The 100,989-nt window shown below is 47.7% G+C and carries 82 protein-coding genes and 4 pseudogenes; 31 read left to right on the top strand and 55 right to left on the bottom strand.

Annotation, left to right across the window (positions count from 1 at the left end; genetic code table 11):
- Both EPO18_RS18565 and EPO18_RS18570 read right to left on the bottom strand, forming a co-directional pair.
- A partial coding sequence (locus EPO18_RS18565) for an ABC transporter permease (RefSeq protein WP_292435986.1) occupies positions 1-2,047 on the bottom strand: 2,047 nt, incomplete at its 3' end.
- Positions 2,044-2,727: an ABC transporter ATP-binding protein gene (locus EPO18_RS18570; RefSeq protein WP_292435988.1), complete on the bottom strand. Its 684-nt coding sequence runs from the start codon at positions 2,725-2,727 to the stop codon at positions 2,044-2,046. The genes EPO18_RS18565 and EPO18_RS18570, both read right to left, overlap by 4 nt.
- A 211-nt stretch (positions 2,728-2,938) precedes the next feature.
- On the opposite strand from EPO18_RS18570, the gene EPO18_RS18575 reads away from it, so the two are divergent.
- On the top strand, positions 2,939-3,367 hold the full coding sequence (locus EPO18_RS18575; protein ID WP_363331526.1) for a hypothetical protein: 429 nt from the start codon (positions 2,939-2,941) through the stop codon (positions 3,365-3,367).
- Positions 3,368-3,378: 11 nt separating this feature from the next.
- On the opposite strand, the gene EPO18_RS18580 is transcribed toward EPO18_RS18575, so the two are convergent.
- Positions 3,379-3,750, bottom strand: a complete 372-nt coding sequence (locus EPO18_RS18580; RefSeq protein ID WP_292435990.1) for a thiol-disulfide oxidoreductase DCC family protein — start codon at positions 3,748-3,750, stop codon at positions 3,379-3,381.
- 338 nt (positions 3,751-4,088) lie between these two features.
- Here EPO18_RS18580 and EPO18_RS18585 point away from each other — a divergent pair, with 338 nt between their 5' ends.
- From EPO18_RS18585 to EPO18_RS18605, 5 genes are all read left to right on the top strand, one after another.
- Entirely contained in the window at positions 4,089-6,026 is a 1,938-nt protein-coding gene (locus tag EPO18_RS18585) for an aconitate hydratase (protein ID WP_292435992.1), read from the top strand.
- Between the two features lie 154 nt (positions 6,027-6,180).
- Positions 6,181-8,421 (top strand): hypothetical protein, encoded by a 2,241-nt coding sequence (locus EPO18_RS18590; protein ID WP_292435994.1) that lies wholly within the window; start codon positions 6,181-6,183, stop codon positions 8,419-8,421.
- A complete protein-coding gene (locus EPO18_RS18595) occupies positions 8,396-8,590 on the top strand; it encodes a hypothetical protein (RefSeq protein WP_292435996.1) in 195 nt (64 codons plus the stop codon). Before EPO18_RS18590 ends, EPO18_RS18595 begins: the two co-directional genes overlap by 26 nt.
- A gap of 165 nt (positions 8,591-8,755) precedes the next feature.
- Positions 8,756-9,490 carry a phosphoadenylyl-sulfate reductase gene (locus EPO18_RS18600; protein ID WP_292436149.1) on the top strand — a complete coding sequence of 245 codons (735 nt, stop codon included), beginning with the start codon at positions 8,756-8,758 and terminating at the stop codon, positions 9,488-9,490.
- A 423-nt stretch (positions 9,491-9,913) separates the two neighbouring features.
- Positions 9,914-10,471 (top strand): lipid-binding SYLF domain-containing protein, encoded by a 558-nt coding sequence (locus tag EPO18_RS18605; protein WP_292435997.1) that lies wholly within the window; start codon positions 9,914-9,916, stop codon positions 10,469-10,471.
- A 172-nt stretch (positions 10,472-10,643) separates the two neighbouring features.
- On the opposite strand, the gene EPO18_RS18610 is transcribed toward EPO18_RS18605, so the two are convergent.
- Positions 10,644-11,933, bottom strand: coding sequence for a flavohemoglobin expression-modulating QEGLA motif protein (locus tag EPO18_RS18610; RefSeq protein ID WP_292435999.1), 1,290 nt, complete (start codon positions 11,931-11,933; stop codon positions 10,644-10,646).
- A 447-nt stretch (positions 11,934-12,380) separates the two neighbouring features.
- Between EPO18_RS18610 and EPO18_RS18615 the strand changes: the two genes are divergently transcribed.
- Positions 12,381-12,935, top strand: coding sequence for a DUF4136 domain-containing protein (locus EPO18_RS18615; RefSeq protein ID WP_292436001.1), 555 nt, complete (start codon positions 12,381-12,383; stop codon positions 12,933-12,935).
- 42 nt (positions 12,936-12,977) lie between these two features.
- Here the strand turns inward: EPO18_RS18615 and EPO18_RS18620 are convergent.
- Together EPO18_RS18620 and EPO18_RS18625 are read right to left on the bottom strand one after the other, a co-directional pair.
- Positions 12,978-13,381: pseudogene (locus tag EPO18_RS18620) on the bottom strand (transposase).
- Between the two features lie 438 nt (positions 13,382-13,819).
- Positions 13,820-17,653 carry an EAL domain-containing protein gene (locus EPO18_RS18625; RefSeq protein WP_292436003.1) on the bottom strand — a complete coding sequence of 1,278 codons (3,834 nt, stop codon included), beginning with the start codon at positions 17,651-17,653 and terminating at the stop codon, positions 13,820-13,822.
- Between the two features lie 858 nt (positions 17,654-18,511).
- On the opposite strand from EPO18_RS18625, the gene EPO18_RS18630 reads away from it, so the two are divergent.
- Entirely contained in the window at positions 18,512-18,826 is a 315-nt protein-coding gene (locus EPO18_RS18630; RefSeq protein ID WP_292436152.1) for a potassium channel family protein, read from the top strand.
- A gap of 108 nt (positions 18,827-18,934) precedes the next feature.
- On the opposite strand, the gene EPO18_RS18635 is transcribed toward EPO18_RS18630, so the two are convergent.
- From EPO18_RS18635 to EPO18_RS18650, 4 genes and pseudogenes are all read right to left on the bottom strand, one after another.
- Positions 18,935-20,398 (bottom strand): OmpP1/FadL family transporter, encoded by a 1,464-nt coding sequence (locus EPO18_RS18635; RefSeq protein ID WP_292436006.1) that lies wholly within the window; start codon positions 20,396-20,398, stop codon positions 18,935-18,937.
- A 110-nt stretch (positions 20,399-20,508) separates the two neighbouring features.
- Positions 20,509-22,938: a PAS domain-containing sensor histidine kinase gene (locus EPO18_RS18640; protein WP_292436008.1), complete on the bottom strand. Its 2,430-nt coding sequence runs from the start codon at positions 22,936-22,938 to the stop codon at positions 20,509-20,511.
- 219 nt (positions 22,939-23,157) lie between these two features.
- Positions 23,158-24,274: pseudogene (locus tag EPO18_RS18645) on the bottom strand (IS630 family transposase).
- A gap of 608 nt (positions 24,275-24,882) precedes the next feature.
- Positions 24,883-26,313, bottom strand: a pseudogene (locus EPO18_RS18650) (IS1182 family transposase).
- A gap of 548 nt (positions 26,314-26,861) precedes the next feature.
- On the opposite strand from EPO18_RS18650, the gene EPO18_RS18655 reads away from it, so the two are divergent.
- Both EPO18_RS18655 and EPO18_RS18660 read left to right on the top strand, forming a co-directional pair.
- Positions 26,862-27,713: an alpha/beta hydrolase gene (locus tag EPO18_RS18655; RefSeq protein WP_292436010.1), complete on the top strand. Its 852-nt coding sequence runs from the start codon at positions 26,862-26,864 to the stop codon at positions 27,711-27,713.
- Positions 27,710-28,357 (top strand): DUF2459 domain-containing protein, encoded by a 648-nt coding sequence (locus EPO18_RS18660; protein WP_292436011.1) that lies wholly within the window; start codon positions 27,710-27,712, stop codon positions 28,355-28,357. Before EPO18_RS18655 ends, EPO18_RS18660 begins: the two co-directional genes overlap by 4 nt.
- A gap of 4 nt (positions 28,358-28,361) precedes the next feature.
- On the opposite strand, the gene EPO18_RS18665 is transcribed toward EPO18_RS18660, so the two are convergent.
- On the bottom strand, positions 28,362-28,580 hold the full coding sequence (locus tag EPO18_RS18665) for a hypothetical protein (protein ID WP_292436012.1): 219 nt from the start codon (positions 28,578-28,580) through the stop codon (positions 28,362-28,364).
- A gap of 167 nt (positions 28,581-28,747) precedes the next feature.
- Here EPO18_RS18665 and grxC point away from each other — a divergent pair.
- Positions 28,748-29,009, top strand: a pseudogene (gene grxC / locus EPO18_RS18670) (glutaredoxin 3).
- 55 nt (positions 29,010-29,064) lie between these two features.
- Entirely contained in the window at positions 29,065-29,451 is a 387-nt protein-coding gene (locus EPO18_RS18675; RefSeq protein ID WP_292436014.1) for an acyl-CoA thioesterase, read from the top strand.
- Between the two features lie 171 nt (positions 29,452-29,622).
- On the opposite strand, the gene EPO18_RS18680 is transcribed toward EPO18_RS18675, so the two are convergent.
- The 6 genes from EPO18_RS18680 to EPO18_RS18705 form a co-directional block, all read right to left on the bottom strand.
- On the bottom strand, positions 29,623-31,083 hold the full coding sequence (locus EPO18_RS18680) for a flavin-containing monooxygenase (protein WP_292436015.1): 1,461 nt from the start codon (positions 31,081-31,083) through the stop codon (positions 29,623-29,625).
- Positions 31,084-31,603: 520 nt separating this feature from the next.
- Positions 31,604-32,938 carry a nicotinate phosphoribosyltransferase gene (locus EPO18_RS18685; RefSeq protein ID WP_292436016.1) on the bottom strand — a complete coding sequence of 445 codons (1,335 nt, stop codon included), beginning with the start codon at positions 32,936-32,938 and terminating at the stop codon, positions 31,604-31,606.
- Positions 32,938-33,546 carry an isochorismatase family protein gene (locus EPO18_RS18690; protein WP_363331527.1) on the bottom strand — a complete coding sequence of 203 codons (609 nt, stop codon included), beginning with the start codon at positions 33,544-33,546 and terminating at the stop codon, positions 32,938-32,940. Before EPO18_RS18690 ends, EPO18_RS18685 begins: the two co-directional genes overlap by 1 nt.
- Entirely contained in the window at positions 33,543-34,304 is a 762-nt protein-coding gene (locus EPO18_RS18695) for a slipin family protein (RefSeq protein WP_292436017.1), read from the bottom strand. Before EPO18_RS18695 ends, EPO18_RS18690 begins: the two co-directional genes overlap by 4 nt.
- Before the next feature lie 179 nt (positions 34,305-34,483).
- Complete coding sequence (locus EPO18_RS18700; RefSeq protein ID WP_292436021.1) at positions 34,484-35,932, bottom strand: NfeD family protein; 1,449 nt, start codon at positions 35,930-35,932, stop codon at positions 34,484-34,486.
- On the bottom strand, positions 35,929-36,069 hold the full coding sequence (locus EPO18_RS18705; protein ID WP_292436024.1) for a hypothetical protein: 141 nt from the start codon (positions 36,067-36,069) through the stop codon (positions 35,929-35,931). The genes EPO18_RS18700 and EPO18_RS18705 overlap by 4 nt, the downstream gene beginning before the upstream one ends.
- 435 nt (positions 36,070-36,504) lie before the next feature.
- Between EPO18_RS18705 and EPO18_RS18710 the strand changes: the two genes are divergently transcribed.
- Positions 36,505-37,374: an arginase gene (locus EPO18_RS18710; protein ID WP_292436026.1), complete on the top strand. Its 870-nt coding sequence runs from the start codon at positions 36,505-36,507 to the stop codon at positions 37,372-37,374.
- On the opposite strand, the gene EPO18_RS18715 is transcribed toward EPO18_RS18710, so the two are convergent.
- From EPO18_RS18715 to ygfZ, 8 genes are all read right to left on the bottom strand, one after another.
- Positions 37,366-37,785 (bottom strand): 4a-hydroxytetrahydrobiopterin dehydratase, encoded by a 420-nt coding sequence (locus tag EPO18_RS18715; protein ID WP_292436028.1) that lies wholly within the window; start codon positions 37,783-37,785, stop codon positions 37,366-37,368. The genes EPO18_RS18710 and EPO18_RS18715 overlap by 9 nt on opposite strands.
- Before the next feature lie 71 nt (positions 37,786-37,856).
- A complete protein-coding gene (locus EPO18_RS18720) occupies positions 37,857-38,870 on the bottom strand; it encodes an ornithine cyclodeaminase (RefSeq protein WP_292436031.1) in 1,014 nt (337 codons plus the stop codon).
- Positions 38,871-39,013: 143 nt separating this feature from the next.
- Complete coding sequence (locus EPO18_RS18725) at positions 39,014-39,715, bottom strand: rubredoxin-like domain-containing protein (protein WP_292436033.1); 702 nt, start codon at positions 39,713-39,715, stop codon at positions 39,014-39,016.
- 24 nt (positions 39,716-39,739) lie between these two features.
- Positions 39,740-40,594, bottom strand: a complete 855-nt coding sequence (locus tag EPO18_RS18730) for a RibD family protein (RefSeq protein WP_292436035.1) — start codon at positions 40,592-40,594, stop codon at positions 39,740-39,742.
- Between the two features lie 132 nt (positions 40,595-40,726).
- Positions 40,727-41,062: a small metal-binding protein SmbP gene (smbP, locus tag EPO18_RS18735; RefSeq protein WP_292436038.1), complete on the bottom strand. Its 336-nt coding sequence runs from the start codon at positions 41,060-41,062 to the stop codon at positions 40,727-40,729.
- A gap of 327 nt (positions 41,063-41,389) precedes the next feature.
- Positions 41,390-42,490 carry an AI-2E family transporter gene (locus EPO18_RS18740; RefSeq protein ID WP_292436040.1) on the bottom strand — a complete coding sequence of 367 codons (1,101 nt, stop codon included), beginning with the start codon at positions 42,488-42,490 and terminating at the stop codon, positions 41,390-41,392.
- A 124-nt stretch (positions 42,491-42,614) separates the two neighbouring features.
- Positions 42,615-43,643 (bottom strand): COX15/CtaA family protein, encoded by a 1,029-nt coding sequence (locus EPO18_RS18745; RefSeq protein ID WP_292436043.1) that lies wholly within the window; start codon positions 43,641-43,643, stop codon positions 42,615-42,617.
- 61 nt (positions 43,644-43,704) lie between these two features.
- Positions 43,705-44,679, bottom strand: coding sequence for a CAF17-like 4Fe-4S cluster assembly/insertion protein YgfZ (gene ygfZ, locus EPO18_RS18750; protein ID WP_292436046.1), 975 nt, complete (start codon positions 44,677-44,679; stop codon positions 43,705-43,707).
- Positions 44,680-44,828: 149 nt separating this feature from the next.
- Here ygfZ and EPO18_RS18755 point away from each other — a divergent pair, with 149 nt between their 5' ends.
- Positions 44,829-45,248: a protein YgfX gene (locus EPO18_RS18755; RefSeq protein WP_292436048.1), complete on the top strand. Its 420-nt coding sequence runs from the start codon at positions 44,829-44,831 to the stop codon at positions 45,246-45,248.
- Positions 45,249-45,260: 12 nt separating this feature from the next.
- On the opposite strand, the gene EPO18_RS18760 is transcribed toward EPO18_RS18755, so the two are convergent.
- From EPO18_RS18760 to EPO18_RS18780, 5 genes are all read right to left on the bottom strand, one after another.
- Positions 45,261-45,755 carry a Crp/Fnr family transcriptional regulator gene (locus EPO18_RS18760; protein ID WP_292436051.1) on the bottom strand — a complete coding sequence of 165 codons (495 nt, stop codon included), beginning with the start codon at positions 45,753-45,755 and terminating at the stop codon, positions 45,261-45,263.
- A 74-nt stretch (positions 45,756-45,829) separates the two neighbouring features.
- Positions 45,830-48,061 (bottom strand): DNA topoisomerase IV subunit A, encoded by a 2,232-nt coding sequence (gene parC, locus EPO18_RS18765; RefSeq protein ID WP_292436053.1) that lies wholly within the window; start codon positions 48,059-48,061, stop codon positions 45,830-45,832.
- A 3-nt stretch (positions 48,062-48,064) separates the two neighbouring features.
- Entirely contained in the window at positions 48,065-48,562 is a 498-nt protein-coding gene (locus EPO18_RS18770) for an acyl-CoA thioesterase (RefSeq protein ID WP_292436056.1), read from the bottom strand.
- 236 nt (positions 48,563-48,798) lie between these two features.
- Positions 48,799-49,035, bottom strand: a complete 237-nt coding sequence (locus EPO18_RS18775) for a YlcI/YnfO family protein (protein WP_292436058.1) — start codon at positions 49,033-49,035, stop codon at positions 48,799-48,801.
- Positions 49,035-49,445, bottom strand: coding sequence for a PIN domain-containing protein (locus EPO18_RS18780; RefSeq protein ID WP_292436060.1), 411 nt, complete (start codon positions 49,443-49,445; stop codon positions 49,035-49,037). The genes EPO18_RS18775 and EPO18_RS18780 overlap by 1 nt, the downstream gene beginning before the upstream one ends.
- Before the next feature lie 289 nt (positions 49,446-49,734).
- On the opposite strand from EPO18_RS18780, the gene EPO18_RS18785 reads away from it, so the two are divergent.
- Complete coding sequence (locus tag EPO18_RS18785) at positions 49,735-50,004, top strand: hypothetical protein (RefSeq protein WP_292436063.1); 270 nt, start codon at positions 49,735-49,737, stop codon at positions 50,002-50,004.
- A 122-nt stretch (positions 50,005-50,126) separates the two neighbouring features.
- On the opposite strand, the gene folP is transcribed toward EPO18_RS18785, so the two are convergent.
- Positions 50,127-50,987, bottom strand: coding sequence for a dihydropteroate synthase (gene folP, locus EPO18_RS18790; protein WP_472850916.1), 861 nt, complete (start codon positions 50,985-50,987; stop codon positions 50,127-50,129).
- Positions 50,988-51,364: 377 nt separating this feature from the next.
- Between folP and EPO18_RS18795 the strand changes: the two genes are divergently transcribed.
- The 4 genes from EPO18_RS18795 to EPO18_RS20755 are packed head-to-tail and all read left to right on the top strand — an operon-like array spanning position 51,365 to position 55,152.
- A complete protein-coding gene (locus tag EPO18_RS18795) occupies positions 51,365-51,901 on the top strand; it encodes a flavoprotein (RefSeq protein ID WP_292436065.1) in 537 nt (178 codons plus the stop codon).
- On the top strand, positions 51,898-53,286 hold the full coding sequence (locus EPO18_RS18800; protein ID WP_292436067.1) for a DUF6513 domain-containing protein: 1,389 nt from the start codon (positions 51,898-51,900) through the stop codon (positions 53,284-53,286). The genes EPO18_RS18795 and EPO18_RS18800 overlap by 4 nt, the downstream gene beginning before the upstream one ends.
- A gap of 7 nt (positions 53,287-53,293) precedes the next feature.
- Complete coding sequence (locus tag EPO18_RS20845; protein WP_472850914.1) at positions 53,294-54,106, top strand: DUF447 domain-containing protein; 813 nt, start codon at positions 53,294-53,296, stop codon at positions 54,104-54,106.
- Positions 54,103-55,152, top strand: coding sequence for a (5-formylfuran-3-yl)methyl phosphate synthase (locus EPO18_RS20755; RefSeq protein WP_363331528.1), 1,050 nt, complete (start codon positions 54,103-54,105; stop codon positions 55,150-55,152). Before EPO18_RS20845 ends, EPO18_RS20755 begins: the two co-directional genes overlap by 4 nt.
- A gap of 163 nt (positions 55,153-55,315) precedes the next feature.
- On the opposite strand, the gene EPO18_RS18820 is transcribed toward EPO18_RS20755, so the two are convergent.
- Positions 55,316-55,918 (bottom strand): nitroreductase family protein, encoded by a 603-nt coding sequence (locus EPO18_RS18820; RefSeq protein ID WP_292436069.1) that lies wholly within the window; start codon positions 55,916-55,918, stop codon positions 55,316-55,318.
- Positions 55,919-56,291: 373 nt separating this feature from the next.
- On the opposite strand from EPO18_RS18820, the gene EPO18_RS18825 reads away from it, so the two are divergent.
- On the top strand, positions 56,292-57,923 hold the full coding sequence (locus tag EPO18_RS18825) for a PocR ligand-binding domain-containing protein (protein ID WP_292436071.1): 1,632 nt from the start codon (positions 56,292-56,294) through the stop codon (positions 57,921-57,923).
- Positions 57,924-58,381: 458 nt separating this feature from the next.
- Here the strand turns inward: EPO18_RS18825 and EPO18_RS18830 are convergent, their stop codons facing one another.
- Positions 58,382-58,747, bottom strand: coding sequence for a hypothetical protein (locus tag EPO18_RS18830; RefSeq protein ID WP_292436073.1), 366 nt, complete (start codon positions 58,745-58,747; stop codon positions 58,382-58,384).
- Between the two features lie 65 nt (positions 58,748-58,812).
- On the opposite strand from EPO18_RS18830, the gene EPO18_RS18835 reads away from it, so the two are divergent.
- Together EPO18_RS18835 and cydB are read left to right on the top strand one after the other, a co-directional pair.
- Positions 58,813-60,174: a cytochrome ubiquinol oxidase subunit I gene (locus EPO18_RS18835; RefSeq protein WP_292436075.1), complete on the top strand. Its 1,362-nt coding sequence runs from the start codon at positions 58,813-58,815 to the stop codon at positions 60,172-60,174.
- 45 nt (positions 60,175-60,219) lie between these two features.
- The gene (gene cydB, locus EPO18_RS18840) at positions 60,220-61,233 is read left to right on the top strand and encodes a cytochrome d ubiquinol oxidase subunit II (RefSeq protein WP_292436078.1); all 1,014 of its coding nucleotides are present in this window, start codon (positions 60,220-60,222) and stop codon (positions 61,231-61,233) included.
- A 209-nt stretch (positions 61,234-61,442) separates the two neighbouring features.
- On the opposite strand, the gene EPO18_RS18845 is transcribed toward cydB, so the two are convergent.
- From EPO18_RS18845 to glpK, 8 genes are all read right to left on the bottom strand, one after another.
- Positions 61,443-61,658 (bottom strand): DUF2956 family protein, encoded by a 216-nt coding sequence (locus EPO18_RS18845; RefSeq protein ID WP_472850915.1) that lies wholly within the window; start codon positions 61,656-61,658, stop codon positions 61,443-61,445.
- Between the two features lie 821 nt (positions 61,659-62,479).
- Positions 62,480-63,649 (bottom strand): ExeA family protein, encoded by a 1,170-nt coding sequence (locus EPO18_RS18850; RefSeq protein WP_292436081.1) that lies wholly within the window; start codon positions 63,647-63,649, stop codon positions 62,480-62,482.
- Entirely contained in the window at positions 63,649-64,386 is a 738-nt protein-coding gene (locus EPO18_RS18855; protein WP_292436083.1) for an OmpA family protein, read from the bottom strand. Before EPO18_RS18855 ends, EPO18_RS18850 begins: the two co-directional genes overlap by 1 nt.
- 490 nt (positions 64,387-64,876) lie before the next feature.
- Positions 64,877-66,196: a (Fe-S)-binding protein gene (locus EPO18_RS18860; protein WP_292436085.1), complete on the bottom strand. Its 1,320-nt coding sequence runs from the start codon at positions 66,194-66,196 to the stop codon at positions 64,877-64,879.
- 7 nt (positions 66,197-66,203) lie between these two features.
- Positions 66,204-66,641 carry a hypothetical protein gene (locus EPO18_RS18865; RefSeq protein WP_292436089.1) on the bottom strand — a complete coding sequence of 146 codons (438 nt, stop codon included), beginning with the start codon at positions 66,639-66,641 and terminating at the stop codon, positions 66,204-66,206.
- A complete protein-coding gene (locus EPO18_RS18870) occupies positions 66,641-67,480 on the bottom strand; it encodes an SIR2 family protein (RefSeq protein WP_292436091.1) in 840 nt (279 codons plus the stop codon). The genes EPO18_RS18865 and EPO18_RS18870 overlap by 1 nt, the downstream gene beginning before the upstream one ends.
- Before the next feature lie 188 nt (positions 67,481-67,668).
- Complete coding sequence (locus tag EPO18_RS18875; RefSeq protein WP_292436094.1) at positions 67,669-68,025, bottom strand: hypothetical protein; 357 nt, start codon at positions 68,023-68,025, stop codon at positions 67,669-67,671.
- A 9-nt stretch (positions 68,026-68,034) separates the two neighbouring features.
- Positions 68,035-69,540, bottom strand: a complete 1,506-nt coding sequence (gene glpK, locus EPO18_RS18880) for a glycerol kinase GlpK (RefSeq protein ID WP_292436096.1) — start codon at positions 69,538-69,540, stop codon at positions 68,035-68,037.
- Between the two features lie 260 nt (positions 69,541-69,800).
- On the opposite strand from glpK, the gene gloB reads away from it, so the two are divergent.
- Complete coding sequence (gene gloB, locus EPO18_RS18885) at positions 69,801-70,565, top strand: hydroxyacylglutathione hydrolase (RefSeq protein ID WP_292436098.1); 765 nt, start codon at positions 69,801-69,803, stop codon at positions 70,563-70,565.
- An 81-nt stretch (positions 70,566-70,646) separates the two neighbouring features.
- Here the strand turns inward: gloB and EPO18_RS18890 are convergent, their stop codons facing one another.
- From EPO18_RS18890 to rsxA, 7 genes are all read right to left on the bottom strand, one after another.
- Entirely contained in the window at positions 70,647-70,907 is a 261-nt protein-coding gene (locus tag EPO18_RS18890; RefSeq protein ID WP_292436099.1) for an RnfH family protein, read from the bottom strand.
- The gene (locus EPO18_RS18895; RefSeq protein ID WP_292436101.1) at positions 70,904-71,602 is read right to left on the bottom strand and encodes an electron transport complex subunit E; all 699 of its coding nucleotides are present in this window, start codon (positions 71,600-71,602) and stop codon (positions 70,904-70,906) included. Before EPO18_RS18895 ends, EPO18_RS18890 begins: the two co-directional genes overlap by 4 nt.
- A 136-nt stretch (positions 71,603-71,738) precedes the next feature.
- Entirely contained in the window at positions 71,739-72,476 is a 738-nt protein-coding gene (gene rsxG / locus EPO18_RS18900; protein WP_292436103.1) for an electron transport complex subunit RsxG, read from the bottom strand.
- 130 nt (positions 72,477-72,606) lie between these two features.
- Complete coding sequence (locus EPO18_RS18905) at positions 72,607-73,680, bottom strand: RnfABCDGE type electron transport complex subunit D (protein ID WP_292436106.1); 1,074 nt, start codon at positions 73,678-73,680, stop codon at positions 72,607-72,609.
- On the bottom strand, positions 73,677-75,188 hold the full coding sequence (rsxC, locus tag EPO18_RS18910) for an electron transport complex subunit RsxC (RefSeq protein ID WP_292436108.1): 1,512 nt from the start codon (positions 75,186-75,188) through the stop codon (positions 73,677-73,679). Before rsxC ends, EPO18_RS18905 begins: the two co-directional genes overlap by 4 nt.
- On the bottom strand, positions 75,182-75,754 hold the full coding sequence (rsxB, locus tag EPO18_RS18915) for an electron transport complex subunit RsxB (protein ID WP_292436110.1): 573 nt from the start codon (positions 75,752-75,754) through the stop codon (positions 75,182-75,184). Before rsxB ends, rsxC begins: the two co-directional genes overlap by 7 nt.
- Before the next feature lie 211 nt (positions 75,755-75,965).
- Complete coding sequence (gene rsxA, locus EPO18_RS18920; protein WP_292436112.1) at positions 75,966-76,547, bottom strand: electron transport complex subunit RsxA; 582 nt, start codon at positions 76,545-76,547, stop codon at positions 75,966-75,968.
- Between the two features lie 538 nt (positions 76,548-77,085).
- Between rsxA and nifL the strand changes: the two genes are divergently transcribed.
- From nifL to EPO18_RS18950, 6 genes are all read left to right on the top strand, one after another.
- Positions 77,086-78,708, top strand: coding sequence for a nitrogen fixation negative regulator NifL (gene nifL / locus EPO18_RS18925; protein ID WP_292436114.1), 1,623 nt, complete (start codon positions 77,086-77,088; stop codon positions 78,706-78,708).
- Positions 78,708-80,249 (top strand): nif-specific transcriptional activator NifA, encoded by a 1,542-nt coding sequence (gene nifA / locus EPO18_RS18930; RefSeq protein WP_292436116.1) that lies wholly within the window; start codon positions 78,708-78,710, stop codon positions 80,247-80,249. The genes nifL and nifA overlap by 1 nt, the downstream gene beginning before the upstream one ends.
- Before the next feature lie 219 nt (positions 80,250-80,468).
- The gene (locus EPO18_RS18935; RefSeq protein WP_292436118.1) at positions 80,469-81,899 is read left to right on the top strand and encodes a chemotaxis protein CheB; all 1,431 of its coding nucleotides are present in this window, start codon (positions 80,469-80,471) and stop codon (positions 81,897-81,899) included.
- Between the two features lie 360 nt (positions 81,900-82,259).
- Positions 82,260-87,776 carry a PAS domain S-box protein gene (locus EPO18_RS18940; protein ID WP_292436122.1) on the top strand — a complete coding sequence of 1,839 codons (5,517 nt, stop codon included), beginning with the start codon at positions 82,260-82,262 and terminating at the stop codon, positions 87,774-87,776.
- Between the two features lie 10 nt (positions 87,777-87,786).
- On the top strand, positions 87,787-88,953 hold the full coding sequence (locus tag EPO18_RS18945; protein WP_292436124.1) for a response regulator: 1,167 nt from the start codon (positions 87,787-87,789) through the stop codon (positions 88,951-88,953).
- Positions 88,954-88,980: 27 nt separating this feature from the next.
- Positions 88,981-90,555 (top strand): ATP-binding response regulator, encoded by a 1,575-nt coding sequence (locus EPO18_RS18950; protein WP_292436126.1) that lies wholly within the window; start codon positions 88,981-88,983, stop codon positions 90,553-90,555.
- Positions 90,556-90,935: 380 nt separating this feature from the next.
- On the opposite strand, the gene EPO18_RS18955 is transcribed toward EPO18_RS18950, so the two are convergent.
- Positions 90,936-91,718 (bottom strand): hypothetical protein, encoded by a 783-nt coding sequence (locus EPO18_RS18955; RefSeq protein WP_292436128.1) that lies wholly within the window; start codon positions 91,716-91,718, stop codon positions 90,936-90,938.
- Between the two features lie 476 nt (positions 91,719-92,194).
- Here EPO18_RS18955 and EPO18_RS18960 point away from each other — a divergent pair, with 476 nt between their 5' ends.
- Entirely contained in the window at positions 92,195-92,524 is a 330-nt protein-coding gene (locus EPO18_RS18960) for a DUF2845 domain-containing protein (RefSeq protein ID WP_292436129.1), read from the top strand.
- A 64-nt stretch (positions 92,525-92,588) separates the two neighbouring features.
- Here the strand turns inward: EPO18_RS18960 and EPO18_RS18965 are convergent, their stop codons facing one another.
- The 6 genes from EPO18_RS18965 to EPO18_RS18990 all read right to left on the bottom strand — a co-directional run bounded on the left by EPO18_RS18965 (position 92,589) and on the right by EPO18_RS18990 (position 99,096).
- Entirely contained in the window at positions 92,589-94,253 is a 1,665-nt protein-coding gene (locus tag EPO18_RS18965; RefSeq protein ID WP_292436131.1) for an ABC1 kinase family protein, read from the bottom strand.
- Between the two features lie 27 nt (positions 94,254-94,280).
- Positions 94,281-94,910, bottom strand: a complete 630-nt coding sequence (locus EPO18_RS18970) for a DUF6781 family protein (RefSeq protein WP_292436133.1) — start codon at positions 94,908-94,910, stop codon at positions 94,281-94,283.
- Positions 94,911-95,005: 95 nt separating this feature from the next.
- Complete coding sequence (gene ahr / locus EPO18_RS18975; RefSeq protein ID WP_292436135.1) at positions 95,006-96,022, bottom strand: NADPH-dependent aldehyde reductase Ahr; 1,017 nt, start codon at positions 96,020-96,022, stop codon at positions 95,006-95,008.
- A 114-nt stretch (positions 96,023-96,136) separates the two neighbouring features.
- A complete protein-coding gene (locus EPO18_RS18980; RefSeq protein ID WP_292436137.1) occupies positions 96,137-97,108 on the bottom strand; it encodes a hypothetical protein in 972 nt (323 codons plus the stop codon).
- Positions 97,109-97,148: 40 nt separating this feature from the next.
- Positions 97,149-98,414: an adenosylhomocysteinase gene (gene ahcY / locus EPO18_RS18985; protein ID WP_292436139.1), complete on the bottom strand. Its 1,266-nt coding sequence runs from the start codon at positions 98,412-98,414 to the stop codon at positions 97,149-97,151.
- Positions 98,404-99,096: a protein-L-isoaspartate(D-aspartate) O-methyltransferase gene (locus tag EPO18_RS18990; protein ID WP_292436141.1), complete on the bottom strand. Its 693-nt coding sequence runs from the start codon at positions 99,094-99,096 to the stop codon at positions 98,404-98,406. The genes ahcY and EPO18_RS18990 overlap by 11 nt, the downstream gene beginning before the upstream one ends.
- A 189-nt stretch (positions 99,097-99,285) precedes the next feature.
- Here EPO18_RS18990 and EPO18_RS18995 point away from each other — a divergent pair, with 189 nt between their 5' ends.
- A complete protein-coding gene (locus EPO18_RS18995) occupies positions 99,286-100,311 on the top strand; it encodes a zinc-dependent alcohol dehydrogenase family protein (RefSeq protein ID WP_292436144.1) in 1,026 nt (341 codons plus the stop codon).
- Positions 100,312-100,989: the final 678 nt, after the last annotated feature.

The following is a 100,989-nucleotide window of genomic DNA, read 5'->3' on the forward strand; positions in this document are numbered from 1 at the left end:
TCAAATCGGCGCCTTCACTGGCATAAACACCAATACCGGAGTAACCTAAATCGGGCCAATAGCGTTGGTAATTCTGCCGGCTCATGGCCAGATGGCCTTGATCGCCGCTGTAGTCGGCATAAATGGCGATGACTTCAAAAAGCGCCTCGCCTTGATCGGTTTTTAATGGAATTTTTTGGCCTATTTTCACCGCATGATGATAAGCATAAGGCTCGGTTACGATGACTGTCGGTTGGCTTTCGAACCGGCGCCAAGGATCGTCGTCAACTTTATGTTTAAAGATAAAGCCTTGTTTGGATTTTGTATTTAACTCAAACACCGATATTTTGGTGAGTTGACCAGCAGCAATTGTATTTGTGTGCAACACAGTGCTTAGCATTTGCACGTTGGGGAGTTCAGCCAGTTTTTCCTTCAAGCGATGATCCGCCAAAGCTTTATCCGCTGCCATTTTCTCCCCCGGCAATGAAACATAAAGATCGGCGCGCAAACTGGCTTGCAGCCATTGCTCAACCGTTTGGCGAAAACTGCCTATCATCAAGTCCATCCCTATCGTCGCAGACACCGCAATCATCAATGCAGCTATTGCGATCCCTGTTCTACTGATTTCGGCCGAGACCATTCGTGGGGGTAAACGCCCCAAAACCCCTAAAAAACGCCCGAATAATTGCTCTATCAGTTTCATGAGCAACAAGGTAACCACCGGAGTCAGCAAACCAAATCCAAACAGTATCAGGAAAATGCTGCACAAGCCCAAAATGATGCTTTTACCGGAAAAGAATGCCATTGCGAACCCTCCGAGTATCAATACAATACTGACTAACCCCACTGTTTTGATTAACCGGCGTATGCCCGATTCCAGTTGAGACCTAGCCAATACCTTAACAGGTGACAAACGTGTCGCTTCGAAAGCAGGAGGCAATACCGCCAGCAAGGTAGCGCTTATGCCCAACACTACACCTTTGCCTATTTGTAAAGGCGTAATCGATAAAGAGGCTGTGTCGATACGAAAATAAATAGCATTAATAGTTCCTGAGATCAAATATAACAAGCCTTGTCCCAGAGCTATGCCGAGCGCGATACCCAATAAAGTACCGGCAATAGCCAACAAAAAAGCTTCGCCGATAATTAACTTAAAAATCTGCTGCCGGGTTACGCCCAATAAACGCAAACTACCGATTAAACGCCGCCGCTGCATGACCAGAAAAGTCATCGTATTATAAATTAAAAACATGCCCACCAGCAGCGAAAGTAGGCCTAATGCCTTTAAATCGATGGAAAATGCCCGAGTCATTTCCCTGATCGATTCCGCCTGATTATCTATAGACACCAACAAGGCGTAGCCCGGCAAAGCCTTTTGTATAGCCGCCAAAGTTTCAGGTGCATCTTTTTCTATTAACACTTCAATTGAGCTAAGCCTGCCGAATAACCCCAATACCTCCTGGGCTGTGGCGATGTCGGTGATTATCAGCTTAGCCAACACCTGTTCTGAAACAGCGCCGTTACCGGGAAGCAAACCGACGATTTTTAATTGTTGCGGGCCTTGGTCGGTAACCACAGATAACTGATCATTGATTTGCAGATGCAGGCGCTGTGCAGTTTTCTCACTCAGCAGCGCGCTATTCGATTCGGTCATTAACCGGATTAAAATATCCGGGGAAAATTTTTCTTTTTGCTCGTTTTGCCACCCCGAACGTAGCGATTTTTCAATGAACGGATCGATACCAATCAACTTAAAACTTTCTTGATCCTGCTTCACCGGCTTTACATAACCGGTTACCACCGGCGATAAATTAGCTATGCCCTGCTCTACTCTTAATCGGGTATACAGCTTTTCATCAAGCCCTCCATCGCTGGCAATAATGCGATGTGTTGCAGCCCCGGAAAAGGCCTTACCCGCTTGATTAAATGATTTAAGCGAGCTTTCCATCGCCAAATCAATAGCTATGACTACGGCCACGCCCAGAGCAATTCCCATTGTAGCTAACACCAGTTGCCACGGATGCCGCCATAAAAAATTACGGCTGGCGCGGTTAAGAATTGTGCTCATGACACATACAATGATTTGTTACGAATGGAAAACACCCGGTCAGCCTTACCGATGACTTCTTGACTATGAGTCGCCATAATCATGGTTTTGCCCGCTTTCCTGACCAGAATATCCAATAATTCCAATACCTGTTCAGCGGTATCCAAATCCAGATTACCGGTCGGTTCATCGGCAAGTATCACATCCGGGTCATGAATCAAAGCCCGGGCTATCGCAACCCTTTGTTGCTCACCGCCGGATAAGCGGTCGGGGTAACTATGAAATCGATCGGATAACTTTAGCTTTTCCAGTAATTCGGCGACATCATCACGATCCTTACGAGTCACTCGCTTAATTAATTCCAACGGCAACAGAAGATTTTCTCCAACCGTCAAGGTAGGGATCAAATTATAAGATTGAAAAATAAAACCAATATGATGGCGGCGAAACAAGGTGCGGTCATGTTCGGAAAGACCGGTAATATCGGTACCGTTAACGATAATTTTGCCGCTGTCGGGCGGATCAATACCGCTGATAAGATTTAGAAACGTAGACTTACCCGAACCGCTACGACCGAGTAAAACAATGAATTCGCCACGGCTGACCTGCATAGTTAATTCGCTGAAAATTACATGCTGCTGACCCGACTCTTGATAACTTTTACTTAAGTGCTCAATCAATATTGCTGTTTCTGTAGTCATAGAGGCTTCATTACAAACGTTCCAAAACTAAAAGAATACAGCAAGTTTTATGGTTGAGGAGTATAAGATTTCGAACTCCCGCACCCTCATTGCTTCCAGGTAATATAATTTCTATGGCGGGTTTGTTCACGGACCGGCGTTCGACGTTTTTGATTCATAGTTGAGAATTCTCCTTGCTTAGCAGAGTTCAGCCAATAGGTAACAGCGCTTATTGATTGAAGAAAACGGACTCTCTATCCTACCTGTAAACTGCAAAAAGCGATGTCATTTTGAATTTCTCCGGAGAAAGCTGATGAAAACAAAGTTACTAATTACCCTGTTTTTGGTTCTTGGTTTGCTAACCGCTTGCGCCGAAATGAACCCGCAGCAGCCGCCGGCGAATATGGACCTGGCCTTGCAAGAAGCGAAAACCAAAGAGGATCATGAGAAGCTGGCAGAACACTATGATGAAGCGGCGCAGGACATGCGAGAAAAAGCTCAGGAATATGCGAAATGTCTTAACCAATATGAGTCAAAAAGCTATCTCTACGGTAGGCAAGCGGAAGATTTAAAAGCGCATGCTCAAAGGCTGGTTGATGTTTACGAAAAAGCTGCCGATGAAAATTCACACATGGCAAGGATGCATCGCCAAATGGAATGATGCAAAGTTAATCATAGCCGGCCGCTACGACTCAGCCTTCGGTTAACTTGCCAATGGTATATCTTGGCTAACAACGGACGAATCAGCGGCAACCCGATTAGCCAAGCCAGAGGCTTCAACACAGGCACTTTGCTCATCAGCAGGATATAAGCATCCATCTCGGAATGAATCCGCTGATTTTCATCCTGAACATGCAGTTCGGTTAACGCCTTGTGCGGATCGATGCCGATTTTACGCAGCTGATCTTCCCGGCCGGTGATGTCGATCCAGCAGACGTCTTCACCCGCTTTCCCGGCGAGTTTTTCGTAGGTCGCTCTGTCTTTGACGCATTTTGGGCAGGCTCCATCGTAATAAACTTTAATTTTGGCTTTATCTTGATTCATATTTATTGTCCTCCGGTCGGCGATGGCGATCAGGTTCTTAGAATTCGTATCGATGAGTCTTATTGAAAATAAGCGTGGAAACTATAGCAGCTAACCTTTTTCTTTCCGATCGGTGGCATTGCACATACGAGTTGAATCTAAGCATGTAAACAAAATCAATAGCATCCGTGTCACTACCTATATAAACATCGGCTTCTTGGTCGTAAAGTTCTGGCATTGTTTTATTGTTCCTGAAAGATGGCGGCTGATTTAGAGACGATCGCATTCTCGTTATCGCTCTCCATTCTGACAATAGCCATGGGCCATCTTTAGACGATGCTATACGGGAGTACAAAGCCATGGGTAAAAACGTAACTCAGAAGCTGATCGAAAATCACTTGGCCGAAGGTCGCATGACACCTGGTGAAGAGATTGGCTTAAAAATCGATCAAACACTCACCCAGGACGCAACGGGCACTCTGGTCATGCTGGAATTTGAAGCGATTGGCCTTCCGCGCGTACAAACCGAACTTTCCGTCCAGTATGTAGATCACAACCTCCTGCAGGAAGACTTTAAAAACCCTGATGACCATCTGTTTTTGCGTAGCGCGTGCAAAAAGTTCGGCCTGTGGTACAGCCGTCCTGGTAACGGCGTGAGCCATCCCGTGCATATGGAGCGCTTCGGCGTGCCGGGAAAAACCTTGCTGGGCTCGGACAGCCATACCTGTGCGGCCGGTTCGTTGGGAATGCTGGCAATCGGTGCGGGCGGCCTGGAGGTGGCGATGGCGATGGCGGGGGAACCGTTTTACCTGAAAATGCCTAAAGTGTGGGGCGTCAAACTGGTCGGGGAAATGCCAGATTGGGTAAGCGCCAAAGATGTGATTTTGGAAATGCTGCGCAGGCACGATGTGGACGGCGGGCTTGGCAAGATCGTCGAATATCACGGTCCCGGATTGAGATTCCTGACCGCCATGGACCGGCATGTGATCGCTAATATGGGAGCCGAACTGGGCGCCACCACGACGGTTTTTCCATCGGACGATTCGGTCATGGCGTTTTTGAAAAGCCAGGGGCGCGAGCAAGACTTTCGGGAAATTCTCGCGGACCCGGATGCGGAATACGACGAATACGAGGAAATCAACCTGTCGGAGCTGGAACCTCTGATTGCACTGCCCAGCAGTCCGGGTAACGTGGTGCCGGTACGCGAGGTGGCGGGCCGGGAAATCTACCAATCCTATATCGGATCATCCGCCAATCCCGGGCTGCGGGACTTTGCCATCACGGCCATGATCGTCGACGGCAAACAGACGCACGACCGCGTTTCATTCGACGTCAACCCCACGTCTCGGCAGATATTGGAGAACATGACGGCAACCGGCATATTGGGAAAGCTGATCCATGCGGGCGCGCGCCTCCACCAAGCAGGGTGCGGCGGCTGTATCGGCATGGGACAGGCTCCGGCTACGGGGCGCATTAGCCTGCGCACCGTTCCCCGAAATTTTCCGGGCCGCTCGGGCACGAGTGAAGATTTGGTGTATTTGTGCAGCCCTGAAACCGCCGCCGCCTCGGCCCTGACCGGCGTGATCACCGATCCGCGTACGTTAAGTATGGCGTGCCCCCGTTTCACGGAACCCGAGACCGCGCTCCTTAATACTGAGATGCTGGTCGCGCCCGCACAGGAAGACGAACCGTATGATTTGGAGAAAGGCCCCAATATCAAACCGCTGCCCCAGTTAGAGCCGCTGTCCGATACGCTCGAAGGGCCGGCGCTATTGAAGGTGGGCGATGATATTTCCACGGATGAAATTTTGCCGGCCGGAGCCAAGGTGCTGCCTTTTCGCAGTAATATCCCGGCAATCAGCCGATTTGTTTTCAGCCCGATCGACGAGACATACTACGAAAGAGCGATGGGCTATCAGAAACAGGGTTCGTTCATTGTTGGCGGCAGCAATTACGGGCAGGGTTCGAGCCGCGAGCACGCTGCCCTGGCCCCGCGCTATTTGGGAGTTAAAGCCGTAATCGCAAAAAGCTTTGCCCGAATACATTTGCAGAATCTAAGCAACTTCGGCATTTTGCCGTTGATATTTGCCAATCCTGATGATTGGAACAAGATCGCTCAAGGCGACCGGCTTTCCATTCCCGATGTGCGCAATGCCATTCGCCAGGGAAACAGAATCAAGGTGATCAATCTGACCAAGAACGAGACCTATGAGACCGAACACTCGATGACGCATTTCCAGGTAGAAATGGTGCTGGCGGGGAGCCTGATCAATTTGGTTAAGCAAAAAGAGTCGTAACTACTTAGCAAATCGAAAATCGCGGAGAGCTTACTCCCTCTCCTGATTGAGCATAGGTATCTACACAACTTTAAATAGACGACGTTGCTTTCGCCCTCGTTCCCACGTAGCGCGTGGGAACGAGATAAACCAAGCTAAAAAAGAAGGAGAATACATGGCTTCCCTTTTCCGATTCGCCCTATCCGGCTGCATAGCGCTATTTCTGCTCAATGGCTGCACCGAGAAGCATCTGACTCCCTATACACCTCATAAAAAGGAGTCCTACACGGTGCGCGGCCATAATTACACATTCGCCATTTACAACAGCTCCCACCGCCTGTTGACCCACCCGATCGAGGATTTGCTGGTCGAGATGAAGTGGCGGAAAACGCTCGATCAGCCTCCCATCAGCGACATTTATCTGATCTCTCACGGCTGGAATTACACCTTGCCGCTGGCCATCGCCAATTACCATAATTACATAGAACGGATCGACAAGTTCATGAAGGACGGCAAACCGCTCGCCACCTTTCAGCCATATTTCATCTTTGTAACGTGGACATCGACAACTCGTCCGATCACCAGTATGGCCGAGGCCATACTGCCGTTCGGGATGGATTCGGCCGTAAAGCCGGTCACTAACCTTATCGATAAGGTCCCGTTGCACATGCTCTCTGCCTGGAAACAAAGCTTGAATACGGCGCAAACTGCATTGGGGCCGCAGTATCCGAACGATTATCTGGATAAGGATTGGAAAGACAGCCCTTATGGTTATTATGACACCAACTTGATTCAAGACGCCGACGCGATAATGGGCGAGGATGTCCCGGTGTCGGCGCTGATTTACCGTTTAATTAAACAAAAGCAAATCCCTCCCATAACATCCGGAACAACGTTGAAAAAGAGGAAAATGGCGGATCAGGCAGATGGCGACGAAGCAAATAAATCGGTGCCGGACTCCCGTTGCGTGAAACCCGATCCGCTGAATCCGGATGATGATGTCTGCGTTTCGTTAGCAAAGACTAAATTACATCTTATTGGGCATAGCTATGGCGCTAAACTGGTGACGATGGCCGGCATGGAAGCGGTAAGACGATGGATGTTGGAATCCATTGCAGCAAATCCCAAACAATTTAGTCACCTAGCCAGTTGCAACCAGACCAAGAAAGGTTCGAGCGAATTATTGAAAGATCTGGCAGTGTGCGACCTTACGGGGCACCGCAAGCCATTCGGAGAACTGGAGGTTGCGTTTAGCGGGCTGCATAAACCGCTCTTATTAAAGGAATGGTACGATAAAACCACAGAAACACCGATTAATTCGCTGGTGTTGTTTAACCCGGCCTTCCATCCCGGCGAATTATCGTATCCTGTGGATGTTGTTAATTTCGCACCGACACAGACGCTCAGGTTCATCTCCCGTAAAGCCATCGTTTACTCGACCTATGACTATGCGAATGGTGCTTTATTCAGCTTGCGCGAGAATATCCTGAATACTCAAATTACTCAAATCGGGAATCAGGCAAGCAAAAAACTGGATCAGTTAAGTTATCAAAATAATAATCAGTGGTTGAAGCTGCCGGTAAATCTGTTGCAGTTAGCGATCGCCCCTGTGGATCTCGGCTATAGTCTCATTTATACCCATGTCGGACTTGTATTTTATAGCCTGGCCAATCTACCGTGGGATTTCTGGCATCATGTCCAGACCGGTACGCTGGGCGGTCTTTATCTGCCCCCATCCGGTTCGAGCTTCGGCTGGCAAAGCGTCGCCAAAGGAACCGCCAATGCGGTGGATTATTTCTTGCCGACCAACATGTTATATCGGAACGAATCCGAGCAAGGCTTGTTCCGCCTGAACAAGCCGGGTTTGGGCAAAACCGGTCTGAACCATTTGGCCGAAGGGCGATGGATAGGAGGGAATTTATGGGGACTTGAGGATTATTATTCCTTAAGGGAACCGTTCGGTGAGGTTGAGTGTATCGCTAACAAAAATCCAATCGTTTGCCAGAAAGCGCTGATCGATTTAAAAAGCCTAAAAAAACCGCCTTTTGCACCCAATATAGGTCCCTCCACTTTCAGCCGATTTAGCGCCGAACCTTTTGTTGCGAACATGCCGACGGATTTCAGTTCCGGCGAAGCCTTATGGCAAAGGGAAAAATTCTACTCCTTCGATGCCGGATACGTTTACGACTCCCATACTCCTCTAATGGGCGCGCATAGCGACTTACGAAAACCCGAACTGCCGGATCAAGAAAATTGTCAGAACGAATCTTCTGATTGCGAAGAGGTGGAAAAACGCGATTACACGTTTAATTTTGTATTCAACTTTACCCAAACCAATTTTGAGCGCAAATTTTGCGAGTTGAATCCCAGAGAAATAGAGGAGTTTGGGGTTGTTTGCGCTTACAGGAAATCCTGATGATTGGAACAAAATCGCTCAAGGCGACACGCTTTCCATTCCCGATGTGCGCAATGCCATTCGCCAAGGCAATAGAATCAAGGTGATCAATCTGACCAAGAACGAGACCTATGGACCGAACACTCGACGACGCAATACCAGGTGGAAACGGTGCTGGCGGGTAGCCTGATCAATCTGGTTAAGGAACATGCATAAATCAATTTAAGCAATTACCATGAAGAGCATGAAGGACATGAAGGATTTAAGTCTTCATGTCCTTCATGCTCTTCATGGTTTAAAAATGATAGCAGCGGCGCTCTACATAAGCCCCCCTCCTCATTTGGACAGGAATATTATGGAAACCTTCGATATCCGGCAATTACAAACTGACTTGGCCGATAAAAATCCGCGCATCATACTTAAAAAAGCGCTGGAGCTATTCGACAACATTGCCATTGCTTTCAGCGGTTCAGAAGACGTGGCGCTGATCGATATGGCTGTCAATATCAGGAAAGATATCCAGGTTTTTTGTTTAGATACCGGCCGCTTACATCCCGAAACCTACCGTTTCATAGAAAAAGTCAGAAACCATTACCGGATAGACATTGAAATATTATCGCCGGACAAAGACTTGCTCGATAGCCTGGTAAAAAAGAAAGGCCTGTTTAGCTTTTATGTAGACGGCCATCATGAATGTTGCGGTATCCGTAAAGTTGAATCATTAAAACGCAAACTGCCTCATTTAGATGCCTGGATTACCGGTCAACGCAAAGATCAAAGCCCCGATACCCGGCAGTCTATTCCTGAAGTGCAAATAGACAGCGAATTTTCCACCGCCGGACATCCCTTGATTAAATTCAATCCGCTAGTCAATTGGAGCCTGACGCAAGTCTGGGATTATATTGAAGCCTATCAGGTTCCTTATAACGAATTACATGAAAAAGGCTTTACCAGCATAGGCTGCGAACCCTGCACCCGCGCTATTTTGCCTCATGAACATGAAAGAGCCGGCCGCTGGTGGTGGGAAGCGGGAGCTCAAAAAGAATGCGGTCTGCATGCCGGAAATGTAAAAGATAACAGTACTTCCTGACACTGCTTTGTAAATCTCCGGACTTGATCTGACAATTGCCAAAATTAGTCTCAACTCCATCAGACATTAATTATCTTAGTTCGACCCTAAAAAGACACTGAGACCAAATTCTGGGAGACCGCTCACGTCTCAAAACCGGCCATTGAGCTCTCAGTAATCTTGATCGGTGATTGCCTGTCTAAAAACGTGATTATGCCTTGAAACGCCAGAGCAGCTGACTTTTTTGCCTAGCAATCATAGGTATTTTCACGCATTGTGTATAAATCCAAATACTGTACATTGGAACAACAGTGATCCAATAAATCAATAGGTTACGATGACGTTTTTTTCATGAAATCAGGTTTTTTTCGAGGTACCCTGTAGCTTTGCAGTGGCGAAAGGGGAATTTCATTTATAAATTTTTTTTCACAAAGGAGAAACGATATGAAACGTACTATAAAAGGCACAATACTGGCAGTGACCATGCTGTTTACAGGACAGGCGCTGGCAGCTTTTACGGCCGCGGATGCAACAAAACTGGAAACGGATGCGTCAGCGGCTGTAACACGATTCAAGAGTCAGACCAGTGGGGCGGAAGATTTGCTTAATCACGCTAAGGGTGTTCTCGTCTGCCCAGAGATTACCAAGGGCGGCTTCATTATAGGCGTTGAGAGCGGAAAATGCGTGATGCAGGTCGGGGGAAAGCCCGTTGAATATTACACCAACCGTGCCGGGAAGTTCGGTTTACTAGCCGGTATACAGCAGTATTCACTGATTCTGGTTTTCAACGACCAAGCGTCTCTTGACCTTTTCCGGACCGGCAAACGTGAATTTGAGATCGGCGTCGATGCTTCCGTGGCGGTGGCTAAAGTAGGAGCTGGCGGTTCACTGGATACCACCAACCTTAAAGGTCCTATTGTTGCATTCACCTTTGGCGACAAGGGCCTGATGGGGGATTTATCGATAGAAGGGGCGACCTTCAAAAAGCTTCAGGTTGAATAAGAACCCATAAGCTATACATGGCCTCTCACTAAACGGCAGGTGAAGTTTGGAGGGAGGCTCTTTGATATTAACCAAGAATTCTTTTCTTAATCGCAATGGCATATTTTTCAAAAGCCCGCACTTCTCGATAAAACAAGCTAAACGGCCGGGCGGATATTTCGTCTTGGGTTATTCATTTCTGTTCCTGGAACTGGACGATGGGCGCGTTTTCCAGCAGTTTCTGAACCACAACCATCAACGGCGCAGGATCGATTGTGTTCATAAACGTGGAATAGGTGAGTAATGCCAGTAAGGAGCGCAGATCACTCGCCCATGGCGGCAGGTAACGGGCAGGACGGCAAAGCCCCATGGTGGCCAATTCGCACAACGCGGGAATGTCCTGAAGTTCCAATTTTCCGCAGAATAATAGGCGCAAGCAGTCGGATCGTCCGGCAGAGAAAATCGCACGGATCACAGCGCTCACCTGCAACAGGCCAAAAAGATAAACGACGTCCTTCGTGAACGGCGCCCCGCCGGTGATCACCCCGCCCCGAAACACGCGCCGGGCATTTTCGAAGGATTGATCGGGATTGCCGATGCGTCCGAGAAAGTAGCCATACACCTGCAAGAAATCGGCGCCATCGATCGCCATCTGGATCGCAAACACGCGGTCTGCAAGCCGTCGCAAGCGATCCAGTTCCATGGTGCCGCTGATGATTTCCGCAAACACAGCAAGCCCCTCCTGCGTGCGGGTGGTGACTGGATGCCCGGCTCCGAGTATCGGCAGGTCGGTCTGAATGCGGCCATTGAGCGATGTGGCCACGTGAATATAAGCCTCGTGATTAAGGAGCTGCGCCGCATCCCTATCGGTGAAGCGGGCATCGCTACGGATACGGATCTTGTCAGCGGTAGCCAGGGCGTTGGCGGACAGGGTATCTACCAGTGTCACTTCGGGCGCATCTTCGGCGAAATGCAGGCTCACTGCCGCCCGGATTTCCTTCGCCACGTCCTCGGCGGAAAGATGCGCGGATGGGGCAACACCCAAATCAATACGGGCGAGCTGATCGATGACGTCTTGAATGCTCTGCGCGAGCTCCAGCGGAGTGGCGGGAATGTAGCGCAACGGCGCGCTCGGTTCGCCGTAGACCTGCCGCGAGTTCTCGAAAAACACCGGTGTGCCGACGCCCGCCAGCATACGCGCGCCGGTTTCGATGCTATTCGCCTGCCGCTCCAGCCATAGGTCGATAGTAGAAACCGGAATAATCATTCGGCGCGCTTCACGAACGATGTCGATGGTGGGTTTCGCATCGAAGCCAGGGTAACTGATCTCCGGCAGTTCTTTGGCGCCTTTGGCAAAAAAGTCTTGTTTGACTGTGGCAGGCCAGTCGATGGAGCGAAGTATCCTTACGCGGCGAGCCCCATCATAAAGCAGATGGGCCACTTTTTTAATGCGATCCTTTTCTTTCTCGATGGTTTTGATCATGGTCGATTCCTCCTGGTTCAACAGTTCAGCTCGATAGCCGTCATACTAGGCTTCTGAATCGAATTGAACAAGATATATCCTTAGGCCGCCCTGTTCCGTCCCTGCCGGTATGCCCCCCTGGGATAAAGTTATGTGGAAAGACTGAGCGGAACGTAAGACCCCCTCTCTAGGGAAGCGCTAAACAAATCGATTCCGCTCACGGTTCGACAAGCTCACCACGAACGGAATCAACAACTTGCCGTTCGTCCTGAGCCTGTCGAAGGATTTAATCAGCGCTTCCCTAGGTATTTGGAACTATTGCTTGATTAGTTGCCGAAATGTTATCAATAACTAGCAAACAGATTGCAACTAACACGACAGAATTATGCCCGCTCCTGAACATCTGGGCGAAGAAGCGAAAAACCCGGGAAGATAAAAATTTAATTTGCCAACATTGGAGATAAAACCATGTTCACATCACCACGCGGATATTTACTTGCTGTTGCTGTTCTTTTCCTGACTGCCTGTTCCACCGTTTCTGTCACGACCGACTTCGATCATTTAGCCTCGTTTTCTCAATACCACACCTATGCTCTGGCACCTGACACCGCGAAGCTAGGATTGTCGCCATCGAGTGAAGCCGCTCTTCGTGAAGCCCTGCGCACTAATCTTGCTCGTCATGGCGTTTCAGAAACAAGCGAAAATGCCGATCTGCATGTCGTGCCTCATGTATCGACCAAGGAAAAACAAGTTGTTTACCAGTCTAGCGATTGGGATTATGACGGTATGGCATATGGCTACGGACGTTATGGCATGTGGGCAGGCGCGCCGCGGACCTATACTGATATATCGCAATATACCGAGGGAACCCTGATACTTGATTTCGTGGACGCCAAAACGCAGAAGCTGGTGTTTCGCGGCACCGGTACCGGCACGGTCAGTGATCCGCAAACCAATGCCGAACGGATCAGGGAAGCCGTGGAAAAAATAGTGAAAGATTTTCCCAACACCGTGAAACAGTAATTGTTAGCTGCGAGGAAAAAAAGGGCCAGGTTAGAATGGCACTTACTTAATAGATAAGCGCTGGTTCCCAAGCTCCAGCTTGGGAACCCAGTCTCGGAAGCTCCAGCTTCCCGAACAAATCAAACCGTCTTGACCGGCATAATTACGCGCACTGGAATAACGCCAATGTTCCGGCTGGTCCACGTAGCCCCGCTTTACGGGATTGTGATGAATGTAATCCAGCTTTTGACGCATAACCACCTCAGATTCGATGATTTGCGGATGATTGCCTTCTTCCCAAACCTGATAAGTGGTCTCCTGCTTATGGGCGCGTTTAAAAAACGCCAAGAATCCAGAATGATGTTCACGGTTTCAGGGTGGGTAAACAACGGCAGCCAGTGGTTTATCGTTGCAGTCAGGAAGTGTGGGCACGGGTTGCATTGGACGCGGTAGCGGCTTCTGGGCATGGTTGTGCTCCTTTGTGGTGAGAGTAGACGAGAAGCTGCGACTGCCATGGATGCAGGAGCAGTTGCCGAGAGCTTCCACGACTGGGTTCCCAAGCTGGAGCTTGGGAACCAGCGGATATTTAAAATACATCGTTCCCATACTCCGGCGCTCATCGTTATACACAAGTCCCTGACCTGGCGTTAGACGGGAAACGTGCCGATAGGCAGACCTTCCAGGTTTTTAAAACCTGGAAGGTCTAACCGGCAACGTTCCGAACAGGCAGGACGTTTCGAACGGAGCCTGTCCTGAGCATAGGCGAGGGCTTATCTTGGAGTATGCAAATGAATAGGGTATGACGCTGTCCGCGACAAAACCTACAGCGGGTATTTTTCGTGCCTTTCGTGCCGCCTAGAGGCGCCTACTTTTGGTTTTCGTGGACAGTGCGTAACATCAGTTATCTATAAAAAACCAATCTTTTTGTTTTCTAATAAACTTTGAAACTCAAAGGCCGGCAAGGGTTTTGAAAACCAGTAGCCTTGCCCATAGTCGCAACCCATTTTTATTAAAAGCTGACATTGCTCTTTTGTTTCAACGCCTTCGGCAATTACTTTTAACCCGAGTTTATGGGCCATCGTAATAATGGCTTCACAGAGCACAAAGTCGTTCGAATTGTCAGTCAAACCCCGGGTAAACGATTGATCGATCTTCAAATAATCAATATCGAATTTTTTAAGATAAGACAGTGACGAATAGCCGGTACCAAAATCATCAATAGAGACTTGAATGCCGGCATCGCGAAAAGCTAACAACTTTTTCGTAATACTCTGAGTCGAATCCATCAATAAACCTTCGGTAATTTCGATAACGATGCTTTGGCCGGGAAAATTGGCGCGCCGTAATTCATCTATCCACGATGAAGTACAGTCATTGCTTTCATTACGAAATTGGACGGGGGATTTATTAATGCTGATTTGAAAATCCGGATGTAATGTCTGCCGCCAGTCGTTTAATTGCCGGATTACCGTTCGGAATGACCAATCTCCAATTCGATTGATTAAGCCGGTTTCTTCGGTTAAAGGAATAAATTCCGCCGGGCTGACCAAGCCGCGTTCAGGATGTTGCCAGCGAATAAGAGCCTCGGCCTTATATGTCTGGCCATTTTTCAGATCGACAATAGGCTGGTAATAAAGAATGAATTGCTGTTCCTCTACAGCTTTATGCAAATCGTTAATCAAATGCAAGCGTGTCGTTGCTGCTTGTTGTAACTCGAACGTGAAATAATGATGCCGGTTACGGCCTTCACGTTTGGCCACATACATGGCCTGATCGGCATTTTTAATCAGTTCAACTTCATTTCGTGTATCGTTCGGATAGTTTGAAATGCCGACACTGGTCGATATATGGACAACTTCCGCTCCAAGAATAAACGGCTCGGCCAACCGTTTCAAAATCCGTTGCGCTATCTGCTCAACGACAGCAGTGTTATTTTCCAAATTGCTCAGAATAATTGTAAATTCATCGCCGCCTAACCGGGAAATAGTATCCACTTCTCGAACACATTCCTTTAATCTCGATGCGGTTTCTTTCAGCAACAAATCCCCGTTATCATGGCCCAAGGTATCGTTGACCTCTTTGAAAAAATCCAAATCAAGAAACAATAACGCGAGTTGAGTCCGGTTCCGGTCGGCATGTTTGATTTCCTGGCGCAATTGCTCATGGAACATATTGCGATTTGGCAAACCCGTCAAAGGATCAAAGTTAGCCTGTTGCCAAATCGTTTGTTCGGCTTGTTTCTGCTCGGTAATATCGGAGAACATTCCAACATACTGTTGTATTTTCCCCTGATCATCATAAACCGTGCTAATTGTTAACCACTCCGGATAAACTTCGCCATTTTTGCGCCGGCTCCATATCTCGCCTTGCCAATGTCCGGTTTTATCCAGTATTTGCCACATATGTTGATAAAATTTCAAACCATGACGACCCGATTTGAGTAGGCTGGGTTTATTTCCAATAGCTTCCTGCTCGCTATAACCCGTTAATAGTGTGAAAGCTGGATTGGCGGCAACAATCGTTTTGTTGGCATCGCAGACCATAATCGATTCTGCGCTGGCCCGGTAAACTGTCGCTGCAAGCTGTAATTGACGTTCAATGCGCTTGCGGTCGGTAATGTTTTCAATGACTAAGATAAAATAATCGGGCGTGCCGCTCGGCTTTTTGATCAAAGATACCGAGAGATTAATCCAAATTATTGCCCCTTGCTTGCAAATATAACGTGTCTCGAGAACGCAATTTTGAGTTGTTCCCGTCAGCATTTGCCGCACAGAATCCGAGTCGGTTGCCAAGTTTTCAGGATAAGTAATATCTTGAACGGTTTTTTGTAACAGTTCGTCATAGGTATAACCCAGCATCGCACATAGCTGACGGTTCACCTTAAGCCAGTGTCCATCGGGCGTAATCATCGCAATGCCGACGGGGGCTTGCTCAAAGGTCGCTTGAAAACGGGTTTCACTCTCCCAGTATTTCTGATCAAAACGTTGCCGCTCTTTCAATAGACTGGTGATTCTCGCCATTAAATCGTTCGCGTTGAAAGGTTTGACGAAATAGTTTTGTACGCCGACTTTGAGCAGTTTCAGGCGCAGCTCGTCATCATCTCTCGCAGTCAGCATGATAATAGGCAAATCGATCAACTCCGGTTTAACGCGCAAAGACTCAACCATTTGTTCGCCGCTCATATCCGGCATCATGACATCCGTAATGATCAGATCGGGCCGTAGTGCTAAAGCGGTTTCCAAGCCTTGCCGGCCGTTGTTGGCGACTACAACCCGGTATTTTGCATTAAGAAGATTTGCCAAATAAGCCGCCATATCCGCATTGTCCTCGACAATCAAGATCAATTGCGTATCGTGACTGACAAAGGCTTCATTCGGTATGGCGGTTGCGGCATGCAATTCATCCAACGTTTGGCGTTGCAGCAAGGGATCAAGCTTACTTGCCGAACCGGCATCGACTATTGCCGGTGTTTTATCCGCTGTTATTAACGGCAAACAGATCTTAAATAATGCACCGCCATCGGCCGATGCATCGGTGGCCGTGACCTGCCCATGATGTAATTTTACAAAATCGGCAACAATCGCTAACCCCAAGCCTGTGCCGCCGAGTCGTCGCGTAGCACTATCGTCGAGTTGCCGGAAAGGTTCAAAAATGACCGTCCGCATCGACTCAGGTATGCCGGGGCCATTGTCTTGAACCAAAATGACCGCTTGCTCGTCCTCCACAAGCAACTCAACACGGATAGCTCCACCGTCTGGAGTAAATTTAATGGCATTGGATAAGAGATTCAGCAATATCCGTTGGATTTTTTCAACATCGACTTGCGTATAAAGCGCATCGGGAGCTATAACCGTCAGCGTGATGCCACGATCATGCGCGGAAGACTCGAAATTGGAAGCCATTAATCGTACCCAATATGCGAGATCAACGGATTGCAAATACAGTGACATTTGCTGAGCTTCTACTTTGGCAACATCTAACAGATCACATACGTGCCGATATAGCAAACGGGCATTGCGCTCAATCATTTCCAGCTCTTGCCGTTTAGCGGGATCAAGATCGCTTTCCGATAAATACTTTGCGATGGGATTTAGAATCAATGTCAATGGCGTACGCAACTCATGACTTACATTGGCAAAAAAATTCGTCTTTAGCGTGTCGAGTTCTAAGGATTTAGCATAAAGCCTAGCCAATTCTTCATTGGTCGTTTTCAACTCTGCGCTTGTTGCCGCAACTTCCTGGGCACGCTTAAACAGCTCCATTTCCATTTTGACCGCTTGTTCACGTAAGCTGTCATTGAGTTTGCCCTGTTCGACCCCTTGCTGCTTAATGCGAACGAACTCGGTAACATCTTCAACACGGTGGATAATGTAGAGAAGTTTGCCGTCTGCGCCCACTATCGGACAATTCAAAGGACTCCAGTACCGTTCTTCGAAACCGCCACCCAATTGTTCCGGCCTGGGAATGTCGTATTTCTGTACAGGCATCGAGTCAGGTTTAAGCGTCTGTAGTACACGTTGCAGCGATGCACGTAAATTGTGTACACCTTCTGCACTCGGATCGCCGGGATTGTCTGGAAATACATCGAAAATAACTTTGCCTAGTATGTCCTCGCGCAAGGTTAAGGTTGCTTTGGCATAAGCATCGTTTACTGCAACAATTTCAAACGCCGGACTCAATACTAAATAAAAGTCAGGTACTGATTCAAACAGGATCCGAAAGTCAGGTATTTGTATCATGGGTTAGAACAGCTGATCGCTATGATTAAGGACATCTAAAAATTGCTATTTTTAGTATATTCACAAATATAACTCATAGACGGCTTTAGTCTAGAATTTAAAAAATATTTTTTTTAGATCGCTCTTAAAATTATCACGTAAACTTCCGGCTGAATCAGACTATCAAATTTATGCAAGATTATGATTTACCATTTTTTCAACTGGATCAGCAATGCATTTCGAAAACGCAAACTACCTCATTTGGATGCATGGATTACCGACCAACGCAAAGATCATTGTTGACTTCGAGAATTTATTTTTGTTTGCGTTGAATTAGTTTATACGCAAATATACCGACCTAGATAATAACTTGTTATGCTTTAAAGCCGAGAAGTAATCTGTGGACTTGAGGAAGTCTTTGGTAGAGACAGCTTTAGCATTCCCAATAGTATTTGGAATGTTCCACTTTTTTATATTCAGCCTTTGGCTGTATTGGCCGATCGCCCCAGAAATTCCGTTGGTTTTATCTAGTGCGATTCTGCTTTTGTGCTATAAACGAATGGAGTCGTTTGTGCCTTATCCATTGCATAATCGAAATAAGAAAGAGCCGTCTTTGGTGCACAAGTTGATTGAGTTGCCGTTCTGGTATGTAGTTACAGCCTTACTTTATTTACATCTGAGCCTAAAGTTTAATATTTCTACACAGCTAGACAAAAATATCGGAAAAGTTCTTCTTTTGGGTTATGGAGCATTTTTTGTAATTGCATTAACCATTTCCCCTCTGAGCCACTACATTCTAAATTTATTTTCCAGGTTCCTTTCTAAAATCAGAGAAATTCCATTACTTATAGAACGTGTCATATCGATTTTTTTGTATATATTGGTGTGGCAATATTATTCGCTGCATTATTCAGATATCAGTCTGTTTGGAATCCCGGTGCTTTTGATAGACCCATTGAAACCACGCTGGATTCCTTTTACTTCAGCGTCGTAACACTTGCTACGGTCGGCTATGGTGATATTCATCCAGTCGGCAGTGTTGCAAAGATACTGGTAATTATTGAAGTCCTGCTTGGAATTTTGCTTCTCGCAATAATGGTAGGCGCGGCTATTTCTGTAACATTCCATGAAATTAGTAACAAGCTAGAAAAACATAACAATAAAATCCAGCCGACGCCTGACGGCGACGACTGATTTCGACGTTAGGCTTAAGGTAAGCGCAAACCACATCTAAATTTAACCAAATGGAAAAAATAATGGTTCCAAAATTTAATTTGTCTATTTTTGCAGTTTTCATCAGCCTCAGAAGGTGAGCGATAATTGCAAGCTGAATATGTTTACGTTACTACTGTAACTTCCTTTGACAGTGTCCCTCAGTGCAGCGATGGAAGTATCGGTAGTTTTGTTCAGGATGGCATCATCCACGAAGATATGAGTGTAACCTATATCCATACTGCTGGTCGGCGTGAACTTATAATTCGCGCCTACCGAAAGCCAGATACGGTCATTGTCAGGGTTGCGCGGTGTTAGGAATTGCGAGGAACCTGGATGCTTATCATAGGCCAAGCCAGTGCGCAATTTAAGGGCATCATTATAGTGATAACTCGCACCCAGTGAGGCGCGGATGGTGTTATCCCAGTTTTGAGGGACGCTGCTCAAACTTTGGCCTGCTAATGCTCCAGAGGTGCGCATTACCGTCAGGTCCTTAAATTTGCTCCAGTGCATCCATGTGAGATCAGCCATTACATCAAACTGGTCGTTGATTCGATGGAAGACGGAGGCAGAGGCACTATCAGGCATGGTTAACTTAGCCTCTACGGAGCTGTTAGCAAATCCGGCCGTGAGAGCAGGCGATAGAGTGAAAGCCGCAGGTATGTTGTTGAAATCCGCATGGCCTTTCAGTACTAGATTTACTTGCGAGCGATAAGCTAGTGACAGTCGGGTAGCCTGGGTAATCTGAAAAATCGCCCCTGCGTTCCAGCCATAGCCCCAGTCATCGCCTTTCACACGTGCCAAGCCGTCATTATTTTGGGAGGTCGCGCCTATACCGCAACCTCTCAGTGCATTTGCACAAATAGTGCCGAAATCAACCGCATTGGTTTGTTCTGCATCCGCGTACATAGCCGAGAATCCCAGGCCTAGGGAAATCTTATCGCTGGCCTTGAAGGCAATAGAGGGATTTATGTTGATTGTTTTGAGTTCTGAGTTCAAGGCTTGGTATCGTCCTACCCATCCATTGTCATAATTAGTTTTGATGCCGAATGGAGCATTAATGCCAACGCCGAACTTCACATTGTTATTGAGCGCCTTGGCAAAATAAATATTCGGTATGAACTCCCAGTCTCCTGCATCGCTACCGTTGCTTCCTGAAGTGGCTAAGCCACTGGAGCTGTGTGAGCCGCTATTGCTAAACTTCGCTGAAGGACGGATCGCATGTCCCGCCATCACCAACTGGTTGTCAGGTAGATAGGTCATGCCTGCAGGATTAAAGAAGATGCTGCCGGCATCCTCCGCGCTGGCTCCACCTCCTGCAAAGGCGTTACCCATTCCGCTGGCGCTATGTTCAAACAGCGCAAACCCGCCGGCGGATGCTTTAGCGGGGGCTCCTATCAGCAAGGCAGTTGTGATGGTGCAACCAATATACTTATTTATGCGTCCCCCTTCCCCCTTGATGTAATGAGTAGGTTTTGTTGATAATTTGTCTAAAAAAATTAATCTATATTTTTCACTATATAACTTAAGTACATGTTGTTTAAGGTATTTCATCGTAAATTACCGTTATTTACAAGCCAAGGGTGACTTTTCATCATCCGGATGTCACCAGGTCTCCCTTATGTATATTTGCGACAGAATTCTCCTAACACTTAATCAGGTTTTTACCGTATGGGTAGAGTGAAATAAAAAGTGCTACCTTTTTTAGGTTTACTGTTGAAATACAAAGTGCCTTCATGGGCTTCGATAAGAGAGCGGCTGATGGACAGTCCCATGCCCATACCTTCTGCCTTGGTGGTGTAAAAAGGCATCAATATTTTTTTTTGTTGTTCTTCATCAAGTCCCAATCCATTGTCTTTCACGCTGACCTGTATGTTATTATTTTGAGCCAATTGGCTACGGATGATTATGTGGCGTTGCTGAGTTGCGGGTAAGTCTTTTAAAACATCAATGCTGTTTCGGGTCAGGTTTATAATGATCTGTTCAATCTGTATTTGGTCTACAAAGATCTTCGGCAGGTTGTTTTCCAGATCAAGTGTTAGCCTTATATTGTTTTGTTTAAGTTCAGCAATACACAGGTCGACAGCATTGCGAATCAAAGCATTAATATCAACAGTGGAACGATGTTTTGCATGAGATTTGACAAATTCCCTCATGCGATGAATGATCCGACCCGCCCTTAACGCCTGTTGCTGGGTTTTGTATAAGGTCTCGGTGAGCTTTACCAGATCAGGATCTTCAGTTTTGATCAGGTTTAAACTGGCTTGCGTATAGCTGGCAATCGCTGACAGAGGCTGGTTGACTTCATGTGCAATGCCGGACGCCATTTCACCCATCAACCCCAGGCGAGTGACATGGGCGAGTTCATTGAGATGTTCCTTGTCTTGTTGTTCCTGGTATTTGCGTAAACTCACGTCGCGGACTATATAGGTAAAATAGTGCGCAGTACCGATTACAAACTCCGCTGTGGACAGTTCCAGAGGCACCACAAAACCGTTTTTGTGCAGACCTTCAATCTCTTGAATTTGGCCAACACGTTCTGCGGCATGAAGCGAGCTGGAACTTGGCGATGATGGCATGAGTTTATTAATATTGCCGCCAATAAGCTCTTCCGGTTTATAGCCGAAAATAGTTTCTACTGCAGCATTCGCGGATACGATGATGCCGGACGTGCCAAAAGTAATAATGCCTTCCACTGACGCATTAAAAATAGAGTTAAGTTTTTCTTCGATTTGTTTACGCTCAGTAATGTCGTACAGTATCACCAAATAAACACCCGTGAGATTGCGATAAATCGTGGCGGCAGAAACTAACACGGTTTTAATGCTATTGTCCTTGCAACGAATAGCCGCTTCTAAAGGCGCCAAGTCAGACTGTCCCTGTTCGGCTTGTTCCTGTGTCAGGGGACAGGCAGCCTCAACCCAGTGCCGATAATCTGGATCAGGATAGGCTTTCAGATACCAGTCCGCCAGAGTTGGAATATCCTCTATGCTGTAACCGAAAGTCTGCACGAATGCCGGATTCAGGAAGATGATCTTTAATTGCTCATCAGTCAAGGCCATTGGTATGGGGGAAATGTCAATAACCAAACGGAATTTTGCCTCACTGGCTTTTAGCTCATCTTCCACCTGCTTGCGCTGACTGATGTCCCGAACGATAACAATACCGCCCACAATCTTTCCTATTCCATCACGGGATGGTGCGCAGATCATGTCTATCCATATGCCTGCATCGCTGGAAGTTGGGCAATATTGCCCTTCGTAAAAGACCGTTTCGCCTTCCAGAGCATTTTTAGCGGCCGAAAGGATGGACTGATCCTTGAATTTTTTCATATCCGAACCGACGATGCCGTCAACTGAATTGTGCAGAATATCGGCGAAACGTTCGTTGCAATAAGTAATGACGAGATTCGTGTCGTAATGAAAAATGCCAACTGGCGAATGCTTCAGCAGCAAACGATAGCGTTCCTCATTAGTTCGCAGTATTTCCTCGCGAGCAACGGCTTCGAGGCGTAAAACAATGTTCTCAGTGATGCTCCTGTTAATATGCAGTAAGCTGATGACCATAAAGCTTAGGTACAACATACCTGCCATGCTCATTGCCAAAGACAAGCTATCACCTGCGATAAACAAACGAGTCACGATTGGCAGGAGGGATGTCATGGAAAATGTAATTGCACTGATCAGATCAGCCGAAAATGCAACCACGCCGCCAGCTGACAGACCGGCCAGCATAAAAATCAGGAACATCTGATGAGGCGGATCATTGGGAGGGAACATCAGAAAACCGGCCGCCCCCCATACCACACCGACAGCTAGAACGCCAAGACGAAACCGTACCAACCACACATGAGTAGCGGTATCGCCATCCAGCGGGGAGCCTTGGTAAGCTTTAACAAGAATCGCCCGTAAAAACGCGACCATCCCGACGAGGGAAAGCCATGCAAGAACCACTGAAGACGCTATCACTTCGCGCTGCAGATAGGCAAGGATAACTGCGAGTAGTGTGCTGGTAACCAGTGACCGATTGCTCGCAGAAAACAGCTGTCGCAGCTGTGCTGCTTGTACTGCTGTCTTTTTGTTCGAGTTGTTCATATCACTTCTGATTGAATCGTCAGAAACCCTCTAAAGACTAAAATGGGTTTGAGTGAGCATACGTCTAAGACGTCGGGATTGTGCACTAAGTTGAGCACTGGATCAGTAAATGATAAAGAATGAGCGTCGGTTTTATCATAAAATTTCATGTTGCTCCACGTCAAAGTACCAGTTGTCTAATAAGTTATTATCTAACTCTTTATATAGACTATTAATCAGTCATGATGAAGCGCAAGGATAAAGCCGAGCCAGCTTCCGTCGTGCTTTCTGAGTAGTAAACCGCCAATTGATGGGTGTCGCCTTCACATTACGCTCACGGACATTGGCTTCAACTTCACAACGCAGAGTCTCTTTGTCCGGAATGCGTTGCGACAAACAGCTGTTCGATAATACCGCCAGCTCGATTTCCGCACTATTCAGCCAGCTGCCTGCCATGCTTGGGGGTATAGTGGAACTCCAGCCTCCGCGCCAAGTTGCGTGCTTGCTCGGCGGGGAAAGCCTGATACAAGGACGCCACTTTATGCGTATTGAGGTTGTCGAGCACCACACGGATCACTGACGCAGCGGGATACAGATCGGCAATCTGTTTCATGCTTTGGGCAAACTCGACTTTAGTGCGCCTATCGGTAATCTCCACGTGGCGGAATCCCTGTTTGGGCTCGCAAATCATCATTAACTCGCATACGCTTTGCGTTCGTATTCGGTGTCATAGCGGGCCGGTGCACCCGGTTCGACCGGTATCGGTTCTTGCACTTCAGCGATGAGCTGCTTGGGACTTTCATCGAAACACACGACCGGACGCGTCGGATCGTAAGGCTCTTCATAAAGGTCAAGGACGTCTTCCATGGCCGCCACGAACTCGGCACTGACTTCCGGAATGCACCATTCCTGCTTCTGCCAGGGTTTTAGAGTGTTTTTTTAAAAGCCGGCGGATCAGCTCATAGCTGCACGAGGCGGCATAGCCCAGCTCCACCACTTTGTCTGATAACAGTCTCAAGGTCCAGTGCGAGTGTCCTTCCGGCGCATCGCTGCAGGCGATGGCGATCAGATGGGCGGCTTGCTTATCCGTTAATTTGGGCGCTTGACCCGGACGAGGTCGGTCTTTCAGGGCCGCTTCAGGCCCCTCTTCCACACACCGTTGCCGGGTTTTTGCCACCCTGGACGGAGAGACGTCCAACGCCTGGATAATGTCTTTATCCTGAACACCGGCGGCGGCTTTTAATAGAATGCGAGCTCGCGTTTGCCTGCGAGCGGCACTTTTACCTTTATGAATTAAGGCTTCCAACTGAAGCGTTTCTTCGTCGGTCAAATTGACTTTATATTTAATGGCCGGCATGACTCAACCTCGCTACGCTAAAGCTAATAGTCATACCATAAATTATCGCTTTGCTTCAACATGACTGACTATTAGGTATTTTTAAGCAAAATAATATCTTAGCAATGATAAGCAGATCAACCTGCTATGTTTAAAGTCCATGCTGATTTAGAATAGCAGTTGGATTACTTTCTACTTGAAAAAACATTCCCGGTCAAAGACATATTTTTTTCAAAAAATGGCAGCGTGTTTATTTCAGTTCAAAGTGAAATTGAGCCATCCTTTCCTGATCGTCCGGTTTTGGCCGAAAATACCCATGCATTATCAAGTCAAAAATTGCTAATCAATCTCCCCTCTCATGTATTAACAGTATGTATTTCGAACTGAATACACAATATGTAATGTTACCTATAATACTAACTTGAAAAATAGGCTGTTTTTATATATTCATAAGGTTTACAGACCTTTCACTAACTGTCCGGTTTTAGCCCAGACTGTGTCAAAACGCAGAAAGAAATTCCGTCGTTTTCAGCATCCCGCTTTTTTAAAGCGTGTTCGTGATAATTCCTGATCGGTCTCCTCAAATGGGGTGAATTCCGAAATTAATTATCAGTGTGATGTAAGGGGTTTTATGCTCTTATTGCCTCCATCATGGCAGCGGTCCCCATTATATTCATGACTCGTTTCATATTATACGCCAGCACATGCAGGCTCATTTCCGTGCTGACATTTTTCAATTGCCTGGTCAGGAAATGGGTTGCGCCCATCCAGGCTTTGAGCGCAACAAAGGGATGCTCAACCGTCTGACGGCGTATTCTCATGCTATCTGGAGCGTTATCCAAACGAGTTTGCATGGCCTCAAGAACGTCTTCATGTTCCCATCGACTAACACGTCGATAGGGGCTTGGCGTGCACTTGGTCTTGATCTGGCATTGTTGGCAATGTGAACTATAGTAGCGACTCAATTTTAACCCGTGTTCAACCCTGGCAAATCGCCAAATCAGACGCTGTCCCGCAGGGCATACATATTCGTTGGTGTTGGTATCGTAAATAAAATCGGCCTTATCAAATCTTCCAGCCGCCTTGGCTCCAGAGGTTTTGCATTTGGGAACCAAGGCGGTGATACCGGCTTCATGGCAGGCGAGAATTTCTTCGCTCTTGAAATAACCCCGATCGGCAATAACCGTGAGATCTTGAACAGCCATTGCCGTGCGTGCCCGCTTAGCCATCGAAGTCAGCTGATCTCGGTCAATACCGACTTTGGTTACCTCGTGGGCGACAATCAAGTGATGCTTCGTATCGACTGCGGTCTGAACATTGTAGCCCACAATACCTGTGCCACGAGTTTTCATCGAACGGGCATCCGGATCAGTCAGGGAAATTTATTTTTCGGGTGTCTTATTGAGCTGGACTTCGATGTCCTTAAGGGCTTTCATCTGCTCTTTTAGGGCGGCAATCTTATCTTGCAGGCGTTCGGACTTGGCCTTAGCGACAGTGGGCTCTTGCCGGTCGGCTGTGTCGAGAGCGGTGAGATACCGATTGATGCTCGACTCGATTTCTTCCATCCGCCGCTGCAACTTGGCGCTAGTGAAATTTCGATCTCGATTATTGACTGCCTTGAATTTGCTGCCATCGATGGCAACTAAAGCTTCTGAGAATAAACCCAGTTGTTGACACAGCACGATAAACTGACGGCAAACGCTTCGAATCGCTTTACCGTTGTCTTTACGGAAGTTGGCGATGGTCTTGAAGTCAGGTGTCAACCGGCCAACAAGCCACATCAGTTCGACATTTCGTTGCGTCTCTTTCTCAAGTCTCCGGCTGGATTGGATGCGGTTCAGGTAACCGTAGATGTAAATTTTCAGGAGAATGGCGGGATGATAAGCGGGTCTTCCGGTGACCGCAGGTTCTACACCTTCAAATCCTAACTGGCCTAAATCAAGTTCATCAACAAACACATCAACAATACGCACGGGATTGGTATCACTGATATAGTCGTCAATGCTTTCCGGCAATAGCGTGGTTTGTGTACGGCATTCGCCTTCAATGAATCGTTTCATCCGCTGGCTCCATCAATATATTGGCGGCTATTATATCAAACACCACGTTTTGACACAGTCTGGGCCGGTTTTGGCCTTTCACCCCCGTTCCAATTTCACCTAATTCTTAGCTGTGAACTCAACCCAAATAAAGCAAAGGCTAACCTGGCACAGCCCGAAAAGCTGAAGAATGAAACCGTAGTTATAACCGCGCTCCACATTGACCTCATTAAAGTGCCGTATGCGTGATGTCAAGACCAGATCCCATCTTCCTCAGCGCAATCGCGCTATGTCGGTAGTGAGCGATCTCTCCCTCTCCCGAAGGGAAAGGGAACTAACGGCGTTAACTTTTCGTATAGCGCGATTGCCCTGCTATCTTCCTCGAAGCACTTGGATTCTGAGCGCAAATAGTGTTTGGCGTGTCAAAAGGTTTGGTTTATCCTTTGAATCTTCAAAGGGCGAATGATACGGGACGCGGCCTGATTAGCTCTGCCTGGGCAACACTCATGCAACACTGCTTTTTTGAGATTTCAACGGCGAGGTCACATGAGCAAAAATTGTATCCCTACATGAATCGCACCGTTATTGCCGGCGTTTCAGGCATTCGCCGGTTTGCACTGGTGATGGTTCTTTCTATCGAGGCTTGCGCTATGGCCCATGCGAATCATCCGGTATCCGATCTGGAAGACAGTGTCTGCGGTATCGTGCGTGAACCGTTGGCTTTTTGGCAATTCCGGCAGGTCGCCGGTGCGCTCGATGCAAGCCGCATCCGGTCGATACGAAACATCGAGCGGCTGTCGTTTACCACCCGCGATGGCCGCGAGCTGGGCGGCTATAAGCTTCGCGCCGACAATCCCCAAGGTTATCTGTTGGTGGCTCAGGGAAATGCCGTGCTGGCTGACCAGATCATGGGCGTGCTGACATTCTTCCAAGGTTATGGGCTCGATGTCTACGTGTACGACTACCGCGGCTACGGACTTTCCGAGGGCAAGAGCCGTCTCAAGGCCATCGTATCCGATTATCGGGAGATCGTCGCCGCCCTTAATGCCCAAGGCTATGGCCGACGCTATCTCTATGGCATGTCAATGGGCGGCGTTATCCTGACCAATGCCATCGGTCCAAGCGAGGAGTATGACGCGCTGGTATTGGACTCGCCCCCTAGTCGGATTTCTGGTCTGGGCTGTCCCGAAAATTACGACCCGGTGCGCAACCTTCCGCAAGACGGTGCCAAGCTCATGCTTATCATCGGCTTGAAAGATCGGGTGGTGCCGCCGGAAGACATAGAGGAGTTATCTCAGGTCTTGGCACAGCGAGGCGGTCGGGTGCTGAAATCTCCCGAGTTCGCCCATCCATTGATGGACCTCGACTCGACGATCCTCCGCCGGCGCTTACAGTCTGTCGCGGATTTTTTGGTGCGATGAATCCATTCGCGGCGCTTCTGTTTTGCTTGCTGCTATGCTCCGCCTGTACGGGGTCCACGAAGACGCCTTCTTTTTCAGCTGGTTCCGCTAGGAATGAGTCTCTTGCCTCGATCTATTTGATCAACCACGGCAAGCACACCGGCTTAGTCGTCAGAAAAGCAGACATCCCCTCAAGACTCTGGCCGGAAAGTAGGGATTTTCCCGATGCAGATTATCTGGAACTGGGCTGGGGTGACCGGGATTATTATCAGGCGGATGACCCCGGTCTTTGGCTGGCCTTGAAAGCCGCCTTCTGGTCCACTGCCAGCGTGCTTCATGTGGTTGGAGTCAAAGGTTCCGTCGCAGACCGGTTTGCCGGCTACGAATCCATCCGGCTTGAGCTGGCGCCAGACGTCTTCGCCAGGCTTGTGGATTACATCCATCAAAGCTTTGCCAGAAACGGAGAAACGAAAGCGAGACCGATCGGGCCAGGGTATGGCCTTAACAGCCTTTTTTATCCCGCCCGAGGAGAATTTCACATTTACAACACCTGCAATGGCTGGGTGTCACGCGCTCTGGAGGCGGCTGGCTATCCCATGGGCGCTTTCCGCCCGGTCACGGCGGATCAGTTGATGGCAAAGGCTCGCCAATTTGCCGCGCAATAATGAGTCACGTAGGCCGGGCAAGCTGTTTATGCCCGACATTTACACACATCAAAATGTCGGGCAACGAAAAGATGTTGCCCGATCTACGGGGCTGCTTAAGCGTATCGGTCATCCAGCCGTAAGCGGCGATCCGGTCCGTCAGCGTAAACGAAATGGCTTCGTTACTGGAAACAAAGGTTTGCACTTGTGCCAGCGTTTTTAGTCCTTGAGTATGTAAAGTCACGATCATGCCTCCATGATCTCAACTTTCGCGCTTTTAGGCTCATCTCACCTTGGAAATACAGCAGTTCGCTCAGGCTCATGTCTCATTGGACAAGGCTCGGCAGTGAACAAAAACGGATTAACCGATAAAATGCCCGGCCCTAATTATTTAGCGACCTTTAATAAAATATGCCGGAAATACAAATTTACACTACCAATATTTGCCCTTATTGTATGATCGCTAAGCGCCTGCTGGACAAAAAAGGCGTTCACTATACAGAAATCAATGTGGATTCCGAACCCGGCTTAAGGGAAGAAATGATGCGCAAAACGAACCGCAGGACGGTACCACAAATCTATATCGGAGATTACCATGTCCGGCGGTTTTGACGAACTGTATGCGCTGGACCAGCAAAAGAAACTGGATGCCTTATTGTCACCAAGCTCTTAAAGGCAACGATTTTTCAAGTATTAAACCTTAATACTGATCAACGAGGAGACATCCGATGGATCACTATAAACTGGTTTTACCCCAACATTTAAATCATTACGGTTATTTATTCGGCGGCAATCTGTTGCAGTGGATCGACGAAATTGGCTATATCGCAGCCAATCTCCAGTTTCCCGGTCATGAATTTGTCACGATTGGGCTGGACAATGTGGTATTCAAACAGAGCATCAACCTCGGCTCCATCCTGAAGTTTGAATCGAAATTGATCAAGCTCGGCAACACGTCGGCGACTTATAATGTCAAGGTTTCCTGCGAAGATCGCGACACCGGCTGCGTTGCCCATGTTTTTGAAACCAATATCACTTTTGTCAGCATTGACAAGTCCGGCAATAAACAACCGATTAATGCCGGCGGTGCGGATCAAGGAACTATTATTCCCTAAGAAAAAACGGGGTTAAAGAAAAATGGGGTCAGCAGAAAAACGGGGTCTACCATTGTATTTTGTAGGTGACACCCTTGTTCAGAATCCGTAGTATATTTTCCTGGCGAGGGTGTGGCTTAAGGGGTCTATGGATAGGGACAGACGAACGGAATCAACTTATTCAGAGCTGCTTTAAGAACGATCGATTCCGGATAAAACCTCTCGATAATCGGCCGGACCGTAATGGGCAAACCATTCCGAAAAACGGTTCTTTTTGCGGTAGGGATTGATGCCCGCATCTTGCAGCAGCTCGTCGTGATAGTTCCACATGTGCAGTTTGATCACAGTGGCTCGGCTGGAAATAGCCGGCATGAAACTGCGCTTCCAGCTTTTTATGGCTTCGATTTCTGCCTGCATCGTTGCGCGATCAGGCAAATGAAACTTGCCTTTGAGCAGGTTGACCAGCCAGACGCTCGCAAGATGCGAGGTCAGTGAATTGGAAAACGTTGCAGCCCGACCAATGAATGCCATATTGGACAACTCCGGATGAATGATATGCCGGTAAAGATAGTTGCCATCATCTTCCTGAGTGGTTTTGAAGGCATCCGGCAGAAAGGTGTACTTGGATTTGTATCCCGTCCCGAAAATCACGATATCGCAATCGAGGTGTTCGCCGCTCTCAAGCGTCACGCCTTTTTCGGTGAACGATTTGATCGTGGTGCGCCGGTTGTTGATGCGGCCTTCCCGCATCAGCGCATAGACTTGCTTCCGCGGCAAGAAATCCAGATTGAATATATCGATTTCTATCTGTTCATCGGGTACCGCATCGCAGGCCTTGAGGGAAAACTGAAATTTAACGAGACTTTCGAAAAAGCGCCAAACCCCGGATACCAGCCAGGGAAAGCGTTCATGCAGAAGCTTGGACCATTGGTTGGGACGTTGATATAGCGGCAGAAAACCGCTAAAAAAGCGGGTCAGGCAAATTCGGCGGACATCCAGGATATCCAGTATGTCCAGCGGAATGGGCCAATGGGCCTTACGGTAAATCAAATCGATGCGTTTGGCGAATTTGGCTACCTCACTGGCCACATCCAAGGCGCTTTTGCCAAAACCCACCACCACAGCTTTGCGTCCAATAACCATCGTTGGGCTAACGTATTCTTCCGAATGAATGATTTCGCCCTTGAATTTGTCCTGTCCCGGAAATTCGGGGATATAGGGATCGAAATAAAGCCCGGACGCCACCACGACAAAGTCGAATATTTTATGAGTCGATGCGCCTGTGGTTTTATCAGTCACCTGCATGAGCCATCGGCCGTCTTGTTGCTGCTCCAGACGATCAATAACGGTTTTGAAGCGGATTTTGTCGTACACGCCAGTGTCTTTGGCATAGTTCTCGAAATAGGCTTGCATTTCCTCGCCGCTGGGAACGCGCGGATAATTGTCCGGAATCGGATAATCGGGGATTTCGTATAATGACTTAGGGGTCTGCAACCCAAAAGTGTGATAACCGGCTGCCCATACGCCGCCGACGCGCTCGCCTTGTTCGAAGACTTCACAGTCGAATCCGCCTTGGCTTAATAATCTGGCCGCACCGACGCCGGAAATGCCTGCCCCGATGATGCCAATGGTGTTAATTGTCGTTTGCTTCATAAATTAAGCCTATACATAAAGGGTATTAACATTAGTGGGTTGGGTTGGCTAATGTCAGCCTTGACTTATAAATAATATCATTTCCATAAGAGGAGAATAGGCTTAAATATTTGTACTTACATAATTTTACATTCACTTTATTATCATTGGAGGGCCTGTCAACTGAAGCAGGATTGGGATTGTGCTATGAGCTTGAGGAAGGACTTATTCAGTAAGAAAACGGAAAAAACGGGACAGGTCTTGCAATCACGCACGGCCTAACATGGCGCTCAACCGGAGCGGCGGTTATAATGCGGTTCTATTTTTTAGCTTTCCGGGCCCCGCCCGGTTAGCTCCACGTTAAACATCCGCCTAGTGACTCTTACTTGTCGTTAACAACCAATACCTGTTCGTCTCTTTTTTGGCCGAACTGAGAACGTCAGTGTCAGGTTCAATCCAAACAAGTATTTTGAAACTGTCAGATCAAGTTCAGGGTTTTACAACTGATTTTGAACCTGATCTCAAAACACCATAAGGGCTTTCAGCCTGTGTTTCGTTGATCCACTGTTTTGGCCAGCGCTTGCAGTTCGGCAGAAATTATCACCGGGTATTCCGGGGTATTGCCCAATTGACGCAATGACATGGGTAAACCGTTTAATTGGCGTCGAGTATATTCCCTGGCCTCAATCAGCGTAGGCTGCTCGGCTACAGTCTTTCCGCTTTGCATAACCGATTGCAATAACGGTTGGCCTGCACAAGGCGCATTTTCAACGGTTACGGTATCGCCGGACATCATACCATCCTCACTGTAGTTACGATAAACCTGTTTACGTCCGGGCCAGGTTGCTTTTCCTTCCGAGCGCTTGCGCCGGGCAATGCCGGCATATTCCTGCAATTTATAGGCGCAGTCGAGATAAGGAGCATCGACTGAGGTATCCATGCGAGTGCCGATGCCGAAGCCATCAATCGGGGCTTGTTGAGCCATCAATTCTACAAGTTTATGTTCATCGATATTGCCGCTGGCAAAGATGGTTGCATCGTTAAGGCCGCCACGGTCAAGAATTGTCCTGACTTTCCGGGCATGATCGGCCAAATCGCCGCTGTCCAGGCGAACACCTTTGATTTTTACACCTTGCGCATGCAAAGCGGCCGCCAGATCGACTACTTTTTGCGCACCGGCTTCGGTATCGTAAGTGTCGATCAAAAACACAACATTATCGGGATTGACCTTGGCAAAATCGGCAAAGGCCTGGCTTTCGCTAGGGTAAGCTTGGATAAAAGAATGCGCCATCGTGCCATAAATGGGGATACCGAAACACATCCCGGCCGCCACCGTCGCCGAACCGGTGAACCCCGCGAGATAACTGGCCCGGGCCGCCAACAGCGCGGCTTCACTGCCGTGCGCCCGGCGCATGCCGAAATCGACCAGCAGTTTGTCAGGAGCGATAAGTACCGAGCGCGCGGCTTTGGAAGCAATCAAAGTTTGGAAATGCAGTAGATTGATGATCCTGCTTTCGATCAATTGCGCTTCGGGCAGCGGCGCGGTAATGCGCAATATCGGCTCATTCGCGAAAAACACTGTGCCTTCAGGCATCGCATGAACATCGCCGGTAAATTTTAATGTCGCAAGCCGGTCAAGCGTTGACGGTTTGAATCGCCCGGTGCTTGTCAGCCATTCAATTTCATCCGAAGAAAATTGCAATTGTTCCAGATAAGTTAAAACCTGGGCCAGACCTGCCGTAACCAGATAGCCCCGGTTTTCAGGCAATTTTCTGACAAAAAACTCGAATACGGCGAGTTCCTCCATGCTCTGTTCGTAATAGCTTTGAAGCATGGTTAGCTGGTAGAGGTCGGTAAGCAAGACGCTGTTCGGCATTATCCGATCATGCGCAAGGTAATAGGTATTGCGCCCTTTTCGATCATTTCGTTTATTGCGTCTTCGCCATCTTGCCGCCGAACGTTAACGGCGCGTATCGCATCTATCAATAAAAATACTGTGTAATGGTAGTTCAGTCCATCGCGAACCGTATTTAAAACGCAATAATCGGTAGCAAGTCCGCCGATGAATAAACGGCGGATACCCGCATTATCCAGTTGCTGCTTGAAGGTCCGGTTTGAGAAACTTGAATAGCCTTCCCGTTCAACATCCGTGCCTTTGGAAATAATGTAAGCAGAGATAGGGAGATGCAAATCGGCTGAGAATTCCGCGCCTTTGGTACCGGCGATGCAGTGTTCCGGCCAAGGGCCGCCTTGCCGGATAAAAGAGCAATGCTTAGCCGGATGCCAGTCGCGAGTTGCAAATACAGGCAATTGACGATTGCTGAATTGATCGATATAGCCATTCAAGACGGGTATGATTCGATCCCCCTCCTGCACGGCCAGACTGCCGCCGGGCAGAAAATCATTTTGGATATCGCTGATTAATAAGGCATCGCCAGTGTCCAATTCAACTTTATCTGTGCTGTTTTGCTGTTTATTCATCATGTGACGCTCCTTTTAGCGCCAACACCCAATGGTCCAAGCAGTTCCATCGGCAATGGAAAAACGATGGTATTGGATTTGTCTCCGGCAATCTCCGTAAGCGTTTGCAAGTAGCGCAATTGAATGGCGCTTGGCGACTGCGCGAGAGTTTGCGCGGCCTCTACCAATTTCTGAGATGCCTGCAATTCACCTTCAGCATGAATCACCTTGGCGCGGCGTTCCCGCTCGGCTTCGGCCTGTCGAGCGATAGCCCGGATCATGGTCTCATTCAAATCCATCTGTTTGATCTCTACATTGGAAACCTTGATTCCCCAGGATTCGGTCTGCTGATCCAAAATGGTTTGGATGTCTGCATTGAGCTTATCCCGTGCAGCCAGCATTTCGTCCAACTCGTGCTGTCCCAACACCGAGCGCAGCGTTGTTTGCGCCATCTGGCTGGTCGCCTCATAATAGTGCTCAACCTGAATCACCGCCTTTTCCGGCTCGATCACCCGAAAAAAGACGATTGCGCTGACTTTGACCGATACATTGTCCCGCGAAATGACATCTTGAGTGGGAACATCCATAACGATGGTACGCAAATCCACTTTCACCATTTGCTGAACGATCGGGATGATGAAGATCAAGCCGGGGCCTTTGACTTGGTAGAATCGGCCTAAAAAAAACACCACCGCCCGCTCATATTCACGCATGATTCGGATACCGCTGATCAGCAGGATGATCACCACCGCCAAGAGTATGCTAAACAGATTTATTATCATGGATTAGTCTCCTTTGTCGTTTTGAAATGGGGCGACGATTAAGAATCAATACTGTTGACTTGAGCGTGCGCGCCCCTTCTCCTTCTCCCTCAGGGACAAATCCGCCGGGAGCGGATTTGCACTCGCCCGCAGGGTGCCGGACAGGACAGTCCGGCATGATTAGGCTGGGATGAGGGGATTTAAATAAGCTTTTTTCCATTTGAATTTCCCCTCACCCAACCCTCTCCCTCTGGAGAGGGCTTTGTACTGCTTAAGTCAACAGTATTGACAATCAGGGTTAGGCCTTTTACGGCGGTTACCTTGACCTTTTGCCCATGATGCACGGGCTGTTCGGCATGCGCCGCCCATGCTTCGCTATGAACCCAGACTCTCCCTTCAACGGCAAAGTCTTCCATGGCGGTTCCTTCGCTGCCGATTAGTTGCTCGCGTCCCGTAACCGCCGGCTTGTTCCGCACTCTAAGCAACAGCCGTGTGACCACGATGCATAATACGGCGCTACTGATCGCAAAAGCCGCAATCACAGCCGGACTCACTTCCTCCGGCCCTGTAATCCCGGTATCCATAAGAATGATTGAACCGAACACAAACGCGGTTATGCCACCGATGCCAAGAATTCCGAAACTCGGTGCGAAGGCTTCGGCAGTCATCAGCCCAAGACCCAGCAGAATCAGGGCCAGACCGGCGTAGTTGACCGATAGTGCCTGGAAGGCATAGAGCGCCAACAACAGGCAAATTGCGCCGATAGTGCCGGGCGCAACGGTGCCGGGGTGATAAAACTCCAGGACCAATCCATAGATCCCGAGCAACATCAACACGTAAGCGACATTGGGATTCGCGATGGCTGCCAACAGCCGATTACGCCAGTCGGGTTCGACCGGCTCGATCCGGGCGCCTGCGAGATTCAGTTTTACCGTCTGGCCCAAAACATTTACTGAACGACCGTCGACCTTTTTCAACAGGTCGTCGACATCGCCAGCCAGAAAATCGATAACGTGCAACGCCAATGCCTCTTCCGCGGACAGGCTGGCCGATTCCCTGACCGCCTTTTCCGCCCATTCCGCGTTGCGGCCTCTCAGATTGGCCAGCCCTCGTATGTAAGCGGAGGCATCGTTGGTCAACTTCCGCTCCATGACAGAGGCGTTTTCAGGGTTGCCATTTTCAGTTTTGCCTTTGGCTTTCGATGGTTCCTCGTTGAGGCTGCCGGGCATCGGCATTTTCAGCGGGGTAGCCGCCCCGAGATTGGTACCGGGCGCCATCGCCGCAACATGGCTGGCATAGAGGATGTAAGTTCCGGCACTGGCTGCACGAGCACCGCCGGGAGCGACATAGGTCGCGACCGGAACCGGCGATGCGATGATCTTTTTGATGATCTCGCGCATGGCCGTATCCAGTCCGCCGGGCGTGTCCATGCGCAGAATAATTAGGGAAGCTTTAGTCTCGGCCGCATAATCCAGCGAGCGGGCAACATAGTCGCTGCTTGCCGGGCCAATCGCCCCATCAAGTTCCAACTGGACGACATGAATGGAATGGGCGATTCGTTCGGCATCGGGCTCGTTTGCCTTAGCGTACGCTGCCCAAGCGATGGCCGATAACAGGAAGGCCAAAAAAAACCGGTACTGTATCTTCATTGGAAATCGACAATGACTATGATTGAAAAAGAGTCACCGCCTGTGCGATGCGCCGAATAATTGGGCTCCATACGGTAGAATACGCTGTCGCCATTCGGCCTTAAGGCCCTATCGGTGTCGAGTAAATAGCTTTTCATGATTGTAAAAATTCTTCGTCCGTCATTTTAAAATTTTCTTCTATAGCAAATTGCACTTTAGCCTGTAATAATCCTAACGGTTTGTTTTTAAGGATTTTTATTTTTATAGGCAGAAAACAAAGTTCAACGTTTCTTCGACTTTGTTGAGGGGTAAAGTACGAAAAAGGAGACGCTACCCTTTCCTCTGTATGTACTGCGTAATGAGCAATCAGAGTCGATGCGATTGTTGACTATTTATGTTGAGCTAAGTTAGATTTCCCCTGCTTGAGTGGTTATTATTGATTTTTTTGACTTTATATCTATCCGTACCATTGCTTACAACAGGGTGGCCTTGAGCGAAATGTTAACGGTGAATCTATCGTCAAAAATACATTGCTGAATCGATTTCACCATGGATAATGACTATCGGAAACCTCAGAACTTACATTTCCCATTATGGCTATATTACAAACTTTAGGCGTAGCGTCGTGTTTGGGCGGGCCAATGCGTTTATGTGGCTATGCGGCAGAAATGCTGCACGATGAGTTTGCCCGACAAAAACCTGAACAAAAACGCCTGGATCTCCAATGGCATATGATTCATCCTGAAGATCACGGGTCAAAGGAAGAAAAATTATCCGGGCTTAACAAATCGATAAGCCGTTTTACCCAACAATGGACAGAACAAAGCCAGCCCTTCCTGGTCATTGGCGGCGATCATTCCTGTGCGATGGGAACCTGGAGCGGCGTATTGAATGGATTACAGCAACCCGGTAAATTCGGCCTGATCTGGCTGGATGCCCATATGGACGCACATACCTTTGCAACATCTCCATCCGGTAATATTCATGGCATGCCGCTGTCTGCGTTGCTTGGTAGAGCGGACACAAGATTGGCGGCGATGTATCCCGGCTCCGCTTTTATCAAACCGGAAAACCTGATTCTAATAGGCGTTCGGAGCTATGAAGACGAAGAATACGATCTATTAAAACAAGCAGCGGTAGAAATCGTTTTTGCCAGCCAAATTAATAAGCTTGCCCAAGTGTTAATTAAAGCCATCGATAAGCTCAGTCTGTCTTGCCGAGCTATTGGCATCAGCATTGATTTGGATTTTATAGATCCTGAAGACGCTCCCGGTGTAGAAACTCCTGCTCCTGGCGGCATTAAAGCCGAACAACTGATCGAAGCGCTTTCACTGATTAATCGGCACCCGAAAATCTGCGGCCTGGAAATCAGCGAGTTTAATCCGGAAAAAGATTCTAAGAATAAAACTTTGTACTTAATGAAAGATATTATCGAGGCGTTCTATGGAGAAACGTTACAGTAAATCGTCGGTCTTGGCCGCCATAATAAAATCATTAGCGTGCAGCCCTTTTATTTTGTGAGACCACCAGGTCACTGTTACTTTGCCCCATTCCGTTAAAATTGACGGATGGTGGTTTTCTTGCTTGCAAAGTTCACCAATTTTGTTGGTAAACGATAAGGCATCTTCAAAATTATTAAATTTGAAGTTTTTTTGTAAGCGCTTGACGCCGTCTATTTCAACAAGCTCCCAGCCCTGTAATTGCTGCATAAATTCGTCTATTTCCTCCTGAGTAGCCAATGGTGCGCCAACTCTGCATACTTCACATGTTTTACTAGCTAGGTCAGCCATAGATATTCTCCATTTAAGTTCTAAATCTACCGAATGCGGTTTTTTGAGTGTGTGCAGATTAGAGAAATCAATATCTTGAATCAATAGGTAGTGTCACCAAGCAGAGAGGGATTATTACATTTGCTGAACTTTGCGAGTTAAATCCAGGCAATATTTTAAGAGCTCAACAAGCCAAACAAATCTTTAGGATCGTTAAGTTCAGGTATTAAAGCCGACTCTGTTCCCAATCGATGTTGTTTCGCCAGTTCATAAACAACCCGAAGTATTGAATAATCTTCCAAAGCAAAGCCGACTGAATCGAAGAGCGTAATCTCGCGGTCATCCTGCCTTCCAGGCTTATTGTTACAGACCAGCTCCCATAATTCGGCATAGATAAGATCGGCTCCACATTGCTGAACCTCCCCTTCTACCAGACTTTGCGGTTTAAATTCGACCACCACCTTAACCTGGTTCAGGAACTCGACAGATAGTTCAGTTTTTCCTGGGCTGTCGCCACCTATCGCATGAATATATGTCCCAGGTGAAATATCCTCAATTTCAAACAAAGACTGCCGTTTTTTAGCAGCAGTGGCTGTTATCACAATATCGGCATCACGCACGGCATCTATGATATTGCTGCAAGGAATTAACCTGAACTTTTGCCCTGCCAGATTTCGTGAGAACTTGACCATAGCCTGCGGATCGGTATCGAAAAAGCGGACTTCTTCCAATTGAAAAAAAGCGGCGAATGCCAATACCTGAAATTCCGCCTGCGCTCCGGTTCCAATAATGGCTAACGATTTTGCATCTTCACGGGCGAGATATTTTGCAGCCAAAACGCCGGTTGCCGCTGTCCTGAATGCGGTTAACAAGGTCATTTCAGTGATCATTAGCGGATAGCCGTTGTCGACATCGCTTAACAGGCCTAAAGCGACAACGGTAAGTTTGCCTTTAAGCGGATTACCGGGATAGCCGTTAACATATTTAAATGTATATAGCTGCTGGTCTGCGCAGGGCATCAATTCAATGACGCCGTCAGGAAAATACATGCCATAACGTGGGGCTAAAATAAACTTGTTCCATCGGCCGAAATCTTGCTCTAACGCGCTGATAATCTGCTTGAAAAAGTTCTTCAAACCAATGATCTGTATCAGCTTCCGGACGTCAGTAACGCTAAGGATTTTGATCATTTGCCCATTGCCTGCAATCGGTTAAAAAAATCATTACGAACTGATATTAAGCACTGTCCACGAAAAGCACAAAAGACACGAAAGTTATTATATTTCGTGTCTTTTGTGCTTTTCGTGGACAATATTTTTTATTATACGTAACGTCAGTATTTAACAGCACGCTCAAAATCAGCCAGCCAATCTTTAAAATCGCAGACATAGTTATAGCCGCAGACGGTTTCTAAAGGGCTTCGGTTAACAATGGTCAATATCCGTTCGGCCTTTTGTAGAGTTTCGGCTTTCGGGCCGTATGGGTTTAAGCGCATTTTCGGGCCGGGCGGAAATGCGTAATCGCAGATAAACAATACGTCCCGATAAATATAAAGCGTATAGCCCGGCGTATGACCACCTATGTGATACGCCGCCAACCCGTCAATCACAAAGTCATCGGTAAAACGTTCATCGACCGGAAATGATTTGATTAAGGGATTTTCTGCGTCTAAAGCGTGCAGATAGACTTTTGCATGCCAGAGCTCGCGGTATTGATTGGATGCGCCCATAAAATGCGGGTGCGTAAAAAATATTTTACCCACAGGTTCCAGAGTGCGGTTAAATGCCGAAGGACAGTCAACCCAGACAGCCCCATTTTCCGTTTCAATCCGATAGGCCGCATGTTCCAGTCCCAGTTTCGGCACTGAAACCAATTGGGTAACACTGTCATTAATATAAGTGCCTGTGACGCGATAGGTTTTTTCGGCCTCTTCCCAGCTGAGAAATTTATCGCGATCGGCTCCGCAAAAGGGGCAGACATCAGGAGCATCGCCGACCATGTTATAGCCGCAGGTTGTACAGACCCATTGTTCCATTTACGCCCCCTTTTAAAATCAAATTTAAATTGTCGCCCCAAGTTCTGCGTTATTAGGTCGCCCCAAGCCGAATTGCATGAAAAACTGACCGGATCCGGGCGGCGAGTCTTGTTCGTAATACTGCGCTTCAAGTATCAGGTTGCCTTCCGGCCCAAGCGTTGACCCGGTCAGTAATGTACGAAAATCTTTACCGCCTATTAACTGATGGGTAATGGTAAGGTATAACCTTGATAACTGTTTTTCCCTGATTACAGTGTCCAGCATTTGCGGTCCGGCAACAAGATAAATAGATTTGTAACCCAATCCGCTTAATTGATGAATCAAAGGCGCGCCGTGAACCGTGTGGTCTTCGCCTGTAAAAAGCATCGGATAGCCTAAGTCTTGCCAGTAACGAATACGGTTTGGATCGGCATTTTTTCCTGTCGCGATATAAACGGTTTGCGCATGTTTATGCAGGCTGTTGTGGATCGGAAAATCCAGGCTGGCGCTAGCGATGATCACTGCGGGCTGAGCTTGTAGGCCATTGTTCCGACGCCATTCAGCAAGGTGTTTGTCCTTAACCTGCAATATATTGCCCAGACGTCCTTCACCCAATGCCCGCATATAGCCGCCATGGGTAATAATGCAATCTGCTTGTGCATGCAGTTCCATGAACAGGCCAAAGTCGGAATCTGTTGTTATATGTTTGGGAATATAGGTGCGCTGGGCGCTATCTTCTAACGCAATACGCCCATCCAGGCTGGACAGGAAATTGGCGTATACACAAGGCGACCCGGTTGTGCCCTGTTTATGTAAATCATGATCAAGATATAAATCTTGAAGGGGAACTTCTTTGCAAGGATGAGGATAAAATCGTAATAGATTCTTATGTATAGACATATCAATCACTCCGATAATTATCAGAAAACCCTGCCGCTTATGATGCAGCTGGATTTCATCTCATTAAAGTAATTAGCGGCTTTAAAAAAGAGGCGGGATAATCCCGCCTCTTTTCTTCAAACCTTATCGATATTATTTACTGCTGGCTTTAATGTGTTCTACAGCTGCTTCAGCATGTGCAGTAGCCTGGCCTACATGCCCCATTGTGCCGTGATCAATGGCTTCTTGCAGCTCTTTAGCACCAGCGTCTAAATGATTTTTTGACACGCCCTTAGCAGCTATGGAAGCAGCCAGGGTATCTTCCAATGCTGCTTTTGCATGTTCAACCAAGACTGGAGTATGTCCGGCTTTACCATGAGTTACCGCTGCGTTGGCATGTTCTAACGCGCTTTTACTATCCCCTTGAGCGAAAACAGAAGTACTCAAAAGAAGTAACAAGCTTGCACATACAAATGCTAATTTTTTCATAATTCTCTCCTCATATTAATTCGATTGTTTATATTTTTATTATCGATACTATGTTTTAAAACATTGCGCCTCGACTTTTATATTTTTACCTTATGTAATTTATTTTGCAATACCCGTAAGTTCCGCAAAACTAAATCCATTATTAAATGAAACCTGATATTTCAATAAATACAATCTCTTATAATCTGAAAACATTCATACAAATCGGTTTATGAGTGTAATGAGAGATGATTTTCGTTAATTTCTGCGCTGTTATAACAACAGAAAACCGATTAAAACAAAATAATTGCCAATGACTTGATAAGAAAATAATATCTGAAACAACTTTTAATAATTTGTATTTGGTTCCTTATCGCCGATCCGTGGCCAAGCGGTCAATACTGCCTTGACGACTGTTGCTAATGGAATAGCCAAAAATACCCCCCAGAAACCCCATAACCCGCCAAAAAATAAAATAGCAATGATAATAGCGACCGCATGTAGATTAACCGCTTCGGAAAATAGTATCGGCACTAACACAACGCCATCCAGCGCCTGAATAATTGAGTATGCAACAACAATGTACATAAACTCATCCCCGCCTAATCCCCACTGAAAAAAAGCAACGCCCAGAACCGGAAAAGTAACCAGCGTTGCGCCGACGTAGGGAATAATCACCTGTAACCCCATCAAAACAGCCAGTAGCATCGCGTAATTTAAACCCATCGCTGCATAAGTCACATAACTGACCGCCCAGAGAATAAAAACCTCACCAAATTTACCGCGCACATAATTACCGAGCTGTACATCGACCTCTTCCCAAACACGTACGCTCAAATGCCTGTCTTTAGGCATAAACTGCAAGAACCAAGTTATTAACATCTTTTTATCTTTTAAAAAGAAAAAGACCATCATTGGCACTAAGAATAAATAAATCATTACACTGACAAGCCTCACAACAGAGGCTGCTGAAAACGACAACACATTTTGCCCATAGGTTAACAATTCCCTCTGTACGGCAAACATCACCTGTTGGATTTTGCTTTCTGAAACCAATTTGGGATACATTTCCGGTAAGCGCATGATTCCGGCTTGCGCTCTGTTAACTATCTCCGGAATTTGCTGAACAAGTTCGACAGCCTGTTGTGAAACCATAGGTATCAAGTAAAACAATAAAAAAACCAAACAAGCCATAAATACTGAAAATACCATATAAACCGCCGGCAAACGCGGTACCCTCTTGCTTTCAGCCATACTTATCAAACCTTCCAACAGGTATGCCAGCACGATTGACACAAAAACAGGCATTAACAAATCGGACAATGAATAAATCAGTAAAAAACTGACAATCAGAATAATTGCCAGTGCAACAGCCTGTGAATTTGATAAAAAATACTTAAAGGAATCTTTTATAAAACCTAGACTTGCAGGTGAAACTTGAGCTGTCATTGATAACCGGGAAATTTGTTTTTGTTTGCGCCATTCTACATCCAAAGAGAACCGAGCAGAAATATAAACTCTTTTATCGCACCGCAGCCTCGGCAATAGCTCCTGTCATTGCCGAGATACGGCATCAAAGATTGTTAGAGGTAGAATCAGGCCTGGAGCCGTGATCGACAGCGATGCATGAATCAGCATGTGCCGAGGCATAATTCAAGCAACAGTAAAGAAAAAACTGTACACCAAAAATGAGATTAGCCATCAATAAGTGAATCGGCTGAGCAACCGGGGGCATACCTAATCTATCGAGGCTAATGCCTGCAATGATGGCTGTGACAACCAGAATAGCCAAGGATAAAGCGATACGCCGTAACGGGCTTTTTCTATCCACAGACCGGACAATCTTCCAGGCCAGCCATAGGTTAGTGAATAAAATAACCGATGAGAACGATCTGTGTATGTAAAAGATGACCGGAAAATCGTCACGCCAGTATTGGCGTTCGATATAAGCGTGATTATGAGAAATAAAATCTACCGCTTCCCTAACTTGAGTCCCCATAGCCACTTGCAACAAGGTCATGATCATTGCCGCGATTAACACGGTTTTAAATTTGTCCGGCAGCGCTTGAATATCAATCCGGGCAATGACGTCTCGTTGCGAACGGGCAATGGTATATATAAGTAATGCGACTATAAATAAGGCCAGCAACATGTGTAGGGTAATCATTAATGGCTTGAGATTGCTTGCTACCACGGTCGAGCCTAACCATCCTTGAAAGCCGACCAGAAAAAACACGCTGACCGCTAGATAAAAAATGCTTTTGTCGGTTTTAAGATAGATGCGCGATGACCAGGCTGTCAAAAAAATCAGGAAACCAATCGTCACTCCGACCAAGCGGTTGGTATACTCGGTCCAGGTTTTTACCGGGTTAAACTGGGTATTTTCATAACCGCGTTCTGCATAAATCTGATGGTAATTAGCGGGTAACTGAGATTCATCAGTAGGCGGCACCCATTGCCCAAAGCAAGTCGGCCAGTCGGGGCAACCCATGCCTGCCCCCGAAGCTCTTACTATCCCACCTACTAAAATGACAAAATAAACGGCGAAAATGGTTATGATGCCTAATCGGCGAAAATTCAGAGCTGCTTGTGGATTAATCATATAGTTAACGTTTTGAGAGAGCACGCTTCGGACAACTTCACCCGAAATGTCTAAAAATAAATTACACTGTTGATAAGGTGATTTTATCTTGGTTATGATTTTTTAGTCTAAGACTATAAGAATTTGTATCGGAAACTTGCAGAACAATAAGCATCTTGCAACTTTTTTTCCTGCTTTGGGCACACAGCACTTTACCTACACTTTGTTCAACGCCATCGCTGTTGTCAATAATGGCGGAATTAGGCTCAGGAGGCGTTATGTCGCCTCCCTCGGCAAGAAACATTTCCCTTTTTGCCTTACCCAGATAATGAGTCCGGGCAACAATTTCCTGACCGGTATAGCAACCCTTGTTGAAACTGATTCCGCCCAACTTATCCAAATTGAGCATTTGCGGAATAAACTCTTCCGACGTTTCCGCACTCAGCCAGGGAATTCCTGAGATTATATCGAGATAGCGCCATTGCGCCGAATCATCCGGCTGGAAGCCTTGATTAACCTGTTTTGTCCAAATGGACTGAGCGTTATCAACCTCGGCAATAATCAGACAGCGATCCTGGAAATTAACAACGATATTTTCCTGTCGGCTCGTTGCAAAATCAAGTGCTCCATCGGTTTGCGATATGCCGTAAGATAATCCGATTAAACACAGCTCATCCGAACTGTCCGTTAAAATCACGTCTGACCGTAACACGTACATCTGTAATCTTTTTTTAACTGATGCCAATAATTCGTTGGGCAAAATCATTAAAAAAGCATCGACACTTTTTACCAGTAAAAAAGTTGTAATCGCCCTGCCCTTGGGATTGCATATTGTGCCCAGACTGCTTTTTATATCGGTAATGTCGTTAATATTGCAGGTGATTTGTCCCTGTAAAAATTTTGCTGCGTCTTTTCCGGCAACCGACAGAACACCAAGATGTGTAACTGGATAAATACGCTGATTGCCTTCATGCTCAGGCGATGGAAAAACAATCTCGGCATCATTTTCAAATATGGCGTGTTCAGAGAGCAGAAATTTTTTCCAGTTTGGGTTCATCAGTAAATAAAATAATGGATTTTAAAGTGCGCTGATTATATCGTTGTTTGAACAAAGATAAAAAACCTGACCGATTCATTTGCGTTGCATTCGTATTGTCTTGAAATACACGTATTATCAACAGGAAATAAAATTAAGGAATACCTGGTTTGCCAAACAAACACGAACCCTTACTGCTGATAGAACTTAAACCATCCAAGCGATTAAAGCGGTTTCTTGTTTTTGCATATTTGCTGGGATTAGGGGCAAGCATTGCTAATTCATTGCCGATCGCCGTCCAATTAGCTTTTTTGATCGGGATTTGTCTGCATTTTTGGCTTACTCTTAAATGCTTGGAAAATCAGCAATACACCATTAAGCATACTGAAGCAGTGGGATGGGAAGTATCCGAGGGCAATAACCTTGAACCAATTGAAATTCTGGATTCAACAGTCATCACTATATTCGCGATATTTTTACATTTTAAAAAAGGTGTACGTAGAAAGTCCCTACTTATAGTAAACGATGCTTTAACTGAAGATGATTATCGGCGCCTTATCGTTAGGCTAAAAACTGCCGATAAAACATAAGCGCAAGCTCAGCTAGATTTTTCGGAAGATCGGAATTGATTTTTCAGACGAACGCCGCGCCTTAAGCCCCCAGGCCAAGAGATATTCAATTCTGCGGTTTCCACTGCTCAAACGTTTAAAAAGTATTTCAAATAATTCCTTATAAAACAAATAACCTTTAGTGGGATGGGCATCCAGATACTCGCCAAGTTTTTCTCCGTTTATTTCCAGTAAACAGCCATCGGTAATAGCTATAACGGAAGCGGTTCGTACAGATGACTCATGGAGACAAGTATCACCGAAAAGATCGCCTTTGCCTAAGTCCCCGACTCCCGTTTTTAAATTTCTGCGCTCTTCCAGTTCCACATGCACAGACACCCGTAATTGACCGCTTTCGACAAAAAACAGGGACTTAGCCACATCGCCTTCCTTAACGATGACTTCATTAGCGTAAAACTTCCAACGTTGCCAAGCGACCCCTTTTGGAAAGCTTTGGTCATCGATTATTTGTTTGATTAAATTTTCCAAGACCGTAATCTCTAACTACACAGCAATTATTTAACAAAGTACTCAGCGTAAGTTAATAGTTAACACAACGCCAATCACTCGCACTCCAAACCATCAACCCGCTGAAAACCGCGGGGTAATGCCGAACCCCTATTAGCGCGGTTGCCGGAATAATGCTCAATATCCGCGCCTTTAAGCGTTAGCTGCCGTTTACCGGCAATGATTTTCAACTGTCCGTTTTCAGGGATCGCTACCGCTGCGATCACATAATCTTTTCCAGCGTTCAGATCGGCTGTCGGGATTTGAATCAGCTTATTCCCTTTGCCTTTCGCCAAAGCAGGCAACTCAGCCACAGTAAAAATCAGCAAGCGGCCTTGCAATGTCACAACTGCCAGCAAGTCGGCTTCATTACTTATTTTCGCGGGTTTTAATACCCTGGCGCCGTCAGGTAACGTGATCAGCAGTTTACCAGCCTTGTTCTTGCTCAACAATTCTTTTAGCTGAACCCGGAATCCATAGCCGAAATGACTGGCAAGCACATACCAGTCGTCAGGTTGGCCTGCCAGAAGATGTAGGAATAACGAACCCGGCGGCGGATTGAGCCGTCCTGTCAACGGCTCGCCTTGAGTTCTGGCCGACGGCAGATCGTGCGAGGAAGTACTGTAAGACCGCCCGGTCGAATCGAGAATATAAACAGGCTGCGTCGTCCGGCATTTGACTGCATCCAAAAAACCGTCGCCGGAACGATAATTTAAACTTGCAACATCAATGTCATGGCCTTTCGCGGCCCTGATCCAGCCTTTTTCCGACAAGATAACAGTTAACGGCTCGTTGCTTATTAACGCCGTTGTTTCCAGCGCCTGCGCCGCATCTCTTGCTACAATCGGCGAGCGGCGGTCGTCGCCGTATTTTTCTGCATCGCGCTCCAGTTCTTTCCTGATCAGGCGATTTAGCAAGCGCGGCGAACCCAAAGTCTTTTCCAGTGCGGCGCGCTCCAGTTCCAGCTCAGCCTGCTCGCCGCGAATCTTCATCTCTTCGAGTTTGGCCAGATGCCTTAACTTTAATTCCAATATCGCTTCAGCCTGAATATCGGTAATGCCGAAGCGCTCCATCAGCACCGGTTTGGGATGGTCTTCAGTGCGGATAATTGCAATGACTTCATCGATATTAAGGTAGGCTATCAGCAGACCGTCGAGAATATGCAGCCGTGCCAACACCTTATCCAACCGGTATTGCAGGCGTTTTCGCACGGTTTCGGTACGAAACACCAGCCATTCAACCAGAATATCTCTAAGCCCTCTAACCTTGGGCCGTCCATCCAAGCCTATCATGTTCAAATTGACGCGATAACTTTTTTCAAGATCGGTCGTCGCAAACAGATGCGACATTACTTCATCCGCATCGATCCGTTTTGAACGAGGAATCACCAGCAAACGGGTCGGATTTTCATGATCCGATTCATCACGCAAATCTTCGATCATCGGCAGCTTTTTCGCCAGCATTTGCGCGGCTATCTGCTCCATCAATTTAGCGCCGGAAACCTGATGCGGCAGCGCGGTAATCACGATATTGCCGTCTTCCTGTTCGTATTTGGCGCGCATTTTGATCGATCCGCCGCCACTGATATACATTTTTTGTATCTCATCGGCCGAAGTGATGATTTCCGCGTCGGTCGGGTAATCGGGGCCTTTGATATGGGTAAAAAGCGTTTCCAGCGTACTGTCGGGGTCATCCAATAACTGGATGCAGGCATTGGCGACTTCCCGCAGATTATGCGGCGGTATATCGGTCGCCATGCCGACCGCGATGCCCATGGTGCCGTTCAGCAATATATTCGGCAGCCGCGCCGGCAATAACACAGGCTCTTTCAAAGTGGCGTCAAAATTATCCGTCCAGTCAACCGTTCCTTGACCCAATTCGCTTAACAAGGTTTGTGCATAAGCGGTCAGACGGGATTCGGTATAACGCATCGCGGCAAATGATTTGGGATCGTCCGGCGAGCCCCAGTTGCCCTGCCCGTCAACCAACGGATAGCGATAGGAAAAATCCTGCGCCATCAGCACCATGGCTTCATAACAAGCGGTATCACCGTGGGGGTGATATTTACCCAACACATCGCCGACCGTCCTGGCCGATTTTTTAAACTTGGCCGTCGCGGTCAAACCCAGCTCGGACATTGCATAAACAATACGCCGTTGTACCGGTTTTAAACCGTCTGCAATATGCGGCAAAGCCCGGTCCAAAATGACATACATGGAATAATCCAAGTAAGCTTTTTCGGTAAAATCCTTTAACGGCAGCTGTTCAAAATTCCCTTGCATGATCATAAATTACAAGCCATCCTTGGGTAAATCCACATGCAAGGCACGATTTCTTTCCAGACTTTCCTGGCGCATTTGTTTGCGCATTTGGGCCGCATCATAAAATCTTTTTTCCACTTCGTTATCCAGTTGTAGTCTTGGAACTTCCACAGTTTTTCCGTTTTCATCCAGCGCTACCATCGTAAAATAGCAGGAGGTCGTATGTCTTTTTTCGTCGGTTCTTAAATCTTCGGCAAAAACCTTAACCCCGACTTCCATTGACGAATGGCCGACATAATTAACATGCGCATAAAAGGTGACCAGCTCGCCGACATTGACCTGCTGTTTAAAGAACACCTGATCGAGCGCAGCTGTCACTACGTATCTTTTACAATATTTTGCCGCGCAGGCATAAGCTACCTGATCCAGCAGCTTCAATAAAGAACCGCCGTGTACGTTGCCGGAAAAATTGGCCATGTCCGGCGTCATCAATACCGTCATAGTCAGGGATTTTTCTTGTTTGCTCATTAAGATCTCACTTTCAAAGCCCGACATTACAGGCTGTCATTGTTCATGTAATTTTGTAACTGCTCAGCAAATGCCGGTTTTATACATAGAACACGAATGATACTGGTTAAACGGATTTTAATTTTTCCGCCGACCCCGGAAGCTCCATTTCATCAATGCTTATCAGTCAAATCCATGTCGTACATGTTCTATTTTCCTAACTGTTGATTAGTTACGTAATTTTTATCATAACTTGATTACAATTCCTCACCTATCTGTGTTTCCCGGTTTGGAACTTTAGCCAATAAGCGTTGAAAAGCTTGCTCATCAGCCCGTTGCACACGTTGCTGCAAATAATCCTCTGTTGCTATAGCCGAAACTTTCTCGGCAACCGCGCTGGCGATAAACTGATTGATGGACACCCCTTCTTGCTGGGCCAGCTCTTTAATATGCCGATGAACAGAGTCCGGCAGCCGCAAACTTAATGTACTCATTACAAACGTTCCAATAAGGTTTTAGGGACAATAGCCTCAACACCAAACTTATCAATGCCGGCAAAATCTTTTAAATTGTAGGTGACAATGGTTTTAACCTTTGCAGTCACTGCTAATTCCAGCACCAAATCATTCTTGGCATCGGGTAAATAAGGCCGCCATAAAAAATACACTTGTTGAAACCGGCTAAAAACACAGAGGTTATCTAAAACCACATCAATATCCTCATCCCGCAGATTTAGCGCCGTTTGATTACGCCTGATGATATCTTCATATTCAAACAATAAAGGCGTCGATAACGCCAGATGAACACGTCCTAGCGCAAGATGCTCCAATATCTTAAAAGACGCGCCGCTTGCCGAAGATAAACCGGAAAATAGGATATTGGTATCCATAATAATTTCAATCATACCATATACGGTATCATATAAAACCTTTAATGTAACAAATAATTGCTGTTTTTGGGGTATGAACAAGCACTTCCCTAATGATTTTTACCCTAAGTTGATACATTGGGGTGAACTACCTGTGACGTTCTCGTTAAAACCCGTAACACTTTTAACTTATTGTTTTATTAAGACATCAATGCTGCACAATGAAGTTGCAGGAAATTTGTGATGAGACTAGCATATCAGTTGCCGGCTTCAAATATGAGGCGGTATTTCATTTTTCCTTCAACTCAGTTATCGGGAGATCATCATGCCAAATCAAGACGAACATGACAACAGAACCGAACAACCGTTATCTTCACCGGATTTGAATGATACTGAAGAGAGTTTTACAGAGAATGTTGTCGGCACCTTTAAAACACTTTTATTTGCAATAGTTGGCGTGGCGCTGCTTTTAGCTATTTGGGTCTTGCTGCCCATGTTTCTTACTTATTTATCTGAGGGCGATTATCGCGCTCCGTCACAAATTCACCCAACAGACGCCGCAAGCAAAGGCGACCAAAATCCCTATAAAAAATAAGACTTACACGATAAGTTAATGCCTACGAACCGGACATTGCCTCTTTTGTCCGGTTCGTAGCTTTTATTCGGATAGCGTTTTTGTTGGATAGAGCGATAGCGCAAAATTAAATACCCAATCAACTATCGGCTTTGTTTAATTGCCCAAGCCACATCGGCTGCTTGCCGGTTTTCCTTGACATCATGCACCCGAAACATCTGCACACCGGCCATCACCCCTAATGCCGTTGTCACTGCGGTGGCGGTAACCAGTTCCAAAGGCTCGGTTACATCGCAAATCGTTCCCATAAAACGTTTGCGGCTGGTACCTAACAGAATAGGAAAACCCGTCGCCACCAATGCATCAAGATGAGCCAGCAAATCAAGGTTATCCTGCTTGCGTTTGCCAAAGCCTATGCCCGGATCGATCGCAATATTCTCTTTTTTAACTCCCGCCTTTAACGCCGCATTAATGCTTTCATTTAGAGCATCAAGCACTTCTTGCACGACATTTTCGTAATGCGGATTATCCTGCATCGTTTTTGGCGTTCCCTGGCTGTGCATCAAAATAATCGGTACGCCGGTTTTCGCAGCCAACGTCAAGATTGCCGGGTCCGCCCTGCCCCCTGACACATCATTGATAATATTGGCTCCTGCATTCAGCGCTGCTTTAGCGACCGCGCTCAAGGTCGTATCGATGCTGATCAAAATATCGCCGGATACACATTGCCTGATGGCTTCAATGATTGGAACGACCCGCTGGATTTGTTCACTAGCCGCGACCGGATCGGATCCGGGGCGGGTTGACTCGCCGCCTATATCGATAATATCCACGCCTTCGGACACCATAAGCTCAACCTGTTGCAAAGCCGCATTAATACCCGAGTATTTGCCGCCATCGGAAAAGCTATCCGGCGTCACATTTAAAATCCCCATAATCAGCGGCCTATTTTGTATGTCGTGAGGTTGCGGGAAACCGGCGCGACGTTTAAATTGACTGAACATTTCGTAACTCTCATTAATAACAGGTGAATCGACAAAAGCTGAAAAGAATATCACCACGAAGACACGAAGGACACGAAGATTTATTTCTTCGTGTCCTTCGTGTCTCGGCAATTGCTCCTGCATTGCTCTACCTCGGCAACCGCTCCATGCGTTGCTCTACCTCCTGCATCCTTGCAGTCGTCCTGTATCCATACAGTCGTTCGTGGTGAATAAAGATTTTTAATCGCTTGTTTACCAGTATTGTATTCCACGATTAATCTATTTAATTCTTATGCGCCGTCTGTAGATAAACAACATTTCCTAAAAACTCCTGTCTGCGAAATCGCCATATTGATTCATGTATAATGTCCCCATATTTCCAACTCTAACTAAATTTAATGGATAAGCCACGATTAGCCTGGGCCATTACCGGCTCCGGCCATTATATAGAAGAATGCCTGGACTTCCTGCTGACTCTGGATGATATTGATCTGTATTTAAGTCAGGCCGGAGAAGAAGTTTTAAAAATGTACGGAATTAATCTCGACGACGTCCGCAAAAAAATGCCGGTATACCGCGACAAAGCCGCTTCAGCGCCGCCGGTGGGACATTTTTACAAAGGCTATTACCATACTTTTGTAATGGCGCCGACCACGTCGAACACGGTTGCAAAATGCGTACTGGGCATTGCCGACTCGCTGGTAACCAATCTTTATTCCCAAGCCGGGAAATGCAGGGTTCCGAGCATTGTTTACCCTTGCGACATAGCCCCGGAAATGGAAACCACTGCGCCGGGAGGAAAAGTCATGGTTTATCCCCGTAAAATCGATCTTGAAGGCACAACCAAATTACGCGCATTTGAATACACAAGCGTCGTTGAAAGTGTCGATGAATTGATTGCCACCGTTAAAGAACGGCTAAGATCGTTAACATGAGCGAACATATCCTCTTTCTTACCGGCAGGTTGGCGGAAAAACAGCTGCATAGCATCCTTGAAAAAATGCAGCCCGAATTCATCTATACCGTGCATGAATTGGGTCTTAAGGTCGCAGCCTTAATGACCGCCGACATGATAGGCCGCCGCCTGACCGACACTTTCGGCGCCGATCGCATACTGGTACCCGGACGCTGCCGCGGCGACTTGGAAGCCTTATCCAAAGACATGGGCCTGCCTATTGAACGCGGCCCGGAAGAACTCAAGGACTTGCCGATGTTCTTCGGCCAAGCCGCGCACAAAATCGATTTAAACAACTACAGCGTCAAAATCTTTGCCGAAATCGTCGATGCGCCCAATATCAGCGTTGAGGAAGCCGTTCAACGCGCCTACTACTATAAGCAAAACGGCGCCGATGTGATCGATATAGGCTGCCTGCCGAGCACCGATTTTCCGCATATGGAAGACATCATTCGCACCTTGAAACAGGAAGGCTTTACCGTCAGCATCGACTCGCTTGAAGCAAACGATTTGCTCAGAGGCGGCAAAGCGGGCGCCGATTACATGCTCAGCCTGCACGAAAGCACATTATGGGTTGCCGATGAAGTCGCGGCGACGCCGATTCTAATCCCGGAAAAGCATGAAGATTTGGCTTCGCTGGATCGAGCCATCAACGCCATGCAAGCAAAAAACCGCAGCTTTATCGTCGATCCTATTTTAGATCCGCTGCATTTTGGCTTCACGCAGTCCATTGTGCGTTATCATGAAGTCAGGAAGAACCATCCCGATATTGAAATGATGCTCGGCGTCGGCAATATCACCGAACTGACCCATGCCGACACTATGGGCATGAATGCGCTGCTGCTGGGCATCTGCTCGGAACTAAACATCAACAGCATTTTGGCAACCCAGGTCAGCAAACATGCCTGCCGGGCAGTCAAAGAAGCCGATCTGGCGCGCCGCATCATGTTTGCCGCAAAAGAGCATGACATGCTGCCCAAACATATCGATCCCGGCTTAATGGCCTTGCATGAAACCTCACCCTTCCCTTATAGTTTGGAAGAAATCAAGGAACTGGCAGGCCAAATCAAAGACCCCAGCTACCGCGTTCAAATCAGCGCCGAAGGCGTACATATTTTCAACCGCGACGGCATACACAGCGCCACCGATCCATTCGACCTGTTTCCGAATCTGCATGTTGAAAACGACGGCGGACATGCTTTTTATCTCGGTGTTGAGCTGGCCCGCGCTGAAATAGCTTGGCAACTGGGTAAACGCTATACCCAGGACCAAGCATTGCAATGGGGTTGCGCAACCGACAGCGCAGAATCTACCGTTGACCTGCATACTTTTAAACCGGCCGGAACCACACTAAAAAAACATTAAAACACTAATGATCCAAGAAACCATAGTCATCACACAAAACAGTTCAGGTCTGGCGCATATTGCACCTATGGGCATTCATGTTATCGCCAGGGATGGTGTGTATGCCACAAGCCAGTCTGGAACTGGCGTGGCGACCGCCAAGCATGGTGTGTATGCCGAGAACCTGTCGGGAACAGGTTCGGCAATCGCCGCCGCAAGCCAGCCGGGAGCTGGCGCGGCGACCGAAGAAACACCGGACGAATTCATCATCCTGCCGTTTCGGCCCTCAACCACACTGAACAACCTGCTGGAAAGTAAAACCGCGGTCATCAACTATTGCGATGACGTACGAGTCTTTGCCGGATGCCTGACCGGGCGGCGCGACTGGCCATTAAAACCGGCGGAAAAAATAACCGGTCAGGTGCTCAGCTGTGCGTTAGCTCACACCGAAGTCGAACTGATCCGAGTTGAAGACGACGAGATCCGGCCTAAATTATTCTGTAAAGCCGTACACACCGCCAATCATGCACCTTTTAAAGGTTTTAACCGAGCCCAATATTCGGTGCTGGAAGCGGCAATTTTAGTCAGCCGGTTAAACATGATTTCGCTGGAAAAAATACAATCGGAAATCGACTATCTGCGTATCGGCCTGGAGAAAACCGCCGGGGACAAAGAGCTGGAAGCCTGGGGTTGGTTGATGACCGTCATCGAAAATTATATCGCCGGGGATGATATGTTTCCCGAAAACTTGCCGGAAACAGGTTCTGCAATTGCCATAGATGGCGTATATGCTGCAAGCCGGCCGGGAGCAGACGCGTCAAAGACTGAGATCATTGCATGACCGGAATGCTCGCCAGCGTTAACAGTATAGAAGAAGCTTTATTGGCATTGGCCGCGAACGTCGATATTATTGACTTAAAACAGCCGGCCTTAGGCGCTTTGGGCGCGCTTGACACTGACTTGGTCAAAAACATTGTCGATGCAATTGACGGCCGCCGTCCGGTCAGCGCAACCGTTGGCGACCTGCCGATGCAGCCTGAAATTGTTTACTCGGCAGTCAAAGCCATGGCCGAAACCGGCGTCGATTATATAAAAATCGGCTTTTTTCCCGGCGGCGACTGGCAGGGAACTATTGAAAAACTTGCTGAGCTCCCACGAACAATAAACTTAATAGCCGTATTATTCGCCGATACCCAACCGGATTTTGCCCCCATAGATTCCCTTAAACATATTGGTTTCAAAGGCGTCATGCTCGACACCATGAACAAAAGCAACGGCTCTTTGACTCAAATCCTGACAAAGGCCGACATAGCGCAATTTGTCAGACTGGCAAAAGACCGGTCTATGCTCTGCGGGCTGGCCGGTTCGCTCAAACTGGAAGACATAACCGGACTGATGCCTTACCAGCCTGATTATCTGGGCTTTAGAGGCGCATTATGTCTGGAACACAACAGAACAGCGCAATTAGGTAGGGAGTTAATTATGCAAATAAAACAGGCTATAGACGATCAAAACCTGCTCCAGTCAGAAAGTACTGAGAACCGTGTTTTGATTGCAGATGATAGTGAAATAAACCAATTGATACTGGCTAACATGCTTGAACTTAACGGCTACACCGTTGACGCCGCAGCCGACGGTGCGGAAGCCTTGCAATTGATCGGTGAAAATCACTATAAATTCGCACTTATCGACATTAATATGCCGGTCATGTCGGGACTGGAGATGATAAAAATCTTAAGAACCCAACATAGCCCGCTAAAAGTTGCCGCCATCAGCACTTTTGTTGACGACCATCAAAAAATTGAAGCGCTAACCGCCGGGTTTGATTACTGCTTAACCAGACCGATTGATGAAGAGCAATTGATGGCGCTGATAAATCTACGCTAGACTTATAGATATTGATACAGCTCGTCACCCTGGCAAATCCGCAGTTTTATAGCAGGCAGCCCGCATAGCAACGGGGAATGGGAGAGAATTCATGCCACGGCTCTCGCCCGATCTGCCTTTCTTGCCGATGAAACCCGATGAGTAGCCGAGAATCGCCAACAACTCATTCAATTCCCCTGCCCCATTGCCTTGCATAAAACTGTTCATTCAGTGCTACCCGAGAACGTGGACCTAACTCGGCTTCCTTAAAATCGTCATCAAGCACATCCACATCGGCCTGATAGCCGACAGCCATCATTGCCATCGGTTTGCAATCGCCCGGAAGATTAAAAACCTCTCGGGCTTTCTCGGCATCAAATCCGCCCATTTGATGAACAATCAATCCCAACGCAGTCGCCTGAAAACATAAGCTGAGGCTGGCGGCTCCGGTATCATGCATCGCCCAGCGATTTGGCTGACCGTTATGACTGAAATTATCCATAGCAACAGAAAGTATCAGAACAGGCGCGTTCTTGGCCCATCGCCTGTTTTTTTCAGCCAGCGTTGCAAACGCATTTTGCCAACCGGTTTCATCGGTGGTTTTATCACACACTACATAACGCCACGGCTGACCATTAAAACAAGACGGCGCCCAACGCGCAGCTTCCAGTAGCGTCAGCAGATCATCATGACTCACCGGCTTTTCAGAAGCAAAAGCTCTTGGGCTCCAACGCGCCTGAATAATATCGTGGATTTTTACACGGGTGGGTGCAGGTTTTTGTTGCATATTTGTCTCCTCAATCTGGTTAGATAAAAACTTAATACAGTATCAGTGCGCCGTCATGATAATCATGAAGCCCAGGCAAGCTTGCGGCGGCCTTCCACCTGACTTCAGGCTGAAAGGTAGAAAGGTAGAAAATATTGCAATTTATCTTAACCCACTTCGATGTGCTCCGTTTGAGTAACTTACTGTGTTAATAGCTTATAACTCTGTAAGAATTCGTTTACACTCTATTTTTGTCTATACTCACAATGGCGTTAGAGTGGACAGCTGTATTTTTTTGCTTATTTCATCCCGGTGTAATTGTCTTCATCTGAAGACGCTTGTAACTGAGCGGCGAATTGGGCATGAGAACTTTACATTGAGGCACTTCTGAATCATGAATGACTCTTCATCCAACACTGAAAAGCCGATTTTGTTTGTACGCAATCCACAGTTGGATCAGATGCGAGATCCACTCCCTGCATCGTGGAATAAAGAACTGACGCCGAAAGAGACTTCGGCGGATTCGGAGATCAATCTTGCTCAATTAATTGACTTTAGCCAATTAAATGATGTGTTTGCAAGCTACCTGGAAGTTATCGGTTTGCCTGTCTCGATTATCGATTTTAACGGCCATGTCTTAGCTTCCTCAAATTGGCAGCGTATATGTATTGAATTTCATCGTGCTAATCAAGGCACATTAATCCGTTGCCTGGAAAGTGACACAAACCTTTCGCGTCAAATGCAAGAAGGCAAGGATTACGCAATCTATCGCTGTCGAAACGGACTGACCGATTGTGCTTCTCCGATCGTTATTGAAGGACAGCACATCGCCAATCTATTCATTGGCCAGTTTTTCCTTAAGCATCCCGACCATAAAGAGTTTGAAGCTCAATGTGCCGAGTTCGGTTTTGACCATGACGCTTATTTCCAGGCTCTGGCAGAAGTTCCGATTGTTGAAGAACAAAAAATTCCTCATATCCTGAAAATGCTTGTGGGCTTTGCTAACCAGATTGCGAAACAAAGTCTTGCCGAGCATCGAGCCAGAGTTGCCTATGAGAGTGTTGAGAAACAGGTTATCGAGCGTACCAGGCAACTGATAGAAAAGGAACTGAAATACAGGCAGTTGTTTGAAAATATGAATAACTGCGTCGCTGTGTATACCGCAGTTGATGATGGGGAAGACTTCATCTTTGTAGACTTCAACCATGCTGCCGAGTTGCTGGAACAAAAATCACGCCAAGAGGTCATAGGTAAACGGCTTACGGAATGCTTTCCCGGAATCAAGGAACTCGGGTTGTTAACAGCATTGCAACGAGTTTGGAAAACCGGTGAGCCGGAACACTTTCCTATCTCGTCATATCGTAACAATCGTATTTCAGGATGGCGGGACAACCGTTTCTATCGCTTGCTCTCAGGAGAAGTGGTTGCCATCTATGAAGACATTACTGCCCAGAAACAAGCCGAGGAAGAAATCTACAATCTGGCTTATTTTGACCCGCTTACCCAATTGCCTAACCGGCGCCTGCTCAACGACCGATTGAGTCAGGCTATGGCAGCAAGCAAACGTAGCGGTTGCTATGGCGCAGTGATGTTTCTTGATCTGGATAACTTCAAACCGCTGAACGACAAACATGGACACGGCGTAGGCGATTTACTGCTTATCGAAGTCGCTAAACGCCTGAAAGAATGTGTGCGCGAAATGGATACTGTAGCGCGTTTCGGGGGAGATGAGTTTGTAGTGATGCTTAATGAGCTTGATGTCGATAAAGCCGAGTCCTATGCACAAGCTCGTATCGTTGCGGAAAAAATTCTCACGACCTTGTCCGAACCCTACCTACTGGCTATCAAAAACGATGAGCGTGCCGATACAATAATCGAACATCATTGCACTGCAAGTATTGGCATTACGTTGTTTATCCATCACGACGAAAACCAAGTTGACGTTATCAAGTTGGCTGACGTAGCAATGTATCAGGCAAAAGATGCCGGGCGAAATTTAATATGCTTTTATGATCAGAAAGCTTGAATTGACTAACCGGTTTAGTTCGATTTTTGACTGCTGGTTGACAGATAAAATTCGGCAGAGACAGACACAGGTTTTTAATGATCGGCTGGTCAATACTTTAAAGCTGTCCTTCAGAAACTGACAGTGATCGGCAACCACGCCCCCATTGTGGAAGGTCACATCACATCAAAGGTCACATCACATCAAATGAAACAATAATTTTTTCAGGACTGAGAGCTTGGTAAAGACAGGCTATACTAATGTTATATTTGAACCATTAATTTGCAATTACTCTCTAGTTTCAGTTGTGGAAATTTCTGTTTAATGGTCTCATAATAAAAATAACCATCAATACTGGAATGATCAGAATCAGGACTTTCGCATCCCTAGCCTAATAGGTTATGTTAACGGGTATGATAATCCAACAACGCTACGTAGAATACTTGATCAGTACGCCGATCAACTACTTATATGCATCTCTATGCGGTCGAATGGACGTCCGAACGGCTCCACCAATTCGGCGGCGTCAAACTGAAAAAGTACCGTTCAAGGTCAAATTGTTCAAGCTGATCGCCCCAGACGACGACATTGACTGGCCCATCACCCATGAGCTGAATGACATGCCCCGGCAAGTCGAAGAATTTCACCGCGAACTCAAACAGTTGACAAGCTCCGAGAAATGCCAATGCCGCAAAGCCCGTTCTCAGCAAAAATATATCGCTTGCTGCTACACCATCTGGATTTCCTTCAAAGATAAAGCGACCACCCTGAAAAAATCCCTCTATCAAGTCCGAACCGACTTGTTTTCCGACTATTTGCGGGCCGAACTGCGGTACCCCCAGCATCTTGCCCTATTTAGGGGAATAGCGAAAGTCCTAAGAATGTAATATCGAACAGGAGAAACATACCAATGGAAAGCTTACAAGACCCGATGTTTTTGTCACGCTTGCAATTTTCTGTTACCGCCATGTTCCACATTTTATGGCCGCTCACGACCGTGGGGATATCGCTTATCCTGGTAATTTTTGAAGGACTTTGGCTGAAAACGGGTGATGTCGACCATTATCGGCATGCGCGTTTTTGGGCTCAATTATTTCTGCTCAATTTTTCGGTGGGCGTTATCAGCGGTATTCCCCTGGAGTTTGAGTTTGGCACCAACTGGTCCCGCTTTGCCATGGTTACGGGAGAATTCTTCGGCAATATTCTGGGCTACGAAGGCGCTATGGCCTTTATGCTGGAGGCCGGTTTTCTCGGAATTATGCTGTTTGGATGGATGCGAGTTCCCCCAGTCATTCATTTGTTAGCTACCTGTATGGTAGCATTAGGGGCATCGTTATCTGCCTTTTGGATTATGGTTGCTAATTCATGGATGCAAACACCGGCGGGCATTCATTTGGAAAACAATAGGGTTGTGGTGGATAGTTATTTTGAAGCGATCTTTACCAAAAGCATGCCATGGGGAGTTTTACACATGTGGTTTGCCTGCGTAACGACCAGTCTTTTCGTAATCGGTGGCTTATCCGCCTGGTATATTTTAAAAAAAAGAAACGCCGATTTTTTTCTTAAGTCCTTCAAGCTCGCCTTAATTGGCGTGATTTTTGTGACGCCTGTTCAATTATCTCTGGGTCACGGCAGTGGTCGAGAGATATTTGCAAACCAACCGGCAAAAGGAGCGGCTATCGAAGCACATTGGACTACGAATCAGGAAGGCAAAGGTGCTGCCTGGAACCTACTGTCCTGGCCTAACCAAATGGAACAAAAAAACGCTTGGGCTCTTTCAATCCCGAACGGTTTAAGCGTTCTGGTGACCGGTGATCGGCACGGCCAGGTACAAGGCTTAAAATCATTTCCCCAGGCCGATCAGCCACCCGCTATTCCACTCATTTTCTATAGCTTCCGGGTTATGGTGGTGATCGGGTTGGTTTTTATGGGACTCATAGTGTGGACATCGGTCGCTTGGCTTAAAGGGCAATTATCAGCCGAATCCATTTGCATTAATCGTTGGTTGCTGCGTGCTTGGATAGCTTCAATTCCGCTTGGCTATGTGGCTACCGAATGCGGCTGGATTGTACGGGAGGTTGGCCGTCAGCCCTGGATAATTTACGGCCTGTTACGAACCCGCGATGCGGCATCGACGCTACCGGCGTCTGTAGTGGCAGTCAGTCTGGTTACTTTTGTGATTATTTATAGCGGTCTTTTTATTTTGTTTTTGATATTTGCCGCCCGCATTCTCCAGAAAGGTCCCAATTTGACATTAATGCCGCCATCATGAGGTGTCATTTGAGTTCACTTGATAACGCTTCCGAGGTCACGGGATATGGACACTGAAATTCATAGCATGCTCGCCAATATCTGGTTTTTTATTATCGGCCTGATGCTATTTTTATATGTCGTTCTGGATGGCTTTGATCTGGGTGTAGGCATTCTTTCGTTATTTACCAGGATAGACCAACATCGCACCATTATGATGAAAAGCCTTGAAAGTATCTGGGATGCGAATGAAACCTGGCTGGTATTACTTGGGGGCGCATTATTCGGCGCCTTTCCTCTGGTTTTTGCCATCACGCTACAATCGCTGTATATTCCGGTCATGGTTATGTTGTTTGCCCTTATCTTTCGGGGTGTCGCCTTTGAGTTTCGTCATCATGCCCGCAATAGCGCCCCTTGGAATCTGGTGTTTGGATACAGCAGCTTAGTCGCGGGGCTTGCTCAAGGGCTTGCTTTTGGTGGCTTGATTAGCGGACTGGGTATTACTGAGGGAGACTATCAGGGCAACATTTGGGAATGGTTTACGCCCTTTTCGGCACTGGTTGCCTTAGGTGTGGTTAGTGGCTACAGCTTACTGGGCGCAACCTATTTAATGATAAAGACCGAAGGCGCAATGCAGCGAATAAGCATTGCTCAAGCCTATATAGCAGCCGTCCTGGAAATAGTTATTCTAATAACGGTAGCCATCTGGGCAGCCCAGCTAAATCCTCATTTTGCAATGCGCTGGACAGATTCTGAAACAGGCTATTACTTGGATTTTTTTCTTGTTTTAGCAGTCCTTGCTTTTATTATGTTGATGCGGGCTTTAAGGATGCGGTTCGAATTAAGAGCATTTTTCTGGAGTGTCATTATTTCACTGGCTGCTTTGACCGCAATGACTATCGGCTATTATCCCTATATGATTCCTGCTTCGATAGCATTGACGCATGCAGCTTCTTCGAGCAGGACATTAATATTTATGCTCTCAACTATCGGTTTTTTGATTCCTGTCATGCTGATTTATAGCGGCTATCAGTATCTTGTTTTTCGAGGCAAAGTGCAAATTGATAGGCACACAGACTAATGCAGAAAGAACGACTGGTTCTATCGCATTATTCAAAAACCTTATCCGATTGGCGATGAAAAATTGGCCTACTCGCGCTTAACTGATCAATTGGTCATCAGCATTTGACTGGATTCGAAAATCTGGATTGAAGTGCGCCAAGGGATCGGTTTGTGAATGTCGTGGACGACTCCCTTGCTGAGGCTGCGCAAACAAACTTAAGGCTAAACCTATCCGAGACGAGAGTTACTGTCTTTTGCAAATAGCAATAACTTATGCTCATTGAATTCAAACGAGAAAATAAATGCCTCGCCCAACCATGTCAGAAACAGTAGCAGCCAAGGAAGCCAGTGCTGTCGATAAACTATTTTCTCTTGTATCTCACGGTCACCCGATTCAATCGGCTGCTCATTTTGACTTAATATATTCTTGAGTTTTCTGTTCAAGTCTCTGGCTTTTTCCTTTTGCTGTTTTTTATATACTGATGTTACGCAATTAGCCGAATTTAGACTGCATTACTATTTTTTATTATTTAAGGTGTCGCTACCGCGACATTATTTGAATCGGGTTCTCGCACCCGAAAGCGAGTTACTTTCTTTTGCTTTGCCTCGCAACTGCTCCTGCGTCGCCTAAAGCGCCTACTGTTGGTGCTCTCGATCTCCGTTCCAGACGCGATTCTACCTTCCCCATCCATGGGGTCGTACCTCCTGCATGACCCACAAGGAGGTGGGAAATGCAGATATTGCAGGAGCAAATATCTGTCCATGCAGTCGAAAAGAAAGTAACCAAAGAAAAGGCGGCCTGGTTGCCGCTTGAATCACTCGGCACATCCTTGTGCCTCGCCCTTCGGGTGCGATGCATGCAAATCGGCTATCCTGCCGATTTGTCCTGTGCTCGGCGCGGCATACGGGGCAAAAAACATCCGTGCGTAACATCAGATATTAACTTTAACAATACCTAACAACCTTATCTAAATTGACCCGGCCAATCCGGCGGGTTATGAGATATCTTTTAGTATTGCCTTTTCAAGTTGAGTACGATGTCCCTGTGTCTAGCCCAGAGACCAATAAGCGGCGCAGTGAACTTAACCGTCCATTGAATGAATAAAAGCTCCGGCAACTACTCGACCAATTCGTGGATGTCCGGTACAGAAGAATTTGTAGGGTCGGAACCAGCCTATAATAACTGTCGCAGTTCGGTCAAAACCCGCTAGCCCACTAAATGTTAGGCATGACTGCATCTATGGCGAACCAGACCGTAAGGCGTTTTACAGCGTTGAATACGCCCATAAGGCAGCCAAGGAGTCCAGTGAAGCCGGGGCTCGGTGGTAAAAGAATAAAACGCTTAACGTGAATGCGATTATTGATAATATCAGTAATGTCACCGGCACTTTTAAATCTATTTGATCAGCAGGAGATGAGTCGGCTTTCCCCATCCTTACTCTGGAAACGTCAGGAACTTCGTTTTTTGTCTCCCTGCTTTTCTGTTCCGCTTTCCTGGTAATAGACGGTGTGGGTTGTTCTGCTGTTTTAGGAACAGGTTTATCTGCTATTGGCTGTGATTCCTGATTTTTTATTTCTCTTTCTCTAGTATTTAGCAAACAAATGTAATGAAAAACGTCTGTTACCAATCCCATTCTCTGGGTTGCTTCATAGATATCCCGCGCGTCAACAGCTGGTTTTTCCCGTTCAAAAGCAACGCTAAATGATTTGTCGCACAATGAATTGATCATACGCGGTGTCCCACCGGCACTAAATGCAATCGAAAGTGCTTCCCAGCCGGTATCTGAAATGAGGGCGGGGGTACCACCAGCCACCTGAATGCGATGCGAAACATATTTGAGCATTGTATCGACATTCATCGTTCGCAGATTTTCGAGTGTAGCGATTCGCTGTTTAAACGGTTTCATCTCAGGCCTGTTTATCTTTTCCATCAATTCTTCCTGACCGAGAAGCAGCAATTGGATGAGTTTAATCGATCCTTCTTCAAGATTGTTCAGCAAACGGATGCCGTTGATAACATCGTCCGACATCAAATGCGACTCATCCATGATGATCAGGCACTTCTTTCCTTCGGAATTAATCTGTAAAAGGGCATTTCTGATGTCTCTCATAACAAAGGTCTTCTCAGACGATGACGGCTGTAATCCGAGTTCCTGGGCGAGAAACAGATAGAGGTTAGTGCTGTTTGCAGGCGGCTCGCCCATCCATATTAATTTGATTTTTTCAGGAAAATCGAATTTTATCATCTGGCTGAGGGTCGTTTTACCGGAACCGATCGGCCCGATTACAACGATTAGGCCCCGGCCGCTCTGTAAAGACCCGGATATCTGTTTATGTATATAGGCATGATCTCCATAGCCATAAAAAAACTGTGGATCCGGTACATTCTCGAACGGGAGTAAGTTGAGGTTAAAGTGCTCTGTGTACATATGCATTAACTTTTTCCTTCTTTAGGTTCTTTAGGCAAAAGCTTGACCTCGACTCTGCGGTTTTTTGCTCTGCCCTCTTTTGTGTCGTTGGAGTCTATTGGGTGGGCGTCGCCATAACCAATTACCGATATTCGTTTTGGCGATATACCTCGAGAAATCAATATATCCGCGATGGCTCTTGCCCTGCGTAATGACAAATCCATATTATCAATTTGCCGGTTACCGGTCGGTATATTGTCGGTATGACCTTCAATAAGGATGCGGCTGCCTTTAGATGCCACTATATCTCCGACAAAATTCTCTATCGTAGATAAAGCAACATCATTTACGCCATTCTTCCCGGGACGAAACGTCCAACCGCTAAAGACCGCCAGGGTTCGTGGCCTATTTTTAGCATCTGTGGCTTTAATGTCTTCAAGGGCTTCTTGTTTTGTTTTGAGTTGTTCCTCAAGTTGGGTAATTTTTCCCTGTAAGTCTGCAACAATGGCCCTGTTAGTATTCTGATCTTCGGCCAATCTTTCTATGACATTGTTTGATTCGGATGTAGCAAGTTTCTCGTCCTGATGAGAAATTCTGGGATTGGGGAGCCCCAGCGCCTTAATGGCATTGTTTGATTCAGATGTTGCCAGTTTCTGGTCGTCTTGAAGAGAATTTTTTGGATCCGGGAGCTCCAACGCCTTAAACGTGATAATTGTCGATAAGGTAAAAAATATAATAGACAGTCCAATAATAATTAAACGCATAATAAAGTGCTCGATTAAGATGAAGCTGAAGCGCAATGTATAACTGCGTGCCGATTAAGTTCTGTTACACCTTTGTTTTTTAATACCAAAAATAGTAATGCTGCAAAATCTAAACTGATGTTACGCAGTTGATTACACGATATAAGACGCGAGTCGATAAAACAATCAGTGCTAACACCTAATCACATGGGATTGAATATTTTTAGAATAAAAGAACAATGGGAAAATCAGTCGCAGCAGATCGAATGACGCAGGAATATTACAGTATTGATAACAATAACCGGGAAACGGCAAAGCCTATGCGTGAAAGGATAGTCTTTAGATTCAAAATAGAATTGCTATTGGCTAGGATTAGGAAAAGAGCTTGATTTGGATGGCGCTGAAATGCTCTCCTCTGCAAAATACACTAAATTCAGTATTTTCGAGCCAAGCTGGCGGCATGAAGATCATCCATAAATAAGGCGTCCAACGACAATACCGCAATATTACGTCACACAAGAACAGATACAGGCAACTGCCGAGCCAGTAACTGCAAAGGATGCTCGACCTTATGCTCATCTGCATTAAGATGAGCTCCACATCCAAAATTGCCGCTAACCACAACATCCGCTGAGGCAGCGGTAATGACTTGCTGTTTCAAAGCCCGTAATTGCCTGGCATTGTCCGGATGAGTCAACATGTAGCTGCCGCCCGCTCCGCAACAAATGTGATTGTCAGCCAGCGTAGAAATACTTAAACCGGGGATTTTTTGCAGCAACGCATAAACGGCTTGCTGATTTTTGAGAACGTTGCGCTGACTGCATGGCTCGTGAACTGCGACTTTCAGCTCGGATGCTGTCAGTTGTAGTCCGTCCGGCCAGTATTTCAGCAAAAATTCATTAATGTCATACAAGCGTTGCCGAAACAATTGTCCTGCTTCATCATCATTTTGATATTCGCTTAACATCGCCCCGCAACCGGTTGCGGTGTGGAGCACGGCATCGACATCCAGCGCGTTGAATACAGCAATGTTGTTATCGATCAAACCGGCGGCAGACTGGCCGTTGTGCTGGTGAATCGCCCCGCAGCAGCCTTGTTGTGGCGGTACCAGTACTTCGTAGCCTATTGTATTAAGCAAATTGATTGCCGCCAGCAAAGTCTCTCGGTCGAAATGTTCGGCGATACAGCCGGTGAACAACGCGACCCGGCCGCGCTTAGTGGCATTGGCGGGATAAGAAACAGCCAATGTCTGTAATGCCGGTTTACCCAGCAAGGCCTCGGCATCCGCCAAATGCAATTTTTTCAGCAATCCGCTACGCCGTAACGGTTTTTGCAATCCCAATTTCAAGTACACAACCAGCAATGGCATTAACCGCCTCAGCCACTCCTTATTTTCAATCAGCCTGAATGCCAGCGTTACCATCCATTTGGTGAGCATTCCAAAATCCCGCCCACCCTTCGACAAGCTCTGGGCGAACGGGATTTTGGAATGCTCAACTGAGGCTTTTAGGTTTAACTGGGCCTGAGTCTGATCGAATAACTGCCCGTAAGCCATCCGGCTTGGGCAAACGGTTTCGCAGGCCCGGCATTGTACGCAGTTATCCAGATGTTGGCGTTCATCGGCGCTGATCGGCAGGTTTTCAACCAGTAGTTTGCTGATAGTGCGGATGCGTCGGCGCGGAGTTTCTTCATCGATCCGGAACAGGCGGAAGGTCGGGCAACTGCTAACGCAGATGCCGCAACGCATGCATTCCCCCGCATCCGGGATATACGGCCCCAACTCGATTGGCTCGTCGGGCTCATCGTAGCTCATGTCCATGAAATCGAACATCTCAGGCCTACATCACCTTGGAATAAGCACGGCGCAGCAACTCCATTTCCGCAGGCGGCCTGCTGCGTAATTGCGTTAGAGTTTTCAGAGTACAATTTTTACTTTGCATCAATATATGCGGAGGGTCGAGCATCATGAAGCGCGCCATATGAACGGTGATAATGCCGCCGGGAGTATCGATTTGTTCGCTAAATTCCGGTTCGACGCGCAATATGTCATTATCCAATTGGAAATGCCGATTGATATTATTGACCAGCGATGCCGGATGAGTACTGACTTTGGCGGTTACAAACTCTTCAGGTTTCAGTGCGCTGGACAAGGCAGGCAGCGGTTCCGGAAAGCAGATACTGCCGTTGCAGTGTTGGGCGAATAAAATCAAGGCGCTGATGTCGCCTTTGTAATAAAGCAGCAGGCGATGATTGTTGAATGCGCCGGACTGGGTCATTAATTAAGCACGGCAGCCAGTAAGTCTTCAACGCCTAGATCCAAGATTTCCAGACCTATTTTTTTACAATAACGTCTTTCCTTATCGGTCGGATTCTTGTTCAAAACCCAGCCTTTTCGCTCTGCCGCGCCATAAACTATATCGCTCATGACCATGCGCTCCGAATCCCTGTTTAACGGCATACCTATAAACAGGTATTGCTTTCCTTTGCGGTATTCTTTAAGAAAATCCGGAATCGCAAAACCGCCCATTAACTCGGTTATGTAATCGACATAATCGGCGTCTGAAGCAATATAGCTGGCTTCCGGCTTGGGCGTACCCAAGGGTTTAAACAAAATGGGCAATCGGTGATCGATCTGATCCTGGGGTATTTCAAAATAATCGCTGCAATCATAATGATATATTTTAAACCGGAAGTGGCTTGCAGTGATTCTTGCGACGCCTACAATCAATGTATGCTCTTCATCGGCATAGCTCTCCTGCAATTGGGTATCCCTGTTTATATCGATGACATAAGCGGGCCGCCATTCTGCCAACCAGTCATGTACTGCCGCGCGCGTCCATTCTGTTTCGCCATACAATTTAGTGAGAAACTGCGCTAAAAAATTTCTGCCTCTTTTAAGCTCCTGGTTCATTGCCGCTCTGGGAAACTCGTACATAAGCTTGGGAGCCATCGGGTTGCCGTTATTCATAGCCAAAATCAGGCTGTTGCTATCGGCAGGCATGGGGGTTCCGGTGAGTTTATTGGTGGCATCGAAAAGCGCCCCCGGCCCCAAATACGGCACGACTGTATTTTCGTACAAACCGTTTAATATTTCAGAAAGGATCGAAGAAGACATTGCAAACTCCATTGTTTAAGTATGTGTATTTTTTACTTAAGCAATATTCAATCCAGTTTTTACAACCTCATGGTAAATACTATAAGAGAATGATTAACAACAAATTAATCAGGCTTCTATTGAAAAAATATGGTTAACATTTTGTCCTATTTGCTACAATCTTCCTGTATCTACAAACAGATGCTTCTTCATGAACGTACACGACGTACACGTTTTTCTTTCGGAAGCACCCCAAAATAATACGCTGCTAAAAACAATACCCCGATGCTGAAAAACACTTTCGCAAAAGGCCTTAAAGTATCGTCAAAAAAGAACTCTCCGATCATCCAAACTGCATTACCGCATATCCAGCTACTAACCGCCAAATTATGAAACAGATTGGCGGTATTTTTTCGTCCCAACCAGGTAATATGTAAAGCGGCCGCAATCGTGGGCACAATCATGACAATTCCTTCCAGCTTCCATTCCATCAACCAACAAGTGTCTTTCAAAAGCCATAACACAATGTGAAAATTTTCATATTCGCGAAGTTTTATTTCTATCATTAATTAACCTTATTCAACCCAATTTTTTGCTCTTTCCACGGCCTTAAGCCAATACCGTTTTAACGATTCAGCTTCCAGCGGCCGCATTTTTTTCTGAAACGACCGGTCAATCCGCCATTTTTGATTAAGCTCGTCGATAGTCCATAATCCTATCGCGATACCGGCAAGATAAGCCGCACCTAAAGCCGTGGTTTCCAGGTTGGTAGGACGGACAACTTCAACACCTGATATATCGGCCTGAAATTGCGCCAGTAAATTATTGACAGCGGCACCGCCATCGATTCTTAGCTGGACAATCGGCGTGCCGCTTTCAACTGAAAACAGCTGCAATACATCATCGACCTGAAAACACACACTTTCCAATGCCGCCCGGGCAAGGTGCGCAGAAGTTGTGCCGCGCGTGATGCCGAAGATCGCTCCACGCGCATGCGGATCCCAATGCGGCGCACCGAGACCGGTCAGCGCCGGCACAAAGTAAACGCCGCCGTTATCGTCAACGCTACCGGCAAGCTGTTCGCTATCCGATGCCTGCTCGAACAGCTCCAAACCATCGCGCAACCATTGAATGACCGCACCTCCGACAAACACGCTGCCTTCAAGCGCATAATGAATTTCATTGCCGATTTGCCAAGCAATCGTGGTTAACAAACCGTGACTTGAAGCGACTCTTTGCTGTCCGGTATTCATCATTAAGAAAGAGCCGGTGCCATAGGTGCATTTAGCCATGCCCGCATTGATGCACAACTGGCCGAATAGCCCCGCCTGCTGGTCGCCCGCAATAGCGGCAATTGGAATCCCCGCACCTATTTTTGAATTATGCGTTTGCCCATAGATTTCACTGGACGATTTGACCTCAGGCAGCAAAGATGACGGTATACCGAATAACGCCAGCAATTCATCGTCCCACTGCATCGTATCGATGTTAAACAACAATGTTCGGGCGGCATTGGAAACATCGGTGATATGCAGCTCGCCGTTGGTGAGCTTCCAGACCAGCCAGGAATCTATCGTCCCGAATGCCAATTCCCCCCGTTCGGCTTGCTCACGCGCACCCTCGACATGATCCAGCAGCCAGCTGATTTTTGTCGCTGAAAAATAAGCATCCAGCAGCAAACCGGTTTTAGCTTTAACCATAGATTCGAAACCGGCTTGTTTCAGGCGGATACAGTCATCGGCCGTGCGCCTATCCTGCCAAACAATAGCGTTATAAATTGGCTTGCCGGTGCTGCGTTCCCAGATTACCGTAGTCTCTCGCTGGTTAGTGATGCCGATTCCGGCAATATCCGCCGGACGCAGTTGGGCTTGCATCATGACCTGCTGAATAACTCCCGCTTGCGATGCCCATATTTCTTCAGCATCATGTTCCACCCAGCCCGGATGCGGAAAGTGTTGTTTAAACGATTGCTGTGCCATTGCAACCGTATTGGCCTGCTGATCGTAAAGAATGCAGCGTGAACTGCTGGTGCCTTGATCTATTGCTAAAATATAACGCATCGCTTTCGATTTAATGGACATGGAAAACAATAATTGTCATTATTGTATCTTTGAATCGGATATGGAATAGTTGGTCGAAAACATCAATTGAACTTGGTTTTGGATAGTTACCGATAAACATCTTTCATATATCTGACAATCTGTTTCCGATGCTGTGAGGTTATAGTTAAAAATCAAATAATTTATTGTTTTACTTAAACTAAGTGTAAAACAAAAGAGCGTTTCGTTCCATACCTGAGAATGGGCCCATTAGTTTAAACGTAAGTAAGGACTTAAAAAACATGTTGACCATCCTACAACTCCCCGTCTTAAACGATAACTACATTTATCTGATTCACGACCCTGTATCGGGTGAAACCGCTGCTGTCGATCCCGCCGTCGCCCAGCCGGTACTGGATGTTTTGAATCAAAAAGGCTGGCGGCTAACCACCGTTTTGAATACTCATCACCATTCGGATCATGTGGGCGGCAATCTGGAGTTAAAACAAAAAACCGGCTGCACGGTTATTGCGCCACTCTCTGACCTGCATAGAATCCCTGGTCTGGATCGCGGTGTTGTTGACGGGAATGTGATAACGCTCGGCACGCATTCGGCCAAGGTCATCTCGACTCCAGGCCACACCAGCGGCCATGTTGTTTATCATTTTGCAGACGACAACATGCTGTTTTGCGGAGATACGTTGTTTGTAATGGGCTGCGGCCGATTATTCGAAGGCACTGCGGAACAGATGTGGCATTCGTTACGGAAGTTGAAGACGTTGCCCGCATCGACTCAAATCTATTGTGCCCATGAATACACTCAAGCCAATGGCCGGTTTGCTTTAACCGTAGAACCTGATAATCGGCATTTACAACAAAGAATGGATGTTATCAATCAGCTGAGAGCAGACCATTTACCGACTGTGCCGTCGACGATAGAGCAGGAACTGGCGACTAATCCATTTTTCAGGGAAGATAGTTTAGCGTTACAAAAAACCATCCATAAAGTGAACAACACGCCGGTGGAAATTTTTGCCGAAGTCAGGCGGTTGAAGGACAATTTTTAGTGGCGGTTTGCACGGATATTTTTACACCTCCATCTGCGAGTCGCTGACAGCTTTACAAACACATATATACGTGACTATTGCCTACCGTCTTCGCCGTTGCACCATTTGCGGATCGGCAGTGATCTGACGATAAATTTCCACCCTGTCGCCATCCTTTACAGCGGTATCCAGCGGGGCAATTTTGCCGAATATGCCCACTTTTTGGCTGGTCAGGTTTATCTCGGGATAAAGCTTTAACACACCTGACAGGTTAATGGTTTCTTCAATGGTGCTGTTATCCGGCACTTCCAGCCGCATCCATAGTTGTCTATCGACTTGCGCGTAACAAACTCCGACGTTCATGATTCCTCCTCAGCAATAACGGGGCTTAATAAGGTTACCGATACTTTTCTTTCAGCAATTTTTTGGTCTATCAGGCGCTTGCCGACAATCAAAAAAGCCAACATGATGAATCCGCCCGGCGGCAGCGCCATTAATAAAAAGCCTTTGTAATTGGGGATAACGGTGACTTCCAAAAACCTGAACGATTCGCCAAGCAACACTGACGCATTGGCAAATAATGTGCCCGACGCGCTTATTTCTCTTGCCGCACCGAGAGCGACCAGAACGATCAGAAAACCCAAGCCCATCATCAAACCGTCCCACAAAGCGTGCTTAACCGGCTGCTTGGAAGCAAAGGCTTCGGCACGGCCCAGCAAGGCGCAATTGGTTACGATTAAAGCAATGAACAAACCCAGCACTTTATAGAGTTCATGCGCCCAGGCATTCATTAAAATATCGACCAAGGTCACCAGCGCGGCAATCAGCAGCACGAAAATAGGGATGCGGATTTCGCCGGGGATTAAATGCCGCGCCACTGAAATGAGGCCGTTGGAGGCAATAATAACTACCAGCGTGGCAAGGCCCATCCCTAAGCCGTTGGTGGCTGTTCCTGTCACTGCGAGTAACGGGCAAAGCGCCAGGTTTTGCCCGAACACGATGTTGTTGTTCCAAATGCCGTCGGCGGCGATTTTGCGATAGGTTTTCGATATAAACATAGTTATTTTCTCCAGGGCTAATGGCTTTCGACTTAAGATAAGACAGTTCAAGGTTAAGCCGTTCGTGGTGAGCTTGTCGAACCACGAACGGCTTAACCGTTCGCCCTTCGACAAGCTCAGGGCGAACGGTTAAGCCTCACTCATTGTCCCGACTTAGGTGTAAAGCCGGATTGATCAGTTGGTCTTGATGCGCTTTGAATAATTGCAAGCCGCGATAAATCGCTTGCACCGACTTGCGCGGAGTTATGGTCGCACCGGCAAATTGGTCGAATTCGCCGCCGTCTTTTTTAACCGTCCATTTTGCCGGCGCTAGGTTGTCCAGGGAGCGGCCGACAAATTTCAATATCCAATCCGATTTTGCGGCTTCGATTTTATCGCCAAGGCCCGGCGTTTCTTTGTGGCTAAGTACGCGTACGCCTAAAATATTGCCGTCGCGGTCTATGCCCATGATCATATTGATAGCGCCGGAATAGCCATCGGGGGCGGTAAACTTGAAACATACCGCAGAAACGCTACCTGATTTTTTAGCGATATAAACGGTGGTTTCGTTCGCGCCGATATTGTATTCGGCGGATGGGATATTCAGCGTATCTTGTAGCATGTCGTTATCGTAAAGAGCGGCGGGCACGACTTCTTCGAGGGATTTCTTTAAATCCTCATCGAGCCGGCGTTGAATAGTGCCTTCGGTGCTGCAATTGGTCACGCCCAACAGTACGCTGGCAATCAAAGCGAATCCCGCCAAGACGCCGGTTTGAAACTCCAGTTTGGGTCTAAGCTGGGCCAAGTTCGACGGCTCCAGCCAGTTTCTCAGGAATTCCCGGTAAACGGCGATTTTTTCTTTTAAGCGTTCGATGGTGGCTGGGTCAAGTTTCATGGCTTAGCTCTGGTCCAAACATTTTGATCTAAAGGCGTAACTAAAAATGGAACGCAGATGACGCAGATGGTTATGATTCAATAAGATTTATCTGTGTTTATCATAACTATCTGCGTCATCTGCGTTCCATTTACGATTTCGGTATCTCAAGCGGTTTGCCTTTACGGTCACGTCCGTAAATTCGGGGTTTAATGTAATAATCGATCAACGGCGTCGCCGAGTTCATCAACAACACAGCAAAGCCCGCGCCCTCTGGATATGCGCCCCAAGTGCGGATAACAAAAATCAGCAGCCCGCAGCCCGCGCCAAACACCAACTGCCCTGTAGGCGTATTCGGCGAAGTGACATAATCCGTAGCGATAAAAAACGCCACACACATCATTGCGCCCGAATTCAAATGCAGCAGTGAACTGACATAATGCTCACTATCCGCGAAATGAAAAAAACCGGACAGCAACGCAACCGTCAGCAATAAGGACACCGGAATTTGCCATTGAATGATATTTTGCCGGATTAACCAGATGCCGCCCAAGCCCAGCAACAGCGTTGAAGTTTCGCCAAGACTGCCTCGAGTCCCGCCTATAAAGTTAAGAAAACCGGAATAATCTTTCAAGATATCGGTCAATAAATGGTTCTGGGAAAATTCGGCCTTGATAAAACCCAACGTAGTCGCGCCAGTGCTGGCGTCGATATTGTCCAAGCCTAAAAAAGTAATGTGCCAGCTTTCAATCAAGCCCGGCGAATGTGAAAAGAATAGCGGCGAGACGTTCGCCCATATGGTCATTTCGATAGGAAATGAAATCAATAACGCAACCCGCGCCAACATCGCCGGGTTGAACAGGTTTTGCCCCAAACCGCCGTAAACCTGTTTGCCCAAAATAATCGCCAGCCCTGAACCAACCACGCCTATCCACCACGGCGCCCAGGGCGGCAGTGTGATTGCCAGCAGCCAGCCGGTCAGGACCGCAGAGCCATCCATAATGACAGGTTTAGCCGCCCTGCCCTTGAGCCGAACACAAAAAGCTTCAAACACAACCGCCGACAGCACGGTAATAATAAACAGGTTGATTGCGGGCCAACCAAAACACAATAATCCAAACGCCGTTGCCGGAGAGAGTGCCAGCATGACTTGCCACATAATATGGCTGACGCTGTTGTTGGCGCCGACATGGGCGCCGCTGCTCGGTTTCATATGCACCATCATACCAATGCCTCCTGCTCGGCTTTTAAGCGTTCCCGCTCCGCCTTAGCCGCAATTCGGGCGAGTTCTTCTTCGCGTTGTTGTTGCGCGATTCGCTCCATACGGGCATTACGGGCATCAATCAACTTCTTCGTTTGCTCGGATTTATGCTGGGCTTGCTGTCTGGCAACGACTTCACCGGAGGCATATTTAAAATGCTGCACAAGCGGAATATTGGATGGGCAGATATAAGAACAGCAACCGCAACTGATGCAGTCTTTCAAGCCTATATCCACCGCCGCATCCAGTTGGTTAATGCGGATGTTGTTCGCCATATCCAAAGGACGAAGTCCCGCAGGACAAACGCTGACGCAACTGGCGCAACGGATACAAGGTTGTTCGTCGGTGTTTTTGAGTTCGCTTTGGGTTAAGGCCAGAATGCCGCTGGTGGCTTTAACGGTAGGCAAACCGGCGTGCGGTAAGGAATCGCCCATCATCGGGCCGCCCATAATGATGCGCGCGATTTCTTCCTTATTCACCTCGCAAAAATCGAACAGTTCGGAGATTAATGTGCCGAAAAGCACTTCGACATTCATCGGGCGCTTTACTGCGCCGCCCGCTACGGTGACAACACGACCAAGCAAAGGCTGCCCGTAGCGAATGGCTTTATGGACTGCATAAGCAGTACCGACATTATGGATGGTTACGCCGATTTCCGATGAGCGGCAGCCAACCGGGACTTCCTTGCCGGTGACATAACGGATCAACTGCCGATCCCAACCCATCGGGTAACGGGTGGGAATTTGTATGACTTTAATCTGCGCATAGGGTTCTGCTGCGGCTCGCATCGCAACATAAGCCTGCGGCTTATTGTCTTCAATCGCCACCACTGCATTTGTAGAGACGCGATTAATCGCGTCTGTATTTTCCATGCCGCGCAACATCAAGCGCACGCCGTCGATAATCTGCTCGGCGCGCTCCTGCATCAATCTGTCATCGCAGCACAAATATGGCTCGCATTCCGAGCCATTGATAATTAAAGTATCGACATGGTTTTCGCGGCCCATGTTCAGCTTGACTGCCGTTGGGAAGGTTGCACCGCCTAAACCAACAATGCCCGCCGCACCGACGCGAAAACTGATTTCTTCAGGATTGAGCTTGAAAGGATCGGGGGCAACCTGTGTTTCCATCCATTCGTCCATGCCATCGGTTTCCAGCACAATAGTGCGAATAGGCAATGCGGACGGATGTGGTGCAGGATAATCGTTAACATCGACGATAATTCCCGAACTTGGTGCATGCACCGGCGCAGAAATCAGGCCCTGACTGTAGGCTAACAATTGTCCTTTCAGCACTTTTTCGCCGACCATAATGATAGGCTCTGCGGGTTTGCCTACATGCTGTTGCAGCGGAATATACAGCTTTTTCGGTAACGGAAAGTTGCTGACGATAGGCAACGCAGCAGTCGCGGTTTTATGCTCCTCTGCATGTACGCCGCCACGAATACGCGGTGTTTTAAAAAAACTTAACATACAGCATTTCTCCTTGTTCCCATAGGCTGCACGGGAACATTCAGAGGCTTGGCCCAGCGCCAGTTACGCAAGGTAACCTCGACAGGATGCATTTGCAGGCATTCGGTCGGACAGACGTCGACGCATTTCTTGCAGGCTATGCAGGCATCGGCAACGACCGCGTGAATTTGCTTGGGCGCACCGACAATCGCGTCGGTAGGACAGACTTTAAAACAGCGCGTGCAACCGGTGCAGGTGTCTTCGCTGACTCTGGCAACCAGCAATTCGGGTTCTTTTACGTCGCTTAAATCCAAATCCAAACCCAATAAAGCAGCGATTTGTTCAGCCAACGCGCTACCGCCCGGAGGGCACATCGTAGCCGGCGCATTACCTTCGGCCAACGCTTCAGCCGCAGGCCTGCATCCCGGAAAGCCGCATTGGCCGCATTGAGAGCCGGGCAGCAAGGCTTCAAGTTCATCGACAATCGGGCTGCTTTCAACTTTTAAATACTTGCCCGCAATACCCAGCAGCAAGCCTAGCAACAGCCCCAACACCGTTAAACTTACAATAGCGTAGAAAACGTACATATTGTTTCCTGTTAATCCTAGAAAAATCAATTCGTCCACGAAAAACACGAAAATCACGAAAAACAAATAAATCATGATGTTGAATTTGATTTATTCGATGCGAAACAAGACCGCATACTGTTGGTGAAAATCCGCTCCATTTGAAAAATTCACCCCTTTTTTTCTTTTCGTGCTTTTCGTGTTTTTCGTGGACATTAAACGCCCTACCGGTTTATTTCGTATAAAGCCCTGAAAAACCCATAAATGCCAGCGATAAAATCCCGGCGGTAATAAACGCAATCGGCGTACCTGCAAATAGTGCCGGAACAGCCATTAACGCCAAGCGCTCCCGTAAACCTGCAAACAGCACCATCACCAGCGTAAAACCGAGCGCAGAACCGAAACCGAAAATCATGCTTTGCATAAAACCGTATTGTTCTTGCACATTCAGCAGCGCGACGCCCAACACCGCGCAATTGGTGGTAATCAGCGGTAGGAAAATACCCAAAATCTGATATAACACCGGACTGGTTTTATGCACGACCATTTCGGTGAACTGAACCACAGCGGCAATCACCAGGATAAAGGCGAGTATGCGTAAAAACTGGATATTAAAAGGCGCCAAAATAAAATGCTCCAACATCCAACTGGTCATTGCGGCCAGGGTCAGCACGAAGGTTGTTGCCAAGCCCATGCTCAATGCCGAATCCAGTTTTTTCGAGACGCCCATAAACGGACACAGCCCGAGGAACTTCACCAGAACCACGTTGTTGACCAGAGCCGTGCCTAATAAAAGTAGAAGATATTCACTCACTGTTTTTCCAGTCTGCTTTTAAGGTTGTTTGCAAGATTAAAAGCATCAATTATGCCAATTGCAGGCACAGCTCATTTATCGCCTGAATATCCGACAAAACATTCCAAAGCGGTGCATAAAGTCTGTTGGAAGTAATACATAACGACATCGGTAAAAATATCTGTGTCGTAAATCCTACAATGGCTTTTAGTGTGGTCGCCGGAAACGCTAATTCCGGCCTACCGTACTATTTACCTCGCGCCCACGCACTGCGCTCGTCTTTATACACATCGCAGCCCCAAAGTCGTCATCAGAACGTTGCAAGTTAGACCTTCCAGGTTTTAAAAACCTGGAAGGTCTGCATATCGGTCTGTTTCTCGCCTAACGCCAGGTAAGGGACTATCGGAATGACGGCAGCCTCCAGCCTCCCAAAGACTTGTGTATAAAGACGAGTGCGCTGCGTGGGAACGAGAAAAAACACTCACTCAAACACGCCCATTAATGTTGGCGCCATATTTGCTTAATAATTCTAAAGCCCTCTTACACCCGGCAAGCACTTATGAAAAAAACTTCATTGCGATTTTTACAAACGCATACCAACATGGCGAGCGTCATCAGCGAACTTGCACCCGATTTATTCGGTGAGGGGTACGTAACTAAAGGTGGTGACGAGATATTTTACAGCCTGTTCGTTGAAACAGTTGAACAGGTGCCGATAGCCATTTCCATTACCGATAAAAAAGCCAAAATTCTTTATGTTAACGAAGAGTTTTGCAGAGTTACCGGTTACCGGCCTGAAGATATCCTGGGTGAAAACGAATCCATATTATCGGACAAACGCACACCCAGAGAGGTCTACCGCGACTTATGGCGCACCATCAGCACCAAAAAAATATGGCGCGGCACCTTATGCAACCGGCATAAATCCGGTGAGCGTTACCTGTCCGACTTGACCATCGCGCCTATGCTGAATGGTTCAGGAATGATCACGCACTACATAGGCATGCACAGAGACATTACCCAGTCGTATGAATCCGAAAAAAAACTCATCAACCAAAAATTGTTGATCGAGTCGGTCATTAATTCATCGCCGATTGCGATGGTCGTACTTGACGATCAGGACAGGGTTATCCTGGATAATCACAACTATAAAGCGCTGGTTAGCGATCTCGACAAGGGCGAGCCTGCAACGTATTTTTTACAACTGCTACGGGATGAGATGGGCGATTTATGGCCGCAGTTACAAAGCAAAGAACAAGGCTTTAATAACCGTGAGTTCAAAGTCGAAAGCAAAGGAAGCCACAAAACCCGCTGGTTCTCTTGTGCCGGAAACTGGTTTGTAGAAAATGAAGTTAATGCCGACGCCTTTTTCGAGCAGACATCCAAACAGTATCTGATACTGACATTGACTGATATTACGAAACAGCGCAGACAGATGGAAGAGCTGCATATCCAAACCTTAAAAACCGTTATGGCTGAAGATGAACGGGTGCGCGGTATCCGTGAAACATTGCTGGGCGCTATGCACCAAATCCAACTGCCGATGAACCAAATCAGGGCGGCCGAACAGATTTTGCGTCATAAGCAGGACGATCAGCATGCCGGCCTGTTACAGATATTGCAGCATATTCAGCAATCCGGTGAAGAAGCCGTGGCGACGATGCAAAAATGCATTCCCGAAATCCTGCAAACAGCCGTTATTCCGGTCAACCTGAACCAGATTCTGCATGAAGTGCTGTTACTCAATCATCAGCGGATCTGGAGCAACGATATAGAAGTGCATTGGCGGCCGCTCTCAAATTTGACGGCTATGCTGGGCTCTGAAAACCGCCTGCGCATATTGTTCAAGCAGTTGATCGACAATGCGATTGACGCGGTCTGCGGATCGGATAGCACGGAAAAGCGCCTTAAAATCACCACCGATGCCGACGCCGACCTGATTTATGTCTGCATTGAAGACAGCGGTTCCGGCATCCCGGTCGAAAAACGCGCCAAAGTATTCGAACCTTTTTACACCACACGTCCGATGGGCGGCAATCAGGCCGGTATGGGGCTGGTTATGGCGAAAGAGATTGTCAACCAGCATCAGGGATTTATTGAAATAGACCCGGATTGTGACCAGGGATGCCGATTCAAAATCAGCTTTCCTGTATGCAGACAAATTCCTAAGAGGATAGAGTAATGGCCGAACGTATTCAGCTAATCGAAGCCGAGCTCGATACCTTGTATATCATCAGCCAGGTATTGAACAGCACCCACGATTTGCACGCAAAATTACAGGCGGTTTTGGAGATATTGCACAAACGGTCGGGCATGAGATCCGGCATGATAACGCTGCGCGAAATTGAGAGCGACAGCATGATTGTCAGCGTTGTCCACAGCAATAATACAGACAAACCCGCCGAACCGGTCAGGTACAACCCCGGCGAAGGATTAATGGGAGCCATACTGGATGAGGGCAGCACCATCGTCATTGAAAAAGTGTCCGAAGAGCCGCGTTTTTTAGGCCGTCTGGGTTTGTACGATCCCGAACTGCCTTTTATCGGTTCACCCATTTACATAGAAGAAGGCGACACCATCGGCGTATTGGCCGCCCAGCCGGATAACAGCCAGTTTCTGGGCGAACGCGCCCGGTTTATGGAGATGATCGCCAACCTGATTGCGCAAAGCGTCAAAATGCTGCGTGGAATCGAACGCAAACAACGTCATCTGCTCAGCGAGCGGGATCAACTTAAACAGGCGTTGATCAAGAACTACAGCTTTGAAAACATCATCGGCCATTCGCCGCCGATGTTAAAAGTGTTCGACTTGATACGCCAAGTTGCAAAATGGAACACCACAGTATTAATTCGAGGCGAATCAGGCACCGGCAAGGAAGTGGTCGCCAATGCGATTCACTTTAACTCGGGCTGTGCCGGCGGACCTTTTTTAAAACTCAATTGCGCGGCCCTGCCCGACACTTTATTGGAATCCGAACTATTCGGCCATGAGAAAGGCGCGTTCAGCGGCGCTGTCAGCCAACGCAAAGGCCGCTTTGAATTAGCCGATAACGGCACCCTGTTTCTCGATGAAATCGGTGAAATTTCCTCATCGTTCCAAGCCAAACTGCTGCGCGTATTGCAAGAAGGCGAGTTCGAACGGGTCGGCGGCACCCAAACCATCAAGGTTAATGTCCGCATCATTGCCGCAACCAATCGCGATCTTGAAGAAGAAGTCACTAAAGGCGAGTTCAGGGAAGATTTGTATTACCGCCTTAACGTTATGCCGGTGTTCATGCCTGCATTACGCGACAGGACTGAGGACATACCGCAGCTATCCGAATTCCTGCTCGGCAGAATTTCAAAACAGCAAGGCGGCCGCCCCTTGGAAATCAAGGAAAGCGCGATACGCATATTAATGAAGCACAACTGGCCCGGCAATGTCCGAGAACTGGCAAACCGGCTGGAACGCGCCGCAATCATGAGCCAGAACGGCATTATCGACCGCGACGTGATGGTCAGCACCGGCCTGGAAGATGAAATCGGCACAACCATCAGTCACAAAGCGCAAAAAGCACCCGCGATTGATTTTAATGATGAAAACATGGACGACCGGGAACGGGTTATTGCCGCATTGGAGCAAAGCGGCTGGGTACAAGCCAAGGCCGCTCGCCTGCTGAATATGACGCCGCGGCAAATCGCTTACCGGATTTTGACGTTGGATATTACGATGAAGCAAATTTGATTAAGGCCATTCCCAAGAAAAAAACATAGTCCACGAAAACCAAAAGTAGGCGCCTCTACGACTGCATGGACGCAGGAGGTAGAGCAACGCAGGAGCAGGAGCAGTTGCCGAAGCAAAGCAAAAGAAAGTAACTCGCCCCCGATTCAAATAACCGTCGCGTGAGCACCCCTTATACATATTTCATTCGGCTAAATGCGTAACATCAGTTACATTAAAAGCATGATTACTAAGTCATTAGCAAAAACCTTTCACGTAGCCGGCATCGGCGCGTCTGCCGGAGGCCTGGAATCCTTGACGAAGCTGCTGTCCAGCCTGTCCGAAAACGGCCGCGTTGCCTATGTCGTTGCTCAACATATGGCAAAAGACGGTCATGACGAATTGGTGCTACGCCTGCTCAACCATAAATCCAGGTTAAAGGTCATTCAAGCAAGAGCTGGTGAACAGCTTGAGCCGGACCGGGTATATCTTATTCCTTCCGGTTTTAACGGCATGGTTCAGAATGGACTTATCCAACTGCTCCACCCCGCCCCCGAGCATATTTCCACTCCATCGGTAAATGCCTTGTTTGTCTCGCTTGCAAAAGATATGGGCAATAAGGCAATTGGTATTGTTCTTTCCGGAGTAGGCTTGGATGGTGTCGCCGGTTGTAAGGCCATCAAGGCAAACGGCGGTCTGACCCTAGTGCAGAACCCGCAATCGGCACCCTATTCAGGCATGCCGTTGACCGTGATACAGGCCAATGCGGCAGATGAGGTTCTGGAGCCCGAGGCAATGGCACAACATCTGACTGCGATGTTCTCAATCGGATCGACGGCACTGCCGCGCGCTACGCCTTCCGGTTTGAGAGCTGCGTCCAACCGGCATCTACCCGCACTGCTGCAAAACGTGTTCAAGGCGACTGGCATTGATTTTTCCAGCTACAAGGAAGAAACCTTGCTGCGCAGGATAGACCGCCGAATGACCACCTTGAAAATAACTAATTTCGAACAGTATCTGGCCTACATCGAGAAATATCCCGATGAGCTGAAAACCTTGCAACATCTTTTTCTGGTGTCGTTATCATCGTTCTTCCGCGACAATAGAGCGTTTGCCGTGGTCAAAAAGCATCTGGCCGAAACAGTCGGACAAAAAGCGCCTGAAGAAACTATCAGAATCTGGGTTCCCGGCTGCGCCACTGGGGAAGAATGTTACACTTTTGCCATTCTGCTTAACGAAATCCTCGGCGATAGCTTCAAAAGATTCAAAATCCGGATCATCGGCAGCGACCTCAACCCGGAGGCGCTGGCAATTGCCCATACCGGAATCTATCGGCAGACTGCGTTCAAGGAAATCGAGCCCAAAATATTGGCGCGTTATTTCGAGACCAGGGGACAGCATTACCAAGTGACCGAGCCGATACGCGCGGCCTGCGAGTTCATCAGGCAGGATGTGGTCAGCGTAAATGCACCGGAAAACCTGGATATCGTCAGTTGCCGAAACCTGCTCATCTACATGAAAAGCAATTTACAGGATCAGCTGTTCAAAAAATTCCATCGGGCCTTATTACCCCAAGGGCTGCTTTTCATCGGGCAATCGGAAAATATCGGGATATTAGGCAATACATTATTTTTGCCCGTAGATCATTACCACCGGCTATACCGGCGCAAGTAGAAATAAGTTATTATGCGTAGGGATTTTTAAATTACAGCGTTTTCAACTTAAATTAGTTACTAAGCATGTCGTCGTTGCCGCTGGAGTGCAGGCTTTGCCAGCTCTGGCAAGCAGAGCTGGCACTGCTGTCAATTCCTGGTGGCTATGTTCAGTAATTAACTGAATTTGAAAGCGCTGTAGAATATGGCTAAAAATAGATTTCCAAACAGTACATTTATTATGCAGGAGCGAATAACTTTGCCACTACAAATGTACCCATAAAGATTCCGGATAGCTCTGACGAAGCACGGTATTTTTTGAGACAGCCTTGGCGTAATTGGCGCCCCGATAAAAATTAATAAAACTACACTGGGTTTCATTATGAAACGTATTATGGTCATGCTGGAAAAACGGCAACTGGTTTCCAAGTTAATGCTCGGCTTCGGTATATGCCTGTTTATCACACTGTTGATAGGGGTCAACGCCATCAACAGTATGCGCGTAATGACCGAGAAATCGACGGACATTTACGAAATGGATTTGCTGGGCATTTCGCATCTCAAAGAAGCCAATATCAATCTCATGTACATAGGGCGTAGCCTACGGCAAATGATGCTCTCACAAAATGCGGCGGATCGGGAAAAAGCCAAAGCCAGGATGGATAAAGCCATGCTGACCTTGCAAATCGAACTCGACGAAGCCCGCAAGCGCATTTTCCGGGAAGACAGTAAAAAACTTCTCGTCCGGTTCGATAGCTACTACGAGCAATATAAACGCAATATCGATCAAGCCGTGTTGTTAATGAACAAGGAGGATTACCGGTCTAGCGAGGCAGCGGCCTTCATTTCCAGCGACGAGTATGTAAAAACCATCAACACGGCTGACGATACGCTAAGCGCAATTACGAAAATCAAGGAAGCAGGGGCAAAACAGACGGCCGATATGCTATCGGAATTGGGCGAGCAAAACCGCCGATTTTCACTGATCCTGATGTTGCTGGGATTGGTGATTGGAGCTGGTGCCGGGCTAATGCTGGGTATATCGATCCAGCGCCCTACCCTGCGGCTGCGCGATTCTATCGAAAGACTGGCCGCAGGCAAATTGGATGAATCCGTCCCCTATACCGGCTACAGCAACGAAATCGGCGCGATGGCGCGTGCCCTCGAAGTGCTGCAAACTGTATGCAACAACATGGAATCACAACGCTGGGTTAAGACTCATGAAGCGCAGATATCCGCAAAAATGCAGCAAGCCGGTACCTTTGTCGAACTCTCGCAACAATTCATGTCCGCCATCTGCCCGTTACTGCATGCAGAACATGGTGTTTTTTATATCCTTTCGGAAGACAAACTCCGTTTATTAGGCGGCTATGGTTACCGCGAACGCAAAAACCTCAGTCAGAGTTTCGCGATCGGCGAGGGTTTAGTCGGCCAATGCGCAATGGAGAAGAGTCCGATCACCCTCACCAATCCTCCTCTGGACTACATCAAAATCAGCTCCGGACTTGGAGAAGCCGCGCCAAGTATAATAACGGTATTACCCATCATGAGCATGTCCGAGGTTGTCGGCGTACTGGAACTGGCAGCCTTGCAGCCGTTCGGTGCACGGGAGTTGCTATTGCTCGATGCGCTGATGCCTAGCGTTGCAATAACTATCCGGCTTCTTGAGCGCAACATCAACACCCAGCGCCTGCTTAAAGAAACACAGGAACAATCGACTCGCATGGAAATCCAAGCCGCCCAGCTTGAAGAGCAGAGCGTCGAAATGGAAGCGCAGCAAGCCGAACTGATGGAAACCGAGGCCTGGTTCCGAGGCATTATTGAATCTGCGCCCGATGGGATGATGGTGGTGGATAGGCAAGGCACGATTGTCCTGTGCAATCCGCGTCTGGAAGAAATTTTCGGCTATGAACGTACCGAACTGATTGGACATAATGTCGACCAACTCGTCCCGCCCGATGTCCGCGAACGGCACCCGGCCCTGCGGGCGAAATTTATGTCGGAGCAAGGCGCGCGCCCCATGGGAGCCGGACTTAAATTACTAGGAACGCGCAAGGATGGCAGCGAATTCCCGGTAGAAGTCGGCTTAAGCAAATTGCCGGCTTTGGGTAACAGAGATGCCTATGTCTGCGTTTCAGCGAGCGACATCACACGGCGCAGGAAAGCGGAAGAAAAACTCGCCGCGCTGGAAGAGCGCAGTCGGCTGATTCTGGGATCTGTCAACAACGGCATCGTCGGCATGGATATCGAAGGAAAACTGACCTTCATCAATCCGGCCGTGTCCGCCCTGCTTGGTTACAACGAGCAGGAGCTGCTGGGGCAGTCTATGCACGCGCTGGTACACCATCACTATTCGGACGGGCGCGAATTTCCGCACGAGCAATGCGCGATGTGCCTTACCGCCCAAGATGGCCGGCCGCGCACTGTCGATAACGAGGTGCTGTGGCGCAAAGACGGCAGCGCTCTGCCGGTCGAGTACTCGACCAGGCCTGTATATAAGGATGATGCCATCGTCGGCACCGTGGTGGTGATCAGCGACATTACCGAACGCCTTGCCTCAGCCAGGACTCTGGCAGAGCAGCGCACCGCGCTGCAGAACATTCTCGACCATAGTCCGGTCGGTACGGCGTTCACCACTGAAGGGCATTTCGGCTACGCCAACCCTGCATTCAAGGAAATGTTCGGCCTGGATGTCGGCGATGAAGTAGAAAGAATTTATCTTACCCATGAAGATCGCGCGGAAATGATCGCGACAGTCAAGCGCGATGGTTATCTGCTTAACCGTGAAATGAAATTGCACAGCAAAGGCGGTGAAATTCGCGATTACCTGACGACCTTCATGCCGCTGATACATGACGGCAAAGAAGGGGTGATGGGGTGGCTGCTCGACATTACCGAACGCAAGCAGATGGAAGATGCTGTCAACCATTCCAACATGCTTGCCGACTACGCACTCGATTTGGCGAAAGCGGGCTACTGGCATGTCCCGCTCGACGGTTCCGGATGGTACAACTCATCGAAGCGTGCGGCCACCCTGTTCGGAGACCCGCCACGTCCGCCTGAATGGCGCTACCGAATAATGGAAGAATGGTTCGAGAATGTCAAGGCGGGCGACGAAGCGGCTGCCCAGGCTACCTATGAAAATTTCCAGGCTTCTATTGAAGGCGCCGTACCAGGGTACGACACCATCTACGCCTACAAGCGCCCAATCGATGGCCGTGTCGTCTGGATCCGAGCTAGCGGCCATGTCGTCAGAGATGCCAATGGCAAGCCGACCGACATGTATGGCGTAACGATGGACATCACCGAGCAGAAAATGGCGGAATTGGCGATGGCCGAGAGCGAGCGCCAGGTGCGCTTCATGCTCGAATCGAGTCCGGTGGCGGTGCGGGTGGCAAGCAGTGCCACCCGCAAGATTGTATTCGCCAACCCGTCCTATGCCGATATGCTCCATGCGACCTTCGATCAAATGATCGGCATGGAACCCACAATGTTTTACCAAAATGCGGAAGAGCTGCGCGCGATCAATGAACGCCTCACGGCAGGTGAGAACATCATCAATCTATCGGTTGGGCTAAAGAGGCTGGACGGAGAGGATATCTGGGTGCTGGCCTCCTATTTCCATGTCGTTTACGGTGGCGAAGAGTGCATTCTGGGCTGGTTCTTCGACGTGACCGAACTGCGTCTGGCCAAGGAAATAGCGGAAGATGCTACCAAGATGAAGTCGGACTTCCTCGCCAACATGAGCCATGAGATCCGTACGCCGATGAACGCCATCATCGGCATGTCGCACTTGGCGCTGAAAACCGATCTCACTCCCCGGCAGCGGGATTACATCAAGAAAGTACAGAACTCAGGACAGCATTTGCTCGGCCTTATCAACGACATTCTGGACTTTTCCAAGATCGAGGCCGGTAAACTCATGGTCGAACAAACCGATTTCGAGCTGGATAAGGTGCTGGACAATGTTGCCAACCTGATTTCGGAAAAAACCAATGCGAAAGAGCTGGAACTGGTGTTCGACATTGCCCAAAACGTGCCCACCCATCTCAACGGCGACTCGTTACGGCTGGGGCAGATCCTTATCAATTACGCCAACAACGCAGTCAAGTTCACAGAACAGGGCGAAATCGTCATTACCGCCAAGGTGCTGGAAGAAACCGACCATGATGTATTCTTGCATTTTGGGGTACGCGACACCGGCATCGGGCTGACCAAAGAGCAAATGGACAAGTTGTTTCAGTCGTTCCAGCAGGCCGATACTTCGACCAGCCGCAAGTTCGGCGGCACCGGCCTGGGACTGGCGATTGCCAAACAGCTTGCCGAGCTGATGCACGGCGAGGTCGGCGTTGACAGCGAACCCGGCAAGGGCAGCACTTTCTGGTTCACGGCACGGCTTGGCAAAGCCAGCAGCCAAGGCAGAAAGCTCATACCAACACCGGATTTGCGCGGCCGGCCCGTACTGGTGGTGGACGACCACGAGATGGCGCGTAACGTGATGGACGACATGTTATCCGGCATGTCATTCAAGGTCGCTCAAGCCGTAGGAGGAAAGGAAGCCATAGCCGCAGTACAGGAAGCAGCCAAGTCCGGTCAACCCTACGAAATCGTTTTCCTCGACTGGCAAATGCCCGGTATGGACGGCATTCAGGTCGCCAGGGAAATTCGTTCGCTCCCATTGGCAGCGCTTCCGCATCTCGTCATGGTGACGGCTCACGGGCGGGAAGAAGTGATCAAAGAAGCGGAAAACGCCGGACTGGAAGACTTTCTGATTAAACCGGTCAATGCTTCGGTGTTGTTCGATACCGCCATCCGGCTACTTGGCGGGCAGGTGGATGAAGAACGCACCAGTGATCGCCATATTTCAAACATCATGGAAGATTTGGTTGCGATCAAGGGCGCCGCCATTCTGGTTGCGGAAGATAACGAACTCAATCAGGAAGTCGCCATGGAACTCCTGACCGATGCCGGATTCGATGTGGACATTGCCAATAATGGCCGGGAGGCTGTGGAAATGATGGCCCAACGGGCTTACGACATTGTGTTGATGGATATGCAGATGCCTGTCATGGACGGCATAACCGCCGCTATCGAGATTCGCAAGGATGCGAGGTATCAGGAGTTGCCCATTGTCGCCATGACCGCCAATGCGATGCAGCAAGATAAAGAAAAATGCGCAAAGGCCGGCATGGTCGATCACGTTGCCAAGCCGATTGATCCCGATGAACTGTTCCGCGCCTTGCTCAAGTGGATAAAACCCAAGATTGCTGCCGTAACATCGGAAAAAGCAACGGCTGAAAAGCAGGAAAGCGATTTACCTGTCATCGACGGGCTGGACGTTGAACTCGGCATGCGGCGTGTCCTGGGTAAAAAACCGTCTTACCTGAAGATGCTTCGCAACTATGTAGTCAATCAAGAAAACACGTCCTCCGAACTTCGAGCGGCGATTGATGCCGATGATCGTGCCTCGGCGGAACGCATTGCCCATTCGGCGAAAGGGGTAAGCGGCAACATTGGCGCTATCGGATTACAGGAAATTGCCGGGGAACTGGAGAGAATGATCAAGGAAGGTGCAGATCGCGATGACATACTTGCCAAACTGGCTATCTTTAGCCAGCAGCAATCGGCTTTGATTAAAGCGCTCAAAGCGAACTTGCCAGCGGAGAAGGTCCGAAATCCAACAGAGAACGTAGACACGTCTAAGGCGGCTGAAGTATTAACCCGGCTTAAAAAATTGCTGGCTTTCGATGACAGCAAATCCAAAGAGGTTTTTGAAGAAAACTTCGGCCTGTTGCGCGTTGTGCTGGGAACAGAAGTGTTCACCAAGGTGGATCAGGCCGTCAAGCAATTCGATTTTGCACTGGCTCTACAACATATCGACAACATCCAAATTAAATAAGGAAAAAACCATGATAGACGCACCTGACTCTCTAGAAAAAGCAACTGTGCTGGTAGTGGACGATACCCCGGACAATCTGTCCTTAATGAGCGGACTGCTTGAGGATGACTACATTGTCAGGCTTGCCAACAGTGGCGAAAGGGCGCTCAAGATTGCCCGGTCCGACACGCCGCCCGACCTGATTTTACTGGATATTATGATGCCGGAGATGGACGGGTATGAGGTATGCAGACTGTTACGAACGGAGGCAAAAACGCGAGACATCCCGGTGATTTTTTTGACGGCAAAATCCGAGGTTAACGATGAGACCAAAGGTTTTGAACTGGGCGCAGTTGATTACATTACCAAACCGATCAGCCCTCCAATCGTAAAGGCACGGGTCAAAACCCATCTCGGCATGAAAAGAATGTATGATTTTTTGAAGGATCATTCCGCATTTCTTGAAGATGAAGTTTCCCAGCGCACCAAAGAGATCATGGCGATCCAGGATGTGACGATATTGGCGATGGCTTCGTTGGCGGAAACCCGCGATTCGGACACCGGCAATCATATTCGCCGGACCCAATATTACGTCAAGGCGTTAGCGAATAAGCTGAAACATCATCCGCGCTTTGCGCATTTCCTGACGGATCGCAACATTAATATGCTGTTTAAATCGGCACCCTTGCACGATATTGGCAAGGTGGGCATTCCTGACCGCATATTGCTTAAGCCGGGACGCTTTAATGCGCATGAAATGGAAATCATGAAAACTCACACGACGCTGGGCCGGGATGCGATCCAGCATGCTGAAAATGCGCTTGGCATCAAGGTTGAATTTTTGACTGTGGCCAAGGAAATTGCTTACGGCCACCAAGAAAAATGGGATGGCAGCGGTTATCCCGAAGGACTTTCCGGCGACAATATACCGATATCGGCGCGTCTGATGGCAGTGGCGGATGTGTATGACGCCCTGATCAGCCGTCGTGTCTATAAGAATGGCATGCCGCATGAAAAAGCGGTGCAAATCATTATTGAAGGCAAGGGCAGTCATTTCGATCCGGACATGGTGGATGCCTTTTTAGATTTGCAGGAAGAATTCAAGGCAATTGCGACGCGCTTTGCCGACTCGGACGCGGACATAAATAAGAAAGCTCAATATCTGGAACAGGCTATCGCTGAACAAGTCCGACTCTAATTAAATACTGCTTCTGCCGGAAGAATAATGTTAATCACCAAACACACCAACTTGCTCGTTGTGGACGATAAACAGCCTATGCGTACGGTGATATCAAGCCAATTGAGAGCCTTTGGCGCCGTAAAAATTGCGCAAGTTGCTAATGGCCGGGAAGCTTTAATTCTGTTGAAAAATCAGCCCTTCGACATAATCCTGTCCGACTGGAACATGCCGGTGATGGATGGGCTGGAACTGCTTAAGGCGGTTCGTGCGGATAAAATGCTCTGTCATTTACCCTTTGTGATGATCACAGCGGAAACTGAACGGGGCCGTATTGCGGAGGCCATTATCTCCGGTGTCAGTGATTTTCTTGTAAAACCGTACAACGCCAAGACTCTGTTAAAACGGGTTGAAAAAGCCTTGTCATGGAAGCCCAGAAACATCTCTGCCATGCCCTCCGTGGGAACATCAAGCTCGATGGAACCGGAGAGAAAAGAACCGATACAGCCGACCATCCTGATCGTCGATGACATACCCGACAATCTGCAATTACTTGCAGACTTGTTCAAGGACGAATACCGGGTCCGTGTTGCGCATAACGGTAAGAAAGCACTCGATATATGTACCTCTGAAAATGCGCCGGATCTGGTTCTTCTCGACATCATGATGCCCGACATGGACGGCTTTGAGGTGGCAAAGCGGATGCGTGAGCATCCCGAATCGGAACATATTCCAGTCATTTTTGTTACGGCCATGACGGACAATGACACCCGCCTTAAAGGCCTGGAACTGGGAGCCGTTGATTTTGTCACCAAGCCTATTGATCCGGATGTACTGATTCCCCGCGTGCGCAATTTCATGCGTTATGTGGAATTGCACAAACAATTGCAAGATGACTATGACTCAATGTTGGATAATGCCCGCTTAAGAGAAGATGTGGAGCATATTACCCGCCACGACTTGAAGAACCCTTTGTCAGGCGTCATTGGCTTAATACAATCCTTGGCGGAAGATGAGTCGATGAATCGTAAACAAATCGATCAACTTCGCTTAGCCGAAGAAACCGCACTGGAGGCGCTCAATATAATCAACTTGTCTTCGGAGCTTTACAAAATTGAGACGGGGCGATTTAAGCTCGATGCCCAACCGATAATAATCGGTGACATCTTACGCCGTATTGCCGAAATTTGCCGCAGCACTTTCAATGGCAAACACATCACAATATCGGTGGCAACAGACGTCACTTCAGTTAATAGAGAAATACCCCATAGCTTGGGTGACGCCATGTTTTGTTACTCCTTGTTTCAAAACTTAATAAAAAATGCCTGCGAGGCGGCGCCGGAAAATAGCCGCGTTGTCGTTACGTTGATCGATAGCGATCCGCTCGAGATCACGATCCAGAACAACGGTGTGGTCCCAGCCCCGATAAGAGAGCATTTCTTCGACAAATTTGTCACTCATGGTAAATCAAGTGGTACTGGGCTTGGCACTTATTCTGCGAAGCTGCTCACCGAAGCTCAAAACGGCAGCATTTCTTTAGACGTTTCCGATGAGAAAAACCTGAGCACCGTCACGGTTAGATTGCCAAGACACAGGGAAATATCCACAAAAGCGGCTGGTTAATCGCTCTTATCTGTATTAATTCAGACTCCACACCGATATCAATATTGCTCAGCTTCTTTTTTAAGCGAGTATCCAAGAAGTTCCGTCAAAGCTCCCCTGCCGCCCAACATATAGCTAACCCCGGTGTTGCGTGGCTTAATCGCGTAGCGACCGAAGAAGGCGAATTACAATTACAAGATAATCTACCCTGCCAAATACCGATTTGCCAATGGTGCGGCACCCGAATATTAGCGGGATTTAGAAATACGTCGGTGATAAAGAGTAAAATCACAGCTTAAAACCGGAAGGCGTTTTAAAAAAGGCCAACATCTAATGCGCAATGAAAGATTACTTACCGTGTGAGTACAAAAAAGCATGCATACACCCTATCCGGATCGACATCACCGGAGCAGGAAGCTCGCAAAACGATCCCATGCACTGGTCATAGCCAACTGCATGATCAATGCGTTGGAGGCGATAAGCCCTGCATATCCCATAGCAAACCACTTGTCCAACGATCGTGTCAGTAACGACTTGATAACAAGAAAAAACAACCCAACCATCAGCGTCCCAAAGAATGGGCCAAATACCACCTCCCACACAGTGCCATGATAAAGGGCGGTAAGGAAATCGATACGGCTGATGGCTGCCGACATTGCTGCCAGCGCGGCTAATAGCATCATTGGCCGATGTATCTCCGGCCGACGTCGTTTCAACACGCCGACAATCACAAAACCGGCGAAGATCATGATACTAATAATTGGGACGGCCATGAATTGTTTAGGCGTCAACCCCCATATCCTCATGTCGGGCGGACTGATTAGCGTCGATTCAATCCCCAGCCGGAAGCCGAAAACAATGATGCAGGCCGCAAGCACTGCGCCGCATCGCCCGAGCATCATATGACCACGGCGGTTACCGGCCACAATCAACAGCGGCTGGATTAAAAGCAACAGCATCCATGCAGACATACCGATACCGTGTAGGATAAGCAATGTCCGTATCGGCGAAGCAAGTTCACGATCGGGATAGGCCTTACCGTGCAGGTAAAACTGCTGAAAACCAAGGAGCATCAGAGCAAACAGTAGTGCGGCAGCTCCGGAATAAAACAGGCGTACGTTATTTGGCGTGGAAAGCACCTTTGCTTGAGGTTCATCGAGTGGTAAAGTTTGGTTGGAATTCATATCTTAAAAACCCTGACTTTATTTTGAATTTAAATTATCGTAAATTGTAATCATTAATTCCGCAACTAAACGCTTTTGTATTAATTTTTCTATCGTCTCGGCAATTGTTAAAGGAGCATTTTTCTGTCCCGCATTGCCTACATGGATGTAGGTACTTAGCGTGAGCAGGAGCGGAAGCTGCGCCTAAAGCGCCTACTGTTGGTGCTCTCGATTGCTATTCCAGACGCAATTCTACCTCCGCCGTCCTTGGAGTCGTATCTCCTGCGTCTATGCAGTCGTGGATTCGCTGCCGGAATGACGTTGGTCACGTTGGGCATTCTCATTAAAACCGATAGGTGTTAAGGCCAAACATGTTTTTATCCCCAACATCATCCTGTTTCAGTATAGAATGAATTTCTGGCTTGCTTTCGATCACCGGATACCAAAATTATGCCGTCTAATCTAATTAACAAGATTATGCTTTAGAGGTTTATGCAATGAAAAATACCGCTATTGGAGTCTTAGTTCTAAGTTTATGCTGCTTGAATACCGCATTGGCGATGAAATGCGGACACAACCTGGTTGTTGAGGGCGATTATAAAAACGAGGTAATTGCTCTATGCGGTCAACCGGACTCAGTTGAAACTCATACTGAAATTGTGGGTAGGACGCTACATTTCCCATTTAGAACCCTTGATATGCAAGAATATATAGAGATCCAAGTAGAAGAATGGATATACAACTTCGGCCCTTTCCGTTTCAAGCAATACCTTCGCTTCGAAAATGGCATATTAGTAGAAGTTAAAAGTTTAGGACGAGGTTATTAAAACAATTTCTTCTTTTATTCATGAAACATGGAAAACAGCATTAGCTATACTCGATCTGTAATGGTCATCGCCCGCTTTTCCAAATAGAAAGCAGTAACCAGATCCCTCCTACAGTGGCAAAAGAATATCCCAGGAAGCCGAATGCCGGTAAGCCGAATAGTTTCGGCCCGCCTTCTACCGTCATAATAATGGAAGAGCCGATAATAAGCGCGGCTGTCACTATGCCCATGGTTAAGCGGCTAATCGCAATATCGATATGATTAACATACTGACCAAGGCGCCTGACGTTAATATCAACCTGAAAGGCGCCCTTCCTCGATGCGCGCAACAGTTTACGCAGGTCTTTAGGCAAGCTTGCTAACAGATCGGTAACGCTGACCAGGTTACGCCAGCCCCGATGAGCGATAGCTTCCGGCCTGTAGCGTTCCATCATGATTTTTCGAATATAGGGTGCGGTAAAAACCAGGGTATTAAATTCCGGGTTAAGGTGCCTGCCCAGACCGTCCATCGTGATATAAGCTTTGATTAACAAGGCGAGATCGGCTGGCAATATCAATTTATGATCCCTTAATATTGACATCAAATCACTCATCATGGCGGCAAGGCTTAAATCCTTTAGTGCCAGCGAACTATATTGGTCAACGAAAGCTTCAATATCAATTGTCAGCACTTGCTCATCGGTATAAATATTGTCCGACCAGTCTTCAAGTATCTCGGCAACTTTAATGGGCAGGTGATTAGTCATGCCGTACAACAAGCCGACAACCTGCTCCCTGCGATCGTCCGTTAAACGGCCAACCATGCCGAAATCGATAAATGCCAGTTTGTTATCCGGCAAATAAAACACATTGCCGGCATGCGGGTCGGCATGAAAAAAACCGTCTTCCATAATCATTTTCATGACCGCCCCGGTGCCGCGATCGGCCAGCAATTTTCTGTCAAGTCCGGCTTCGTCCACCGCAGCAACATCCCTGCCCTGGATACCTTGAATATACTCCTGCACATTGAGTCTTTCGCAGGTCCATTGCCAATATACTTTAGGAATCTTAATATTGGGATCATCGGCCAAATTTGCGGCTACCCGTTCCGCATTTCTGCATTCAGCGGCAAGATCTAGCTCCCGATTCAAGGATTGATTGAACTGACGGAGGACTTCTTTCGGATGAAATCGGCGAATCTCCGACGATTCGGATTGTGCAATATCGACAATACGGTTCAAAAGGCGCAAATCGGCATCGATGATCTTTTGCAGTCCGGGTCTGCGAATTTTTAAAACAACCGGCGACCCGTCCTTGAGTACGGCTTTATGAACCTGGGCAATTGAGGCCGCGGCAAGAGGTTGTCTATCGACTTCTAAAAAAAACTCATCGATATTGCCGCCAAGATCTTCTTCAAGTTGGGGTAGCAACTCTTCAAAAGGCATAGGAGGGATCTGATCCTGAAGCTTTTCAAATTCGGCAATATATTGAGGCGAGAATAAATCGACGCGTGTCGCAAGGATCTGTCCCAATTTAATGAAAGTAGGCCCCAACTCTTCCAGTACACGACGTATGCGTTGCGGCGTATCGAGCTTTACATAGTCGTCCACATGCTGCCAATGCAGTACTCTGCCTGCGCGCTCCAATGCCTTACCCACACCCAAACCGCGAACAAAGCTGCCGAATCCGTAACGTATTAAAACTGTGGCAATATCTTGAACGCGGCCCATATCCCTGGTTGCGCTTAACATTTCCCATAACATTGTCTTTACTGAATTTTATTTTTTGGAATGAGATGGCTGTAGACTTTCGGCAATGCCTAATAAAATACCGCTGCCGATTTTAGCTAACGTTGAAGCCGTAGCAGCCGCACTGGATATAACAATGTCCGTACTTATCTTCGGCAGTTCCGCAAGCGCTTTCAGGGCGATCACAGCTTGCTTGCCGACTGCCGTTCCGCTTTTATGCGCATGATCAATAAAATCATTAACAATGTCGGCAGTAACCTGAGTACTGCCTTTAGCGACTTTCTCCAGCGTATCGATAAACAATCGCTCCATGCCCCGTATGTCTTTAATTGCGTCATTAAAATCATGCTGGGAAGTCACTTTGGAAGCCGCCTCTTGAATAGCCAGTGTCGATGCTTCTGTCGCAATTGCCAACGCATCATCCAATGCCGTGGCTGCATGTGCAAAAATCTCCGAAGCATGCTCATCGTGACCGACGATGCCCTCGCTAATGCCTTTGCCGACTGCCTCGGTAACGTTCTTGATATTTTCTATATCCAGTTGCCCTTTTGTCAGCGCTTTTAAGGTTATCTCCTTAACCTGCCGGTGAACATCGGTTCCCGATTCAACCGCATCCCGGACTTCATCTGTAACGTCTTGTTGTTGGCCTGTTTCAGTCATAGTCGTTCTCCAAATCAGTATAAAAAGAACTTTTCTCAATCGATTTAAAAACAAAATACATCATATGTAATGGCTTCTTTTAGCGTTTAACCCGGCTAAACAAAATCCGTATCAAGTACTATGCGATAACGCGCTTTACCCGTAGCCAAATGTTCAAGAGCATCGTTTACTTTGCTCATCGGGAAATGTTCGACTTGCGGAGCAATATTATGCCGCGCTGCAAAGTCAAGCATGGTTGAAATTGCCGAGGGGCCTCCAGTCGGTGACCCCGATACACTCTTTTGCCCGAAGATCAGGTCAAGGGCAGAAATCGGCATTGGCTCAAGAACTGCGCCTACGACATGCAGGCGCCCATTGGGTTTGAGTGTTTTCAACATCGCAGCCCAATCCAATGACGTGTTGACCGTAACAATCAATATGTCCAGCGAATTTGCGATTTGCTGCATAGCCGAGCTGTCGCGGCTGGATACGACGTGATGAGCGCCGAATCCTCTGGCCTCGTCAGCCTTGGACGGGTTAGAGGTGAAAGCCGTCACTTCACAGCCCCAGGCGTTGGCAAATTTAAGACCCATATGCCCCAGGCCGCCGATACCGACGATGCCGACGCGGTCAGTCGGTTTGACGTCGAACGTCAACAGTGGCGAAAAAACAGTGATGCCGCCACATAATAACGGGCCTGCGCTGGTAATATCGAGTGCGTCAGGCAATGGGATTGTCCAGACCCAATGCGCTCTAACCCTATCCGCAAAACCGCCCTGATGCCCGACTATCGTCGGCACGGCTTCTGCACAAAGATTATTGTTTCCTGTCATGCATTCGTGACAGTGCATGCAACTGACGGCGTTCCACCCTACCCCGACCTTTTGTCCGACCTGCAAGCCTTTAACGTAATCGCCTATAGCGACGATGCGTCCGACCGCTTCATGGCCCAAAATAACGGGATATTGAGACAATCCCCATTCGTTGTTGATGATCGATAGATCGGAATGGCAAAGGCCGCAATATTGGACCGCAATTTCAACCTCTTCCGGACCGAGTGGGCCTGCGTTGTAGGTAAAAGGTTCAAGTTTCTGCTTCGCGCCGCGCGAAGCCCATCCACGAATTTCGTTCATTGTGATTCCTCTTTTTTGGTACTAAAAGTTGGAAGGTCAATATCGGCTCATTTCGTGCCACAATGGTTCAACTGTATGTACGGGCTGCTCACCCTGATATTTTTGTCCTCAAAATTACATGGCGTCAAAGCTACTTAACATATCTGCTTCATAATTTAGGCTGATGCACTTTTTTCTAGCCGAAGCAGGCGCATACAAAAAATCTTTGTAAGGTAAATTTTCTTTGTCGGCCTTATTTAATTTACCTTTTTCTATCATCCAACGTCGCTGAAAATAATCTAAAAAAAGATCCGGCATATTCCATTTTTCCGATTCAAAAAAGAATCGACTATCAAAATTGGTTTCAGACTGCCAATGCAAATAAGGCATCCTTCCTACGGGTTCGGACAGATAAAAGCTGCTATAAATCTCCATGATTTTTTTTTGCTTACGAAGAATAATAAACAACGGTATATTTGGCAGGCTATCGTAGACAAAAACGCCCAATGTCCCGCTGTCCCTTTCATTAATACGTCCTGCTATATCTTCAAGCGATGTTAAAAACAATCGGTTATATTGCCTGAATTCATCGACGCCGAAGCCTATTATTTCGCTCGCGCAAAGTTCTGAAATCGGGCAATCCTTCAAAATAAGCATCCTGACATGAACGCCTTTTTTAATGGCAAGCTCAAACTCCCTGCAATGATGTTTGTATCGTGGATCAAAGGTAATTAACCAGTAAACGTAATCGTCTGGATACAGGCTATGCATGATCTCGGAAAAATCCAACTCTTTCTCGGTTATCCCTAAAAATCCCCGTTTTTTAGCATTGATCACCGTCCCATCGATATACTTTGTCAACACGTTATGAAATATCTTTTCGGTTTCTCTACGCTCTTCGGTAGCAATTATCCAATGATGAAAAAATCCCACTGAAATGACTACCGATGTGAACAAGCCGAATTCAGCGATTATCTTTAACAGCCAGACATATTCTTTATCGCCAAGGTCGGCTGCCAAGACTCCAAAAATCTTATAGACGGTAAATCCCCCAAAAATAAGAACCAGCGCAAAAAGCCATTTCAGGATATTAATATTTGATGACATATTCTATTGCCCCTACCCATTTAATTGGGCCTATAAATGGTTATGTACCTTCTTTCCATGATGACAGGTAAGTTTGCTGTTCCCGGCTTAAGCTGTCGATACTCAAGCGCATCGCCGCCAGTTTCATCACAGCAACTTGTCGATCAATATCGGTAGGCACCGGGTACACAGCGTTTTTAAGATCAGCGCCATGCTGCCACAAATAGGCAATGCTCAAGGCTTGATTGGCAAAACTTACATCCATGACGGTGGCTGGATGCCCTTCTGCGGCAGCCAGGTTAACCAACCGTCCTCCAGCCAGCAGCCGAACGGTTCGCCCGTTTTTAAGCTGATAAGCCTCAACGCCGGAACGCGGACGATGTTTTTTTATGGACAATTTTTCCAGCGCCGGGATGTTGATTTCAACATTAAAATGCCCGGAATTGGCGATCACGCAATCATCTTTGATGACTTCAAAATGCGCTTGATCCAACACATGCTTGTTGCCGGTTGCGGTAACAATAAAATCCGAACAGACCGCAGCATCAAGCATAGGCATAACGCGAAAGCCATCCATAGCAGCTTCCAGCGCTCTCAACGGATCGACTTCGGTGATAATGACTTGCGCGCCGTGACCTTTAGCTCGCATCGCAATACCGCGGCCGCACCAGCCGTAACCGGCAACAGTAAAAGTTTTTCCGGCCAGCAGTATATTGGTCGATCGTATAATCCCGTCCAGCGTGCTTTGACCCGTGCCGTAGCGGTTATCGAACAGGTGCTTGGTCATCGCATCGTTAACGGCAATTACCGGAAATCTGAGTGCATGATCCGCCGCCATCGCACGCAGGCGAATGACGCCTGTTGTGGTTTCTTCGGTTCCTCCTATAACCTCGGCCAACAACTCGCTGCGGTTTTTATGCAATTCGCTAACCAGATCGGCGCCGTCATCCAAAGTCAGTTGAGGCTTATGATCCAGCGCTTGAGCTATATGCCGGTAATAAGCACTGCCGTCTTCGCCGCAAATCGCAAAGGTAGGAATATGATAATGCTGCACCAGCACGGCAGCGACATCATCCTGGGTACTAAGGGGATTGCTGGCGCATAGAACGATTTCCGCACCACCCGCTTTCAAGGTGCGAGCCAGATTGGCGGTCTCTGTGGTGATATGCAAACAGCCGCTGATCCGCGCTCCCGCCAAGGGTCGTTCCTTGACAAAGCGATCATGGATAGCGCTCAGCACGGGCATCTCGGTCAGCGCCCACTCAACACGCTCGCGTCCCTGATTAGCCAGCGATAAGTCTTTTATATCAAAGCGGTTATTCATCATGAAGATCACCGAAGTCTTTTGTTTCCGTATTGCGCCCATCGTTAAGCGGTACAAAACTGACGCCAAGAATATTTCGAGACTCAATTTTGCCATCGGCATTTTTTTCTAAAACTATTAATTCCTGATAGCTGTAAGCCACACCTACCGGTATAACCAGCCGAGCACCGGTGCCTAGTTGATCAATTAGGGCTTCGGGAATATAAGCTGCGGCCGCAGTGACTATAATGCCGTCAAAGGGCGCATGCTCCGGCCAACCTAAATGACCGTCGCCGGTACGGACTGTTACATTGGTGTAGCCCATTTTTTTTAGTTGTCGACGTGCTTTGATAGACAACTCTTCAATTATTTCCAGCGAATAAACGTATTTAACCAGTTTAGAAAGGATAGCCGTCTGATAGCCGGAACCGGTACCTATTTCCAGGATGGTATCGGTGGGTTTGGGGTTCAATAAGTCGGTCATCAGCGCAACAATGTAAGGCTGGGAAATAGTCTGTCCCGAGCCGATCGGAGCCGGACCGTTAGCGTAGGCAAGGAAGCGAAAGTCCGCAGGTAAAAACTTATGTCGCGGCACCTGTTTTATGGCTTCCATAACTTTGTCATTCAATGCGTCTTTACCGATCAGATGACGGGTCAACTTAACTTCCGTTTCAATGTCATTCAACATGCGTTGCAGACCATTCATTAATTATGCTCCGGGGATATTTTACTTGAGGGGAATGCTCTATTAGGAATCGGTCTCATGCACGGATAGCTGGTTTTTTCAATATAAATAATAATTTCAACATAACCTTTACAGCGTTTCAATTGGGGACATTACTGATAGCTTTGATACAAAATCTATAGCAAAATTGAAATCGAATGGGGTGAGATTATGAAAGCGATGGTCTTGAAAGCGCTCTGTAACCTTAAAGAAAACCACGTACCGCTGAAATTGATGGACCTACCTGTTCCGGTTCTCCGCGAACAGGAAATCCTGCTGAAAGTTTCAGCCTGCGGAGTTTGTCACACCGAATTGGATGAAATTGAAGGACGCACCCCGCCGCCGCAATTACCGATAGTTCCTGGGCATCAGGTGGTCGGCCGGGTCGAAGCCGTCGGTGCTCAAGTAACTACCGCAAAAATAGGCGACAGAATGGGCGTTGCCTGGATTTTCTCCGCTTGCGGCGTCTGTAAATTCTGTCTGGCAGGCAATGAAAATCTGTGCCCAACTTTTGCCGCGACCGGCCGTGACGCCAATGGCGGCTATGCCCAATATATGACTGTTGCAGAAAGCTTCGCTTATGCAATTCCGAAGGTATTTTCCGATCTACAGGTGGCTCCGTTGCTGTGCGCCGGTGCAATAGGCTACCGGTCGTTACGCTTGACGGGTCTATGCGACGGCCAAAGATTGGGGCTAACCGGTTTTGGCGCGTCGGCGCATCTGGTGCTAAAAATGGCACAGCACTTGTATCCGACTAGCGAAGTCTACGTTTTTGCCCGAAGCGCCGAAGAAAGAGCATTTGCCGAAGAAATCGGTGCGGTATGGGCAGGAGACACTAACGAACGAGCGCCTTATAAACTGGACAGCATCATCGATACTACCCCGGCATGGAAGCCTGTCGTTGAAGCGTTGGCGAATCTTGAATCCGGCGGCAGGCTGGTGATTAATGCGATCCGCAAGGAAACCGATAATCGCAGCTTGCTGAGCCTGGATTATCCAACGCATCTCTGGCAGGAAAAAGAGCTAAAGAGCGTAGCCAACATTACTCGAGGCGATGTAAAGGAGTTTTTAAGTTTGGCGGCTGGAATGAACCTTCAGCCGGAGATTCAGGTATTTGCGTTGGAACAGGCAAATGAGGCGTTGATCGAACTGGACATGGGAAAGATTCGCGGAGCCAAGGTGTTGAAAGTTGACTGATTCCAATAACTACAATTTGTCCAGGAAAAGCACGAAAAACACGAAAAAAATCATATGTAAAATCCCTACAGCTATTATAGAACAGCCCGGTTTCCCGATCGTAATACTGCCCTGGAAAGCGGAGGTTGAACACGAAGTTGCCTAAGCCAGAAGGATTCTGCTCCGGCAGGCTGTTGCCGAACGTCGGATTCCCTGATCCAGACGAGTTTGTTGTCTTCCGGGCGGGTGATGATTCTCGGCGTGCCCAGGTGGTCGGCATGGATGTAGTAGAGGTCGGTTGTGGTAGCTTGGCTGGTTGCCGGCTTCAGCACCGCGACCGGCAAGTCGCCGAGCCAGACGATTTCCTGGATCAAGTGGCCTGAGGGGTCGTATTCGCCGGTCAGATGGCCTTGTTCGTCGTAGAAGTATTGACTGCTGTTTCCGGCGCTGGTTTTGCTGATGCGCTGGCCGAGCGCGTTATAACGCTATAAGGTGCGCTAACCATAGGATGCTGCCGACGTAAGGAGGCGCATCGCTCGCGAGTGATGCGTTTCACTGCGTTCCGCACATCCTATCGAGCTGTTGACGATCAACATCATTACGATAAATGTCTTCCCGAGCGTTACCTCGCGCAGTCACATGATACAGCGCCCCGGCAAACTCAATTCTTAAAGGCCTCGCCATCTGTACATCCAATAT

The sequence above is a fragment of the Methylobacter sp. genome (assembly GCF_004322395.1).
GTDB lineage: Bacteria > Pseudomonadota > Gammaproteobacteria > Methylococcales > Methylomonadaceae > Methylobacter_A.

What these genes read in the sequence shown, in the direction of transcription:
- EPO18_RS18570 (WP_292435988.1), bottom strand. Translation starts at nt 2,727, where the DNA reads ATGACTACAGAAACAGCAATATTGATTGAGCACTTAAGTAAAAGTTAT.
- EPO18_RS18580 (WP_292435990.1), bottom strand. Translation starts at nt 3,750, where the DNA reads ATGAATCAAGATAAAGCCAAAATTAAAGTTTATTACGATGGAGCCTGC.
- EPO18_RS18585 (WP_292435992.1), top strand. Translation starts at nt 4,089, where the DNA reads ATGGGTAAAAACGTAACTCAGAAGCTGATCGAAAATCACTTGGCCGAA.
- EPO18_RS18590 (WP_292435994.1), top strand. Translation starts at nt 6,181, where the DNA reads ATGGCTTCCCTTTTCCGATTCGCCCTATCCGGCTGCATAGCGCTATTT.
- EPO18_RS18600 (WP_292436149.1), top strand. Translation starts at nt 8,756, where the DNA reads ATGGAAACCTTCGATATCCGGCAATTACAAACTGACTTGGCCGATAAA.
- EPO18_RS18605 (WP_292435997.1), top strand. Translation starts at nt 9,914, where the DNA reads ATGAAACGTACTATAAAAGGCACAATACTGGCAGTGACCATGCTGTTT.
- EPO18_RS18610 (WP_292435999.1), bottom strand. Translation starts at nt 11,933, where the DNA reads ATGATCAAAACCATCGAGAAAGAAAAGGATCGCATTAAAAAAGTGGCC.
- EPO18_RS18615 (WP_292436001.1), top strand. Translation starts at nt 12,381, where the DNA reads ATGTTCACATCACCACGCGGATATTTACTTGCTGTTGCTGTTCTTTTC.
- EPO18_RS18625 (WP_292436003.1), bottom strand. Translation starts at nt 17,653, where the DNA reads ATGATACAAATACCTGACTTTCGGATCCTGTTTGAATCAGTACCTGAC.
- EPO18_RS18635 (WP_292436006.1), bottom strand. Translation starts at nt 20,398, where the DNA reads ATGAAATACCTTAAACAACATGTACTTAAGTTATATAGTGAAAAATAT.
- EPO18_RS18640 (WP_292436008.1), bottom strand. Translation starts at nt 22,938, where the DNA reads ATGAACAACTCGAACAAAAAGACAGCAGTACAAGCAGCACAGCTGCGA.
- EPO18_RS18655 (WP_292436010.1), top strand. Translation starts at nt 26,862, where the DNA reads ATGAATCGCACCGTTATTGCCGGCGTTTCAGGCATTCGCCGGTTTGCA.
- EPO18_RS18660 (WP_292436011.1), top strand. Translation starts at nt 27,710, where the DNA reads ATGAATCCATTCGCGGCGCTTCTGTTTTGCTTGCTGCTATGCTCCGCC.
- EPO18_RS18675 (WP_292436014.1), top strand. Translation starts at nt 29,065, where the DNA reads ATGGATCACTATAAACTGGTTTTACCCCAACATTTAAATCATTACGGT.
- EPO18_RS18680 (WP_292436015.1), bottom strand. Translation starts at nt 31,083, where the DNA reads ATGAAGCAAACGACAATTAACACCATTGGCATCATCGGGGCAGGCATT.
- EPO18_RS18685 (WP_292436016.1), bottom strand. Translation starts at nt 32,938, where the DNA reads ATGCCGAACAGCGTCTTGCTTACCGACCTCTACCAGCTAACCATGCTT.
- EPO18_RS18690 (WP_363331527.1), bottom strand. Translation starts at nt 33,546, where the DNA reads ATGATGAATAAACAGCAAAACAGCACAGATAAAGTTGAATTGGACACT.
- EPO18_RS18695 (WP_292436017.1), bottom strand. Translation starts at nt 34,304, where the DNA reads ATGATAATAAATCTGTTTAGCATACTCTTGGCGGTGGTGATCATCCTG.
- EPO18_RS18700 (WP_292436021.1), bottom strand. Translation starts at nt 35,932, where the DNA reads ATGAAGATACAGTACCGGTTTTTTTTGGCCTTCCTGTTATCGGCCATC.
- EPO18_RS18705 (WP_292436024.1), bottom strand. Translation starts at nt 36,069, where the DNA reads ATGAAAAGCTATTTACTCGACACCGATAGGGCCTTAAGGCCGAATGGC.
- EPO18_RS18710 (WP_292436026.1), top strand. Translation starts at nt 36,505, where the DNA reads ATGGCTATATTACAAACTTTAGGCGTAGCGTCGTGTTTGGGCGGGCCA.
- EPO18_RS18720 (WP_292436031.1), bottom strand. Translation starts at nt 38,870, where the DNA reads ATGATCAAAATCCTTAGCGTTACTGACGTCCGGAAGCTGATACAGATC.
- EPO18_RS18725 (WP_292436033.1), bottom strand. Translation starts at nt 39,715, where the DNA reads ATGGAACAATGGGTCTGTACAACCTGCGGCTATAACATGGTCGGCGAT.
- EPO18_RS18730 (WP_292436035.1), bottom strand. Translation starts at nt 40,594, where the DNA reads ATGTCTATACATAAGAATCTATTACGATTTTATCCTCATCCTTGCAAA.
- smbP (WP_292436038.1), bottom strand. Translation starts at nt 41,062, where the DNA reads ATGAAAAAATTAGCATTTGTATGTGCAAGCTTGTTACTTCTTTTGAGT.
- EPO18_RS18740 (WP_292436040.1), bottom strand. Translation starts at nt 42,490, where the DNA reads ATGACAGCTCAAGTTTCACCTGCAAGTCTAGGTTTTATAAAAGATTCC.
- EPO18_RS18745 (WP_292436043.1), bottom strand. Translation starts at nt 43,643, where the DNA reads ATGATTAATCCACAAGCAGCTCTGAATTTTCGCCGATTAGGCATCATA.
- ygfZ (WP_292436046.1), bottom strand. Translation starts at nt 44,679, where the DNA reads ATGAACCCAAACTGGAAAAAATTTCTGCTCTCTGAACACGCCATATTT.
- parC (WP_292436053.1), bottom strand. Translation starts at nt 48,061, where the DNA reads ATGATCATGCAAGGGAATTTTGAACAGCTGCCGTTAAAGGATTTTACC.
- EPO18_RS18770 (WP_292436056.1), bottom strand. Translation starts at nt 48,562, where the DNA reads ATGAGCAAACAAGAAAAATCCCTGACTATGACGGTATTGATGACGCCG.
- EPO18_RS18775 (WP_292436058.1), bottom strand. Translation starts at nt 49,035, where the DNA reads ATGAGTACATTAAGTTTGCGGCTGCCGGACTCTGTTCATCGGCATATT.
- EPO18_RS18780 (WP_292436060.1), bottom strand. Translation starts at nt 49,445, where the DNA reads ATGATTGAAATTATTATGGATACCAATATCCTATTTTCCGGTTTATCT.
- EPO18_RS18785 (WP_292436063.1), top strand. Translation starts at nt 49,735, where the DNA reads ATGCCAAATCAAGACGAACATGACAACAGAACCGAACAACCGTTATCT.
- folP (WP_472850916.1), bottom strand. Translation starts at nt 50,987, where the DNA reads ATGTTCAGTCAATTTAAACGTCGCGCCGGTTTCCCGCAACCTCACGAC.
- EPO18_RS18795 (WP_292436065.1), top strand. Translation starts at nt 51,365, where the DNA reads ATGGATAAGCCACGATTAGCCTGGGCCATTACCGGCTCCGGCCATTAT.
- EPO18_RS18800 (WP_292436067.1), top strand. Translation starts at nt 51,898, where the DNA reads ATGAGCGAACATATCCTCTTTCTTACCGGCAGGTTGGCGGAAAAACAG.
- EPO18_RS20845 (WP_472850914.1), top strand. Translation starts at nt 53,294, where the DNA reads ATGATCCAAGAAACCATAGTCATCACACAAAACAGTTCAGGTCTGGCG.
- EPO18_RS20755 (WP_363331528.1), top strand. Translation starts at nt 54,103, where the DNA reads ATGACCGGAATGCTCGCCAGCGTTAACAGTATAGAAGAAGCTTTATTG.
- EPO18_RS18820 (WP_292436069.1), bottom strand. Translation starts at nt 55,918, where the DNA reads ATGCAACAAAAACCTGCACCCACCCGTGTAAAAATCCACGATATTATT.
- EPO18_RS18825 (WP_292436071.1), top strand. Translation starts at nt 56,292, where the DNA reads ATGAATGACTCTTCATCCAACACTGAAAAGCCGATTTTGTTTGTACGC.
- EPO18_RS18830 (WP_292436073.1), bottom strand. Translation starts at nt 58,747, where the DNA reads ATGCTGGGGGTACCGCAGTTCGGCCCGCAAATAGTCGGAAAACAAGTC.
- EPO18_RS18835 (WP_292436075.1), top strand. Translation starts at nt 58,813, where the DNA reads ATGGAAAGCTTACAAGACCCGATGTTTTTGTCACGCTTGCAATTTTCT.
- cydB (WP_292436078.1), top strand. Translation starts at nt 60,220, where the DNA reads ATGGACACTGAAATTCATAGCATGCTCGCCAATATCTGGTTTTTTATT.
- EPO18_RS18850 (WP_292436081.1), bottom strand. Translation starts at nt 63,649, where the DNA reads ATGCATATGTACACAGAGCACTTTAACCTCAACTTACTCCCGTTCGAG.
- EPO18_RS18855 (WP_292436083.1), bottom strand. Translation starts at nt 64,386, where the DNA reads ATGCGTTTAATTATTATTGGACTGTCTATTATATTTTTTACCTTATCG.
- EPO18_RS18860 (WP_292436085.1), bottom strand. Translation starts at nt 66,196, where the DNA reads ATGTTCGATTTCATGGACATGAGCTACGATGAGCCCGACGAGCCAATC.
- EPO18_RS18865 (WP_292436089.1), bottom strand. Translation starts at nt 66,641, where the DNA reads ATGACCCAGTCCGGCGCATTCAACAATCATCGCCTGCTGCTTTATTAC.
- EPO18_RS18870 (WP_292436091.1), bottom strand. Translation starts at nt 67,480, where the DNA reads ATGTCTTCTTCGATCCTTTCTGAAATATTAAACGGTTTGTACGAAAAT.
- EPO18_RS18875 (WP_292436094.1), bottom strand. Translation starts at nt 68,025, where the DNA reads ATGATAGAAATAAAACTTCGCGAATATGAAAATTTTCACATTGTGTTA.
- glpK (WP_292436096.1), bottom strand. Translation starts at nt 69,540, where the DNA reads ATGTCCATTAAATCGAAAGCGATGCGTTATATTTTAGCAATAGATCAA.
- gloB (WP_292436098.1), top strand. Translation starts at nt 69,801, where the DNA reads ATGTTGACCATCCTACAACTCCCCGTCTTAAACGATAACTACATTTAT.
- EPO18_RS18890 (WP_292436099.1), bottom strand. Translation starts at nt 70,907, where the DNA reads ATGAACGTCGGAGTTTGTTACGCGCAAGTCGATAGACAACTATGGATG.
- EPO18_RS18895 (WP_292436101.1), bottom strand. Translation starts at nt 71,602, where the DNA reads ATGTTTATATCGAAAACCTATCGCAAAATCGCCGCCGACGGCATTTGG.
- rsxG (WP_292436103.1), bottom strand. Translation starts at nt 72,476, where the DNA reads ATGAAACTTGACCCAGCCACCATCGAACGCTTAAAAGAAAAAATCGCC.
- EPO18_RS18905 (WP_292436106.1), bottom strand. Translation starts at nt 73,680, where the DNA reads ATGATGGTGCATATGAAACCGAGCAGCGGCGCCCATGTCGGCGCCAAC.
- rsxC (WP_292436108.1), bottom strand. Translation starts at nt 75,188, where the DNA reads ATGTTAAGTTTTTTTAAAACACCGCGTATTCGTGGCGGCGTACATGCA.
- rsxB (WP_292436110.1), bottom strand. Translation starts at nt 75,754, where the DNA reads ATGTACGTTTTCTACGCTATTGTAAGTTTAACGGTGTTGGGGCTGTTG.
- nifL (WP_292436114.1), top strand. Translation starts at nt 77,086, where the DNA reads ATGAAAAAAACTTCATTGCGATTTTTACAAACGCATACCAACATGGCG.
- nifA (WP_292436116.1), top strand. Translation starts at nt 78,708, where the DNA reads ATGGCCGAACGTATTCAGCTAATCGAAGCCGAGCTCGATACCTTGTAT.
- EPO18_RS18935 (WP_292436118.1), top strand. Translation starts at nt 80,469, where the DNA reads ATGATTACTAAGTCATTAGCAAAAACCTTTCACGTAGCCGGCATCGGC.
- EPO18_RS18940 (WP_292436122.1), top strand. Translation starts at nt 82,260, where the DNA reads ATGAAACGTATTATGGTCATGCTGGAAAAACGGCAACTGGTTTCCAAG.
- EPO18_RS18945 (WP_292436124.1), top strand. Translation starts at nt 87,787, where the DNA reads ATGATAGACGCACCTGACTCTCTAGAAAAAGCAACTGTGCTGGTAGTG.
- EPO18_RS18950 (WP_292436126.1), top strand. Translation starts at nt 88,981, where the DNA reads ATGTTAATCACCAAACACACCAACTTGCTCGTTGTGGACGATAAACAG.
- EPO18_RS18955 (WP_292436128.1), bottom strand. Translation starts at nt 91,718, where the DNA reads ATGAATTCCAACCAAACTTTACCACTCGATGAACCTCAAGCAAAGGTG.
- EPO18_RS18960 (WP_292436129.1), top strand. Translation starts at nt 92,195, where the DNA reads ATGAAAAATACCGCTATTGGAGTCTTAGTTCTAAGTTTATGCTGCTTG.
- EPO18_RS18965 (WP_292436131.1), bottom strand. Translation starts at nt 94,253, where the DNA reads ATGTTAAGCGCAACCAGGGATATGGGCCGCGTTCAAGATATTGCCACA.
- EPO18_RS18970 (WP_292436133.1), bottom strand. Translation starts at nt 94,910, where the DNA reads ATGACTGAAACAGGCCAACAACAAGACGTTACAGATGAAGTCCGGGAT.
- ahr (WP_292436135.1), bottom strand. Translation starts at nt 96,022, where the DNA reads ATGAACGAAATTCGTGGATGGGCTTCGCGCGGCGCGAAGCAGAAACTT.
- EPO18_RS18980 (WP_292436137.1), bottom strand. Translation starts at nt 97,108, where the DNA reads ATGTCATCAAATATTAATATCCTGAAATGGCTTTTTGCGCTGGTTCTT.
- ahcY (WP_292436139.1), bottom strand. Translation starts at nt 98,414, where the DNA reads ATGATGAATAACCGCTTTGATATAAAAGACTTATCGCTGGCTAATCAG.
- EPO18_RS18990 (WP_292436141.1), bottom strand. Translation starts at nt 99,096, where the DNA reads ATGAATGGTCTGCAACGCATGTTGAATGACATTGAAACGGAAGTTAAG.
- EPO18_RS18995 (WP_292436144.1), top strand. Translation starts at nt 99,286, where the DNA reads ATGAAAGCGATGGTCTTGAAAGCGCTCTGTAACCTTAAAGAAAACCAC.